116 protein-coding genes (2 of these 116 running past the window's edge) are annotated in these 111,834 nt (G+C 74.1%); 53 read left to right on the top strand and 63 right to left on the bottom strand.

Annotation, left to right across the window (positions count from 1 at the left end; genetic code table 11):
- Nucleotides 1–476: the 5' end (the start) of an FdhF/YdeP family oxidoreductase gene (locus MTO91_RS19680; protein WP_476652227.1), read on the bottom strand. Its footprint begins 1,888 nt before the window's first position; 476 of the gene's 2,364 nt are visible here — the first part of the coding sequence; it begins with the start codon at nt 474–476; its stop codon lies beyond the left edge, outside the window.
- 465 nt (nt 477–941) lie between these two features.
- Between MTO91_RS19680 and whiA the strand changes: the two genes are divergently transcribed.
- Complete coding sequence (gene whiA, locus MTO91_RS19675; RefSeq protein WP_476652226.1) at nt 942–1,841, top strand: DNA-binding protein WhiA; 900 nt, start codon at nt 942–944, stop codon at nt 1,839–1,841.
- Between the two features lie 32 nt (nt 1,842–1,873).
- On the opposite strand, the gene MTO91_RS19670 is transcribed toward whiA, so the two are convergent.
- Nucleotides 1,874–2,884 (bottom strand): phosphotransferase family protein, encoded by a 1,011-nt coding sequence (locus MTO91_RS19670; RefSeq protein WP_476652225.1) that lies wholly within the window; start codon nt 2,882–2,884, stop codon nt 1,874–1,876.
- Nucleotides 2,881–4,062, bottom strand: a complete 1,182-nt coding sequence (locus tag MTO91_RS19665; RefSeq protein ID WP_476652224.1) for an acyl-CoA dehydrogenase family protein — start codon at nt 4,060–4,062, stop codon at nt 2,881–2,883. Before MTO91_RS19665 ends, MTO91_RS19670 begins: the two co-directional genes overlap by 4 nt.
- Before the next feature lie 106 nt (nt 4,063–4,168).
- On the opposite strand from MTO91_RS19665, the gene MTO91_RS19660 reads away from it, so the two are divergent.
- The 3 genes from MTO91_RS19660 (at nt 4,169) to MTO91_RS19650 (ending at nt 6,111) form a co-directional block, all read left to right on the top strand.
- Complete coding sequence (locus MTO91_RS19660) at nt 4,169–4,753, top strand: TetR/AcrR family transcriptional regulator (RefSeq protein WP_100878442.1); 585 nt, start codon at nt 4,169–4,171, stop codon at nt 4,751–4,753.
- Between the two features lie 77 nt (nt 4,754–4,830).
- Nucleotides 4,831–5,022 (top strand): hypothetical protein, encoded by a 192-nt coding sequence (locus tag MTO91_RS19655; RefSeq protein ID WP_476652223.1) that lies wholly within the window; start codon nt 4,831–4,833, stop codon nt 5,020–5,022.
- Between the two features lie 21 nt (nt 5,023–5,043).
- On the top strand, nt 5,044–6,111 hold the full coding sequence (locus MTO91_RS19650; RefSeq protein ID WP_476652222.1) for an ABC transporter ATP-binding protein: 1,068 nt from the start codon (nt 5,044–5,046) through the stop codon (nt 6,109–6,111).
- A gap of 70 nt (nt 6,112–6,181) precedes the next feature.
- Here MTO91_RS19650 and eutC read toward each other — a convergent pair whose 3' ends face one another.
- The 7 genes from eutC to MTO91_RS19615 all read right to left on the bottom strand — a co-directional run bounded on the left by eutC (nt 6,182) and on the right by MTO91_RS19615 (nt 13,788).
- The gene (gene eutC, locus MTO91_RS19645; RefSeq protein ID WP_179762121.1) at nt 6,182–6,919 is read right to left on the bottom strand and encodes an ethanolamine ammonia-lyase subunit EutC; all 738 of its coding nucleotides are present in this window, start codon (nt 6,917–6,919) and stop codon (nt 6,182–6,184) included.
- Nucleotides 6,916–8,292 carry an ethanolamine ammonia-lyase subunit EutB gene (locus MTO91_RS19640; protein WP_476652221.1) on the bottom strand — a complete coding sequence of 459 codons (1,377 nt, stop codon included), beginning with the start codon at nt 8,290–8,292 and terminating at the stop codon, nt 6,916–6,918. Before MTO91_RS19640 ends, eutC begins: the two co-directional genes overlap by 4 nt.
- Nucleotides 8,289–9,683: an ethanolamine permease gene (gene eat / locus MTO91_RS19635; protein ID WP_179762123.1), complete on the bottom strand. Its 1,395-nt coding sequence runs from the start codon at nt 9,681–9,683 to the stop codon at nt 8,289–8,291. The genes MTO91_RS19640 and eat overlap by 4 nt, the downstream gene beginning before the upstream one ends.
- Before the next feature lie 175 nt (nt 9,684–9,858).
- Nucleotides 9,859–10,065, bottom strand: a complete 207-nt coding sequence (locus MTO91_RS19630; protein ID WP_073577367.1) for a hypothetical protein — start codon at nt 10,063–10,065, stop codon at nt 9,859–9,861.
- A gap of 144 nt (nt 10,066–10,209) precedes the next feature.
- Entirely contained in the window at nt 10,210–11,871 is a 1,662-nt protein-coding gene (locus tag MTO91_RS19625) for an HlyD family efflux transporter periplasmic adaptor subunit (RefSeq protein ID WP_357439494.1), read from the bottom strand.
- A gap of 31 nt (nt 11,872–11,902) precedes the next feature.
- Nucleotides 11,903–13,123, bottom strand: coding sequence for an ABC transporter permease (locus MTO91_RS19620; protein WP_476652219.1), 1,221 nt, complete (start codon nt 13,121–13,123; stop codon nt 11,903–11,905).
- Entirely contained in the window at nt 13,120–13,788 is a 669-nt protein-coding gene (locus tag MTO91_RS19615; protein ID WP_073577370.1) for an ABC transporter ATP-binding protein, read from the bottom strand. Before MTO91_RS19615 ends, MTO91_RS19620 begins: the two co-directional genes overlap by 4 nt.
- Nucleotides 13,789–14,072: 284 nt before the next feature.
- On the opposite strand from MTO91_RS19615, the gene MTO91_RS19610 reads away from it, so the two are divergent.
- Nucleotides 14,073–14,528 (top strand): MarR family winged helix-turn-helix transcriptional regulator, encoded by a 456-nt coding sequence (locus tag MTO91_RS19610; RefSeq protein ID WP_073577371.1) that lies wholly within the window; start codon nt 14,073–14,075, stop codon nt 14,526–14,528.
- Here MTO91_RS19610 and MTO91_RS19605 read toward each other — a convergent pair.
- Both MTO91_RS19605 and MTO91_RS19600 read right to left on the bottom strand, forming a co-directional pair.
- A complete protein-coding gene (locus tag MTO91_RS19605; protein ID WP_476652218.1) occupies nt 14,480–15,733 on the bottom strand; it encodes an FAD-dependent monooxygenase in 1,254 nt (417 codons plus the stop codon). The genes MTO91_RS19610 and MTO91_RS19605 overlap by 49 nt on opposite strands.
- Before the next feature lie 30 nt (nt 15,734–15,763).
- Nucleotides 15,764–16,588 carry an LLM class flavin-dependent oxidoreductase gene (locus MTO91_RS19600; protein ID WP_237453547.1) on the bottom strand — a complete coding sequence of 275 codons (825 nt, stop codon included), beginning with the start codon at nt 16,586–16,588 and terminating at the stop codon, nt 15,764–15,766.
- Nucleotides 16,589–16,718: 130 nt separating this feature from the next.
- Between MTO91_RS19600 and MTO91_RS19595 the strand changes: the two genes are divergently transcribed.
- From MTO91_RS19595 to MTO91_RS19580, 4 genes are all read left to right on the top strand, one after another.
- Nucleotides 16,719–17,285 (top strand): TetR/AcrR family transcriptional regulator, encoded by a 567-nt coding sequence (locus MTO91_RS19595; protein WP_251786662.1) that lies wholly within the window; start codon nt 16,719–16,721, stop codon nt 17,283–17,285.
- A gap of 78 nt (nt 17,286–17,363) precedes the next feature.
- Nucleotides 17,364–17,912, top strand: coding sequence for a 2Fe-2S iron-sulfur cluster-binding protein (locus MTO91_RS19590; protein WP_062396781.1), 549 nt, complete (start codon nt 17,364–17,366; stop codon nt 17,910–17,912).
- On the top strand, nt 17,909–18,925 hold the full coding sequence (locus tag MTO91_RS19585; protein WP_346102881.1) for an FAD binding domain-containing protein: 1,017 nt from the start codon (nt 17,909–17,911) through the stop codon (nt 18,923–18,925). The genes MTO91_RS19590 and MTO91_RS19585 overlap by 4 nt, the downstream gene beginning before the upstream one ends.
- On the top strand, nt 18,922–21,036 hold the full coding sequence (locus tag MTO91_RS19580) for a xanthine dehydrogenase family protein molybdopterin-binding subunit (protein WP_476652216.1): 2,115 nt from the start codon (nt 18,922–18,924) through the stop codon (nt 21,034–21,036). Before MTO91_RS19585 ends, MTO91_RS19580 begins: the two co-directional genes overlap by 4 nt.
- On the opposite strand, the gene MTO91_RS19575 is transcribed toward MTO91_RS19580, so the two are convergent.
- Nucleotides 21,008–21,694 carry a type 1 glutamine amidotransferase gene (locus tag MTO91_RS19575; protein ID WP_476652215.1) on the bottom strand — a complete coding sequence of 229 codons (687 nt, stop codon included), beginning with the start codon at nt 21,692–21,694 and terminating at the stop codon, nt 21,008–21,010. The two genes, MTO91_RS19580 and MTO91_RS19575, sit on opposite strands and share 29 nt — an antisense overlap.
- Nucleotides 21,695–21,887: 193 nt before the next feature.
- Between MTO91_RS19575 and MTO91_RS19570 the strand changes: the two genes are divergently transcribed.
- Complete coding sequence (locus MTO91_RS19570) at nt 21,888–23,027, top strand: FUSC family protein (protein WP_476652214.1); 1,140 nt, start codon at nt 21,888–21,890, stop codon at nt 23,025–23,027.
- A 209-nt stretch (nt 23,028–23,236) separates the two neighbouring features.
- On the opposite strand, the gene MTO91_RS19565 is transcribed toward MTO91_RS19570, so the two are convergent.
- The 3 genes from MTO91_RS19565 to MTO91_RS19555 all read right to left on the bottom strand — a co-directional run bounded on the left by MTO91_RS19565 (nt 23,237) and on the right by MTO91_RS19555 (nt 26,147).
- The gene (locus tag MTO91_RS19565) at nt 23,237–25,429 is read right to left on the bottom strand and encodes a heavy metal translocating P-type ATPase (protein ID WP_476654933.1); all 2,193 of its coding nucleotides are present in this window, start codon (nt 25,427–25,429) and stop codon (nt 23,237–23,239) included.
- A 195-nt stretch (nt 25,430–25,624) separates the two neighbouring features.
- On the bottom strand, nt 25,625–25,828 hold the full coding sequence (locus MTO91_RS19560) for a heavy-metal-associated domain-containing protein (RefSeq protein ID WP_208821024.1): 204 nt from the start codon (nt 25,826–25,828) through the stop codon (nt 25,625–25,627).
- A 37-nt stretch (nt 25,829–25,865) separates the two neighbouring features.
- A complete protein-coding gene (locus MTO91_RS19555; RefSeq protein ID WP_073577472.1) occupies nt 25,866–26,147 on the bottom strand; it encodes a metal-sensitive transcriptional regulator in 282 nt (93 codons plus the stop codon).
- 76 nt (nt 26,148–26,223) lie between these two features.
- Here MTO91_RS19555 and MTO91_RS19550 point away from each other — a divergent pair, with 76 nt between their 5' ends.
- Together MTO91_RS19550 and MTO91_RS19545 are read left to right on the top strand one after the other, a co-directional pair.
- Nucleotides 26,224–26,670: a DUF6153 family protein gene (locus MTO91_RS19550; RefSeq protein ID WP_476652213.1), complete on the top strand. Its 447-nt coding sequence runs from the start codon at nt 26,224–26,226 to the stop codon at nt 26,668–26,670.
- Nucleotides 26,671–26,733: 63 nt separating this feature from the next.
- Nucleotides 26,734–27,291, top strand: a complete 558-nt coding sequence (locus MTO91_RS19545) for a DUF305 domain-containing protein (RefSeq protein WP_251786655.1) — start codon at nt 26,734–26,736, stop codon at nt 27,289–27,291.
- Between the two features lie 79 nt (nt 27,292–27,370).
- Here MTO91_RS19545 and MTO91_RS19540 read toward each other — a convergent pair whose 3' ends face one another.
- The 15 genes from MTO91_RS19540 to paaA all read right to left on the bottom strand — a co-directional run bounded on the left by MTO91_RS19540 (nt 27,371) and on the right by paaA (nt 40,769).
- Nucleotides 27,371–28,258: a VldE C-terminal domain-containing protein gene (locus tag MTO91_RS19540; protein WP_357439457.1), complete on the bottom strand. Its 888-nt coding sequence runs from the start codon at nt 28,256–28,258 to the stop codon at nt 27,371–27,373.
- A 222-nt stretch (nt 28,259–28,480) separates the two neighbouring features.
- On the bottom strand, nt 28,481–29,671 hold the full coding sequence (locus tag MTO91_RS19535; RefSeq protein ID WP_476652211.1) for an alpha-amylase family glycosyl hydrolase: 1,191 nt from the start codon (nt 29,669–29,671) through the stop codon (nt 28,481–28,483).
- Between the two features lie 10 nt (nt 29,672–29,681).
- Nucleotides 29,682–30,323, bottom strand: coding sequence for a GntR family transcriptional regulator (locus MTO91_RS19530; RefSeq protein ID WP_476652209.1), 642 nt, complete (start codon nt 30,321–30,323; stop codon nt 29,682–29,684).
- Nucleotides 30,320–31,462: a CaiB/BaiF CoA transferase family protein gene (locus MTO91_RS19525; RefSeq protein ID WP_476652207.1), complete on the bottom strand. Its 1,143-nt coding sequence runs from the start codon at nt 31,460–31,462 to the stop codon at nt 30,320–30,322. The genes MTO91_RS19530 and MTO91_RS19525 overlap by 4 nt, the downstream gene beginning before the upstream one ends.
- Before the next feature lie 236 nt (nt 31,463–31,698).
- Complete coding sequence (locus tag MTO91_RS19520) at nt 31,699–32,301, bottom strand: phosphoribosylanthranilate isomerase (protein WP_476652205.1); 603 nt, start codon at nt 32,299–32,301, stop codon at nt 31,699–31,701.
- A 27-nt stretch (nt 32,302–32,328) separates the two neighbouring features.
- On the bottom strand, nt 32,329–33,270 hold the full coding sequence (locus MTO91_RS19515) for a PDR/VanB family oxidoreductase (RefSeq protein ID WP_476652204.1): 942 nt from the start codon (nt 33,268–33,270) through the stop codon (nt 32,329–32,331).
- Complete coding sequence (locus tag MTO91_RS19510) at nt 33,267–33,458, bottom strand: hypothetical protein (RefSeq protein ID WP_073577386.1); 192 nt, start codon at nt 33,456–33,458, stop codon at nt 33,267–33,269. The genes MTO91_RS19515 and MTO91_RS19510 overlap by 4 nt, the downstream gene beginning before the upstream one ends.
- The gene (locus MTO91_RS19505; protein ID WP_476652202.1) at nt 33,455–34,519 is read right to left on the bottom strand and encodes a Rieske 2Fe-2S domain-containing protein; all 1,065 of its coding nucleotides are present in this window, start codon (nt 34,517–34,519) and stop codon (nt 33,455–33,457) included. The genes MTO91_RS19510 and MTO91_RS19505 overlap by 4 nt, the downstream gene beginning before the upstream one ends.
- Nucleotides 34,516–35,859, bottom strand: coding sequence for an MFS transporter (locus tag MTO91_RS19500; RefSeq protein ID WP_476652200.1), 1,344 nt, complete (start codon nt 35,857–35,859; stop codon nt 34,516–34,518). Before MTO91_RS19500 ends, MTO91_RS19505 begins: the two co-directional genes overlap by 4 nt.
- 98 nt (nt 35,860–35,957) lie before the next feature.
- On the bottom strand, nt 35,958–36,734 hold the full coding sequence (locus MTO91_RS19495) for an IclR family transcriptional regulator (RefSeq protein ID WP_476652198.1): 777 nt from the start codon (nt 36,732–36,734) through the stop codon (nt 35,958–35,960).
- An 11-nt stretch (nt 36,735–36,745) separates the two neighbouring features.
- Nucleotides 36,746–37,915, bottom strand: a complete 1,170-nt coding sequence (paaE, locus tag MTO91_RS19490; RefSeq protein WP_350589138.1) for a 1,2-phenylacetyl-CoA epoxidase subunit PaaE — start codon at nt 37,913–37,915, stop codon at nt 36,746–36,748.
- Nucleotides 37,916–37,997: 82 nt separating this feature from the next.
- On the bottom strand, nt 37,998–38,486 hold the full coding sequence (gene paaD, locus MTO91_RS19485) for a 1,2-phenylacetyl-CoA epoxidase subunit PaaD (RefSeq protein WP_224401779.1): 489 nt from the start codon (nt 38,484–38,486) through the stop codon (nt 37,998–38,000).
- The gene (paaC, locus tag MTO91_RS19480; RefSeq protein ID WP_350589136.1) at nt 38,483–39,361 is read right to left on the bottom strand and encodes a 1,2-phenylacetyl-CoA epoxidase subunit PaaC; all 879 of its coding nucleotides are present in this window, start codon (nt 39,359–39,361) and stop codon (nt 38,483–38,485) included. The genes paaD and paaC overlap by 4 nt, the downstream gene beginning before the upstream one ends.
- Nucleotides 39,358–39,744 carry a 1,2-phenylacetyl-CoA epoxidase subunit PaaB gene (gene paaB, locus MTO91_RS19475; RefSeq protein WP_476654931.1) on the bottom strand — a complete coding sequence of 129 codons (387 nt, stop codon included), beginning with the start codon at nt 39,742–39,744 and terminating at the stop codon, nt 39,358–39,360. Before paaB ends, paaC begins: the two co-directional genes overlap by 4 nt.
- Nucleotides 39,745–39,821: 77 nt before the next feature.
- Nucleotides 39,822–40,769, bottom strand: a complete 948-nt coding sequence (paaA, locus tag MTO91_RS19470) for a 1,2-phenylacetyl-CoA epoxidase subunit PaaA (protein WP_476652197.1) — start codon at nt 40,767–40,769, stop codon at nt 39,822–39,824.
- Nucleotides 40,770–40,968: 199 nt separating this feature from the next.
- Between paaA and MTO91_RS19465 the strand changes: the two genes are divergently transcribed.
- Entirely contained in the window at nt 40,969–41,886 is a 918-nt protein-coding gene (locus MTO91_RS19465) for an endonuclease domain-containing protein (protein WP_476652196.1), read from the top strand.
- Nucleotides 41,887–41,938: 52 nt separating this feature from the next.
- Here the strand turns inward: MTO91_RS19465 and MTO91_RS19460 are convergent, their stop codons facing one another.
- The 3 genes from MTO91_RS19460 to MTO91_RS19450 are packed head-to-tail and all read right to left on the bottom strand — an operon-like array spanning nt 41,939 to nt 43,748.
- Complete coding sequence (locus MTO91_RS19460; protein ID WP_405415877.1) at nt 41,939–42,340, bottom strand: GNAT family N-acetyltransferase; 402 nt, start codon at nt 42,338–42,340, stop codon at nt 41,939–41,941.
- Nucleotides 42,337–42,933 (bottom strand): TetR/AcrR family transcriptional regulator, encoded by a 597-nt coding sequence (locus MTO91_RS19455; protein WP_062396736.1) that lies wholly within the window; start codon nt 42,931–42,933, stop codon nt 42,337–42,339. Before MTO91_RS19455 ends, MTO91_RS19460 begins: the two co-directional genes overlap by 4 nt.
- On the bottom strand, nt 42,930–43,748 hold the full coding sequence (locus MTO91_RS19450) for an enoyl-CoA hydratase/isomerase family protein (protein ID WP_251786640.1): 819 nt from the start codon (nt 43,746–43,748) through the stop codon (nt 42,930–42,932). Before MTO91_RS19450 ends, MTO91_RS19455 begins: the two co-directional genes overlap by 4 nt.
- 144 nt (nt 43,749–43,892) lie before the next feature.
- Between MTO91_RS19450 and paaZ the strand changes: the two genes are divergently transcribed.
- Together paaZ and paaK are read left to right on the top strand one after the other, a co-directional pair.
- Complete coding sequence (gene paaZ, locus MTO91_RS19445) at nt 43,893–45,923, top strand: phenylacetic acid degradation bifunctional protein PaaZ (protein WP_476652193.1); 2,031 nt, start codon at nt 43,893–43,895, stop codon at nt 45,921–45,923.
- Entirely contained in the window at nt 45,923–47,254 is a 1,332-nt protein-coding gene (gene paaK, locus MTO91_RS19440) for a phenylacetate--CoA ligase PaaK (protein ID WP_476652191.1), read from the top strand. The genes paaZ and paaK overlap by 1 nt, the downstream gene beginning before the upstream one ends.
- A 4-nt stretch (nt 47,255–47,258) precedes the next feature.
- Here the strand turns inward: paaK and MTO91_RS19435 are convergent, their stop codons facing one another.
- Nucleotides 47,259–47,663 (bottom strand): Lrp/AsnC family transcriptional regulator, encoded by a 405-nt coding sequence (locus MTO91_RS19435; RefSeq protein ID WP_208821063.1) that lies wholly within the window; start codon nt 47,661–47,663, stop codon nt 47,259–47,261.
- Nucleotides 47,664–47,858: 195 nt separating this feature from the next.
- On the opposite strand from MTO91_RS19435, the gene MTO91_RS19430 reads away from it, so the two are divergent.
- The 3 genes from MTO91_RS19430 to MTO91_RS19420 are packed head-to-tail and all read left to right on the top strand — an operon-like array spanning nt 47,859 to nt 51,327.
- A complete protein-coding gene (locus MTO91_RS19430; protein WP_405415890.1) occupies nt 47,859–48,917 on the top strand; it encodes a thiamine pyrophosphate-dependent enzyme in 1,059 nt (352 codons plus the stop codon).
- 23 nt (nt 48,918–48,940) lie between these two features.
- Nucleotides 48,941–49,909 carry an alpha-ketoacid dehydrogenase subunit beta gene (locus tag MTO91_RS19425; RefSeq protein ID WP_251786688.1) on the top strand — a complete coding sequence of 323 codons (969 nt, stop codon included), beginning with the start codon at nt 48,941–48,943 and terminating at the stop codon, nt 49,907–49,909.
- Nucleotides 49,906–51,327: a dihydrolipoamide acetyltransferase family protein gene (locus MTO91_RS19420; RefSeq protein WP_476652190.1), complete on the top strand. Its 1,422-nt coding sequence runs from the start codon at nt 49,906–49,908 to the stop codon at nt 51,325–51,327. The genes MTO91_RS19425 and MTO91_RS19420 overlap by 4 nt, the downstream gene beginning before the upstream one ends.
- Before the next feature lie 13 nt (nt 51,328–51,340).
- On the opposite strand, the gene MTO91_RS19415 is transcribed toward MTO91_RS19420, so the two are convergent.
- Nucleotides 51,341–51,982, bottom strand: a complete 642-nt coding sequence (locus MTO91_RS19415) for a cupin domain-containing protein (RefSeq protein ID WP_357439359.1) — start codon at nt 51,980–51,982, stop codon at nt 51,341–51,343.
- Nucleotides 51,983–52,096: 114 nt separating this feature from the next.
- Nucleotides 52,097–52,849: an SGNH/GDSL hydrolase family protein gene (locus MTO91_RS19410; RefSeq protein WP_476652188.1), complete on the bottom strand. Its 753-nt coding sequence runs from the start codon at nt 52,847–52,849 to the stop codon at nt 52,097–52,099.
- Between the two features lie 187 nt (nt 52,850–53,036).
- Between MTO91_RS19410 and MTO91_RS19405 the strand changes: the two genes are divergently transcribed.
- Nucleotides 53,037–53,312, top strand: a complete 276-nt coding sequence (locus MTO91_RS19405; protein ID WP_208820980.1) for an ACT domain-containing protein — start codon at nt 53,037–53,039, stop codon at nt 53,310–53,312.
- A 7-nt stretch (nt 53,313–53,319) separates the two neighbouring features.
- Here MTO91_RS19405 and MTO91_RS19400 read toward each other — a convergent pair whose 3' ends face one another.
- From MTO91_RS19400 to MTO91_RS19385, 4 genes are read right to left on the bottom strand one after another with little or no spacing between them, the layout of a single operon-like run.
- Nucleotides 53,320–54,288 (bottom strand): pirin family protein, encoded by a 969-nt coding sequence (locus MTO91_RS19400; RefSeq protein WP_476652186.1) that lies wholly within the window; start codon nt 54,286–54,288, stop codon nt 53,320–53,322.
- A complete protein-coding gene (locus MTO91_RS19395; protein WP_179762151.1) occupies nt 54,285–54,623 on the bottom strand; it encodes a GNAT family N-acetyltransferase in 339 nt (112 codons plus the stop codon). The genes MTO91_RS19400 and MTO91_RS19395 overlap by 4 nt, the downstream gene beginning before the upstream one ends.
- 12 nt (nt 54,624–54,635) lie before the next feature.
- Nucleotides 54,636–55,124: a carboxymuconolactone decarboxylase family protein gene (locus MTO91_RS19390; RefSeq protein WP_476652184.1), complete on the bottom strand. Its 489-nt coding sequence runs from the start codon at nt 55,122–55,124 to the stop codon at nt 54,636–54,638.
- A gap of 16 nt (nt 55,125–55,140) precedes the next feature.
- Complete coding sequence (locus MTO91_RS19385) at nt 55,141–56,295, bottom strand: low temperature requirement protein A (RefSeq protein WP_476652183.1); 1,155 nt, start codon at nt 56,293–56,295, stop codon at nt 55,141–55,143.
- A gap of 53 nt (nt 56,296–56,348) precedes the next feature.
- Here MTO91_RS19385 and MTO91_RS19380 point away from each other — a divergent pair, with 53 nt between their 5' ends.
- On the top strand, nt 56,349–57,521 hold the full coding sequence (locus MTO91_RS19380; RefSeq protein WP_357439348.1) for a low temperature requirement protein A: 1,173 nt from the start codon (nt 56,349–56,351) through the stop codon (nt 57,519–57,521).
- Here MTO91_RS19380 and MTO91_RS19375 read toward each other — a convergent pair.
- Complete coding sequence (locus tag MTO91_RS19375) at nt 57,518–58,885, bottom strand: mycothione reductase (protein WP_405415906.1); 1,368 nt, start codon at nt 58,883–58,885, stop codon at nt 57,518–57,520. The two genes, MTO91_RS19380 and MTO91_RS19375, sit on opposite strands and share 4 nt — an antisense overlap.
- 135 nt (nt 58,886–59,020) lie before the next feature.
- Between MTO91_RS19375 and MTO91_RS19370 the strand changes: the two genes are divergently transcribed.
- Entirely contained in the window at nt 59,021–59,455 is a 435-nt protein-coding gene (locus tag MTO91_RS19370) for an STAS domain-containing protein (RefSeq protein ID WP_350589122.1), read from the top strand.
- A gap of 8 nt (nt 59,456–59,463) precedes the next feature.
- On the opposite strand, the gene MTO91_RS19365 is transcribed toward MTO91_RS19370, so the two are convergent.
- Nucleotides 59,464–60,423 (bottom strand): LysR family transcriptional regulator, encoded by a 960-nt coding sequence (locus MTO91_RS19365; protein WP_350589121.1) that lies wholly within the window; start codon nt 60,421–60,423, stop codon nt 59,464–59,466.
- A gap of 87 nt (nt 60,424–60,510) precedes the next feature.
- Between MTO91_RS19365 and MTO91_RS19360 the strand changes: the two genes are divergently transcribed.
- From MTO91_RS19360 to MTO91_RS19350, 3 genes are read left to right on the top strand one after another with little or no spacing between them, the layout of a single operon-like run.
- A complete protein-coding gene (locus MTO91_RS19360) occupies nt 60,511–61,230 on the top strand; it encodes a succinate dehydrogenase cytochrome b subunit (protein WP_476652180.1) in 720 nt (239 codons plus the stop codon).
- Between the two features lie 4 nt (nt 61,231–61,234).
- Nucleotides 61,235–63,211 (top strand): fumarate reductase/succinate dehydrogenase flavoprotein subunit, encoded by a 1,977-nt coding sequence (locus MTO91_RS19355; protein WP_139282949.1) that lies wholly within the window; start codon nt 61,235–61,237, stop codon nt 63,209–63,211.
- 12 nt (nt 63,212–63,223) lie between these two features.
- Nucleotides 63,224–63,973, top strand: coding sequence for a succinate dehydrogenase/fumarate reductase iron-sulfur subunit (locus tag MTO91_RS19350; protein WP_062396708.1), 750 nt, complete (start codon nt 63,224–63,226; stop codon nt 63,971–63,973).
- A gap of 78 nt (nt 63,974–64,051) precedes the next feature.
- Here the strand turns inward: MTO91_RS19350 and gdhA are convergent, their stop codons facing one another.
- Nucleotides 64,052–65,389, bottom strand: a complete 1,338-nt coding sequence (gene gdhA / locus MTO91_RS19345; protein WP_161152219.1) for an NADP-specific glutamate dehydrogenase — start codon at nt 65,387–65,389, stop codon at nt 64,052–64,054.
- Nucleotides 65,390–65,717: 328 nt separating this feature from the next.
- Between gdhA and MTO91_RS19340 the strand changes: the two genes are divergently transcribed.
- Genes MTO91_RS19340 through MTO91_RS19330 form a run of 3 tightly spaced genes read left to right on the top strand, consistent with a single transcriptional unit; the run spans nt 65,718 to nt 69,204 of the window.
- On the top strand, nt 65,718–66,530 hold the full coding sequence (locus MTO91_RS19340; protein WP_161152220.1) for a hypothetical protein: 813 nt from the start codon (nt 65,718–65,720) through the stop codon (nt 66,528–66,530).
- Between the two features lie 8 nt (nt 66,531–66,538).
- Nucleotides 66,539–68,446 carry a fumarate reductase/succinate dehydrogenase flavoprotein subunit gene (locus MTO91_RS19335; RefSeq protein WP_224402406.1) on the top strand — a complete coding sequence of 636 codons (1,908 nt, stop codon included), beginning with the start codon at nt 66,539–66,541 and terminating at the stop codon, nt 68,444–68,446.
- Nucleotides 68,443–69,204, top strand: a complete 762-nt coding sequence (locus MTO91_RS19330; protein WP_224401794.1) for a succinate dehydrogenase/fumarate reductase iron-sulfur subunit — start codon at nt 68,443–68,445, stop codon at nt 69,202–69,204. Before MTO91_RS19335 ends, MTO91_RS19330 begins: the two co-directional genes overlap by 4 nt.
- Before the next feature lie 80 nt (nt 69,205–69,284).
- Here MTO91_RS19330 and MTO91_RS19325 read toward each other — a convergent pair whose 3' ends face one another.
- The gene (locus tag MTO91_RS19325) at nt 69,285–69,569 is read right to left on the bottom strand and encodes a hypothetical protein (protein WP_224401795.1); all 285 of its coding nucleotides are present in this window, start codon (nt 69,567–69,569) and stop codon (nt 69,285–69,287) included.
- Nucleotides 69,570–69,637: 68 nt separating this feature from the next.
- Between MTO91_RS19325 and MTO91_RS19320 the strand changes: the two genes are divergently transcribed.
- From MTO91_RS19320 to MTO91_RS19300, 5 genes are all read left to right on the top strand, one after another.
- The gene (locus tag MTO91_RS19320; RefSeq protein ID WP_476652177.1) at nt 69,638–70,306 is read left to right on the top strand and encodes an alpha/beta fold hydrolase; all 669 of its coding nucleotides are present in this window, start codon (nt 69,638–69,640) and stop codon (nt 70,304–70,306) included.
- A 20-nt stretch (nt 70,307–70,326) separates the two neighbouring features.
- Nucleotides 70,327–70,656, top strand: a complete 330-nt coding sequence (locus tag MTO91_RS19315; RefSeq protein ID WP_073577418.1) for a hypothetical protein — start codon at nt 70,327–70,329, stop codon at nt 70,654–70,656.
- Between the two features lie 83 nt (nt 70,657–70,739).
- Entirely contained in the window at nt 70,740–71,567 is an 828-nt protein-coding gene (locus MTO91_RS19310) for an HpcH/HpaI aldolase/citrate lyase family protein (protein ID WP_476652175.1), read from the top strand.
- A gap of 73 nt (nt 71,568–71,640) precedes the next feature.
- Nucleotides 71,641–73,653 (top strand): S9 family peptidase, encoded by a 2,013-nt coding sequence (locus MTO91_RS19305; RefSeq protein WP_307799263.1) that lies wholly within the window; start codon nt 71,641–71,643, stop codon nt 73,651–73,653.
- A complete protein-coding gene (locus tag MTO91_RS19300; RefSeq protein ID WP_357439330.1) occupies nt 73,650–74,390 on the top strand; it encodes an AAA family ATPase in 741 nt (246 codons plus the stop codon). Before MTO91_RS19305 ends, MTO91_RS19300 begins: the two co-directional genes overlap by 4 nt.
- Before the next feature lie 54 nt (nt 74,391–74,444).
- Here MTO91_RS19300 and MTO91_RS19295 read toward each other — a convergent pair whose 3' ends face one another.
- The 4 genes from MTO91_RS19295 to MTO91_RS19280 all read right to left on the bottom strand — a co-directional run bounded on the left by MTO91_RS19295 (nt 74,445) and on the right by MTO91_RS19280 (nt 77,703).
- Nucleotides 74,445–75,338, bottom strand: coding sequence for an amino acid ABC transporter permease (locus MTO91_RS19295; protein WP_476652173.1), 894 nt, complete (start codon nt 75,336–75,338; stop codon nt 74,445–74,447).
- Nucleotides 75,335–75,982 carry an amino acid ABC transporter permease gene (locus tag MTO91_RS19290; protein ID WP_062396684.1) on the bottom strand — a complete coding sequence of 216 codons (648 nt, stop codon included), beginning with the start codon at nt 75,980–75,982 and terminating at the stop codon, nt 75,335–75,337. The genes MTO91_RS19295 and MTO91_RS19290 overlap by 4 nt, the downstream gene beginning before the upstream one ends.
- A gap of 72 nt (nt 75,983–76,054) precedes the next feature.
- A complete protein-coding gene (locus MTO91_RS19285) occupies nt 76,055–76,912 on the bottom strand; it encodes a glutamate ABC transporter substrate-binding protein (protein ID WP_357439589.1) in 858 nt (285 codons plus the stop codon).
- Nucleotides 76,913–76,974: 62 nt separating this feature from the next.
- Nucleotides 76,975–77,703, bottom strand: coding sequence for an amino acid ABC transporter ATP-binding protein (locus MTO91_RS19280; RefSeq protein WP_251786687.1), 729 nt, complete (start codon nt 77,701–77,703; stop codon nt 76,975–76,977).
- Nucleotides 77,704–77,837: 134 nt separating this feature from the next.
- Between MTO91_RS19280 and MTO91_RS19275 the strand changes: the two genes are divergently transcribed.
- The gene (locus MTO91_RS19275) at nt 77,838–78,521 is read left to right on the top strand and encodes a response regulator transcription factor (RefSeq protein WP_251786614.1); all 684 of its coding nucleotides are present in this window, start codon (nt 77,838–77,840) and stop codon (nt 78,519–78,521) included.
- Between the two features lie 3 nt (nt 78,522–78,524).
- Nucleotides 78,525–79,943 (top strand): sensor histidine kinase, encoded by a 1,419-nt coding sequence (locus MTO91_RS19270; protein ID WP_073577426.1) that lies wholly within the window; start codon nt 78,525–78,527, stop codon nt 79,941–79,943.
- On the opposite strand, the gene MTO91_RS19265 is transcribed toward MTO91_RS19270, so the two are convergent.
- Complete coding sequence (locus tag MTO91_RS19265; RefSeq protein WP_476652171.1) at nt 79,937–80,902, bottom strand: TAXI family TRAP transporter solute-binding subunit; 966 nt, start codon at nt 80,900–80,902, stop codon at nt 79,937–79,939. The genes MTO91_RS19270 and MTO91_RS19265 overlap by 7 nt on opposite strands.
- A 63-nt stretch (nt 80,903–80,965) precedes the next feature.
- On the opposite strand from MTO91_RS19265, the gene miaB reads away from it, so the two are divergent.
- Entirely contained in the window at nt 80,966–82,474 is a 1,509-nt protein-coding gene (gene miaB, locus MTO91_RS19260) for a tRNA (N6-isopentenyl adenosine(37)-C2)-methylthiotransferase MiaB (RefSeq protein WP_350589114.1), read from the top strand.
- On the top strand, nt 82,471–82,917 hold the full coding sequence (locus tag MTO91_RS19255; RefSeq protein WP_226350500.1) for an Rv2732c family membrane protein: 447 nt from the start codon (nt 82,471–82,473) through the stop codon (nt 82,915–82,917). Before miaB ends, MTO91_RS19255 begins: the two co-directional genes overlap by 4 nt.
- Nucleotides 82,918–82,921: 4 nt before the next feature.
- On the opposite strand, the gene MTO91_RS19250 is transcribed toward MTO91_RS19255, so the two are convergent.
- A complete protein-coding gene (locus tag MTO91_RS19250; protein ID WP_476654927.1) occupies nt 82,922–84,157 on the bottom strand; it encodes a DUF349 domain-containing protein in 1,236 nt (411 codons plus the stop codon).
- Between the two features lie 372 nt (nt 84,158–84,529).
- Here MTO91_RS19250 and MTO91_RS19245 point away from each other — a divergent pair, with 372 nt between their 5' ends.
- From MTO91_RS19245 to MTO91_RS19225, 5 genes are read left to right on the top strand one after another with little or no spacing between them, the layout of a single operon-like run.
- Nucleotides 84,530–85,231, top strand: a complete 702-nt coding sequence (locus MTO91_RS19245) for a class III extradiol ring-cleavage dioxygenase family protein (RefSeq protein ID WP_476652170.1) — start codon at nt 84,530–84,532, stop codon at nt 85,229–85,231.
- Nucleotides 85,228–86,172, top strand: a complete 945-nt coding sequence (miaA, locus tag MTO91_RS19240) for a tRNA (adenosine(37)-N6)-dimethylallyltransferase MiaA (RefSeq protein WP_476652168.1) — start codon at nt 85,228–85,230, stop codon at nt 86,170–86,172. Before MTO91_RS19245 ends, miaA begins: the two co-directional genes overlap by 4 nt.
- A complete protein-coding gene (gene dapF, locus MTO91_RS19235) occupies nt 86,169–87,038 on the top strand; it encodes a diaminopimelate epimerase (RefSeq protein WP_350591381.1) in 870 nt (289 codons plus the stop codon). The genes miaA and dapF overlap by 4 nt, the downstream gene beginning before the upstream one ends.
- A gap of 54 nt (nt 87,039–87,092) precedes the next feature.
- Nucleotides 87,093–88,583 (top strand): GTPase HflX, encoded by a 1,491-nt coding sequence (gene hflX / locus MTO91_RS19230; RefSeq protein ID WP_253069226.1) that lies wholly within the window; start codon nt 87,093–87,095, stop codon nt 88,581–88,583.
- A 35-nt stretch (nt 88,584–88,618) separates the two neighbouring features.
- A complete protein-coding gene (locus MTO91_RS19225; RefSeq protein WP_476652166.1) occupies nt 88,619–89,683 on the top strand; it encodes a hypothetical protein in 1,065 nt (354 codons plus the stop codon).
- Nucleotides 89,684–89,711: 28 nt separating this feature from the next.
- Here MTO91_RS19225 and lexA read toward each other — a convergent pair whose 3' ends face one another.
- Entirely contained in the window at nt 89,712–90,470 is a 759-nt protein-coding gene (gene lexA, locus MTO91_RS19220; protein WP_062396661.1) for a transcriptional repressor LexA, read from the bottom strand.
- 229 nt (nt 90,471–90,699) lie between these two features.
- Here lexA and MTO91_RS19215 point away from each other — a divergent pair, with 229 nt between their 5' ends.
- The 5 genes from MTO91_RS19215 to MTO91_RS19195 all read left to right on the top strand — a co-directional run bounded on the left by MTO91_RS19215 (nt 90,700) and on the right by MTO91_RS19195 (nt 96,442).
- A complete protein-coding gene (locus MTO91_RS19215) occupies nt 90,700–90,930 on the top strand; it encodes a hypothetical protein (protein WP_476652165.1) in 231 nt (76 codons plus the stop codon).
- A gap of 163 nt (nt 90,931–91,093) precedes the next feature.
- On the top strand, nt 91,094–91,753 hold the full coding sequence (locus MTO91_RS19210; RefSeq protein WP_476652163.1) for a hypothetical protein: 660 nt from the start codon (nt 91,094–91,096) through the stop codon (nt 91,751–91,753).
- Between the two features lie 519 nt (nt 91,754–92,272).
- Nucleotides 92,273–92,764, top strand: coding sequence for a transcriptional regulator NrdR (gene nrdR, locus MTO91_RS19205; protein WP_062396654.1), 492 nt, complete (start codon nt 92,273–92,275; stop codon nt 92,762–92,764).
- 94 nt (nt 92,765–92,858) lie between these two features.
- On the top strand, nt 92,859–95,720 hold the full coding sequence (locus MTO91_RS19200; RefSeq protein ID WP_253067492.1) for a vitamin B12-dependent ribonucleotide reductase: 2,862 nt from the start codon (nt 92,859–92,861) through the stop codon (nt 95,718–95,720).
- An 80-nt stretch (nt 95,721–95,800) separates the two neighbouring features.
- Nucleotides 95,801–96,442, top strand: a complete 642-nt coding sequence (locus MTO91_RS19195) for a hypothetical protein (RefSeq protein WP_253067493.1) — start codon at nt 95,801–95,803, stop codon at nt 96,440–96,442.
- A gap of 14 nt (nt 96,443–96,456) precedes the next feature.
- Here MTO91_RS19195 and MTO91_RS19190 read toward each other — a convergent pair whose 3' ends face one another.
- Complete coding sequence (locus MTO91_RS19190) at nt 96,457–97,464, bottom strand: alpha/beta fold hydrolase (RefSeq protein WP_476652162.1); 1,008 nt, start codon at nt 97,462–97,464, stop codon at nt 96,457–96,459.
- A 77-nt stretch (nt 97,465–97,541) separates the two neighbouring features.
- Here MTO91_RS19190 and MTO91_RS19185 point away from each other — a divergent pair, with 77 nt between their 5' ends.
- On the top strand, nt 97,542–98,054 hold the full coding sequence (locus tag MTO91_RS19185) for an NUDIX domain-containing protein (RefSeq protein ID WP_476652160.1): 513 nt from the start codon (nt 97,542–97,544) through the stop codon (nt 98,052–98,054).
- Here the strand turns inward: MTO91_RS19185 and MTO91_RS19180 are convergent.
- Genes MTO91_RS19180 through MTO91_RS19170 form a run of 3 tightly spaced genes read right to left on the bottom strand, consistent with a single transcriptional unit; the run spans nt 98,020 to nt 99,283 of the window.
- Complete coding sequence (locus tag MTO91_RS19180; RefSeq protein ID WP_062396644.1) at nt 98,020–98,256, bottom strand: hypothetical protein; 237 nt, start codon at nt 98,254–98,256, stop codon at nt 98,020–98,022. The two genes, MTO91_RS19185 and MTO91_RS19180, sit on opposite strands and share 35 nt — an antisense overlap.
- Nucleotides 98,257–98,303: 47 nt before the next feature.
- Nucleotides 98,304–99,053: a methyltransferase domain-containing protein gene (locus MTO91_RS19175; protein WP_253067495.1), complete on the bottom strand. Its 750-nt coding sequence runs from the start codon at nt 99,051–99,053 to the stop codon at nt 98,304–98,306.
- 17 nt (nt 99,054–99,070) lie between these two features.
- A complete protein-coding gene (locus MTO91_RS19170; RefSeq protein WP_020623051.1) occupies nt 99,071–99,283 on the bottom strand; it encodes a helix-turn-helix domain-containing protein in 213 nt (70 codons plus the stop codon).
- 230 nt (nt 99,284–99,513) lie between these two features.
- On the opposite strand from MTO91_RS19170, the gene MTO91_RS19165 reads away from it, so the two are divergent.
- From MTO91_RS19165 to MTO91_RS19155, 3 genes are all read left to right on the top strand, one after another.
- A complete protein-coding gene (locus MTO91_RS19165) occupies nt 99,514–100,590 on the top strand; it encodes an MBL fold metallo-hydrolase (RefSeq protein WP_251786602.1) in 1,077 nt (358 codons plus the stop codon).
- Between the two features lie 225 nt (nt 100,591–100,815).
- Nucleotides 100,816–101,307, top strand: a complete 492-nt coding sequence (locus tag MTO91_RS19160) for a DUF3145 domain-containing protein (protein ID WP_043277342.1) — start codon at nt 100,816–100,818, stop codon at nt 101,305–101,307.
- Nucleotides 101,308–101,351: 44 nt separating this feature from the next.
- Nucleotides 101,352–101,897, top strand: coding sequence for a hypothetical protein (locus tag MTO91_RS19155; protein WP_476652157.1), 546 nt, complete (start codon nt 101,352–101,354; stop codon nt 101,895–101,897).
- 42 nt (nt 101,898–101,939) lie between these two features.
- On the opposite strand, the gene MTO91_RS19150 is transcribed toward MTO91_RS19155, so the two are convergent.
- The 5 genes from MTO91_RS19150 to MTO91_RS19130 form a co-directional block, all read right to left on the bottom strand.
- Nucleotides 101,940–103,187: a beta-ketoacyl-[acyl-carrier-protein] synthase family protein gene (locus tag MTO91_RS19150; RefSeq protein WP_476652155.1), complete on the bottom strand. Its 1,248-nt coding sequence runs from the start codon at nt 103,185–103,187 to the stop codon at nt 101,940–101,942.
- A gap of 55 nt (nt 103,188–103,242) precedes the next feature.
- On the bottom strand, nt 103,243–103,485 hold the full coding sequence (locus MTO91_RS19145) for an acyl carrier protein (protein ID WP_020623056.1): 243 nt from the start codon (nt 103,483–103,485) through the stop codon (nt 103,243–103,245).
- Between the two features lie 54 nt (nt 103,486–103,539).
- Nucleotides 103,540–104,520: a beta-ketoacyl-ACP synthase III gene (locus tag MTO91_RS19140; RefSeq protein WP_476652153.1), complete on the bottom strand. Its 981-nt coding sequence runs from the start codon at nt 104,518–104,520 to the stop codon at nt 103,540–103,542.
- A 5-nt stretch (nt 104,521–104,525) separates the two neighbouring features.
- Nucleotides 104,526–105,449, bottom strand: coding sequence for an ACP S-malonyltransferase (locus tag MTO91_RS19135; RefSeq protein ID WP_476652151.1), 924 nt, complete (start codon nt 105,447–105,449; stop codon nt 104,526–104,528).
- Between the two features lie 141 nt (nt 105,450–105,590).
- Nucleotides 105,591–106,973, bottom strand: coding sequence for a PucR family transcriptional regulator (locus MTO91_RS19130; protein ID WP_073577446.1), 1,383 nt, complete (start codon nt 106,971–106,973; stop codon nt 105,591–105,593).
- 9 nt (nt 106,974–106,982) lie between these two features.
- On the opposite strand from MTO91_RS19130, the gene MTO91_RS19125 reads away from it, so the two are divergent.
- Nucleotides 106,983–107,729 carry a pirin family protein gene (locus MTO91_RS19125; protein ID WP_476652149.1) on the top strand — a complete coding sequence of 249 codons (747 nt, stop codon included), beginning with the start codon at nt 106,983–106,985 and terminating at the stop codon, nt 107,727–107,729.
- A 92-nt stretch (nt 107,730–107,821) separates the two neighbouring features.
- Here MTO91_RS19125 and MTO91_RS19120 read toward each other — a convergent pair whose 3' ends face one another.
- The gene (locus MTO91_RS19120; protein ID WP_073577448.1) at nt 107,822–108,025 is read right to left on the bottom strand and encodes a cold-shock protein; all 204 of its coding nucleotides are present in this window, start codon (nt 108,023–108,025) and stop codon (nt 107,822–107,824) included.
- A gap of 226 nt (nt 108,026–108,251) precedes the next feature.
- Entirely contained in the window at nt 108,252–111,032 is a 2,781-nt protein-coding gene (aceE, locus tag MTO91_RS19115) for a pyruvate dehydrogenase (acetyl-transferring), homodimeric type (protein ID WP_476652148.1), read from the bottom strand.
- A gap of 370 nt (nt 111,033–111,402) precedes the next feature.
- On the opposite strand from aceE, the gene MTO91_RS19110 reads away from it, so the two are divergent.
- On the top strand, nt 111,403–111,834 hold the full coding sequence (locus MTO91_RS19110; RefSeq protein ID WP_020624178.1) for a DUF3052 domain-containing protein: 432 nt from the start codon (nt 111,403–111,405) through the stop codon (nt 111,832–111,834).
- Nucleotides 111,783–111,834 carry the beginning of a peroxiredoxin gene (locus MTO91_RS19105; protein ID WP_357439586.1) on the top strand. Its footprint extends 461 nt past the window's final position, so 52 of the gene's 513 nt are visible here — the first part of the coding sequence; it begins with the start codon at nt 111,783–111,785; its stop codon lies off the right edge, out of view. The genes MTO91_RS19110 and MTO91_RS19105 overlap by 52 nt, the downstream gene beginning before the upstream one ends.

The raw sequence follows: 111,834 nt of genomic DNA, 5'->3' as shown, positions 1-111,834 counted from the left end.
GCCTCACCGGGGCCGTCCAGGGCGTTCAGCTCGTCGCCGATCAGCCGGAACGCCGCGTCCCAGCCGATCGGCTCGTAGTGGGTCCCGCCCGGTCGCCGGACCATGGGATGGGTGATCCGGCCCTGCTGGCCGAGCCAGTACTCCGACCGCTCGTCGAGCTCGGCGACGCTGTGGCGGGCGAAGAACTCCGGGGTCGCGCGCCGCGTCGTCGCCTCCTCGGCGATCGCCTTCGCGCCGTTCTCGCAGAACTCGGCCACCGAGCGGTGCCCGGGGTCGGGGTCCGGCCAGGCGCAGCTGGTGCAGTCGAAGCCCTCGGCCTGGTTCAGCTTGAGCAGCGTGCGCGCGGTGCGGGACGGTCCCATCCGCTCCAGCGACCGCTTCATCGACACCGCGACGGCCGTCGCCCCGACGGCGTGGTCCTCGGGCGTGCCGACCTCCAGGTCGGCCTCCGAGTAGTCGTCGCTGTGTCCGTCCATGGGGCTACCTCCGCGTTCGACGACCGTCGGGCGGCGCCCCCGTCGGGGGCGCGCCCGCTGTGGACGCGCTACCCGGCTGGAGCGATCCCAACCGTCCACGACCCGATCGGGGCCGGACCGGTGGCGTGCGCCGGGGCCGACCCGGGGAAGAGGATCACGCAGGGTCACCGGTCGGCGGTCCGTCGACCACCGGTCGTCCCGGTCGCCGCGCCCGGCGTCCCCGGTCGCCCGGTTGTCGTGGCGGGCAAACGGATCCGCCTCGTCCTGCAGCGGTCGATCGTTGTCCGGGACGTGGTGCACGCCGACCGGGAGCCCGGCGTGCGACACCGGCTGGTCCGAGGCGCGTCGCCCCCGCCAGGGCGGTACGTCCCGGACCGGCCGTCCCCTCGGCCGGGCGTCGTCCGACGGTCGGGGGGCCGAGCCCGCACCGGCGGAGCACGCCGATCGGATCCGAAGGAGCCGCAGGTGGACATCCTCGACGTCCGGGACGAGCTGTTCCGGCACCGCCCCGCACGGGCCGACATCGGACGCGCGGAAGCGGCGACGACACTCCGGTTCGCCTGCGCCGGGACCCTCGACCGGACCGTCGGGGCGGCATCGGTCCCGGTGCTGGACGTCCCCGCCGGGTGCGCGCGCGCCGTCGGTCGCCTGGCCCGGCAGATCACCGACCTGTTCGAGATCCCCGTCGTCCGGCTGTCCGCCGAGTCCCTCCGGGTCGTCGCACGGGTCCCGGAGCTGGCCCGCCGCACCCGGCTGTGCGACAGCACCGGCCGCTGGGTGCGCGGCCTGCCGCCGCCGGTCGTCGCGGGCGACGACGCGGTCCTGGCCGGGGCCTGGCGCGCCGCGTTCCTGGCGGCCGGGGCGCTCGGCGGCCGCGGCCGGGCCGGGCTGGAGCTGCCCTGCCCGTCCCCGGAGACGGCGATGGCGCTCACCGGAGCGGCCCGGCGCCTCGGCGTCGCCGCGCTGACCCGCCCCAGCACCCACGGCGACCGGGTCGTGATCCGTGACCCGGCCGACGTGCGAGCGGTACTCGGCCTGATGGGGGCATCCCGCGCCGCGCAGGCGTGGGATCCCGCCCTGCGGCGCGGTCCCGGCGAAGCGGCGGTGAGCGGCGCGCTGCACGACGCCAACCGGGAGCGCGCCTCCCAGGCCGCGGCGATGACGACCCTGCGCGTCCAGGCGCTGCTGGCGGACCCGCCCGCCGGGGTGCCCGAGCGTCTGCTGGCCACCGGCCTGCTGCGGGCCCGCAACCCGGAGCTGTCGTTGCAGGAGCTGGGCCGCCTCGCCGACCCGCCGATGACCAAGGACGCGATCGCCGGGCGGCTGCGCCGGCTGCTCGAGCACACCGAGCGCCTCACCCGCTGAGCGCCCTGCCCGACGGCCCGGCCCGCCGTCGCTCAGCCGCGGGCCGCGACGACCCCGGCCGCGGCCAGCGGTGCGGTCGCCTCGCCCACGGTCGCGAACCCGTCGCCGCGGGTGTCGCCACGCAGGTGCCGGGCGTGGATGCCCTCGGCGATGACGGCGACCTTGAGGTAGGCCAGGCCGCGGTGGAACGCCCAGTCCCGCGGCTCGCGCCCGGACGCCGCGGCGTAGCGCTCCACCAGCTCGTCGGCACCCGGCATCCGGGGGCTGGTGGAGGCCGCGGCCCCGGCCAGGACCGGGGCGAACGCGGGGTCGCCGTAGACGACGTGCAGGGCCAGGTCGGCCAGCGGGTCACCGAGGGTGGCCATCTCCCAGTCGACCAGGGCGCGCACCACGGTGGGGTCGCCGCGGTCGAGGATGGCGTTGTCGATACGGAAGTCCCCGTGCACGACGGCGTGGTCGCTCTCGGCCGGGCAGGTCGCCTCGAGCAGGCCGTGCAGGGCGTCCACGTCGGGCAGCTCGCGGGTGGCGACGCGCTGCCACTGGCCGTACCAGCGCTCGACCTGGCGGCGGAGGTACCCGGCGGGGCGGCCCAGCTCGGACAACGGACCGGTGGTGACGTCGACGGCGTGCAGCGCGGCGAGGGTGTCGACCAGGGAGAACGCGGTCGCCCGCACGCCTGCGTCGTCGAGGGCGGCGAGGTCGTCGTCGCTGCGCACCACGATCCCGTCGACGAACCCGGTGAGCGCGAACGGCACCCCCAGCACCGACGCGTCGGCCAGCGCGACCGCCGGTGCCACCGGGACCCCGGACCCGGCGAGGGCGGCGACGACCCGGTACTCGCGGCCCATGTCGTGCGCGGACGGAGTCAGCGCGCCGAGCGGGGGGCGGCGCAGGATCCAGACGTGTTCGCCGTCGGTGACCCGGTAGGTGAGGTTGGACCGCCCGCCCGAGACGAGTTCGGCGGTGACCCCGCCGCGGTAGCCGTCGACGTGCCGGCGCAGGAACGCGTCCAGCGCGGTCAGGTCCAGGCCGTCGGGGCTCATCGGGTGGCCCGCGCGACGGCGCGGCGGGCGATCGACCAGCGGTGGGTCTCCGAGGGGCCGTCGTAGATGCGGAACGGGCGCACCTCGCGCAGGAGCCGGCCCAGCAGCACGTCCCCGGAGACGCCGCGGCCGCCGTTGAGCTGCAGGGCCCGGTCGACGACCCGCCACACGGCCTCCGCGGTGAAGGTCTTGGCGATCGAGACCTCCATCCCGGCGGGGCGGCCCTGGTCTAGCTCCCAGCAGGCGTGCAGGATCAGCCCGCGCGCGGCGGCGATGTCGATCTCGTTGTCGGCGATCATCGCCTGCGCCATCCCGAGGTCGGCCAGCCGCGACCCGAACACCTGCCGCTCCGCCGCCCAGGCCACGGCGATGTCCTGGGCGCGGCGCGCGATGCCCAGCCAGCGCATGCAGTGGGTCAAACGGGCCGGGCCGAGACGGACCTGGGCGTAGCGGTAGCCCTCGTCGACCTCACCCAGCACGGCGTCGTCGGTGATGCGGCAGTCGGAGAACTCGACCTCCAGGTGCCCGCCGTAGAGCGACTCGTCCAGCGTCGGGATGTGGCGGCCGATCGTCATGCCGGGGTTGTCGGCGTCGACGAGGAACATCGTCGCACCACCACGGTCGCCGGGCACGCCGCTGGTGCGGGCCATGACGATGGCGAACGCGGCGCCGTCGGCGCCGGTGATGAACCACTTCCGGCCGTCGATCCGCCAGCCGCCGTCGACCCGGGTGGCCGTGGTGGACAGCGCGTCGGGGTCGGACCCGGCGCCGGGGGAGGGCTCGGTCATCGCGAAGCACGAGCGCACGTCCCCGGCGGCGAGCGGGGCGAGGTAGCGGACCTTCTGGTCCTCCGAGGCGATCCGCTCGAGCAGGTGGATGTTGCCCTCGTCGGGGGCGGCGATGTTCAGCGCGATCGGGCCGAGCAGCGAGTAGCCGGCCTCGGTGAACACCGCGGCGCGGCCGCACATGTCCAGGCCGTGCCCGCCGAACTCGGGGGCGGCGTGCGGGGCGAACACGCCCGCGGCGCGGGCGGCGTCCTGCAGCCGGACCCGCTCCCCGTCCGACGGCAGGACGCCGCCGTGGGCCTCCTCGACCGGGACCACCACCTCCCGGACGAAGCGTGCCGTCCGCTCCGCGAGGTCCTGCACGTGCGCGTCCTGGGCGAGGTCGACCGCCATGTCTCCTCCATCGGCTAATGATTGTTAGCCATCTTGTAGCAGCATCGCGGCAGCCGAGGACAGCGTCGGGAGCCACATCTCACATCGCGGCTATAGACTGCTAGCCGTGCGGAGTGATCAGATCCGGTCGGCGGCGCTGGCGGAGTTCGCCCGCCGCGGCTACGAGGCGACGACGATGGCCGACATCGGAGCCGCCGTCGGGATCCGCGGGCCGAGCCTCTACAAGCACGTCCGCTCCAAGCAGGAGCTGCTCGCCTCGGTCATCGACGCCACCATGGACGCGCTGATCCGCGAGCACGACGCCGCGGTGGCCGGGATCGACGACCCGGTCGAACGGCTGCGCCGCGCCGTCGAGGCGCACGTGCGCTTCCACGCCCGGAACCGGGTGGAGGCCTTCGTCGGTAACCGGGAGCTGCGCAGCCTGACCGAACCGCACCGGTCGGAGATCCTCGCCAGGCGCGCCGACTACGAGCAGCGCTTCCGGCGGCTGATCGCCGACGGTGCCGACGCCGGGGTGTTCTCGGTCGCGTCGCCGCAGCTCGCGTCGTACGCGATCCTCGACCAGGGGATGGGCGTCGCGGTGTGGTTCCGCGACGATGCGGGCCCGGGGGAGAACGAGGTCGCCTGGCAGCTCGCGGAGTTCGCGCTGCGCCTCGTCGGGGCCGGGCCCGCCGCGCTCAGGCCCCGGTGAACCGCGGCCGCCGGCGCTCGGCCGGCGCCCGCGCGCTCCAGGATCGGCATCCGGGCGCCCGGCCCTGGACCGCGGGGGTGGGGACACGGACCGTCGTCACCCGGGCCGGCGTGGTGTCCGCCGACGACGACCGGGTCACCGCCCTGCTCTACTTCACGCAGGAGGCCGCCCGCACCGGCGAGCCGCCGCGCACCACCGCGGGCCGCGCCGAGGTCACGGTCCAGCGGGTCGACGGCCGGCGGCTCGTGTCCGACCTGCGCAACTTCTAGGCGAGAAGGAGACGTGACCCCATGACGGGTGTCGAGGTGAAGGTCGAGGGGCTGACGAAGTCCTTCGGTCGGGCCAACATCTGGTCGGACGTGAGCCTGACGCTGCCCGCGGGTGAGGTGTCGGTGCTGCTCGGACCGTCGGGTACCGGTAAGTCGGTGTTCCTGAAGTCCCTGATCGGGCTGCTCAAGCCGGAGCGGGGGTCGATCGTGATCGAGGGCGTCGACCTGTGCAAGTGCTCGGAGTCCGAGCTGTACGAGATCCGGAAGCTGTTCGGGGTGTTGTTCCAGGACGGTGCGTTGTTCGGGTCGATGAACCTGTTCGACAACATCGCGTTCCCGTTGCGGGAGCACACGCGTAAGTCGGAGTCGGCGATCCGCGACATCGTCATGGAGAAGATCGACATGGTCGGTCTGGTCGGTGCCGAGGGCAAGCTGCCGGGTGAGATCTCGGGTGGTATGCGTAAGCGGGCGGGGCTGGCGCGGGCGTTGGTGCTGGATCCGAAGATCATTCTTTTCGACGAGCCGGACTCGGGTCTGGACCCGGTGCGCACGGCGTATCTGAACCAGCTGATCATCGATCTGAACGCGATGACGGACTCGACGTTCCTGATCGTCACCCACGACATCAACTCGGCGCAGACGGTGCCGGACAACATCGGGCTGCTCTACCGCAAGCACCTGGCGATGTTCGGTCCGCGGGAGGTGTTGCTGACCTCCGACGAGCCGGTGGTGGCGCAGTTCCTGAACGGTCGTCGTGAGGGGCCGATCGGGATGTCGGAGGAGAAGGACGCCGCGCAGGCCGCCCGTGAGATGGAGGAGGCCGGTGAGCTCGAGGGCCGTCCGCCGATGAAGCCGCAGCTCGTCGCGTCGACCGGGATGCCCGACCGGCAGGCGGTGCACCGCCGCCGTGAGCGGGTGCAGGCGATGCTGCACGAGCTGCCGTCCTCGGCGCAGGAGGCGATCCGGGAGCAGTACGCCGATGCCGACGCGGCGTCCACCGGCCCGTCGCGGGACGGGACGACCCGGCAGGAGGCGCGAGCGGGCGGCGACGACTGGCCCACCGACGTCCAGCCGCGGGTCAGCGGCTGACGGAGGGGGTCCTGGTCCATCCCGCCGCGCTTCGACGGGACGACGCGCAGGGAGACCTGCCGGTGCGGGCTCAGCTCCCGGCGTCTCCCGAGGGCAGCGCCGGGTCCGCTTTGAGGGCGACCCCGGACAGCTTGAGCCGCCGCGCCTCGCTCATCAGCAGGGCGAGCGTGGTCGCGGCGGCGGCGTAGCCGGTGCCGTGCGGCGGGCGGACGTTGGAGATGCAGTTGCGCTCCGAGTCGCGGCGGCCGCGGTGGGCGTCGTAGGTGAAGTACAGCCCGAGCGAGTCGACCGAGCTCATCCCCGGCCGCTCCCCGACGAGCACGACGACGTGCCGCGCCCCGACCGCGGTCGCGATCTCGTCGCCGAGCGCGACCCGGGCCTGGGTGGCGACGACGACCGGCGCCACCCGCCACCCGTCGAGCCGGTCGAGGATCTCGGCCAGCATCCCCGGGGCGTGCTCGGCGACCGCGCGGGGCGAGAGTCCGTCGGCGACGACGAGCACCACGTCGTGCTCCCCGCGCGGCAGGTCGGCGCCGCCGGCGAGACGACGGCCCAGGTCGGGCCGGGTCAGGTACTCGGTGCGGTCGGCCGGGGCCCCGGCGGCGCGCAGCGTGTCCACCCCGAGCGCGGCGATCCGGTCGGTGAGCGCGTCGACGTCGAGCGGGGTGTGCACGGCGTCGCGCGCCGCGGCGTGCGCGGCGCGAAGCTCCAGCAGCCGCGCGGTCGGCAGTGCGTCCCCGGCCCGGCCGAGCGCCACCCGCGCCCGGGTGGAGGCCCGCAGCAGCTCCAGCGGGTCCGCCGCGCTCACCCCACACCTGCCGTGAGCGCCCGGACCGCGGACGGTGCGAGCTCCTTGAGCCGTCCGTCCGGTGCCAGCATGTCCATGGTGGACAGCCACCCCTCGAACTCGGGGGCGGGACGCAGGCCCAGCACCTGACGGGCGTAGAGCGCGTCGTGGAAGGACAGCGACTGGTAGTGGAGCATCACGTCGTCGCCGCCGGGCACGCAGATCACGAACGAGCAGCCCGCCGCGCCGAGCAGGGTGAGCAGGGCGTCGGTGTCGTCGGCGTCGGCCTCGGCGTGGTTGGTGTAGCAGACGTCGACACCCATCGGGACACCCAGCAGCTTCCCGCACAGGTGGTCCTCCAGACCGGCGCGGGTGATCTGCTTGCCGTCGTAGAGGTACTCCGGCCCGATGAACCCGACGACGGTGTTGACCAGCAACGGGTCGAACGCGCGGGCGACGGCGTAGGCCCGCGCCTCCAGCGTCTGCTGGTCGACGCCGTGATGGGCGTCGGCGGACAGCGCGGAGCCCTGCCCGGTCTCGAAGTACATGCAGTTCCTGCCGACGGTGCCCCGGCCCAGCGACAGCGCCGCGTCGTGCGCCTCGCGCAGCATCGCCAGGGTCACCCCGAACCCGGTGTTCGCCGCCTCGGTGCCGGCGACGGACTGGAACACCAGGTCCACCGGGGCGCCGCGCTCCATGATCTCGATGGAGGTCGTGACGTGGGCGAGCACGCAGGACTGGGTGGGGATGTCGTAGCGGGTGCGCACCTCGTCGATCAGGTGCAGCAGGTCGGTGGTGCGCTGCGGCGAGTCCGTCGCCGGGTTGATGCCGATGACGGCGTCACCGCAGCCGAGCAGCAGCCCGTCGACGATGGACGCGGTCACCCCGGACGGGTCGTCGGTGGGGTGGTTGGGCTGCAGCCGGGTCGCCATCGTGCCGGGCAGCCCGACCGTCGAGCGGAACGCGGTGACGACCGGGGTGCGCCGCGCGACGGCGATCAGGTCCTGCAACCGCATCAGCTTCGAGACGGCCGCGACCATCTCCGGGGTCAGGCCGGGGGCGAGCGAGGTGGTGTCGGTGGTGGGATCGAGCAGGTGCTCGCGGAAACCGCCGACGGTCATCGACGCGACGGGGGCGAACGCCGCGCGGTCGTGCGAGTCGAGGATCAGGCGGGTCACCTCGTCGTCCTCGTAGGGGACGACCTGCTCGGTCAGGAACGTCGCGAGCGGCAGGTCGGCGAGCACCGTCTGGGCGGCCACGCGCTCGGACTCCGAGCGGGCGGCGACACCGGCCAGCACGTCCCCGGAGCGTTCCGGGGTGGCGGCGGCCAGCAGCGCCCGCAGGTCCGCGAATTCGTGGGTGTGCCCCCCGACGGAGGCCCTGCGGGTCGTCACGTGAGCTCGGCCTCCGCCTGTGCCAGCGCCGCGAACTCCTCGTCGGGGGCCGCGGCGACCAGGTGGTGTCGGGAGTAGAGCGCGAAGTACAGCATGAACAGGGCGAAGGCGCCGAGGGTCGCGCCCGCCGCGACCGGGTCGACGAGGAACGTCGCGATGACGGCGAGCACGGCGACGACCAGCGCGAACCCGGTCGTGACGACGCCGCCGGGGGTCCGGTAGGGCCGCGGCATCTCCGGCGCGGTCCGGCGCAGCACGATGTGGCTGACCATCATCAGCACGTACGACAGCGCGGCCCCGAACACCGCCATGTTCAGCAGCACGTCCCCCTGCCCGGTCAGCGAGAGCAGGAACCCGATCGCGCCGGGGACGATCAGGGCGAGGGTGGGCGCCTTGCGGCTGTTGGTCACCGACAGCACCCGCGGCAGGTACCCGGCACGCGACAGCGCGAAGGTCTGGCGGGAGTAGGCGTAGATGATCGAGAAGAAGCTCGCGACGAGCCCGGCCAGACCGACGTAGTTGACGACGACCCCGGCGGTCGACCCGCCGAGCGCCTCGACGAGCGGGTTGCCCGACTCCGACAGCGTCTGCGCGCCGAGCGCGCCGGTCGCGAGGACCAGCACCAGCGCCCCGGTGACGAGCAGGACCAGCATCGCGGCGACGATCCCGCGGGGCACGTTGCGCTCGGGGTCGCGTGCCTCCTCCGCGGCCAGCGGGACGCCCTCCAGCGCGAGGAAGAACCAGATCGCGAACGGCACCGCCGACCAGATCCCCAGGTAGCCGAACGGCAGGAACGGTGACGCCCCGGCGGCCGCGGTCGGCGCGATGTCGACGAGGTTCGCGGCGTCGAACAGCGGCACGGCGGCGACGGCGAAGATCAGCAGCCCGAGCACGGCGATCGCGGTGATCACGAACATGACCTTGAGGGCCTCGCCGACCCCGGCGATGTGGATACCGATGAACACCAGGTAGGCGGCGAGGTAGACCCACCAGCCGTCGGTGATCCCGAACAGGCCGAGTGACTCGACGTAGGCGCCGATGAAGGTGGCGATCGCCGCGGGGGCGATGGCGTACTCGATGAGGATCGCGGTGCCGGTCGCGAACCCGCCCCACGGGCCCAGCGCGCGGCGAGCGAAGGTGTAGCCGCCGCCCGCGGCGGGCAGCGCCGAGGACAGCTCGGCCATGCCCAGCACCATCGCGAAGTACATGCCCGCGATGACGACACCGGCGATCAGCAGCCCGCCGAACCCGCCCTGGGCGAGGCCGAAGTTCCAGCCGGAGTAGTCGCCGGAGATGACGTAGCTGACGCCGAGCCCGGCGAGCAGGACCCAGCCCGCCGCCCCGGTCCGCAGCTGTCGTCGTTCCAGGTACTCCGACGGATCGTGGGCCATGGCGTCCTCCCGGGCACGTCCTCGCCGACGGAACCGTCGGTGTGGGGACAAGCTAGGGAGTGCGGGCCGGACCGGGGTAGGGCCGCGCGGGGTAACCGTGTGAAGAGTGTGTGTCCGCCGCGGGGTGCGGGGCGGTGCGGGGCGGTGGCGCCCGCACCGCCCCGCACCGGGGTGCTCAGTCCGCGAGCTTGCTGATCGCCTGCGCCCAGAGGAAGAACTTGTTGGTGCCCAGGTCACGGACGGTCGTGATGTTGAACGCCTCCTTGAGGAGCTTCGCGTCGCCCTCGGAGACGCCCTTCAGCGCGTCGACGGGGGCGTCGGCCAGCTCCTCGACGCCCTTGCCCTCGTACGCCTTGTCGAACTTGCCGGCGATGTCGCCCACGACTGCTCCTTCCCGATGCGGCCCGGGGCCGCGTCCTACGGATGTGCGTGGGCCAGCCTGGCAGTGATCGTTGCGGGACCGAACGACCGACACCCGTGACTCGGTGAACGGGCGAGCGGGCCGCCGAGCGTGACCCCGCGGCGGTCAGTTCCCGCCCTGGCCACCCCCGCCGGGCCCGCCGCCAGGACGGCCCGGCGTCGCCTCGACGGTGGCCTGCGGCAGCAGGACCTGCTGGCCGTCGTCGAGGCCGGACCGCACCTCGGTGAACTGGTCGCCCACCAGGCCGGGGACGAACTGCCGGGTCACCGCGGCGCCGTCGTCGCCGGGCACGTCGACGACCGAGCGGCCGCCCTCCTGCCGGACGGCGGTGTTCGGCACCCGCAGCACCCCGTTGCGGGCCTCGGTGCGCACGTCGGCCTGCGCGGTCTGGCCGTCGCGCAGCTGCGGGTCGGTGCGGTTCAGCACGACGGTCGCGTAGTAGCTCACGACGCCCGACAGCTGCGTCGCGGTCGGCGCGACGGCCACCACGGTCGCCGGCAGGCTCACCCCGGGCAGCGCGTCGACGGTGACGTCGACGGTCTGATTCGGCGCGACCCGCGCGGCGTCGCTCTCCTCGAACGGGACGACCAGCTGATAGGTCTGCAGGTCGTTGAGGGTCAGGAACGGTGCCCCGCCCGCCGCGGACGCGCCGCCACCGGCGGCCCCCGCGCCGCCCGAGGCCGCCGACGCCGACCCGACGGCCTGCGGGATCCGGGCGTCGGTGCCGGGGGCGAGCGCGGTCGCGGCGCTCGCGGCGGGCACGACGTCACCGACCGCGCCGTTGATCGCGGACACGGTGCCGGCAACCGGGGCGCGCAGCAGGGTGTCGTCGAGGGCGCGCTGGGCATCGGCGAGGGTGTTGCGGGCGTCGGCGACCACGGCGTCCTGCACCGCGACGTCGGCAGGTGCGTCGTTGTTCGCCCCGGTGAGCTGCGAGCGGGCGTCGGACACCGCGCTCTCGGCGTTCGCGATCGAGACCCGGCCGGAGGCGGCGCCGGTGTCGCGGGTGCCCTCGGCCTGCGCCAGCGCCGTCTGCGAGGTGATGACCTGGCCCTTCGCCGTCGTCACGGCCTGCTCGTCGGTGGCGACGGCGGTGCAGGCCGGGTCGGTCGTCGCCGCGCCGAGGCCGGACCCGCCCGAGGTGCCGGACCCGCCGGACAGCCCGCCGAGCAGCCCGCCGCCGGACGGGTCGGCGGTGGGCTCCGGGGTCGCGGACGCGGTGCTGCCGCCGGAGCGCTTGCAGGCCCGCCGGTCGGTCTCCAGCTTCTCCTGGGCCGCGGCGAGCTGCTTGCGGTCGAAGGCGAGCTGGACCCTCGCCCGCTCGACGGCGGTGTCGTTCGCCGCGTTCTGCGCCCCGACCTGGTCGCGGGTCGCGGCCAGTACCGACTCGGCCGAGGCCAGGGACGCCTGCGCGGCCTCGACGGTGTTCGCGCCGGTCAGCTTGCCCAGCGACGCCTGCTGCTGGTCCAGCCCCGCCTGCGCGGCGGCGACCTGGGACCGGGCCTCGGCGTCGTCGAGCCGGGCGAGCGGCTGCCCGGCGGCGACGGTCTCGCCGACCTCCACGAGCAGCTCGGTGACCCGGCCGCCGTCGGTGAACCCGAGGTTCTGCTGGGTGATCGACACCAGCGACCCCGACGCCGACACCCCGGTGGAGACCACACCCCGGTCGACGACGGCCGTCGGCGGCGGCTGGTCCCCTCCGGTGCAGGCAGTGAGGCCGACGAGTCCGGCGAGCAGCAGGCTGCCCGCGAGCCGCAGTCGGGTCATGAAGTGCTCCTCGGTGCTGTCGCGGGCGCTGTCACTGGTGCCGCAGGGCGTCGATGGGCCGCATCCGCGCGGCCCGGTTGGCGGGGAAACCGCCCGCGAGCAGCCCGATCAGCAGGCTCACCCCGAAGGCGAGCACCACCGATCCGGCCGACACCGTCGGGGCGGGGAAGTCGGGTACGAGGCGGGGCAGGACGATCCCGGCCAGCACGGACACACCGACGCCGACCAGGATCCCGATGACCCCGCCGATGCCGGTGAGGACCATCGCCTCGATGAGGAACTGCTGCAGGATCGCGCGGCGGCGCGCGCCGATGGCCTTGCGGATACCGATCTCGCGGGTCCGCTCGGTCACCGTGACCAGCATGATGTTGGCGACGCCGATGCTCCCGACCAGCAGCGAGATGCCCGCGACCGCCGCGACGAAGATCGTCACGAAGCTCAGGACCTGCGAGGACTGGTCGAGCAGGCTCTGCAGCGCGGTGACGGTGTAGTCGCGGTCCTGCGGGTCGTCGATGCGGTGCCGGTCGTCGAGAACCGTCGTGACCTGCTCGACCGCCTGCGGCACCGCGTCGGTGGACACCGCGCGCACGGTGATCTGGTCGACGACGTCGCCGCCACCGGTCAGGTAGGCGCGTGCGGCGCCCAGCGGCATGACGGCGATGTCGTCCTGCTGGCCGTTGGCGGCGAGCACGCCGATCACCCGGAACGAGGTGCGGCCGATCCGCACCTCCGAGCCGAGCGCCTCGCCGGCGCGGCCGCCGAACAGCGTCGCCACCGGGTTGGGGCCGAGCACGACGACCTTCGCCCGGGTCGTGGCCTGGCGGTCGTCGAAGAACGACCCGACGACGAGCTCCCGGTTGGTGATGTCGAGGTAGTCGGCGTCGGCGCCGGTCACGCCGCTGCGGACGCTCCCGCCACCGGCCAGCTGCAGCTGCGCCGAGCCGGTCACCGTCGGGCTGACCGAGGCGACCGCGGGTGCGGAGGCCCGGTCCCGCAGGGCGCGGACGTCGGCGTCGGTGAGGTCGCGCGGCGTGCCGCCGCCGCTGATGCCACCGCGGTCCGGGGTGATCTGGATCTGGTTGGCGAGCGGGCCGAACGCGTCGGCGACGAAGCGCTGCAGACCGTTGCCGAAGGCGACCAGCACGATCACCGCGGCGACCCCGATGATGATCCCGAGCATCGTCAGCAGCGACCGCAGCGGCCCGGCCCGCAGGCCCCGTACCGCGATCCGCGCGGACTCCCAGATCGTCATCGGCGCTCGTCACCCACGATCCGGCCGTCGCGCAGGGTCACCACGCGCTTGGCGAACTCCGCGACCTCGGGCTCGTGGGTGATCAGCACGACGGTGCGGCCGCTCTCGTTCAGCTCCACGAACAGGTTCATGACGTCGGTGGTCGAGGCGGTGTCGAGGTTCCCCGTCGGCTCGTCGGCCAGGATCATCGAGGGGTCGGTGACCAGGGCACGGGCCACCGCGACGCGCTGCTGCTGGCCGCCGGAGAGCTCGTTGGGCCGGTGGTCGCCGCGGTCGCCGAGCCCGACCCGTTCCAGCGCGCGCCGCGCCCGGCCCCGGCGGTCGCGCCCGCCGGCGTAGACCAGCGGCAGCTCCACGTTGGCCAGCGCCGAGGTGCGCGGCAGCAGGTTGAACGACTGGAAGACGAAACCGATCTTCTGCAGCCGGACGTCGGCGAGCCGGTTGTCCGACATCCGGCCGACGTCGATGCCGTCGAGCCGGTAGGCGCCGGAGCTCGGCACGTCGAGGCAGCCGAGGATGTTCATCATCGTGGACTTGCCCGAGCCGGAGGGGCCCATGATCGCGACGAGGTCGCCGTCGTCGACGTGCAGGTCCACGGCGTCGAGTGCGCGCAGCTCGAGGGCTCCGGTCCGGTAGACCTTGGAGACCCCCTCCAGCTCGATCACGATTCCGGAGATTACGCACGGGGCGGTTCCGGGAAATCGTCGGGTCGCCGTCGGGAATGGTGCGCAGAAATATGGCGTCACCCGATCGGGTGGAAGGTTGCGCAGGGCCGTCACCTGCGGGTCGTCGATCAGTTAATGCGGATTCATTCCCATTCGACGGTCGAGAGCGGGGAGGTGTCCCCGAAACGGCGTCGCGAATTCGTGACCACCTCGTGACCGGTCCTGCCGCGGCTGCGGCCGGGCCCGTCCGGCTACGGTGCCGTGGACCGACGCCGGGAGGCCGCATGGGCGAGCGACGACACCTGCTGGAGGGGCTGGCCGGCCCGACCGTCGCGCTGGAGGCGGTGAACCGGGCGACCCACGAGTTCACCGGCAGGCAGGCCCGGCGGGCGGGGCTGCACCCGACCGACCTGTGGGCGTTGCGGCTGCTCGACGTGCACGGCTCGCTCGGGCCGACCGAGCTGGCCCGGCGGCTGGACCTGCGGCCGGCCTCGACCACCGCGCTGATCGACCGGCTCGAGGCGGCCGGCCACCTCGAGCGTGTCCCCGACCCGCACGACCGCCGCCGGGTCACCGTGCGCTCGCGGGAGGAGTCCTTCCGCGCGCGGCTCGCGCAGTGGGAGCCGGCCGTCCGGGCCCTCGACGACGTCGCCCGCCGCCTCTCCGCCGACGAGGGCGAGGTCGTCGAGCGCTACCTGCGCGCGGTCGTCGCCACGCTCGACGAGCTCGGCGCCGGGTAGTCCGGGAGCCGGAACGCGTCGACCGCGCCGGTCGGGGTGGCCCCGAGCAGCCCGGTCACCCGCTTCCCGACCGGGCTCGCGACGGCCCGGAACGCGGTGCGCAGCGTCCGGATCCCGGCCCGGGTCCGCGGGTTGGCCAGCGTCAGCGGCGGCAGCTTCTGCGCCTGCTCGGTCGCGGGCCTCAGCAGCTCCTCGTAGCGGTGTAGCGCACCCGCGGTGTCGCCGGGGCGGGAGGCCAGCTCCCCGGCCAGTACGTAGGCACCGATCAGGGCCAGGCTCGTGCCCCCGCCGCCCAGCGGCGACGGGCAGTACGCGGCGTCGCCGAGCAGTACCACCCGTCCCGAGCTCCAGCGCGGGGCCGTGACCTGCCCGACGGCGTCGAAGTACATCGGGGCCCCGCCCGGCCCGTCGCCGAGCTCCCGCATGATCCGCGGGGCGACCCAGCCCGCGTCGGCGAAGGTCCGCCGCAGGACGGTGCGGACGTCGGCGTCGCCGAGGGTCTCCAGGCCGCGCACCCCGGACAGGAAGGTCAGCATGGCGCGGGTGGTGCCCAGGTTGTCCGGGCGCAGGTGCACCCCGCGCGAGCCGGTCTCGTGGAACCAGTTCCACCAGGCGTCGTCGTCGGCGGTGCGGGGGATCGTCAGGTAGGCGCCGTACAGGCCGGTCTCGCGGACGGTGACGTCGTCGAACACCAGGTCGCGGGTGCGCGACCGCAGCCCCTCGGCGACCACGACGAGGTCGGCGGTGACCGTGGTGCCGTCGTCGAGGGCGACCCGGGCCGGGCCGTCGCCGGCGCCCCGGTCCTCGACGCCGGTGATCCGGGTGCCGAACCGGAACGCCGTGGACCCCGGCGCGGCCCCGATCAGCACCCGGGCCAGCTCGCCGCGCAGGATCTCCAGCTCGGCGGTCGGACCGTCGGCCGACCCGGTCGGGTCCATCGGGATCTCGGCGACCGGGCGCCCGTCGTCGCCGATCACGCGGAAGCCGACCTCGCGGGTGCCGGCGGCCCGCACGGCGTCCTCCAGGCCCATCCGGCGCAGGACCTCACGGGCGGTGCCACGGACGTCGATGTTGTGCCCCTCGTCGCGCTGCCGCGGCGCGCGCTCCAGGACGGTCGTCCGCCAGCCGTACGCGGCCAGGCGCAGGGCGAGCGCGGAGCCGGCGATGCCGGCGCCGGAGATGAGGGCGTGCCGGGAGGAGGCCATGGTAGTTAGATGACCGAACTATCCGGTCGGCTAAACCTGCGCGACGATCTCGTCGGCCACCCAGCGGGCGGCACCCTGCGGGAACGGGGCGGGCAGCCCCAGGACCACGTGCCCGAAGCCCGCGCCGACGGCGGCGGACACCCGCTCGCGGGCGTCCGCCGGGTCGTCGTAGGAGACGCCCAGGTGGATCGACCGGGTGATCTCCGCCGGGTCCCGGTCGATGTCGGCGCACAGCTCGTCGAGCAGCGCGCTGCGGGCGACGGCGTCGTCGAGGTCGCCGCCGGGGATGTTCCAGACGTCGGCGTGCCGGGCCGCGATCCGCAGCGTCGCCCTGGCCCGTCCGCCGATCACGATCGGCGGGTGGGCCTGCACCGGCTTCGGGCTGCCGAACGCGCCGGTGAGCCGCACCTGCTCGCCGTCGACGTCGAACGGCTCGGTCTCGGTCCACAGCCGCCGGATCACCGTGCAGGCCTCGTCGAGCGCGGTGACGGCGTCGGCGGTGGCGGCGAAGGGCAGGCCGTGCGCCTCGTACTCGCGGCGGGCGAGCGGGTGGTCCGGGCGGGACCCGACGCCGATGCCCAGGTCGAGCCGTCCGCCGGAGACGACGTCGACCGTCGTCGCGATCTTGGCCAGCACCGCGGGCGGGCGGAACCGGTTGCTGGTGACCAGCAGACCCAGACGCAGCCGTCGGGTCCGAGCGGCGAGCGCGGACAGGGTGGTCCAGCCGTCGAGGGCCGGTCCCAGCGGGTCGCCACCGATCGGCATGAGGTGGTCGAACAGCCAGGCGTGCTCGATGCCGGGCAGCTCGTCGGCCTCCAGCCAGACGCGCAGCAGGTCGTCGTAGGTGGTCTGCATCTGGGCGGTCATGATGCCGATGGACGCTCGGGACACGGGAACTCCTGTGCGGGGCGAGTGCGGACGATGAAACGGAACAGTGTTCCGGGTACGATACGGAACAGTGTTCCGGTCAGCAAGGGAGTGTGTGGTGGGAGTGCAGCGGGAACCGGTCCGGTCCGACGCCCGGCGCAGTCGTGCCGCCCTGCTCGAGGCCGCCGCGGCCGAGTTCGTGACCGCGGGCGTCGACGCGCCGGTCCGGGCGATCGCCGCCCGCGCGGGGGTCGGCGTGGGGACGGTCTACCGGCACTTCCCGACCCGGCCCGACCTGGTCGTCGCCGTCTACCGGCACCAGGTCGAGGGGTGTGCGGCGGCCGCACGGACCTGCCTGGACGCCGGTCCGACGCCGTTCGACGCCCTCACGGCCTGGGTCGGGGAGTTCGTCGACCTGCTCGTCACCAAGCACGGGCTGGTCGCGATGCTCGTCCACGACGACGGCCGCTCCGCCGCGCTGCACGAGCTGTTCCTGGAGCGCCTGCTGCCGGCGGGGGAGGAGATCGTCCGGGCGGCGCGGGAGGCCGGGCAGCTGCCGTCCGACGTCACCGCCTACGAGGTGCTGCGGGGGATCGGCAACCTGTGCTTCGGTGCCGAGGCCGACTCCGCCTACGACGCCCGCCGCGCCGTCGGCTTCTTCCTCGCGGGCCTCCGGGTTGCGTAACCGGAACAGCGTTCCTATATTTTCGGAGGAGGCTCCGTTTCGAGCTCTCCACTCCGTCTCCCGAAGGAGCGCACCATCGTGGACTCCACGATCTCCCTCACCGTCGACGGCCGTCGCCACGAGCTGACGGTCGACACCCGGACCACCGTCCTCGACGCGCTGCGTGACCGGCTCGGCGTGACCAGCGCCAAGAAGGGCTGCGACCACGGCCAGTGCGGTGCGTGCACCGTCCTGCTGGCCGCACCCGGCGAACAGGGGCCGGGCCGCCGCGTGCTGTCCTGCCTCTCGCTCGCCGTCGCCCACGACGACGCCGCGGTCACCACCGCCGACGGCCTCGGCACCGGCGCGGACCTGCACCCGCTCGCCGAGGCCTTCGTCGCGCACGACGCCTACCAGTGCGGCTACTGCACCCCCGGCCAGATCTGCTCGGCCGTCGGGATGCTGGACGAGGCCCGCGCCGGGCACCCCAGCGCGGTCACCGCCGACCTGTCCGGCGACGGGCCGGCCGTGCTGGACCGCGCCGAGATCGCCGAGCGCCTGTCCGGGAACCTGTGCCGCTGCGCCGCCTACTCCGGAATCGTCGACGCCGTCGGTGCCGTGGGCACCGGGACGGGGGCGTCGCGGTGAAGCCGTTCGCCTACACCCGTCCCGGCGACGCCGCGGCTGCGGTCGCCGTCGTCTCCGCCGACCCGTCCGCCGCCTACCTGGCCGGCGGGACCAACCTCGTCGACCACCTCAAGCTGGGCCTGGTCGAGCCGGGCACGCTCGTCGACGTCACCGGCCTGCTGCCCACCGGGATCACCCCGACCGCCGACGGCGGCCTGTCCATCGGCGCGGGCGCCCGCAACACCGACGTCGCCGTGGACCCGCGGGTCCGGCGCGACTACCCGGCACTGTCCGCGGCGCTGCTCGCCGGGGCCTCGGGGCAGCTGCGCAACATGGCGACGACCGGCGGGAACCTGCTGCAGCGCACCCGCTGCTCCTACTTCGCCGACCTCACCGCGCCCTGCACCAAGCGCGACCCCGGGCAGGGCTGCTCCGCGCAGCACGGCTGGGCCCGCCACCACGCGATCCTCGGCGCACCCGAGGGCGGCTGCATCGCGACCCACCCGTCGGACATGGCGGTCGCGCTGGCCGCGTTCGACGCCCGCGTGCACGTCCTCGGCCCGGACGGGGAGCGCACCGTCGCCGCCACCGAGCTGCACCGGCTGCCCGGCGACGACCCGGGCCGCGACACCGTGTTGGAGCACGGGGAGCTGATCACCTCGGTCGAGCTGCCCGCGCTGCCGGTCGCCGCGCACTCCACCTACCGCAAGGTCCGCGACCGCGCCTCGTACGCGTTCGCACTGGTGTCGGTCGCCGCGGCCCTCGACGTCGCCGACGACGGCACCGTCCGCGACGTGCGGATCGCCCTCGGCGGGGTCGCGCACCGGCCGTGGCGGGCGCACCGCGCCGAGCAGGCGCTGCTCGGCGGGCCCGCCACCGACGAGGCGTTCCGCGCCGCCGCGGCGGCCGAGACCGCCGACGCCCGCGCCGTCGACACCGCCGTCGGCGGCAACGCCTTCAAGATCCCGCTGGTGGCCGGCACGGTCACCGCCACCCTGCGCGGCCTCGCCGCGCACCGGACGGAGGCCGCATGACCAGCACCGTCACCCCCGGCACCACGACCGACGGCGCCGCGGGCACCTCGCACACCCGGATCGAGGGCCCCGCCAAGGTCACCGGCAACGCCGTCTACGCCTACGAGCAGGACGCGGTCGACCCGCTGCACCTGCGCGGCGTCGGCGCCACGGTCGCCCGCGGTCGGGTCCGCGCCGTCGACACCACCGCCGCGGCCGCAGTGCCCGGGGTGGTCGCGGTGCTCACCCCGGACACCGCGCCCCGGATCGACGGCAGCGCCACCCCCGAACAGACGGTGCTGCAGTCCGGCGAGGTGCACCACCGCGGCCAGTACGTCGCCGCCGTGCTCGCCGAGACCGCCGAGGCGGCCCGGGAGGCGGCGGACCTGGTCGTCGTCGGCTACGACGCCGAGCCGGCCACCACCGCGTTCGACCCGGGCTCGGCCGAGGCCTACACCCCCGAGGTCGTCGTCGCGTTCCCGCCGGACACGCGCACCGGCGACCCGGAGACGGCGTTCGACGAGGCTCCAGTGCAGGTCGACGCCACCTACACGACGCCGATCGAGTACCACCACCCGATGGAGCCGCACAGCACCGTCGCCCGCTGGGACGGCGACCACCTCACGCTGTTCGAGGCCTCGCAGGCGGTGTGGTCGGCCCGGCGCGAGCTCGCGCAGATGTTCGGTATCGGCGACGACGACGTCACCGTCGTCTCACCGCACGTCGGCGGCGGGTTCGGTACCAAGGGCACGCTGCACGGCGGGTCGGTGCTGGCCGTCGTCGCCGCCCGGGCGGTCCCCGGACGGTCGGTCAAGCTGGCGCTGACCCGCCGCGAGATGACCGACCTGACCGGCTACCGCCCGGCGACCGTGCAGCGGGTCCGGCTCGGTGCCGGGACCGACGGGCGGCTGCACTCCCTCGCCCACGACGTCGTCGAGTCCGGCGCGCGGATGGCCGAGTTCGGCGAGCCGACCGCAGTGATCAGCAGGCACCTCTACGCGTCGCCGCACCGGCGGACCTCGCACCGGGTCGTGCCGCTGGACCTGTCCACGCCGACGTACATGCGCGCACCCGGCGAGGCGCCCGGCAGCTTCGGCGCGGAGTCCGCGCTGGACGAGCTCGCCGTCGCGCTCGGGATCGACCCGGTCGAGCTGCGGATCCGCAACGAGCCCGACGTCGACCCCGACACCGGCAGGCCGTTCTCCAGCCGCAACCTCGTGGCCTGCCTGCGGCGCGGCGCCGAGCGGTTCGGCTGGGCCGACCGGGACCCGCGCCCGCGCACCCGGCTCGTCGACGGCTGGTGGCACGGCACCGGCGTCGCCGCCGCGTTCTTCCCGACCTTCGCGATGCCCGGCTCCGCCGCCGCGATCCGGTACGCCGACGGCGGTGCCGGTGCGCCGGGCCGCTACCGGGTGGACATCGCCGCGGCCGACATCGGGCAGGGCGCCCGCACGGTGCTCACCCAGATCGCGGCCGAGGCGCTCGGGGTGCGGCCCGCGCAGGTCGACCTGAACCTCGGCGACACCGGGCTGCCGCACGCGACCATGGCCGGTGGGTCGGCGGGTACCGCGTCCTGGGCGACGGCGATCGTCGAGGCCGCCGACCGGTTCCGCGACAAGTGGGGCACCGACCCCGAGGACGCGGCGGAGGCCGACGGCGTCGCCGGGCACGACCCGGCGATGGCCGAGTACGCGATGGGCGCGCACGGGGCGCACTTCGTCGAGGTCGCGGTGCACGCCGACACCGGCGAGATCCGGGTGCCGCGGATGCTGGGGGTGTTCGCCGCGGGCCGCATCCTCAACCCGCTGACCGCGCGCTCGCAGTTCCTCGGCGGGATGGTGTGGGGGCTGTCGATGGCGCTGCACGAGGAGGGCGTCGTCGACCCGGCCCGCGGGCACGTCGTCAACCACGACCTCGCCGGCTACCACGTGGCGGCGAACGCCGACGTCGGCGACATCGACGCCGAGTGGGTCGACGAGGACGATCCGCACGTCAACCCGGTGGGCGCCAAGGGGATCGGGGAGATCGGGATCGTCGGGGTGGCCGCGGCCGTCGCGAACGCCGCCCACCACGCCACCGGCGTGCGGGTCCGGTCGCTGCCGATCACCCTGGAGCACTTCCTGGGGGCCTGAGCGCGAGCGCCAGGACCCGCTCGGCCCGCTCGGCGAGCCGCTGCGGGTCCTGGGCCGCCGTCGCCGCCCGCAGGGCCCCCGCGTCGAGGCCGTCGGGCACACCGAGGGTGTACCAGCGCTCCAGCAGGTCCACGGTCATCTCGGGGTGGAACTGCACGCCCACGCTGCGACCGGCCACGAACGCCTCGTGTCCGGCCCCGCCGGCGGCGAGCAGTTCCGCCCCGGGCGGTGCGACGAGCTGCTCGGCGTTCCAGCAGAACCACGGCCCGGCCGGGAGGCGGCCGTCGGCCGGGTCGACCGTGTGCCATCCGATCCGGGCGGTCGGCAGCGTCGTCCGGGAGCCGCCGAGCGCCTCGGCGAGGAGCTGGGCGCCGAAGCAGATCGCCAGCACCGGCACACCGGCGTCGTGCGCCCGGCGCAGGAACGCGACCTCACGGACCGCCCACCCCGCGATCCGCTCCCTCGGCCACGGCGCGCCGAGGGTGACCACCAGGCCGGCCCCCGTCGGGTCGGGGAACCCGGCGTCGACGTCCGGGGCGTCGTACCGGTCCGCGGGCACCACCGTCGTCCACTCCGGACGGATCCCGCGTCGTTCCAGGGCCGGTCCCAACGCCCCGAGGCCGGCGACGTGGTCGTGGCCGATCACGATGGCGCGCACCGGCACATCCTGCCACCGCCCGGGTTTGTGCCGCGCGGTCGTGGGTAGTCCTCCGGCGGCCCGCGCCCGTGTGCGCACGGCGCCACCCCGGACTCCACCGCGTTCTCCGCGGCCGTCGGGTGGCCAGGGCTCCTCCGCGGTCGAACAGCCGGCCCCGCTTCCCGTATCACCTGCACGACCGACGGAGCCGTCGTTGATCCCGCACCACCCGAACTCCCCGGCCTCCCCGTTCACCGAGGGGCTGCGCCACCGCATGCGACTGGCGTGGCGGGCCGGCGCCGCAGCCGGCGCGGCCTGGTACCTCGCCACCCTCGTCCCCGGTGTGCTCGGCCAGTACCCCTACTACGCACCGCTCGGTGCCCTGCTCGTCTGCTACCCGACCGTCTTCGACTCGCTGCGCCAGAGCCTGCACGCCGTGCTCGCCACCGGGCTCGGTGTCGGTCTCGGCGCCGCCGCCCTGCACCTGGGCGGCGCGCAGTGGTGGGCGGTGGCCGCGGCTGTGCTGGCCGGGATCGCGGCGGGTGCCGTCCCCGTGCTGGCCACCGCCCGGGACCTGATCCCGACCGCGGCGTTGTTCACCATCCTCATCGGAGCCACCGACCCGTCCGGGTTCATGGCCGGCTACCTGGGGCAGACCCTGCTGGGGGTGCTCGTGGGGGTCGCGGTCACCCTGGTCCTGCCGCCCCCGCCGCAGAACGCCCGCGCGCACCGCGTGGTGGCGCGGCTGCGTGACGGCATCGCCGACCACCTGCAGGAGATGGCCGAGGTCCTGGCCGAGCAGTGGCCGCCGGAGCGCGAGGAGTGGACACGCCACCGCCACCACTTCGAGCCCCTGATCGACGCGACCCGGGAGGCGGTCCGTTCCGCCGACGCCGGGCGGCGGGCCAACCTGCGGGCTCGTGCCTACCGGGCGCGCGGCCAGCAGCTCTACGAGGCCGCGCAGACCCTGGAACAGCTCGCGGTGCTCGTCCGCGACATCAGCACGGTCCTGGCCCAGACGGCGTGGGCCGAGCGCACCGTGCTCGTCCTCGACCCCGCGCTGCGCACCCCGGTCGCGGAGGCGATGGGCGACCTGGCCACCGCGATCCGGTCGGCGGAGCTCGCGCACCTGACCCGCGGCCCCGCACCCGCCGGGCTCGACGGGCACCGCCGCCACCTGGCCGCCGCCCGGGACGCGCTGGACCGGGTCACCGACCGGCTCGACTCCCAGCGCGCGGGCTGGGAGGACAGCCTCGCCGCGTCGGGGATCGTGCTGCACCTGCGGCGTTGCCTGGACCACCTGCACGCCGGACCGGCCGACCGCAGCCCGGATCTGCATCCGGTGGAACGGTGACGTGTGGGCGGCCGCCGACGGGGTACGTCAGGTCCATGTCGGCGCTCGTACCCGGGGCGTACGCCGGCCCAGGTCCTGTCGGTTGAGATCCTGCAGCCGGCGGGGCCGCCCCCAACACCACTCCGATCACCGCGCACGCACGACGAGCGCCGACGACCTGTCGGGGTGCGTCGTCGGAGTTGCGCGCCGACGACGACGCCGAGCAGGGGTCAGTCCGCCAGCGGGCGGAACCGGCGCAGCCGCAGGCTGTTGAGCACCACGCACACCGAGCTGAACGCCATCGCCGCCCCCGCGATCATCGGGTTGAGCAGTCCGAACGCGGCCAGCGGGATCGCGGCCGTGTTGTAGGCGAACGCCCAGAACAGGTTGCCCCGGATCGTGCCCAGGGTGCGCCGGGAGAGCCGGACGGCGTCGGCCGCGGCCCGCAGGTCACCCCGGACCAGGGTGATGTCCGACGCCTCGATCGCCACGTCGGTGCCGGTGCCCATGGCCAGGCCCAGGTCGGCCCGGGCGAGCGCGGCCGCGTCGTTCACCCCGTCGCCGACCATCGCGACGACCCGGCCCTGCTCCTGGAGCCGCTCCACCACGGCGAGCTTGTCCGCGGGGAGCACGTCGGCGATGACGCTGTCCGGGCCGGGCTCGATGCCGACCTCACGGGCCACGGTCTCGGCGACGGCCCGGTTGTCCCCGGTGAGCAGCACCGGGCGCAGCCCGAGCCTGCGGAACTCCGCGATCGCCTCGGCCGACGTCGGCTTCACGGTGTCGGCGACGACGAACACGGCACGGGCGGCCCCGTCCCACGCGACGGCGACCGTCGTACGGCCCCGCGCGGCCTCGTCCGCGGCGACCGCGGCGAGGTCGTCGGGCAGCGGGACCGACCACTGCTCCAGCAGCCGCGGACGGCCGACGAGCACGGCGTGGCCGTCGACGACGCCCTGCACGCCGAGGCCCTCGTGGTTGGCGAAGTCCGTGACGGCCGGCAGGTCACCGACCCGCTCGGTCGCCGCACCGGCGATCGCGGCGGCCACCGGGTGCTCCGAGGCGCTCTCGAGGGCCCCGGCGAGGCGCAGCACGGTCGCCTCGTCGGTGCCGTCGGCGGTGTGCACGCCGGTCAGCGCCATGGTCCCGGTGGTGACGGTGCCGGTCTTGTCGAGCACGACGGTGTCGACCCGCCGGGTGGACTCCAGGATCTCGGGGCCCTTGATCAGGATGCCGGTCTGGGCGCCGCGCCCGGTGCCGACCAGCAGCGCGGTCGGCGTGGCCAGCCCGAGCGCGCAGGGGCAGGCGATGATCAGTACGGCGACGGCGGCGGTGAACGCCGTCGAGGCGAGGGCGCCGGTGAGGATCCAGACCAGCAGCGTCGCGGCGGCGATCACGGCGACGGCGGGCACGAACACCGCGGAGATCCGGTCGGCCAGGCGCTGCACCTCGGCCTTGCCGTTCTGCGCCTCCTCGACCAGCCGCGCCATCTGGGCGAGCGCGGTGTCCGAGCCGACCCGGGTCGCGCGCACGACGAGCCGCCCGCCGGAGTTCACGCACCCGCCGACGACGGTGTCCCCGGCCCGGACCTCGACCGGCACCGACTCACCGGTCAGCATCGAGACGTCGACCGCCGAGCGGCCGTCGACGACCTCGCCGTCGGTGGCGACCTTCTCCCCGGGGCGCACGACGAACTCCTCGCCCACGGCGAGGTCGTCGACGGCGACGCGCACCTCGGCGCCGTCGCGGAGCACCGTCACGTCCTTCGCACCCATCTGCAGCAGCGCGCGCAGCGCGGCACCGGCCCGGCGCCGGGAGCGGAGCTCGACGTAGCGCCCGGCCAGCACGAACGTGACGACCGCGGCGACGACCTCCAGGTAGATGTTCCCGCTGCCGTCGGTGCGCGAGATCGTCAGCTCGAAGGGGTGCACCATGCCGGGCATCCCGGCGGTGCCGAGGAACAGCGCGTAGAGCGACCAGGCGAGCGCGGCCGTCGTCCCCATCGAGACGAGGGTGTCCATCGTGGCGGCGCCGTGGCGCAGGTTCGTCCAGGCGGCGCGGTGGAACGGCGCGCCCGCCCAGCCCCAGACCGGCAGCGTCAGCAGCAGCGACACCCACTGCCAGCCGACGAACTGCCACGCGGGCGTCATCGCGAGGACGACGACCGGCACCGACAGCACGGCGGCTCCGATGAGCCGGTTCCGCAGGTCGCGCAGGTCGCGCTCGGGATCCTCGTCGGCTCCGGCGCTCGGCGGGGTGGCGGTGTAGCCGGCGGCCTCGACGGTCCCGAGCAGGGTGTCGAGCCCGACGCCGCCCGGGGCGCTGATCCGCGCCTTCTCGGTGGCGTAGTTGACGGTGGCGGTGACGCCGTCGAGCTTGTTGAGCTTGCGCTCGATGCGGTTGGCGCAGGACGCACAGGTCATGCCGCCGACGGCGAGCTCGATCTCGGTGACGGTGCTGCCCGCGCCGTTCTCGGCGACGGTCCCGGTCGCGGCTGCGCGGGGCAGGGCGGTGACGGGTCCGTGGGCCGGGGACGTGTCGCTCATGGTCGGTCCTCCGGGGGTGACCCGGCGCGGGTGGCGGTGGCGACCCGCGCCGGGTGGGTGGTCAGGGGGTGCTCAGACGAGCTGGTAACCCGCCTCGTGCACGGCGTCACGGACGGCGTCGGGGGAGATCTCGTCGTCGCTGGTGACGGTGACGGCGCCGGTCGGCAGGTCGACGGCCACGTCGGTGACGCCGGCGATCTCGCTGATCTCCTCGGTGACCGAGGCGACGCAGTGCTGGCAGGTCATGCCGGTGACGGTGTAGCTGGCGGTGCTCATCGTGCTCTCTCCCGTTCGGGGTTGGGGAACATCGGGTTCAGGACCGGACCAGCCGGGCGATCGCCGCGCTGGCCTCCCGGATTTTCTCCTCGGCGACGGGGCCACCCTCGGTGGCGGCGTCGGCGACGCAGTGCTTCAGGTGTTCGTCGAGCAGGCCCAGCGCGACGGCCTCGAGGGCCTTGTTGACCGCGGCGACCTGGGTCAGCACGTCGATGCAGTACTTGTCCGACTCGATCATCTTCGTGATGCCGCGGACCTGGCCCTCGATCCGGCGCATCCGCTTGACGTGCGCGTCCTTGGTGTCGGCGTAGCCGGGCATCGCGTCCTCCTCGGGGTCCACCGCCACCATACCCCTAGGGGGTAACGGTATCCACCGTGGCGGTAGCGTGCGGGGTGTGACGGACCGGACCCGGCTGCTCGTGCTCGTGCTGCCGGTGCTGCTCGGGCTGCTGGGGATGCACGCGCTCGCGGCGCCGCCCGTGTCCTCCGGTGTACACCACGCTCCCGCCGCCGCACCCGTCGTCACCCACGGGGGCACGCTCCACGACTCCCCGGGGCCGTCGCATCCCGGCCCGCACGGGGTCGCGCCCGCCGGGGAACCGGGGGCCGCGCATCCCGACCCGCACGGCGTGCCCCACGACGGGGCGTCGCACCTGCTGCACCTGTGCCTGGCCGTGCTCGCGGCCGGGGTCGCTCTGGCTGCGGCGGTGCTGCTGGCCGGGGTCGCGCCGCTGCCGTCGTCGCGGGGGCCGGCCGGTCCGGGGAGTCCGCGGACGGCACCGGCGGCCCGTCCGCCCCCGGTCCCGCGGCGGCTCGCGCTGCTCTGCGTGTCGCGGACGTGACCGGCCTCCGGCGCGGGAGAGCGCCGGAGCCGCCGAGCACCCACGACACGGGAGTACCGACACATGACACGCACGAACGTGGCGCTCGCCGCCACGGCACTGGCCGCCGCCCTCGTCCTGACCGGCTGCGCCGGCGGGGGAGCGTCCGCCCCGCCCGCGGCCTCGTCGAGCAGCGCCGACGTCGCCTTCGCCCAGGGCATGATCCCGCACCACGAGCAGGCGGTCGCGATGGCGCGGCTCGCCGACGGCCGCGCCGGAGCCCGGGTGCGCGACCTCGCCGCCCGGATCGAGGCGGCCCAGGGCCCGGAGATCGGCCGGCTCCAGGGGTTCCTGGCCGACTGGGGCGCCGCGCCCGCCGCGGACCACCACGGCGGTCACGGCGACATGGCCGGGATGGCCGGGATGATGTCCGACGAGCAGATGGCGGCTCTGGGGCGCGCGTCCGGCGCCGCCTTCGACCGGTCGTTCCTCCAGATGATGATCGCCCACCACGAGGGGGCGGTGACCATGGCCCGCGCCGAGCTCGACGCCGGGGTGGACCCGCGGGCGCGGGAGCTGGCGCAGCAGATCGTCGACGCCCAGCAGGCGGAGATCGCGGAGATGCGGACGCTGCTGGGCTGAGCGGAGATCGTCACGGCTGAGGGGTCCGGTGCCGGGAGCGGCACCGGACCCCTCGGACGCGGCGATCGTCGTCGCGACGTCAGGTGAACGAGATGTGCACGTGGTCCATGTGGTTCGCCGTCGCCCCGCCCCGGTCCTCCTGGGCCTTCCAGCCGCTGCCGGTGTCGATGCGCTGCTGCCAGATGATGTAGGAGATCCCGAGGTCGTCCCGGTTCTGCCGGGCGTAGGCGGCGAGCCGGTCGCCCGTCGCCTTGTCGACCATGAAGTCCAGAGCCTTGCCGCTGGGGTGGTCGGAGGCGTTGCCGCGGCTGCCGATGCCCAGCACGGAGTCGACGCCGAACAGGCAGCGCAGCTTCTCCCCGGCCGTCGCCACGTTCGCGGCGACGCCCTCCATGCCCGCGGTGCCCAGGGCACACGTGGTGGACCCGGTCGGGCCGCCACCCGAGGGGGCGCCGGAGGTCCCGGCCGAGGACCGCGCGGAGTCGGCGGCGCGGGCGGCCGCCTCCCGTGCCTCGCGGGCGGCGGCACGGGCGCGCTCGCGCGCCTCGTCGCGGGCCTTCACCGCGGAGCCGACCGCACCGTCCGCGGCGCCGACGATCGCGTCGACGTCGACCGGGGGCGGCGGCTCGGCCAGCGACCGGGCCGCGCCGGCGTGCGCCGTCGGCGTGGCCGGGACCGCGTCGGCGAGCGAGGCGTCCGCGGCCGGGGTGCTGAACGCCTGCAACGCGAGGTCGTCGACCCGGGGGAGCCCACCGCCCGTCGCGGCGTGCGCGGCGACGAGGCCGCCACCGGCGAGCGCGGAGGTGAGTGCCTGCAGGGTGCGGGCCCGCCCCGCGCGGCGGTGCCTCCCGCCCCGCTCCGGGCCGACGTCACGGGTGACGACGGTCGTCGACGGCAGGGGTCGGCTCGGGTCGGTCCGGCTCGGGGAGCGCCGGGCCGCCACGGAGCCGGGGATGTTCCTCGGCACGCAGGGCGTCCTTCCTCGTCGGAGACGGCTGCGCCCGGGTGCCTGGGGAGCGGGGCGCGCGGGTCCTGCTGGGGATCAGGACCGTGACCGTTCCGTGATCGACCGTACGGATCGGGTTGTCCGCGTGGGGCCGGTCCGCGACCACCGGCTGTCGCGGTGCTGCGAGTGGCGGGCCGCTCGGCCGGAAGGATCAACCGTGATCCACCTGTTGCCGAGGTCGGGTCAGGCGTCCTGGACGTTCCAGGTGCCCGCGGCGTAGTCGAGGGTGACCCGCAGGGCGCCACCGTCGCCGTGGCTGACGTAGACGAGCCGGTCGTCGGTGGCCTCGGCCACCTCGGTCCGCGCGTCGTACAGCCAGGGGTGGCGCCTGCGCAGGCCGATCAGCTCCTGGTGCACGGCCAGGACGTGCGGGTCGGCGCCGGAGGGGAGGGACCCGTCGGCGGGGAACTCGGGGCGGACCGCGTCGTCGCCGCCTGCCCGCTCCTCCTTGACCCCGGTCAGGCCGAGCTCGTCGCCGGCGTACACCGACGGCGTGCCGCCGACCGTGCACAGCACGGCGACGGCGAGCTCGATGTGGCGGCGGTCGTGCAGCTGCGACGCGAGCCGGGTGACGTCGTGGTTGCCGACGAAGGTGTTCGGCACCGCGGCGGCGACGAACCGGTCGTGGCGTTGCAGCGCCCACGCCAGCTCGTGCGGGTTGCCGTCGTTGAGGCTCGACCAGATCGCCTTCCACAGCTCGTACTGGGTGAGCGCGTCGATCGTGGTGGCGGCGGTGACCGCGTCGTGCTCGCCGTGGATGACCTCGCCGAGGAACCAGGCATCCGGGTGGCGCTCGCGGACGCGGGGGAGCACGTCGGCCCAGAAGTCGTCGGGGACGGTGTAGGCGGCGTCGAGCCGCCACCCGTCGGCGCCGCGGTCGAGCCAGTGGCAGAGCACGTCGGCGACGTGGTCGCGGACGGCGGGGTTGTCGTGGTCGAGGGTGTGCAGGCCGGGGTGGCCCTCGAAGACGGCGATCTCGCCGTCGTCGGTGTGCCGGAACCAGGCGTCGTCCGGCCCGCCGGGGTCGGCGCGGGCGGCGAGCAGCCGCGGGTGCTCGGGGCCGACGTGGTTGAACACGCCGTCGAGGAGGATCCGCAGGCCGCGCCCCTTCGCCTCGGCGACGAGCGCGTCGAAGTCGGCGTCCGAGCCCAGGCGCGGGTCGATCCGCAGGTGGTCGGTGGTGTCGTAGCCGTGGGTGGCCGAGGCGAACACCGGGCCGAGCAGCAGCCCGTTGGCCCCCAGCGCGACGGCGTGGTCGAGCCAGCCGACGATCCGCCGCAGCGAGTGGTCCGCGCCGTCGCCGCGGTCGGGGTGGGCCCCGGTGAACCCCAGCGGGTACACGTGCCACCAGATCGCGTGCCGTACCCAGTCCATCCGCGCGACCCTAGTCGTCGAACGGGTCCCCGGCCCGCGCCCCGCCGAGCGCGCGGAGCAGCGAGGCGAACCCGCCCGCCACGTGCGCCTCGGTCGCGGCGGCGGCCCGGTCGGCGTCGCCGTCGGTCACCGCGTCGAGGATCGCCCGGTGCTCGGCGGACGAGGCGGCGGCGCGGTCGTCGTCGTGCAGGGTCAGGTCCCACGGGAACGCCTGCCACAGCGCGGCGATCCGCTCCGGCAGCGCGGGCACGCCGCACCGGTCGTAGAGCAGGAAGTGGAACTCGCGGTTCCGCTCGCGGGCGGCGGCCGGGTCGTCGGCGGGGCGGTCGAGGACGGCGCGGGCCCGGGCGAGGTCGTGCCGCGAGACCCGCGGCGTCGCGCGGCGGACCGCGTGGGCCTCGGTGAGCCGGCGCACCACGTAGGTGGCGGTCACCCGGTCCACGTCGACGCCGGCGACCCGCACCCCGCGGTGGTGCTCGGCGACGACCAGCCCCTCCGCGGACAGCAGGCTCAGCGCCTCGCGGACCGGGGTGATGGACGCGCCGAAGCGGCGGGCCAGCTCGTCCTGGCGCAGCGGCGTCCCGCGGGCGAGGCCGCCGCCGAGGATGTCGCGGCGCAGCTCGTCGACGATCCGGTCCCGCTTGGTGCTCACCGCTCGTCGAGCCAGGCGAGGACGGCGTCGGTGTGCTCGCCGACGGCCGGGACCGGGTCCATCCGCGCGGTCCGCCCGGCGACGGTGATCGGCGGCTGCAGTGCGCGCAGCGGCCCGACCGGGCTGCCGACCTCGGTCCACCGGCCGCGCGCGGCGAGCTGCGGGTGCTCCAGCACCTCACCGACCTCGCGCTGCCGGGCGTGCGCGATCCGCGCCTGGACCAGCCGCGCGACGAGCTCGTCGCCGGTCAGGCCCGTGAGCACGGTGTCGATCTCGGCGTGCAGGTCGGGGCGGTTCTCCACCCGGGCCCGGCCGCTCGCGAACCGCGGGTCGGTCGCGACCTCCGGGCGTTCCAGCACGACCTCGCAGAACGTCGCCCACTCCCGTTCGTTCTGGATCGACAGGACGACGTCGGTGCCGTCCCCGGCGGAGAAGGTGCCGTACGGGGCGATCGCGGCGTGGCTGGTGCCGGTCCGCTGCGGGGCGGTGCCGCCGTAGCCCGCGTAGTAGAGCGGATAGCCCATCCACTCCACCAGCGAGTCGAACAGGCTGACCTCGAGGTCGGTGCCCTGCCCGGTGCGTTCCCGCTCGTAGAGCGCGGACAGGATGCCGGAGAAGGCGTACATGCCGGCACCGATGTCGGCGGCCGGGATGCCGCTCTTCGCCGGCGCGTCCTCGGTGCCGGTGATCGAGACGAGCCCGGCCTCGGACTGGATGAGCAGGTCGTAGGCCTTGGCGTCGCGGTACGGGCCGGACGAGCCGTAGCCGGAGATCGAGCAGGTCACCAGCCGCGGGTACCGCTCGCGCAGCGCCGCGGCACCGAGCCCGAGCCGCTCGGCGGCGCCCGGGGCGAAGTTCTGCACGAACACGTCGGCCCGTTCCAGCAGCCGCAGCATCGTGGCGCGGCCGTCGTCGGACTTGAGATCGAGGGTGACCGACTCCTTGGACCGGTTCAGCCACACGAAGTGGCTGGACATGCCGTGGACGGTCTCGTCGTAGTCGCGGGCGAAGTCGCCCGAGCCTTCGCGTTCGATCTTGATGACGCGGGCGCCGAGGTCGGCGAGGTGCCGGGTCGCCAGCGGGGCGGCGACGGCCTGCTCGCAGGACACGACGACCAGCCCGTCCAGGGGGAGCGCCATCAGATGCTCCGCCTGTCGTCCCGGCCGATGCCGGACGCACCCCCGGTGACGATCGCGACCTTGCCCTGCAGTGCGCCCGCGGCCATGACGGCTCCTCGACGTCGAGACGATGCCTGATCTCCGGAATAATGCACAATCCAGCGAGATCATGCATCCCCGAGGTCGAGCCGCGTCGATCAGCACGTTGCGGCCCCCGGTGGGGCGGAGACGTGCTGATCGGATCGGCCGCGCGGTCCTCAGCCCACGGCGCGGGCGGCGGCGACGAAGTCGCGGACGCGGGCGTGATCCTTCACGCCGCGGGACGACTCGACGCCGCTGGAGACGTCGACGCCCCAGGGGCGGACCCGGCGCACCGCGGTGGCGACGGTGTCCGGGTCCAGCCCGCCCGCGAGCAGCCACCTCCCGGCCGGTCGCGGGTCGAGCGCCTCGGCGTCCCAGCGCTCGCCGGACCCGGCGACGGGCGAGTCGAGCAGCAGCACGTCCTCGCCGTACAGGCCCACGGTGAGGTCGGGGTCGTGGGCCAGCGAGGTCGCCCGCCACAGGGTGATCGGCGCGCGGGCGGCCACGGTGAAGTCGTCGCGGGTGTAGCGGCCGTGCAGCTGCAGCACGTCGGCGCCGGCGTCGGCGGTCACCGCCGCGGCCCGGTCGGCGGGCAGGTCGGCGACCACGACCACCGACCGCACGCCCTCCGGCACCCGGGCGACGAGCGCGCCCAGGTCGGCCGGGTCGACGTGGCGGGGGCTCGGCGTGTACACGACGAACCCGACCGCGTCGGCGCCGGCGGCCACGGCCGCGTCGACGTCACCGGGGGTCCGCAGCCCGCACACCTTGACGAACACGCGCCCGACCCTACGGGGCGCCGGGCCTCAGAGCTCGAGCACCAGCCGCGGCGACCGGGAGCGCGACACGCACAGCATCATCACCTCGTTCGACGCCCGCTCCTCCTCGGTGAGCAGCGAGTCCCGGTGGTCCGGTTCGCCGGCCAGCACCCCGGTCTCGCAGGTGCCGCAGGTCCCCTCCCGGCACGAGGACAGCGTCGCGATCCCCGCGCCCTCCAGGGCGTCGAGGATCGAGCAGCCCGCCGGGACGGCGACGACCGTTCCCGACCCCGACAGCTCCACCTTGAACGCCTCGTCCGGGCCGTCGAGCGCGCCGGGCCGGGCGGAGAACCGCTCGACGTGCACCGGCACGCCGAGACGCTCCCCCTCGGCCTCGACGGCGGCGAGCAGCCCCTCCGGCCCGCAGCAGTACACGGGCCGCCCGGCGGCCGCGGCCAGGATCCCGGCGACGTCGAGCAGCCCGGCCTCGTCCTGCGGCACCAGGGACACCCGGTCGGGATGACGCCCGGCGAGCTCGGTGAACGCCATCGACGCCCGGCTGCGCCCCCCGTGGACGAGCCGCCAGTCCGCGCCCGCGGCGTGCGCCGCCGCGATCATCGGGACCAGCGGGGTGATGCCGATCCCGCCGGCGACGAACACGTAGCCCGGGGCGTCGACGAGTGCGAACCGGTTGCGCGGCCCGCGGACGAGCACCGTGTCGCCCTCGGCGACGACGTCGTGCACGTGCGCCGAGCCGCCCCGCCCGGCGGGTTCGCGCAGCACCGCGACCCGGTAGACCGAGCGCTCGCCCGGGTCCCCGCACAGCGAGTACTGGCGGACGAGGTCCGCGGTCAGCACGAGGTCGAGATGCGCACCGGGCGTCCACTCCGGGAGCTCGGCGCCGGACGGGTCGCGCAGGGTCAGCAGCACGACGTCGTCGGCGAGGAGCTCCTTCTTCTCCACCACCAGGTGCAGCTCGGGGTCGGTCACGACGTACTCCAGGTCTCGTGGTCCACGGGGCAGCCCAGCAGCCAGTCCCACAGCGGCACCGGGTCGTCGAAGACGCGTTCGGCGCCGCAGTGGCACACCGCGCGCAGCAGGTCGGTGCCCAGCACCCAGTGGATGCGCTGGACACGGTGCCCGTGCAGGACGGGCGGGGCCTCGGGGATCGCGCTCACCGGGCGGGCGCCGGGGACGGGACCGCCGGTGCCGCGCCGGCCATCCGGGCGAGCATCCGGCGCGCGGCGAGCCCGCCGGTGTCGATGTTGACCGACAGCTCCTGGTAGCCCGCCGGCTCGGTCGCGATCACCTTCTCCAGCACGTCGAGCGCCTCGACGTCCTGCAGCACGACGGTGCGGTTCTGCTCGGCGAGGAACGCCGAGACCTCGACGTCGGCGAGGGCGAAGTCGCGCGCGACCATCCAGAAGTCGTGTGTGGAGTGCTCGGTCTCCGGGGTGATCGCGTAGACGACCTCCACGTGGAAGGCGTCCGGGTCGGAGCCGTCGGCGTGCGGGACGGAGCCGACCGGCGCGATCCGGGAGTGCAGCTTGTACAGGCACGGCGGGGTGTACTCGATGTCCTGCCAGCGCGAGATCCGCCCGGACAGGCCGGTGGAGCGCTCGTAGAACGGCGGGCACTCGGCGTCGGCCATGTGCCGCGAGACGTAGACGACGCCGGCGTCCTCGTCGACCTCGGTCGAGATCGGGGTGGCGGCGACCTCCGGAGTGCCGATGTAGCCGCCGTGCATGTAGGTCTCGTGCGACAGGTCGAGCAGGTTGTCCACCAGCAGCGAGAACCGTGCGGCCAGCGGCTCCATCCCGCGCACCGTGGTCCACGCGGCGTCGTCGAGGTAGGTCGCGCGGGGGATGCGCAGCGGGTCGGCGCGCTCCGGGTCCCCGATCCAGACCCAGATCAGCGAGTCCTGCTCGACGACGGGGTAGGCCGCCAGCCGGGCCGTGCGCGGCACCCGGTTCTGCCCCGGCACCGCCACGCACTTCCCGTCGGCGCCGTAGGTGAATCCGTGGTAGCCGCAGACGACGGTGTCGCCGACCAGCCGGCTCGGGGCCTGGGACAGCGGGAACCGGCGGTGCACGCAGCGGTCGGCGTGCGCGGTGACCTGGCCGGCCTCGGTGCGCCAGAACAGGATCGGCTCGTCGCAGATCGTGCGGCCGAACAGCTCGCGGCCGATCTCGGCGGAGTAGGCGGCGACGTACCACTGGTCGCGGGGGATCGAGCTCATGCGGAGACTCCCTGGGTGGTGGGGGTGTCGGATCGGCGGAGCAGCAGGACGAGGGCGGCCGCGCCGACGAACACGGCCGCGAAGAGCAGGTAGAGCGACTGCGGGGTCGCTCCACCGTCGAGCAGCGCCCCGGCCAGGGTCGGCGCGAGGATCGCCCCGGACCGGCCGACCGCGAGCGCGGTGCCGACGCCGGTGGTGCGCACGTCGGCGCCGTAGGAGGTCGGTGCCATCGCGTACAGCCCGGCGACGCACCCGTTGACGAACAGCCCGACCAGCGCGGCGACGACGAACGCCACCGCGAGCGAGGAGGTGCTGGCGATGAACACGGCCAGCAGCACTGCGGTGGCCAGCAGGTACCCGGCGAGCACGTGCCGCAGCGGGAACCGGGCGGCGAGCAGGCCGAGCCCGGCGGCACCGAAGATGCCGCCGACGTTGAGCAGCGTGCCGCCGGCGATGCCCGCGTCCGGGGAGAGCCCGGCCTCGACGAGCAGGGTCGGCGTCCAGCTGGTGACGAAGTAGAACCCGGCCATCACGCAGAAGAAGCTGATCCAGAGCAGCACCGTGGTGCGGCGCAGCGCCGGGCGCAGCAGCGCCCCGTACCCCGCGGCGACGCCGGTCCGCACCGGAGCGCCGTCGGGGAGGGCGGGCAGCGCCGCGTGCCCCATCCGCGCCAGCAGCGCGTTGACCCGCTCCAGCGCGCCGGCCGGGCGGCGCACGAGCAGGAAGTCCAGGGACTCCGGCAGCCGCCACCAGACCAGCGGGACCGCGGCCAGGGTCGCCAGGCCCCCGGCGAGGAACACCGACCGCCAGCCGAACTGCCCGATCAGCGTCGCCGCGAGCACGCCGCCGAGGACGGCCCCGATCGCGTAGCCGGTGGAGTTCAGGCTGACCGCGAGCCCCCGCCAGCGGGCCGAGGCGTACTCCGCGGCGACGACGTTGCTGGTGGCGAGGATGCCGCCGACGCCGAGCCCGGTGATCAGCCGCAGCGCGCCGAGCTGGCCGGGGGACTGCGCCGCGGCCGAGCCCAGCATGGCGAGGCCCGCCACGACCAGGCAGCCCAGCACGATCGGCCGCCGCCCGACGCGGTCGGCCCACGGTCCGATGAGGACGGAACCGGCGGCCATGCCGACCAGGCCCGCGGACAGGAGCAGGCCGAGCTGGCTGCCGGACAGGTCCCACTCGGTGGCGACCGAGCGGCCCGTGAAGGCCATGACCAGCACGTCGAAGCCGTCGAGGACGTTGAGCAGGACGCACGCCGCGACCGCGCCCCACTGGTACCGGGACATCGGTGCGTCGTCGAGCAGGCGGCGGACGGTGTCCGCCGCGGGGGGTGGGCGCATGGTGGGACTCCGTCGTCTCCGCGCGGTCGTGGTGGTGCAGCGAGGATGCGGGGCGACGGGGGCCGCGCCGTACGTTCCTTCCGGATAATGGAAGGGTTTCAGCGCGTGGAGGTGCTGAGCGCGCGGCTGATCCCGGCGGCGGTGGTGCGCACCAGCGGGGCGAGCGCGCGGGCGGAGACGCTGCCGTGCCGCACGACGAGCGAGACGGCCGCGACGACCTGGCCACGGGCGTCGGAGACGGGGGCGCCGACCGACAGCGCGTCGTCGGTGACCTGCCGGTCGCTGACCGAGTGGCCGTCGCGGCGGACGTCGGCGAGCATGCGGCGCATCCGCTGCGGGTCGGTCACCGTGAACGGGGTGTAGCGCTCGATCCGCGCGCCCAGCACCTCGTCCTGCAGCTCCGGCGGCGAGTGCGCGAGCAGCACCAGCCCGACCCCGGTCGCGGTGAGCGCGAAACGCCCCCCGACCCGGGTCTGCACCGGGACCGCGCCGGACCCCGCGAGCCGCTCGACGAACACCACCTCGGCGCCCTCGCGCACCGCGAGCTGCACGTTCTCCCGGGTGACCCGGGACAGGTCCTCCAGGAACGGCAGCGCCGTCTCGCGCAGCGCCTGCCCGCGCGGGGCGAGCGCGCCGAGCTCCCAGACGCGCAGCCCGATCCGGTAGCGGCCCTCGTCGTCACGTTCCAGCGCGCCCCACGCCGCCAGGTCGGCGACGAGCCGGTGCGCGGTCGACAACGGGACGTCGGCGTGCCGGGCGAGGTCGCTGAGCGACAGCGCGGGCCGGCCGGGGCCGAACGCGTCGAGCAGGCCGAGCGCGCGCACCACGACCGACCCGGTCGGTCCCACCGGGTGGCCGCGACGCGACGTGGTCATGATCGCCGGTATCAGGCGTCGTAGTCGACCGTGGCGGTGTCGGTCACCGGGCGGGACTGGCAGGTGAGGACGAACCCGGCGGCGACCTCGTCGTCCTCCAGTGCGTAGTTGCGCCGCATGGTCACCTCGCCGTCGGTCACCTTCGCGCGGCACGTCCCGCACACCCCGCCCTTGCAGGCGAACGGCAGGTCGCCGCGGACCTTCTGGGCGGCGTCGAGGACGTACTCGCCCGCCGGGACGGCCAGCGTCGTCGACCGTCCGTCGAGGACGACCGTGACCTGGGCGCCGTCGCCGTCCGGCCCGGGCTCGTGGCGGTCGAGCTCCGGCGGCGGCTCGTCGACGTAGAACAGCTCGCGGTGCACCCGGCGCCGCTCGACGCCCAGCTCACCGAGCACCGCGACCGCGGCCTCGGTCATGCCGAGCGGGCCGCACAGCCACCAGTCGTCGACGTCGCCGGTGTCGACCAGTGCGGTGAACAGCAGCCGCAGCCGGTCGGCGTCCAGCCTGCCGCTGACGATCTCGGCCTCGGTGGGCTCGCGCGAGAGCACGTGCAGCAGGTGCAGCCGCGGGCCGTAGCGGTTCTTCAGGTCGGCGATCTCCTCGGTGAACATCACCGTGTCGGTCCGCCGGTTCCCGTAGACGAGGGTGACGCGGGTGTCGTCGTGCGCGGCCAGCAGCGACGCCGCGATCGACAGCACCGGGGTGATCCCGGACCCGGCGGCGACGAGGCCGTGGTGCGTGCCCGCGGTCAGCTCCGGGGTGAACGACCCGGCCGGCGGGCCGACCTCGACGACGTCGCCCGGGGTCACCTCGTCGACCAGCCAGGCGGAGAACAGGCCGCCGTCGACCCGGCGCACCCCCACCCGCGGTGCGGCCCCGGCGGCGGAGCAGATCGAGTACGACCGGCGCTCCTCGCCGTCGGCGGTGTCCTTGCGCAGTGTCAGGTACTGGCCGGGCCGGAAGTCGTAGTGCCCGCGCAGGTCCTCGGGGACGTCGAAGGTGACGGCCACGGCGTCGTCGCACAGCCGGTCGACCTCGGTCACCACGAGCCGGTGGAAGCCGGCGGGCAGCGCGTCGTCCTCGGCCAGCAGGGCCTCGATCTCGTCGTCCAGGTCGAGCGTCGTCCGGCCGTACGCCTGGTTGGCCCGGGCCTGCCACGCCGCCGCGCGCCGCTCGCTCATCGGATCTCCTCGCCGGTCCGGTCGATCACCGGGCGCGCTCCGCTCCTCGCCCGCCGGGGCTCGCTGTGATGCTCACACACCCTCAGATCTCCTTCATGTGCTCGAACGGCTCCCGGCAGGTGGTGCACCGCCGCAGCGCGGTGCACGCGGTCGGGCCGAAGCGCGACAGCTCCTCGGTCGCCCGGGACCCGCACTGCGGGCAGGGCACGACCGTCGACGGCGCGTCCAGCGTCAGCGGGATCGGTCCGTCCGTCCGCGGGGCGCTCCCGGGGGGCGCGACGCCGGCCTCGGCGAGCTTGCGCCGCCCGGCCTCGCTGATCCAGTCCGTGCTCCAGGCGGGGGAGAACACCGTCCGCACCTCGACGCGCGCGTACCCGGCCGCGGTGAGCGCGCCGCGGATGTCCGCGCGCATCTCCTCGATCGCCGGGCAGCCGGAGTAGGTCGGGGTGATCGTGACCGTCACGCGGTCGTCCTGTTCGGACACCGAACGGATCACGCCGAGGTCGTCGAGGGTGAGCATCGGCATCTCGGGGTCGACGACCTGCGCGACGACCGTGCCCGCCCCGCTCACCAGGACGCCCCGGGGTGCCGGCGCGCGAGGCTCTGCAGCACGACGAGCGCGGGCTCCAGCTTCTCGGTGTGCACGCCCTGGCGGCCGCCGCGGCCCCCGACCGTGCCGGTGGCCGGGACCTGCGGCACGGTCAGCGTGGCGCGCCCGATCACCTGCGCGAGCACCGCGTCGACCTCCTCGCGGGTGTCCGCCGGGTCGACGGCGACACCGGCGGCGACCAGGCGTCGCTCGGTGTCGGTGGTGCGGAACAGCTCGCCGAGGTGCGGCCACACCCACTCCAGCGCGTCCTGCATGCGCCGGTGCGACTCCGGCGTGCCGTCGCCGAGGCGCAGCGTCCACCGCGCGGCGTGGTCACGGTGGTAGGTGACCTCCTTGACCCCCTTCGCGGCGACGGCGGCGACCACCGGGTCGGCGGAGTCCGTGAGCCGGTGCAGCAGCGCGAGCCGCCAGGTGGAGAACACCAGCAGCCGGGCGATGGCGCGGGCGAAGTCCAGGTCGTCGGACGGCTCGACGAGCCCGACGCAGCGGAACTCCGACACCTCGCGCCAGTAGGCCAGCGCGTCCTCGTCGCGGCCGGTCAGGTGCCCGGCGCGCGACAGCAGCACCCGGGCCTGGCCGAGCAGGTCGAGCGCGGTGTTGGCGAGCGCGACCTCCTCCTCCAGCTCCGGGGCGTTGGAGACCCATTCGGTCAGCCGGTGGGACAGGACCAGCGCGTCGTCGCCGAGCATCAGGCAGTACTCCGCGAGGTCCGCCGGATCGGTGCCCGCGGGAACCGGCGCGACGATGTCCGCCTCGCTGTCCTCGAACCCCGACCCGAACGCCCAGCGCGGGTCGTCGCCCTCCTCGGTGAGGCCGTCGTAGACGGAGCCGCTCACAGGTGCGGCACCTCCTCCGGGATCGCGTAGAACGTCGGGTGCCGGTAGACCTTGTCCCCGCTCGGGGCGAAGAACGGGTCCTTCTCGTCCGGGCTGGACGCGGTGATCGCGTCGGCGCGGACCACCCAGATGCTCACACCCTCGTTGCGGCGGGTGTAGACGTCGCGGGCGTTGTGCAGGGCCATCTCGTCGTCCGCGGCGTGCAGCGACCCGACGTGGACGTGGTTGAGCCCGCGCTTGCCGCGGACGAAGACCTCGTAGAGCGGCCAGGCGCGACGGCTCGGCTTCGCACCCCGCCCGGTCTCGACACCCGTCGTCGGGACGGCGCCGTGGCCGCCCTCGGTGTTCATGCTCGTTCCGCCTGCGCTGCTCTCGGTGTTCATGCTCGTTCCGCCTGCGCTGCTCTCGGTGTTCATGCTCGTTCCGCCTGCGCTGCGCCCGGTGCTCGTGTCCTGCTCGCTCATGCCCGTGCCCCCTGCTTCTCCGCGTAGGCCTGCGCCGCCTCGCGCACCCACGCCCCGTTCTCGTGCGCGCGACGCCGGTGGTCCAGCCGCTGCCGGTTCGCCGGCCCCGCCCCGGAGACCACGGCGGTGAACTCCGACCAGTCCGGCTCGCCGAAGTCGTGCGCCTGCCGCTCGGGGTTCCAGCGCAGGTCAGGGTCGGGAAGCGTGACGCCCAGTACCGCCGCCTGCGGGACGGTCATGTCGACGAAGCGCTGGCGCAGCTCGTCGTTGGTGTGGCGCTTGATGCCCCACGCCATCGACCGGTGGGTGTTGGGGGAGTCGCCGTCGGCCGGGCCGAACATCATCAGCGACGGCCACCACCAGCGGTCCACCGACTCCTGCACCATGCGCTTCTGCGCCTCGGTCCCCGCGGTCAGGGCGAGCAGCGACTCGTAGCCCTGACGCTGGTGGAACGACTCCTCCTTGCAGATGCGGATCATCGCCCGGGCGTAGGGCCCGTAGGAGCAGCGGCACAGCGGGACCTGGTTCGCGATCGCCGCGCCGTCGACCAGCCACCCGATGACGCCGATGTCCGCCCAGGACAGCGTCGGGTAGTTGAAGATCGAGCTGTACTTCTGCTTGGAGTCGATCAGCTTCTCGGTGAGCTCCTCGCGGTCGACGCCGAGGGTCTCGGCCGCCGCGTACAGGTACATGCCGTGACCGGCCTCGTCCTGCACCTTCGCCAGCAGAATCGCCCGGCGCCGCAGCGACGGCGCCCGCAGCAGCCAGTTGCCCTCGGGCTGCATCCCGATGATCTCCGAGTGCGCGTGCTGGGCGATCTGGCGGATCAACGTCCTGCGGTAGGCCTCGGGCATCCAGTCCCGCGGCTCGATCCGCTGGTCCGCCGCGATCGTCGCGTCGAACCGCTCCTCCAGCTCCGCCGGGGATGGCGCGGTGCTCGTCACTGGACACCTCCGTACCGAATGTTCGTTCGGCTACGAGTGTGGCGGATGACCGGGGGATCCCGCAACCCCGTGTCCCTGAGGCGTCGATCAGCACCTTTCCGCCCTGCACGGGGCGAGAACGTGCTGATCGACGCGCGGCGGCGGGTGCCGGACCGGGGACGTCGGGGAACCGGTCGGCGGGCGAGGCGGTCCAAGGGGCATGGATCTCGCGCGACCGTTCCTCGGCGCTGCGGCGGTGCGCGCCGGGGTGGTCACCTCCAAGCAGCTGCGGGGGCCCCGGTTCCGCCCGGTCGTGCGCGGGGTGTTCGTCGCCGCTCACATCCCGGACTCCTTCCTGCTGCGGTGCGAGGGCGCGGCGGTCGCCGTCGGGGCGATCGGGGCCGGGAGCGGCCGGGCGGCGTTGTGCGGGTGGGCCGCGGCCGAGATGCTCGGCGCGGACTGCGCACCGCGTGGGGTCCCGGTGGAGGTCGTGGTGGCGCTCGGGCACCGGCGCAGCCGGCCCGGACTGGTCCTGCGGCACCGCGACATCCCGGCCGCGGACGTCGTGACCGGTGTCCGGATCCCCGTCCCCGGTGAGCGGAGGCCCCGCTACCTACCGGGCCGGACGGTCGTCACGACGTCGCCGGTGCGGACCGCGTTCGACCTGGCCTGCCGGGTCGGGCGGACCGACGCCGTGATCGCGCTGGACGCGCTGGCCAGGGTCGGCGGCTACCCACCGGGGGAGGTCCTGGCGTTCGCCGCCGCCCGTCCGGTCGCCCGGGGGAGCCGGCGGCTCGCGGACCTGGTCGCCCTGGCGGACCCGCTGGCCGAGTCCCCGATGGAGACCCGGGTCCGGCTCGCCCTGCACGACCACGGAATCCGGCGGCCGGTGCTGCAGCACCCGGTGGGCCCGTTCCGGATCGATCTCGCCTATCCCGACCAGCGCTTCGGTATCGAGTACGACGGGGAGCACCACCTGGACCGCAGCCGAGCCCGGGCGGACCTGCGACGGCAGGCGTTCCTGACCGCGCAGGGCTGGGAGATCCTCCGTCCCGAGGCCCGCGTGGTCCTGGCCCACCCCGACCTGCTGGCCGTCGACGTCCGCCACCGCCTGGCGTCCCGAGACGTTCACGCGTGATCGATCAGCACGTTTCCGCCCCGTCGCGGGCGAGAACGTGCTGATCGACTGCTCAGCCGTGCAGGCGCAGGAGGCCGGCGTCAGTGGGAGGGAGGGCGCAGGAGCGGTAGAAGGGGGTCAGGTGGGGGGCGAAGTCCACGTGCAGCCAGGTGCAGCCGGCCGCGGTGGCCTGCTCCACGGCCCCGGCGACCAGCGCCCGGCCGACCCCGCGGCGGCGGTACCCGTCGGCGACGACGAGGTCGAGCAGGAACGCGTGCCGGTCGCCGTCCCAGGCGAGGTTGACGAACCCGGCGAGCGCGTCGCCGTCGCGGGCGTCGAGCCAGCTCAGACTGTGTGCCGCGAGCTGGGCGGACCAGCGTCGCAGGCGTGGGGTCTCGTCGAACCCGGCGGCGTGCAGCGCGGAGAGCGCGACGTCGTCGACCTCGGGGCGGACGCGGACCCGGACGTCGGTCACGGCGCCGGGACGATGCCGGAGAACGCGGCGCGGACGACGTCCTCGGGCAGGGTGGCGGTCCCGGGGCGGCCGGGGCGGTACCACTCGACGATCGAGTTGATCGTGCCGGACAGCAGCCGTGCGGCCAGGGCGGGGTCGACGTCGGAGCGGACCTCGCCGGCGTCGACGGCGTCGCGGACCAGGGCGCGCACGGCCGCGTCGAACGCACGGCGGCGTTCCAGCGCCCAGCGCTCGGTCTCGGTGTTGCCGCGCACCCGGAGCAGCAGGGTGACGTACGGCAGCTCGGCCATCAGCACCCCGACCTGCGCGGCGACGATCACCCGAAGCCGGTCGGCGGGGGAGCCGGTGCGGGCCTCGGGCAGGTCGAGCACGCCGAACAGCCCCTCGACGGCGCGCTCCAGCGCCGCGCGCAGCAGGGCCTCCTTGCCCGCGAAGTGGTGGTAGAACGACGACTTCGTGATCCCGGCGGCCCGCGAGAGATCCTCCATCGACGTCGCGTCGTAGCCGCGGTCGATGAACTCCCCGACCGCGGTCTCGAGCAGCGCGTCGCGGCCGCCGCTGGGCCGCCGGGCCCGCTTGACCGGCGAGCTCATCGGCCCTCGAAGACGGGCTTCTTCTTCGCGAGGAAGTCGCTCACGGCCTGCTGGTGGTCGCGCGTGGTCGACAGCCGGACCTGGGCGTCGGCCTCGTACTCCAGGACGGCGGGGAGCTCGTTGACCGCGCCGAAGCGCAGCGCGCCCTTCACCTCGGCGTAGGCGCGGGTGGGCCCGGCGGCCAACCGGCGCGCGAGCTCCAGTGCGGTGCCGAGGACCTCGTCGGCCGGGACGACGTCGCGCACCAGGCCCCAGTTGCGGGCGTCCTCGGCGGTGAACTGCTCGTTCAGCAGCACCAGCTCCGTCGCCCGGGAGACGCCGACGGCGTGCGCGAGCGACGCCGCGAGGCCGCTGTCGGTGGACAGCCCGATCCCGGTGAACGCGGTCGCGAACTTCAGCCCCTCCGCGGCGATCCGCAGGTCGGTGGCCAGCGCGATGCCGAGACCGGCGCCCACACAGGGTCCGTTGATCGCGGCGACCACCGGCTTCGGTGCCTCGTTGAGCGCGCGGATCAACGGGTTGTAGTGCCGGCGCACGGTGCCCAGGGCGTCGACCGGGTCGGCGTCGAGCGCCGCGGCGTGCTCGCCCAGGTCCTGCCCGACGCAGAACGCCTTCCCCGCGCCGGTCAGCACGACGGCACGCACCGTCTCGTCCGCGGCGACCTCCACGGCCGCCGCGAGCAGTGCCTCCTTGAGCTCGACGGTGAGCGCGTTGTACTTCGCGGGCCGGTTCAGCGTGACCACCGCGACCGAGGGGTCGGTCTCGTCGCGGGTCACGAGGACGGCGGGATCGGTGCCGGCGGCGGGGGAGGTCATCCGGTGAGCCTAGCGGCCGACCGAACGATCGGTCCCCGGTGCGACGTGAGTCTGGTGCGTCGGCGAGGTCCGGTGCTACGTTTTCCCGAACGAACGGTCGGTTCAATGCTGACTTCGACGACGAAGTGCGACGGAGGCTCGCCGATGACCCTGCTCCGCAGCCACCTCTCCGGTACCTGGCAGACCGGATCCGGGGACGGTCGCCCGTTGTACGACGCGGTGACCGGCGACGAGGTCGCCCGTGTCTCCGCCGAGGGTCTGGACCTCGGCGCGGCCCTGGCCCACGGTCGCCGCACCGGTGGCCCGGCCCTGCGCGAGCTGACCTTCCACCAGCGCGCCGCGCTGCTGAAGGCACTCGGCGGGCACCTGCGCGAGCACCGTGAGGAGCTCTACGCCGTCTCCGCGCGCACGGGCGCGACCCTCGGCGACTCGAAGTTCGACATCGACGGCGGCATCGGGGTCCTGCTCGCCTACGCCTCGAAGGCCAAGCGTGAGCTGCCCAACGACACCGTGTTCGTCGAGGGCGCGGTCGAGCCGCTGGGCCGCGGCGGCAGCTTCCTCGGCCAGCACGTGCTGACCCCGCGCCACGGAGTCGCGGTGCAGGTCAACGCGTTCAACTTCCCGGTCTGGGGGCCGTTGGAGAAGCTCGCCCCGGCGTTCCTCGCCGGTGTCCCCACGCTGATCAAGCCGGCGTCGCCGACCGCGTTCCTGACCGCGAGGCTGGTCGAGCTGATCGTGGACTCGGGTCTGCTCCCCGACGGCGCGGTCCAGTTCGTCGCCGGGTCGCTGGGGGACTGCTTCGACCACCTCACCGGTCAGGACCTGGTGAGTTTCACCGGCTCGGCGTCGACCGCGCAGACCCTGCGCAGCCACCCCGGGATCGTCCGGAACTCCGTGCGGTTCTCCGCCGAGGCCGACTCGCTGAACCTGGCCGCGCTCGGTCCGGACGCGATGCCCGGCACCGAGGAGTTCGACCTGTTCGTGACGGCCCTGACCACTGAGATGACGGTCAAGGCCGGGCAGAAGTGCACCGCGATCCGGCGCGCGTTCGTGCCGCGCACACACGTCGACGCCGTCGTCGAGGCCGTCACCGCGCGGCTCGCGTCGGTCGTGGTCGGCGCCCCCGACGCCGAGGGCGTCCGGATGGGGGCGCTCGCGAGCCTCGACCAGCGCGAGGAGGTCCGCCGCAGCGTGAAGGCCCTGCGCGACGCCGGCCGGATCGTGTTCGGCGACCCCGACCACGTCGAGGTGACCGGCGCCGACGCCGATCGTGGCGCGTTCGTCTCCCCGCTGCTGCTGGTCGGTGACCCGGACCGCGCCGAGCCGCACGAGGTCGAGGCGTTCGGCCCGGTGTCGACCGTGCTGCCCTACGACACTCCTGCGCAGCTGATCGACTACGCCGCCCGCGGCCAGGGGTCGCTCGCCGGGTCCGTCGTCTCCGCCGACCCCGGGTTCGTCCGCGAGGTCGTGCTCGGTGTCGCGCCGTTCCACGGCCGCGTGCACGTGCTCAACGCCCGCGACGCGGGCGAGTCCACCGGGCACGGGTCGCCGCTGCCGCAGCTCGTCCACGGCGGCCCGGGCCGCGCCGGCGGCGGCGAGGAGATGGGCGGCGTGCGCGGGGTGTTCCATCACATGCAGCGCACCGCGGTCCAGGCCGACCCCGACTCGCTCGCCGCGATCACCGGCCGCTGGGTCACCGGCGCGCAGCGCCACACCACCGACGTGCACCCGTTCCGCAGGCATCTCGAGGAGCTGCGCCCCGGCGACTGCCTGGTCGCCGGCCCGCGCCGGGTGACCCGGGAGGACGTGGAGCACTTCGCCGAGTTCACCGGCGACACGTTCTACGCGCACATGGACGAGGCCGCCGCCGCGGCGAACCCGCTGTTCGGGCAGCGCGTCGCGCACGGCTACCTGGTCGTCTCGCTGGCCGCGGGCCTGTTCGTCGACCCGGACCCGGGCCCGGTGCTCGCGAACTTCGGCGTCGACGGGCTGCGGTTCCTCACCCCGGTCCGCTTCGACGACGAGCTCACCGTGACCCTGACCTGCAAGCAGCTCACCCCGCGCGAGTCCGCCGGCTACGGCGAGGTCCGCTGGGACGCCGACGTCACGCGGCAGGACGGCGAGTCCGTCGCCCGCTACGACGTGCTCACCCTCGTCGCGAAGAAGGACGCGTGATGACGACCGCCACGAAGCGCCCGGGCGACGCGCCCCCGGCCGAGCTGCTGGACCCCGCCGAGCGGATGTCGGTCGACGAGCTGCGCGCGCTGCAGCTGGAGCGTCTGCAGTGGTCGCTGCGGCACGCCTACGACAACGTGCCGCACTACCGTGCGAGGTTCGACGCCCACGGCGTCCACCCCGACGACTGCCGCGAGCTCGCCGACATCGCGCGTTTCCCGACGACGACCAAGGCCGACCTGCGGGAGACCTACCCGTTCGGCATGTTCGCGGTGCCGCGCGAGCGGATCGCGCGGATCCACGCGTCGTCGGGCACCACGGGCCGCCCGACCGTCGTCGGCTACACCGCGGGCGACCTCGACCGGTGGGCCGGGCTCGTCGCCCGGTCGATCCGGGCCGCGGGCGGGCGCCCCGGGCACCGTGTGCACGTCGCCTACGGGTACGGCCTGTTCACCGGCGGGCTCGGCGCGCACTACGGCGCGGAGAAGCTGGGCGCGACCGTCATCCCCGTCTCCGGCGGGATGACCCCGCGCCAGGTACAGCTCATCAGCGACTTCTCACCCGAGGTCATCATGCTGACCCCGAGCTACATGCTCACCCTGCTCGACGAGTTCGAGCGCCAGGGTGTCGACCCCCGGTCGACGAGCCTGCAGGTCGGGATCTTCGGCGCCGAGCCGTGGACCGAGCAGATGCGCTCCGAGATCGAGGAGCGGGCCGGCATCCACGCCGTCGACATCTACGGGCTGTCCGAGGTCATGGGACCCGGTGTCTCGCAGGAGTGCGTGGAGACCAAGGACGGCCTGCACATCTGGGAGGACCACTTCCTGCCCGAGGTCGTCGACCCGCTCGACGGCACCCCGCTGCCCGACGGCTCCGAGGGCGAGCTGTTGTTCACCAGCCTCACCAAGGAGGGACTGCCGATCATCCGTTACCGCACCCGCGACCTCACGACGCTGCTCCCGGGCACCGCGCGGCCGCAGATGCGGCGGATGGCCAAGATCACCGGCCGGTCCGACGACATGATCATCCTGCGCGGGGTGAACGTGTTCCCGACCCAGATCGAGGAGATCGTGCTCCGCACCCCCGGGCTCGCGCCGCACTTCCAGCTGGAGCTGACGACACAGGGCAGGCTCGACGCGATGACCGTGCGCGTGGAGGCCCGCGGCGACACACCCGCCGACCGCCGCGGCCCGGCCGCCGCGGAGCTCGTGCGCGCGGTGAAGGAGACCGTCGGCATCTCCGTGACCTGCGACGTCGTCGACCCCGACACCCTGGAGCGCTCGGTCGGGAAGCTGCAGCGGCTCAAGGACCACCGGGAGCCGAAGGCCTGACCCGTCAGCGGGACTCGTCCTCGAAGATCAGGATCGTCCGCGTCGACACGACCGTCGGCAGCGCCTGCAGGCGTTCGAGCACGACGCTGCGCAGCGCGTCGTTGCCGGTGGTGCGCACCAGCAGCAGCACATCGAAGTCCCCGCCGACCAGTGCCATGTGCCGGACCTCGGGGATCGCGCGCAGCTGTTCGCGCAGCTCGCGCCAGCTGTTCTGGCGCACCGTCAGCGTCACGTACGCCGAGGTGTGCAGCCCCACCTTGTCCGGGTCGACGAGTGCGGTGAACCCGGTGACCACGCGATCGTCGACGAGCCGGGCGAGGCGGGCGTAGGCGTTCGCCCGCGAGATCGTCAGGCGCTCGGCCAGCGCGCGCCCGGTCAGCCTGCCGTCGCGCTGCAGCTCCGCGACCATCCGCCGGTCGATGTCGTCGAGCACCGGCCCCTCCGTTCGTCTCGCCGCGCCCCGCCGGGCACCGGTGACCCGGACCACTCGTCCGGAGTGATGCCGCGCTGCGGGCCGATCGTCTCGTCATCTCACCGCTTCCAGTCGATCGTACGGATCATGCGCCATTCTCGAGGCACTGTGTCCGCACGGAGGGGAGTCATCGTGGACGACCGGCGCGAGACCGTCCGCCTGCTGGAACCGGACGGCACCACCGTGCCCGGCGCGCAGCTCCCGCCGCCGGACCGGCTGCTCGCCGGCTACCGCGGCCTGGTGCACGCCCGGCGGCTCAACGAGCAGGCCGGTGCACTGGTCCGGCAGGGACGCCTGGCCGTGTACCCGTCCTCGCGTGGCCAGGAGGCCTGCCAGGTGGCCGCGGCGATGGTGCTGGCCGACGGCGACTGGCTGTTCCCGACCTACCGGGACACCGCCGCGATCGTCGCCCGCGGCGTCGACCCGGTCGAGGTGCTCACGATGCTGCGCGGGGACCGGCACTGCGGGTACGACGTCGCCACCCACCGCGTCGCCCCGCAGGCGACCCCGCTCGCGACGCAGCTGCTGCACGCGGTCGGCGTCGCCCACGCGGCGCGGCTCAAGGGCGAGCCCGACGCCGTCCTGGCGCTCTGCGGCGACGGCGCCACCAGCGAGGGCGACTTCCACGAGGCGCTGAACTTCGCCGCGGTGTTCCGCGCCCCGGTCGTGTTCCTGGTGCAGAACAACAAGTACGCGATCTCGGTGCCGCTGCACCGGCAGAGTGCCGCGGCCCGGCTCGCGGACAAGGCGCTCGGCTACGGCATGCCCGGGGTGTGCGTCGACGGCAACGACCTGCCCGCCCTGCTCACCGTGCTCGACGAGGCGCTGCGCCGCGCCCGCGACGGGGGCGGCCCGACCCTGGTCGAGGCCGACACCTACCGCATGGAGGCCCACACCAACGCCGACGACGCCGGCCGCTACCGCGACGAGAGCGAGGTCGCCTCCTGGGCCGGCCGCGACCCGCTGCTGCGTCTGCGCGCCCGGCTGCGCGCCGACGACCTGCTCGACGACGACGCCGAGCGCGCTCTCATCGACGACGCCGAGCGGATGGCCGCCGACCTGCGCACCGGCATCGCGGCCGAGTCCCCGGTGGACCCCGAGGACCTGTTCGCGCACGTCTACGCCCACCCCACCCCGCAGCTGCGCGAGCAGCGCGACCGGCTGCGCGCCGAGCTGGAGGTCACGCCGTGAACACCGGACCCGTGAAGCTCACCATGGCGCAGTCGATCACCACGGCGCTGCGTGAGGCGATGGCCGCCGACCCGACCGTCGTCGTGTTCGGGGAGGACGTCGGTCCGCTCGGCGGGGTCTTCCGGGTCACCGACGGGATCGCCGCCGAGTTCGGCGAGCACCGCTGCTTCGACACCCCGCTCGCCGAGTCCGGCATCGTCGGCACGGCGGTGGGGATGGCGATGAACGGGCTGCGGCCCGTCGTCGAGATGCAGTTCGACGCGTTCGCGTATCCGGCGTTCGAGCAGATCGCGAGCCACGTCGCGAAGTTCGGCAACCGCACCTCGGGCCGGATGCGGCTGCCGATGGTCATCCGGGTGCCCTACGCCGGCGGGATCGGCGGCGTCGAGCACCACTGCGACTCCTCCGAGGCGTACTACGCCCACACCGCCGGGCTGACCGTGCTCGCCCCGGCCACGAACGCCGACGCCCACGGCCTGCTCCGTGCGGCGATCGCGTACCCGGACCCGGTCGTGTTCCTGGAGCCGAAGCGGCACTACTTCACCAAGGAGGAGGTGGACACGACCGTCCCGGTGCCGCCGATCGGACGGGCCGTCGTCCGCCGCCCCGGGGTCGACGCGACGCTCATCGCCTACGGCCCGACGGTGCCGGTCGCGCTCGCCGCCGCCGAGGAGGCCGCCCGTGAGGGCCGTGACCTGGGCGTGGTCGACCTGCGGTCGATCGTCCCGTTCGACGACGAGACCGTCTGCGCGCAGGTCCGCCGGACCGGGCGGGCGGTCGTCGTCGCGGAGGCCCCGGGGTTCGCCTCGGTCGCCTCCGAGATCGCCGCCCGGGTCTCCGAGCGGTGCTTCCACCACCTCGAGGCGCCGGTGCGCCGGGTGACCGGGTTCGACGTGCCCTACCCGCCGCCGAAGCTGGAGCAGCACCACCTGCCCGGGGTGGACCGGGTACTCGACGCCGTCGACTCGCTCGGCTGGGAGGACGCGGCGTGAGTGCCCAGGTGTTCACCCTGCCCGACCTGGGGGAGGGACTGACCGAGGCCGAGCTGGTCCGCTGGCTCGTGGCCGACGGGGACACCGTCGGCGTCGACCAGCCCGTGGCCGAGGTGGAGACGGCGAAGGCCGTGGTCGAGGTGCCGTCGCCGTACGCGGGCACGGTGCTGACCCGGCACGGCGCGGAGGGCGAGACGCTGCGGGTCGGGGAGCCGCTGGTGTCGGTCGGGGACGCCGAGGAAGCCGGGTCGGGCAACGTCCTGATCGGGTACGGCACGTCCGGCGGGCACGAGGGGGCCCGCCGGCGTCGCCGGGCCGCGAAGCGTGCCCCCGCGCCCGCACCCGCCGCTTCGCCCGAGCCCGAGCCCGCCGCCGCGTCCGCGGTCCCGGCGGCGACGTCCGTCGCCGAACGCGCGCCGGGGGAGCGCCGGCCGGTGCAGTCCCCGGTGGTGCGGCGGCTCGCCCGCGACCACGGCATCGACCTCGCGACCGTCGAGGGGACCGGCCCCGGCGGCATGGTGCTGCGCCACGACGTGGCGCTCGCCGCCGCCCGTGCGGCGGAGGCTGCCGCTGCCGGGCCGTCCGCTGCCGGGCCGTCCGCCGCCGCGCAGTCCGCTGCCTCGTCGGCCGCTCCCGTCGCGCCGCCCGCCGCCGCAGCGCCTGCTCCTGCACCGCCCGCTCCGACGACCGGCACCGCACCGGGCCGCGACCCCCGCACCGGGCTCGCGGTGCGGGGGATCGTGCCGCTGCGCGGGGTCCGCCGCGCCGTCGCCGAGACCCTGACCCGCAGCCGCGCCGAGATCCCCGAGGCCACGACCTGGGTCGACGTCGACGCCACCGACCTGCTCGCCCTGCGCCCGCAGCTCACCGGCGCCGACGGCCGCCCGGTCGGGCTGCTCGCGATCCTGGCCCGGTTCGTCGTCGCCGGTCTCGCGCGGTTCCCCGAGCTCAACGCCCGGGTCGACACGCAGGCGGGGGAGATCGTGCACCTCGACGGGGTGCACCTCGGTATCGCCGCGCAGACCGACCGTGGCCTGGTCGTCCCGTCGGTGGCCGACGCCCATCGCCTCGGGATGCGCGGCCTCGACACCGAGATCCGCCGGCTCACCGCAGCCGCCCGGGACGGCTCGGTCACCGCCGCGGAGCTGACCCGCGGCTCGTTCACCCTGAACAACTACGGGGTGCTCGGCGTCGACGGCAGTGCCGCGATCATCAACCATCCCGAGGTCGCGATGCTGGGCGTCGGACGGGTGCTGCCGCGGCCGTGGGTCGTCGACGGCGCGGTCGTCCCGCGGTCGATCACCCAGCTGTCACTGGTGTTCGACCACCGGGTCTGCGACGGCGGCACCGCGGGCGGGTTCCTCCGCTTCGTCGCCGATGCCGTCGAGTCGCCGCTGTCCGCGCTCGCCGACCTCTGAGCCCGCCCGGCGCTCAGCGACGGCGGGTGATCACCACTGGCTCGATCCGCTGGGGCACCTGCGCGAACGCCGACTCGGGCACCCCGAACGACGCGGCCAGCACGTCACGGGGGATCGCGTTGAGGCTGCCGACGATGCCGATGTCGTCGTCCGGCTCGGCGGTCGAGGTGTTGAAGACGATGAGCACGTCGAGCGGCTCGGTCGTCGACGCGTTCTCGAAGTAGTGGAACAGGCCCGTCGGCGCGAACACGAGGTCACCGCGTTCCGCGGTGAAGACGTCGTTGTGGTACTCGCCGTCGGGGTGGGTCCCGAGGACGGTCCACTTCGCGGTGCCGGAGACGATGTAGTTCAGCTCCCACGCGGTCGGGTGCCAGTGCGGCTCCCGGATCCCGCCGGGGTCGAGGTGGGCCAGGTACACCGACCCCTGCTGTCCGGCGAGCACCGGGAAGTTCTGCTCGTTCGCCCCGCGCAGCCATCCGCCGTCGAAGGTGACGGGCTCGGTCGCCGCGAGGTGGAACAGGTGGCCGGGCTGCCCGGTCCGCGGCGGGGTCGGGGCGCCCGCCCCGGCGGTCCCGCCCGTGGCGGCCAGTCCCGCCATCCCCGCCACCCCCGCGACGCCGGCGCCCAGGGCCCGTCGCCTGCTGATCCCCGTCATGGTCTGCTCCTTCCGCAGAAATCGTTGTCAGTCGCAACGGTATGGCGGACGGTGATCCGTCGGGGTGATCACTTCCAGCGGCTTCCGTGATGGCGGGTCACGGATCGGCGCAGCTCAGCGTGCCGGGACGACCGTCCAGGCCGGGGCCTTCGCCGGACGGCCGTCCCCGGAGGACCGTCCCCGGAGCCGTCGTCCGACCCAGGGCAGGACGTGGGCGCGGTAGTAGGCGAGTCCCGCGGCCCGCCCGGTCGGCGAGGTCGCGGCGACGGTCGTCGTGGGCGTCGCGCCGCGCACCCCGAGTGCCTCCAGCACCAGCCCGGCGGCGCGCAGGTGCCCGGGCGTGCCCAGGTGCAGGCGGTCGTCCGACCAGTAGCCCGGCCTGCGGATCTCGGCGTCGCCGAACACGTCGACGAAGGTGAGCCCCTGTGCGGCGGCGAGCGTGCGCACCGTCGCCGACAGCTCGGCGCCGCGGCGGTGGACGACCCGTCCCAGCGGGAGCCGGTCCGACGGGTCGGCGCCGCTGAGGAGCACCAGCCGGACCCCCGCCGCCGCGCAGCGGTCGACGGCGCGGGCGGTCAGCGCGGCGAGCCCGGCGACGTCGGTGCGGGGCCGCAGCATGTCGTTCCCGCCACCGTTGAGCGTGATCAGCGTCGGTGCGGGGTCCAGCGCCAGCGCGGCGTCCAGCTGTGGCCCGACGACGTCGGCCAGCAGCCGGCCCCGTACGGCCAGGTTCGCGTAGTGCACCGGTTCGCCGGAGGCGCCGGCCAGCCCGGCGGCGACCCGGTCGGCCCAGCCGCGGGGGATGCCCGCCGCGTCCTCGTCGCCCACGCCCTCGGTGAAGCTGTCCCCGATCGCCACGTACCGCACGGGGTCAGCATCCGCGTCGCGGCCGCCACGGTTCGGCCCGGGGGTGGTGACGGCTGTTACCCTCGGCCCGTGCGCGGTCGGATCATTACCCGGCGCGCCGGCTGAAGCCAGGGAGCCGGCGCGTGGCACGTCGTGCCCGCCGGACCTGGCCGGATCCTGACGTTCGCCCTCGAACACCGGAGATCCGATGAACGCCCCCACCGCCGAGCGCACCCGTCCCGGAAGCGATCCCGCCGAGCACGGTCACGTCGTCTCGCTGCTGCTGACCGACGCCGACGACGGCCTGTACAAGGTCCTCACCACGCTGCGGTCGCGCCGCTGGAAGGTCCGCTCGCTGCGGGTCGACATGTCCGGCGAGATCGGCCGGGTCGACCTCGTCGTCACCCGCGACGGCCGGGACGCCGACCTGCTCCTCGAGCAGCTGCGCCGGGTCGTGCCGGTGGTGCGCGCCGACCTGGGCTGATCCGGGGCTATCCCCGAGGGGTCAACCGCGCGTTCGGCAGCTCCGGCGCCGGCAACGTCGACTCCCAGGCGTCCGGGAACACCCCGAAGCGCCCGCCCTCCCGCCCCCCGGCGGCACGTTCGTCCTGCCACTGCTCCCGGAAGGCCGCGATCTCGTCGTGGGTGGAACCGACGAAGTTCCACCACATCACGATCTGCTCGCCCAACGGCTCCCCGCCGAGCAGCACCAGGCGCGCGCCGTCGTCGCCGGCGTGCAGGTCCAGGGTCGTACGGCCCGGCGGGAGGTACACGAGCTCGGCGGACGCGGCCGCCGTCCCGCACACCCGCGCCGCGCCGGTGTCGACCAGCACGCCGTGCTCGAACCCGGCGTCGACGTCGAGCGTCACCGCCGCCCCGGCGGGCAGCACGACCTCGGCGCCCAGCAGCGGGGTGAACGTCTCCACCGGCGACGACGACCCGGCCAGCGACCCGAGGAACACCCGCAGCGCGACGTCCCCGGCCCGCACCCGGGGCGGCGCGTAGTGCTCGAAGCGGGGCGCGGTGTCCCGGTGCGCGGCGGGCAGCGCCAGCCACAGCTGCACCCCGTGCAGCACCTCGGTACCGGGCGTGGAGAACTCCGAGTGTGCGATGCCGGACCCCGCGGTCATCAGGTTCAGCTCGCCCGGGCGCACGACCGCGTGCGCGCCGGTGGTGTCGCGGTGCTCGACCTCCCCGGTGAACAGCCACGACACCGTCGCCAGCCCGGTGTGCGGATGCCCCGGCACGGCCATCCCGCCGGTGTCGGCGACCCGGTCCGGGCCGTAGTGGTCCAGGAAGCACCAGGCCCCGATCAGCGACCGGGTGCGACGGGGCAGCGTGCGGCGCACCGTCATCGCACGCGGCCCGCCCAACGGCACGTCGCGCGGGGTCACCAGCTCCGCGGCGGCGGTGTCGCCCCCGCAGACGACCTCCTCCGGCACGGTCTCGACGTTGCTCACCGCGCCCTCCGCCGGACGGTGGCGACGGCGTCGGGCGTCACCAGGTCGAGGATGTCGGCGTAGCCCTGGTGGGTCGACACCCAGCGCCGCACGTACGGGCAGACCGGCACGATCCGCTTCCCGGCGGCGCGGGTGTCGTCCAGCGCGAAGCGGACCAGGGTGCTCGCGAGCCCGCGCCCGGACAGCTCCGGGTCGACCTCGGTGTGGTGGAAGATCCGCTGCTCGTGGTCGTCGACGTACTCGGCCCGGCCGACCACGGTGCCGTCGAGCAGGATCTCGTAGCGGTGGTGGCCCGTGTCGTGGGTGACCACGGTGTCGTCGGTGTCGCCGGACATGTGCTCAGCCTCTCAGGACGCCCGGCGGCGCACCACGCGGCCGTCGGCGTCGCGCTCGGGGACGAGGTGCGCCGACAGGATCGAGACCCGGTTGAACGCGTTGATGGTGATCGCCGCCCAGACCAGCACCGACACCTCGTCGTCGGTGAGGTCACCGCGGACGGCGGCGTAGGCGTCGTCGTCGAGGTGGGTCCCGGCGGTCCGGGTGACGGCCTCGGCGAGACCGAGTGCGGCGCGCTCGCGGTCGTCGTAGAGGGCGCTGTCGCGCCAGGCCGGGAGCAGCGCCATCCGCTGCGGGGTCAGTCCGGCCGCCAGCCCCGACCGCCAGTGCGTGTCCAGGCAGGTCTCACAGCCGTTGATCTGGGAGACCCGCAGGTTCACCAGCTCCAGCAGGTCCCGGTCCACCCCGGCCGCGGCGGCGCGCTCGCGCACGACCGCGACGACGTCGGTCATCGCCCGGAACACCTCGGGGGTCTGCTTGTCGATCCACACCCGGCCCATGTCACCTCCGAACCCGTTACGCGGCGACGGTGTTCCGGGCGGGTGCTGTCTCGACGGTCACGACCACCGCCACCATCACCACCGCGGCGACGACCGGGGTGAACGGCGCGAACGCCGACAGTCCCAGCAGCCCCGCCAGCACGACGACGGCGGCGCTGCGCCCGGCGGTGAGCGTGGGGCGCAGCGCGAGCGCCCACACCCCGAGGACGAACAGCGCGACCGGCACGGTCAGCGTCGCCCCGGCCGCGGCGGCGGACAGCCCGGTCGCGGTGGTGTCGACGTCGACGGCCACCTCGATGCCCGCCGAGAACGCCCCGGCCGCGGCGAAGACGAGGTAGTGGCCGTAGCCGTGCACCAGCGCCCGTGGCATGGCCCGCAGGTGCTCGTGCTGGTCGCGGGCGAAGTAGACCCACCACATGCCCGCCGCCAGCACGAGCCCGCACGCCGAGAGCAGCAGCAGCGGGCCCAGGTGCTCGGCGGAGGACAGCGCGTCGACCACGGCCGTCGTCGAGGCCAGGACCGACTCGCCCAGCAGGATCAGGGTGAACAGGCTGTAGCGCTCGGCGATGTGGTGCGGGTGCCACGGTGTCGTCCGCGCCCGCTCGGCGACCACCGGGACCGCCAGCTCGGCCAGCGCCAGCACGACGAACCCCACCGGGTGCGGGTCCACGAGCACCCAGGTGATCCACAGCAGCTGGACGACGACGATGCCGCCCGCGTAGCGCAGCGCCGTGACCCGCAGCTCCCGGTGCGAGCGGGCCGCCCGCAGCCACTGCGTGACCATCGCCAGGCGCATCACCACGTAGCCCGCGACGAGCACGCCGTAGCCCTCACCGGCCATCGCCGACGGGGTCCCCGCGGCCAGGACCAGCGCCCCCGCCATCTGCACCAGGGTGGTGACGCGGTAGAGCCAGTCGCCGACGTCGAAGGCCGAGGCGAACCAGGTGAAGTTCATCCAGGCCCACCAGATGCCGAAGAACACCAGCAGGTACGACCCGACCCCGGCACCGACGTGCCCGCCGGACTCGGAGTGGTGCAGCGCGGCCGACGACAGCGACACCGCCACCACGAACACCAGGTCGAAGAACAGCTCCAGCGGACTGGCCGCCCGGTGGGGCTCGTCCGGGTCGCGGGGGCGCATCGCGCGCAGACCGAGGTTCACGCCGGGCATCGTTGCGCGCCGCACTACCCTTCGGCTGCGCCGACACGGGGAAGGACCCACCGATGACCACACCGGACACCACACCCGACACCCGGCCGCGGGTGCTGCGCCGGGCGGGCGACTCCGAGGTCGCCCCGATCGAGCTGTTCTTCGACCTCGTCTACGTGTTCGCGATCGTCCAGGTCTCCCACACGCTGCTGTACCACCTGACCCCGCTCGGGGCGCTGGAGACGGCGGTGCTGTTCGCCGCGGTCTGGTGGCTGTGGAACTACTCGGCCTGGGCGATGAACTACCTGGACCCGGCGCGCCCGTCGGTCCGGGTGCTCAACGCCGGCCTGATGCTGACGGCGCTCGGGATGGCGCTGGCCCTGCCGGGCGCGTTCGGTGACTCCGGGCTGCTGTTCGCGCTGTGCTTCGCCGCCGCCCAGATCGGCCGCCCGCTGTTCCTCGTCGTGAGCGCGCGCGGGCACGTCATGGCCCGCAACTACCGCAACCTGCTGGTGTGGAGCACGGCCGCGTCGGTGCTGATGGTCGTCGGCGCGTTCCTCCCGCCGGTGGCGCGGCTCGTGGTCTGGGCCGTCGCCGTCGCCGTCGACATGGCGGGCCCGCGGTTCGAGTTCCGGGTGCCGGGGCTCGGCCGCACCCCGACGGAGGAGTGGCCGACCGACGTGGAGCACCTCGCCGAGCGCAACCGGCTGGTGTTCATCATCGCGCTCGGCGAGTCGATCCTGATCATGGGTTTCACGCTGTCGGAGATGGAGGTCGTGACCCCCTACGCGGTGGTGATCACCCTGCTCGGGTTCGCCGGACTGGTCGCGCTGTGGTGGTCCTACTTCGCGCTCGCCGGACACGGCACCCGGGCTGCCTCCGGCGACGGGTCGACCCGCGCGGCGCGGGCCGCGTTCGCCTACGCACACGGCCTGATGGTGGCCGGCGCGGTGCTGTTCGCGGTCGCGATCGACCTGCACCTCACACACCCGGAGAACACCCCGGCCCTGGTGCTGACCTCGGTCGGCGGTCCGCTGCTCTACCTCGTGGGCAACAAGCTCTACCTGCAGGGCCGCACCGGGACGGTCGGGCGGTCGCGCTACGTCGCCGCGGCCGTGCTGGCCGCGGCCGCGGCGGTCGCGCTCGTCGCCGGGCACGCGCTGCCCGCGATCGTGATCGGCCTGGTCGTGCTCGCCGTGGTGGTCGGGCTGGCCGTGGTCACCGAGCTGACCGAGCGGCGCGCCTAGTCCTCCTCGACGGCGTCGCGCAGCGCGTTCTCCAGCACCTCGGTCAGGGCGGGGTGGATCCAGTACTGGACGTGGGCGAGCCGCTCCGCGGTCACGCCCAGCGCCATCGCCTGCACCAGCTGCTGGACCATCGTCGACGCCTGCGGGCCGAGCAGGTGCGCCCCCAGCAGCGTGCCGTCGGGGGCGACGAGGACCTTGCAGAACCCGCGCTGCTCCTCCAGCGCCCAGCCGAAGGCGACGTCGGCGTACTCGTGGAGCCCGACCCGGAACTCCAGGCCCTCCTCGCGGCACTGCTGCTCGGTGCGCCCCACGGAGCCGATCTGCGGGGTGGTGAACACCGCGGCCGGCACGAACCGGTGGTCGACCTCGCGCAGGTCGTCGGGGTGGGCGAGGTTGTGCCCGACCACCTCGGCCTCGTGGTTCGCGACGTGCTTGAGCGGGTGCGGGGTCGAGATGTCGCCCAGCGCCCACACCCCGTCGGCGGTGGTGCGGCCGTGGGCGTCGACGACGACGCGGCCGGCGTCGTCGGTGTCGACCCCGGCGTGGTCCAGGCCGAGCCGGTCGGAGTTCGGACGGCGCCCGGCCGCGACGAGCAGCCGGTCGGCCCGGACCTCCGTGCCGTCGTCGAGGTGCAGCCGCACGTCGCCCTCGCCGCCGGTGACCTTCTCCACCGTCCGGCCGGTGTGGACGGTGAAGCGCTCGCGGGCGGCGTCGGTGAACCGCTCCACGACGGTCTCGTCCATCCCGCCCAGCAGTGTGTCGGCGCTCTCGATGATCGTGACCGCGCAGCCCAGCCCGCCGAACACGTGCGCGAACTCGGCCGCGATGTAGCCGCCTCCGATGATCGCCAGGTGCTCGGGCAGCTCGTCGATCCGCATGATCGTGTCGGAGGTGTGGAACGGGACGCCCGAGTCCGCGACCGGTGGCGGGACCACCGGCCGTCCCCCGACGGCGAGCACGATCCGGTCCGCGGTGAACTCCGCGGTGCCGCCGTCGCCCAGGTCCACCGTCATCGCGCGCGGCGCGGTGAAGCGGGCCACGCCGTCGTAGACGGTGCCGTGGGCACGGCGGTGGTCGCGGCCCTCGTCGCCGATCGGGTCGAGCCGGGCGAAGACCCGGTCGCGGATGTCGCTCCAGCGGATCCGGTCGATCCGGGCGTCCACGCCGTAGGACGACGCCGCCCGCACGGTCTCGGCGACCTCGGCGGTGTAGGCGAGCATCTTGGTCGGGATGCAGCCGACGTTGAGGCAGGTCCCGCTGAACCGGGTCGCCTCGACGTGGGCGACATCGAGACCGTCGAAGCGGTCGTCGACGATCATGTTCCCGGATCCGGTGCCGACGATTGCGAGATCGTGATGGGCCACCCGCCGAGCGTAGGAAGACCGGCGGCGTGCCGCGCGTCGACGGGGCGACGACGCCGCCGTCATCGGGCGATCGGCGTGCGGTACTGGCACTCTGGCCCCGGCGGTGGCGCGGCGCCCCGCGGGAGGCGGCCGGTGATGACCGATCCGACGGAGGGCCCGGGAGGAGTGCCCGGCCTGTCCGCCGCGACCGCGGAGGGCGGCGGCCTGGCCGTGGAGGCGGTGCCGCACCCGTCGGGGCCGGTGGCGCTGCACGCCGTCGGCGACGTCGACGTCGCGACCGCGCCGTTCCTGGCCGAGCAGGTGGGCGCCTGGTTCGCCGCGGCCCCGCGGATCGTGCTGGACCTGTCCGCGGTCGGCTTCCTCGGCTCGGCCGGGATCGCGGCGCTGCTGGACTGCCACCGCGACGCCGCCGCGGCCGGGGTGGTGCTGGAGCTGTACTGCGGCGCGGCGCGCCAGGTCCGCCGGGTCCTGCAGGTCACCGGCACCCTGGAACACCTGCGGGTGCTCGACCCGCACCCGCCGCCGGAGAGCCCCGGCGGCCACGCCCCGCTGTTCCCGGTGCCCGACTGACCCCGCCCTCAGCCGAGCAGATCCCGGCCGGTCCGGTGCCGGTGCAGCACCTGGACGTCGGTCGTGCCCTCCCGCAGCGACGCCGAGGTGTCGGACATGTGCTCCAGCAGCGTGTCCGCGAAGGCGATGACGGCCGGGGTGGGGGCGATGTCGGCCCGCCGCGCCAGCGCCACCGTGCGGTGGATCGCCGGGTTGAGCACCGTGCGCCGCAGCCGCGGCCGCCCGATGAACGTCAGGTCCGGCACCACCGCCACCCCGGTGCCGGCCTCGACCATGCGCAGCACCGCGTCCATCTGACCGCCCTCGACGGCGATCCGCGGCGTGACCCCGGCGACGGCGTAGGCCCGCAGGGTCACCTCCCGCAGGTCGTAGCCCCGGCGCACCATCACCAGATCGTGCCGGGCGAGCTCGGACACCGTCATCGACCCACGCGGGGTCAGCGGCCTGCGCGCCCGCGGCGAGGCGACCGAGAGCCGTTCGCGCAGCAGGGGAGCGGTGTGCAGGGTCGGGTCCACACCGTCGGGGGGCACGATCACCAGCGCGACGTCCAGCTCCCCCTGCACCAGCGCCGCCTCCAGCGGCTGCGAGCCGTCCTCGGCGAGCTCGACGGCGATCTCGGGGTGCCGGGAGTGGAACACCCGCAGCACGTCGGACAGCACGCCGATGCACAGCGACGGCGTCGCCCCGACCCGTACCCGGCCGCTGCGCAGACCGACCATCTCGGCCACCGTCGTGCGGACCATGTCGGAATCGGCGAGCATCCTGCGTGCCAGTGGCAGCACCGCCTCACCGGCCGGGGTCAGCGTGACGGCCGACCCGCGGTTGATCAGCGGGGAGCCCAGCTCGTCCTCCAGCGCCCGCAGCGCGCGGCTCAGGGTCGGCTGGGCGACCCCCACCTGGTCGGCCGCCCGAGTGAAGCTGCGCACGTTCGCCACGGCGACGAAGTACATGAGCTGCTGAAGTGTCACGTGCATAGCTTACGGCTATGAGTGGAGACCGTTTCATGCATTGGACTGCCTTACCCGTTGGTATGTCCACTGGAGGACGTGGTCACGATGTCCGAGAAGTCCCGGGCCGGCGGCGGAGCCAAGCCCGCCGCACCCCGGCGCCCGCGCACGCCCAGTGCGCTGCTGAAGTTCGTGATGGCGGTGAGCGGCGTCGTGCTGCTCGGCTACGTCACGCTGCACATGATCGGGAACCTGAAGATCTTCTTCGGCCCCGAGGCGATCGATCACTACGCGGCCTGGCTGCGCACCATCCTGGAGCCGGCGCTGCCCTACTCGGGCATGCTCTGGATCGTCCGCGTGGTGCTGGTCGTCGCGGTGGTCGCCCACATCTGGTCGGCGACGATGCTCGCCCTCCGCGCGCGCCGGGCCCGCCCGATCAAGTACGCGGGTGGCTCCTACCAGGTCAAGGGCAGCTACGCGGCCCGCACCATGCGCTGGGGTGGCGTGATCATCGCGCTGTTCGTGGTCTACCACCTGCTCGACCTCACCGCGGGCACGCTGAACCCGAACGGCGTGCACCTCGCGGTGGCCGACAACCTCGCGGCCGACTTCACCCTCGCCCGCTGGTACGTCACCCTGTTCTACGTCCTCGCGGTGGTCGCGCTGGGCTTCCACGTCCAGCACGGCATCTTCTCGGGCATCCAGACGCTCGGGTGGTCGTCGAACAGCCGTGAGCGCACCATCAAGGTGGTGTCGACGGTCTTCGCCGCCGTGCTGACCCTCGGCTTCATCTCGGTGCCCCTCGCCGTCACGTTCGGAGTGGTCTGATCCCATGACTGACAGCACTGACGCCTCGTCCCACCACGTTTCCTACGCCGACTACGCGACCGGTGAGCCGGTCGTCGACAAGGCGGTCCCCTCGGGTGCCATCGAGACCCGCTGGGAGCGCCGCCGGTTCGGCGTCAAGCTGGTCAACCCGGCGAACAAGCGCTCGAAGAAGATCATCGTCGTGGGTTCCGGCCTGGCCGGCGGCTCCGCGAGCGCGACGCTCGGCGAAGCCGGCTACCACGTCAAGACGTTCTGCTACCAGGACAGCCCGCGGCGCGCGCACTCGATCGCCGCGCAGGGCGGCATCAACGCGGCGAAGAACTACCGCAACGACGGCGACAGCGTGTACCGGCTGTTCTACGACACCGTGAAGGGCGGCGACTTCCGTGCGCGGGAGTCCAACGTCCACCGGCTCGCCGAGATCTCCCGCCAGATCATCGACCAGTGCGTCGCCCAGGGTGTCCCGTTCGCCCGCGACTACGCCGGTCTGCTCGACAACCGCTCGTTCGGCGGCGTGCAGGTCTCCCGCACCTTCTACGCCCGCGGCCAGACCGGCCAGCAGCTGCTGATCGGCGCCTACCAGGCGCTGGAGCGCCAGGTGAAGGCCGGCACCGTCGAGATGTACGCCCGGCACGAGATGCTCGAGCTGATCGTGGTCGAGGGGCGCGCCCGCGGCATCGTCGCGCGCGACATGGTCTCCGGCGAGATCGAGGTGCACACCGCCGACGCGGTCGTGCTCGCCTCCGGCGGCTACGGCAACGTCTTCTACCTGTCGACGAACGCCAAGGGCTGCAACGTGACCGCCGGGTGGCGGGCGCACCGCAAGGGCGCGCTGTTCGCGAACCCCTGCTTCACCCAGATCCACCCGACCTGCATCCCGGTCTCCGGCGACCACCAGTCGAAGCTGACCCTGATGTCGGAGTCGCTGCGCAACGACGGCCGCGTCTGGGTCCCGAAGAAGCTCGGCGACGACCGCGGGCCGAACGAGATCCCGCACGACGAGCGCGATTACTTCCTCGAGCGCAAGTACCCGGCGTTCGGCAACCTGGTGCCCCGCGACATCGCGTCCCGGGCCGCCAAGGAGGTCTGCGACGAGAAGCGCGGCGTCGGACCGTCGGGTCTGGGCGTGTACCTGGACTTCGACGACGCCATCCAGCGGCTCGGCCGCAAGGCCGTCGAGAACAAGTACGGCAACCTGTTCGAGATGTACGAGCGGATCACGGGTGAGAACCCGTACGAGGTCCCGATGCGGATCTTCCCCGCCGTGCACTACACGATGGGTGGCCTCTGGGTCGACTACGACCTGCAGTCGACCGTCCCGGGTCTCTACGTGGCGGGCGAGGCCAACTTCTCCGACCACGGCGCGAACCGGCTCGGCGCCTCCGCGCTGATGCAGGGCCTGGCCGACGGCTACTTCGTCCTCCCGGTCACGATCGGCGACTACCTGGCCAAGAACGAGCTCGACGCCGTCCCGGACGACGCGCCCGAGGTCGTCGAGGCCGTGCAGTCGGTCACCGACCGGATCGACCAGTTCCTGTCGATCAACGGCACCCGCACGGTGGACTCGTTCCACCGCGAGCTGGGCCAGATCATGTGGGACTACTGCGGGATGGAGCGCACCGAGGAGGGTCTGCGCAAGGCGCTGGACCGCATCCCCGAGCTCCGTCGCGAGTTCTGGAACAACGTCAAGGTGCCGGGTACCGGCGCGGAGCTCAACCAGAGCCTGGAGAAGGCCGGCCGGGTGGCCGACTTCCTCGAGCTCGGCGAGCTCATGTGTCTCGACGCGCTCGTGCGTCGCGAGTCCTGCGGCGGTCACTTCCGCGGGGAGAGCCAGACCGAGGACGGCGAGGCGCAGCGCGACGACGAGAACTTCTCCTTCACCTCGGCCTGGGAGTACACCGGCCGCGGGCAGGCTCCGGTCCTGCACAAGGAGGAGCTCACGTTCGAGTACGTGCACCCGACCCAGCGCAGCTACAAGTAAGGCGAGGACCCCGTGAAGCTCAATCTGAAGGTCTGGCGCCAGCGCGACGCGGTCGACAAGGGTCGCCTGGTGAACTACACCGTCGACGCCGACGAGGACATGTCGTTCCTCGAGATGCTCGACGTGCTCAACGAGAAGCTGATCCTCTCCGGCGACGAGCCGGTCGCGTTCGACCACGACTGCCGCGAGGGCATCTGCGGCTCGTGCAGCATGGTCATCGACGGCCGGCCGCACGGCCCGCAGCGGGCGACCACCACCTGCCAGCTGCACATGCGGCACTACTCCGACGGCGACACCATCGTCATCGAGCCGTTCCGTTCGGGCTCCTTCCCGGTCATCAAGGACCTCGTCGTCGACCGCGCCGCGTTCGACAAGATGATCCAGGCCGGCGGCTACGTCTCGGTGAACACCGGGTCGGCGCCGGAGGCCAACTCCAACGCCGTGCCGAAGGTCGCCGCGGACCGCTCGTTCGCCGCGGCGAACTGCATCGGCTGCGGTGCCTGCGTCGCGGCCTGCCCGAACGGGTCGGCGTCGCTGTTCCTGGGCGCGAAGCTGACCCACCTGGGTGAGCTGCCGCAGGGCCAGCCGGAGCGCTACGAGCGCGTCGTCAGCATGGTGGAGGAGCACGAGGCCGCCGGCTTCGGTGGCTGCACCAACACCGGCGCCTGCGCCACCGCCTGCCCGAAGGAGATCCCGCTCGACGTGATCTCCCAGCTGAACCGCGACTACCTCGCGGCCACGGTGGGCGGCCGCAAGAAGTAGCGGACCCGCGACGACGGCCGGGGCCCGGTCACCACCGCAGTGGTGACCGGGCCCCGTTGTCGTCGGCGAGCCGGTCGCTCAGACCAGGCCGAGCGCCAGCATCGCGTCGGCGACCCGGGCGTAGCCCGCGATGTTCGCCCCGGCGACGTAGTCGCCCGGTCGTCCGTACTCCTCGGCGGTGGCGTGGCAGCGGTCGTGGATGTCGGTCATGATCTCGCTCAGCCGGTTCTCCGAGTACTCGAAGCTCCACGAGTCGCGCGAGGCGTTCTGCTGCATCTCCAGCGCCGACGCCGCGACACCGCCGGCGTTCGCGGCCTTGCCCGGGGCGAAGATCGCGCCCCCCTCGCGCAGCACCTCCACCGCGTCCGGGGTCGTCGGCATGTTCGCGCCCTCACCGACGAACAGGCATCCCGAGCGCAGCAGGGCGCGAGCGCCGTCGGCGTCGAGCTCGTTCTGGGTCGCCGAGGGCAGCGCGACCTGGCAGGGCACGTCCCAGATGGAGCGGTCGGTGGAGAACTCGGCGCGCCCGATCTTGTCGGTGTAGACGTGCAGCCGCTCGCGCCGGACCTCCTTGATGTCCTTGAGCAGTTCCAGGTCCACCCCCTGGGGGTCGTGCACGACGCCGTCGGAGTCCGACACCGCGACGACCCGGCCGCCGAGCTGGTGGACTTTCTCCACGGTGTAGAGCGCGACGTTGCCCGAGCCGGACACCACGACGTCCTTGCCCTCCAGCGAGTCCCCGCGGACCTCCAGGGCGCGACGGGCGAAGAACGCGCTGCCGTAGCCGGTGGCCTCGCGCCGGACCTGCGCACCGCCGAAGGCCAGCGCCTTCCCGGTCAGCACACCGGACTCGTAGCGGTTGGTGATGCGCTTGTACTGGCCGAACAGGTAGCCGAGCTCGCGGCCGCCGACACCCATGTCCCCGGCGGGGACATCGGTGTACTCACCGAGGTGGCGGTAGAGCTCGGTCATGAAGCTCTGGCAGAAGCGCATGATCTCGCGATCGGAGCGCCCCCGCGGGTCGAAGTCCGATCCGCCCTTGCCGCCGCCGATCGGCAGCCCGGTCAGGGCGTTCTTGAAGATCTGTTCGAAGCCGAGGAACTTGACCGTCCCGAGCAGCACGGTCGGGTGGAACCGCAGACCGCCCTTGAACGGGCCCAGCGCGCTGTTGAACTCCACCCGGAAGCCCCGGTTGATGTGGATGTCCCCGTCGTCGTCCTCCCACGGCACCCGGAAGATGATCTGCCGCTCGGGCTCGCAGATCCGCTCGACGATCCGCGCCTCGGCGTACTCCGGGTGCTTGTCCACAGCCGGGCCGATGCTCTCCAGCACCTCGTGGACGGCCTGGTGGAACTCGGTCTCGCCCGGGTTGCGGTCCAGGACGCGCTGGTGGATGGGTTCGAGGGTGGGGTGCATCGGTGCTGCTCGTTCTCCTCTCGGCGACCGGCAGGGCGCCGGCGGCCGGTCACGGACCGGGGATGCCCGGGATCGGCCGGGTCGACTGTTCATGAGACCACCGCGGCCGTTCCGCAGAGGCATCGATCGGATCACAGACGGTGTGACCCCGGCCGCTGTGAGCCACATCTCCATTCGGGACCGAATCGGGCACCGACGTAGATCACATGTGATCCGCGTCGTATTCTCTGGCGGTCCCGCGCCCCCGCGTGGTGACGAGTTGGACACGGCGCTGTGTCCGGGCCCGCACCGGGTCATGGTGCCGGTGAGACGACAGGAGCTCCCGCGCGTGTCATCCACCACTGACACCGGCGGCCGGGCCGGCTCGGGCCGGGCAACCATCGCTGCACGCACGCTGCGCACCGACCGATGGTGGCTCCCACCGCTCGCGACCTTCGTCGCGTTCGTCGCCTGGGTCGCCTACGCCACGGTGCGGGCCTTCATGCAGGACCACTACTTCGTCGCCGAGTACGGCTATCTGACGCCGTTCTACTCGCCCTGCGTCTCGATGGGCTGCGTGGAGGAGGCCTCGCACTTCGGCCGGTTCCTGCCCGACGTGTGGTGGCTGCCCTACGCGGCGGTCTCCCTGCCGTTCCTGCTGCTGTTCCGGCTGACCTGCTACTACTACCGCAAGGCCTACTACCGGGCGTTCTGGCTCTCCCCGCCGGCCTGCGCGGTCGCCGAGCCGCACCGCCGCTACACCGGTGAGACGCGCTTCCCGCTGATCCTGCAGAACGCGCACCGCTACTTCTTCTACATCGCCGGGATCATCACGCTGATCAACGCCTACGACGCGGTGCTGGCCTTCGCCAAGCCCGGCGGCGGGTTCGGCCTGGGGCTGGGCAACATCATCCTGGTCGTGAACGTGGTGCTGCTGTTCGGCTACACACTCTCGTGCCACTCGTGCCGCAGCGCCGTCGGCGGGCGGCTCAACCACTTCTCGAAGCACCCGGTCCGCTACAAGCTGTGGACCCAGGTCTCGAAGCTGAACACGCGGCACAACCAGTTCGCGTGGGCGACGCTGGTGAGCCTCGCCGTCACCGACTTCTACGTCATGGCCGTCTCCGCCGGCTGGATCAGCGACCTGCGGATCGTGGGGTGAGCACCGAGATGGACGAACAGATCGAGCGGCACGACTACGACGTCGTCGTCATCGGGGCCGGCGGTGCCGGCCTGCGGGCGGCGATCGAGGCGCGGCTGCAGGGCAAGCGGACGGCAATCATCTCCAAGTCGCTGTTCGGCAAGGCGCACACCGTGATGGCCGAGGGCGGCTGCGCGGCGTCGATGGGCAACGCCAACCCGAACGACAACTGGCAGGTCCACTACCGCGACACCATGCGCGGCGGGAAGTTCCTCAACAACTGGCGGATGGCCGAGCTGCACGCCAAGGAGGCCCCGGACCGGGTCTGGGAGCTGGAGACCTACGGTGCGCTGTTCGACCGCACCACGGACGGCAAGATCAGCCAGCGCAACTTCGGCGGGCACACCTACCCGCGGCTGGCGCACGTCGGCGACCGGACCGGCCTGGAGCTGATCCGCACCCTGCAGCAGAAGGTCGTCTCGCTGCAGCAGGAGGACCTCGCCGAGACCGGCGACGCCGAGTCCCGCATCCGGGTCTTCCACGAGTGCACGATCACCGAGCTGTTCACCACCGACGGCGCGATCTCGGGCTGCTTCGGCTACTTCCGCGGCGACGGCCGGTTCGTGCGTTTCGACGCCCCGGCGATCGTGCTCGCCACCGGCGGGGTCGGGAAGAGCTACTCGGTCACGTCGAACTCCTGGGAGTACACCGGCGACGGCCACGCGCTGGCCCTGCGCGCCGGCGCGACGCTGATCAACATGGAGTTCCTGCAGTTCCACCCGACGGGCATGGTGTGGCCGCCCTCGGTGCGGGGCCTGCTGGTCACCGAGTCGGTCCGCGGCGACGGCGGCGTGCTGCGCAACACCGACGGCAAGCGGTTCATGTTCGAGTACGTGCCGGACGTGTTCAAGGAGCAGTACGCCACCTCCGAGGAGGAGGGCGACCGCTGGTACACCGACCCGGACAACAACCGGCGCCCGCCGGAGCTGCTGCCCCGCGACGAGGTGGCCCGGGCGATCAACTCCGAGGTCAAGGCCGGGCGCGGGACCGAGCACGGCGGGGTGTTCCTCGACGTGTCGACCCGGCTGAAGCCCGAGGAGATCCTCAAGCGGCTGCCGTCGATGCACCACCAGTTCAAGGAGCTGGCCGACGTCGACATCACCAAGGAGCCGATGGAGGTCGGCCCGACCTGCCACTACGTGATGGGCGGGGTGGAGGTCGAGCCGGACACCGCGATGTCGAAGGTGCCGGGGCTGTTCGCCGCGGGCGAGGTCGCGGGCGGCATGCACGGCTCCAACCGGCTCGGCGGCAACTCGCTGTCGGACCTGCTGGTGTTCGGCCGTCGCGCCGGGCTGCACGCCGCGCAGCACGCCGACGCCGGCCGGCCCGCCGTGGCCGAGTCCGACGTCGCCGCCGCGCTGGAGCGGGCGATGCTGCCGTTCTCCAGCGCCACCGAGGGCGGGGAGAACCCGTTCGTGGTGCAGCAGGAACTGCAGAAGACGATGCACGAGCTCGTCGGGATCATCCGCAAGGGCGACGAGATGGAGCTCGCCCTCAAGAAGCTCGAGGACATCGCCACCCGCACCCGCACCGTCTCGGTCGAGGGGCACCGCCGGTTCAACCCCGGCTGGCACCTGGCCCTGGACCTGCGGAACATGCTGCTCGTCGCGCTGTGCACCGGCAAGGCCGCGCTGGAGCGCCAGGAGTCCCGGGGCGGGCACACCCGCGACGACTTCCCGGTCATGGACTCGGACTGGCGGCACCTGCTGCTGGTGTGCCGGGCGATCGGCGAGGACGACGTCGAGCTGACCCGTCAGGAGCAGCTCCCGATGCGGTCGGACCTGTTCGACCTGTTCGAGATGGACGAGCTGAAGAAGTACTACACCGGAGACGAGCTGGGCGGTCACCGCGCCGACTCCGCGGAGGGGAACCAGTGAGCAGTCACCTGCACCACTTCCGCGTCTGGCGCGGCGACGACACCAAGGGCGAGCTGGTCGACTACCCGGTGGAGGTGAACGAGGGCGAGGTCGTCCTCGACGTCATCCACCGGCTGCAGGCCACCGAGGCCGGCGACCTGGCCGTGCGGTGGAACTGCAAGGCGGGCAAGTGCGGCTCGTGCTCGGCGGAGATCAACGGCCGGCCGCGGCTGATGTGCATGACGCGGATGAACACCTTCGACGACGCGGAGGTCGTCACCGTCACGCCGCTGCGCAGCTTCCCGGTGATCCGCGACCTCGTGACCGACGTGTCGTTCAACTACACCAAGGCCCGCGAGATCCCCAGCTTCACCCCGCCCGAGGGCGTGGCTCCGGGCGAGTACCGGATGGCGCAGGTCGACGTCGAGCGGAGCCAGGAGTTCCGCAAGTGCATCGAGTGCTACCTGTGTCAGAACACCTGCCACGTGGTCCGCGACCACGAGGAGAACAAGGAGGCGTTCGCCGGGCCGCGCTACCTGATGCGGATGGCGGAGCTGGACATGCACCCGCTCGACGCGCACGGCAACCGCGCCGTCGAGGCCCAGGAGGAGCACGGGCTGGGGTTCTGCAACATCACCAAGTGCTGCACCGAGGTGTGCCCCGAGCACATCAAGATCACCGACAACGCGCTCATCCCGCTCAAGGAGCGCGCGGTGGACCGCAAGTACGACCCGCTGGTGTGGCTGGGGGACAAGATCTTCCGGCGCTCCGGGAGCTGAGCGTGCCCGCGCACCCCGGCGGCGGGCGTCGCACCCGCCGCACGGGGTGCGGGGACCGCGCCGGGGGTGCGACGGGTCGCTCAGCGCTCCATCGACCGGCGGATCTCGGCGAGCCGGTCGGCGGCCTTGCGCTCGCGCTCGGCGAACGCGTCCTCCGCCTCCGCGGCGCGCGCGTCGCCGCCCGCGAGCTCCTCGGCGGCCGCCGCGGTGGCGGCGCGGCCCTCGATGCGGTCGCGCACGTAGGAGAACGTGGGGACGCCGTCGTCGGTGTAGTCGGTGACGGGCTCGACCGGGTCGGGGACGGCAGGGTCGGGCACGACCGGCTCCGGGTCGGGGACGGCGGGCAGGTGGGTCGGGTCGGTCATCGGGCCTCCTCGGTTCCGCCCTCGACGGTAGGCGATGAGAACGCCCCCGGTGGGCGGTCGTCACCGGTATGACGACCTTCGCGCTGGTCCCCGGGGCGGGGACCGACACCTGGTACTGGGGTCCGCTGGAACGGGAGCTGACCCGGCGCGGCCACCGCGCGGTGCCGGTCGAGCTGCCCTGCGACGACGACACCGCCGGGCTGGAGACCTACGCCGACGCCGTCGTGGCCGCGGTCGGCGGTGCCGACGACCTCGTGGTCGTCGCGCACTCCTTCGGCGGGTTCAGCGCACCGCTGGTGTGCGACCGGATCGCGGTGCGTGGGCTCGTCCTGGTGACGGCGATGGTGCCGCTGCCGGGCGAGTCCGCGGCGCAGTGGGGCGACGCGACCGGCGCCGGGGTGGCGCTCGCCGAGCAGGACGCCCGCGACGGGCGCGACCCCGACGACGTCGTCGGGCTCTTCTACCACGACGTCGAGGAGTCGGTGGCGAACGAGGCACTGCGTCACGAGCGCGACCAGTCCGCGACGCCGTGGACCCAGCCGTGGCCGCGTGCGGCCTGGCCGGACGTGCCGACCCGGTACCTGCTGTGCCGCGAGGACAAGCTGTTCCCGGCCGCGTTCGTCCGGGCGATGCTCGCCCGGCGGCTGCGCGGCGTCGTGCCCGAGATGGTCCCCGGCGGGCACCACCCGATGCTGTCGCACCCCGGCGCGCTGGCCGCGGCGGTGCTCGGTCGCTGAGGGCAGGCGATGATGGCGCCGTGGCGCGCACGCGGATCCGGGAGCTGGTGGTGGTGCACGACGCGGCCTGCGCGCCGTGCTCGCGGATCGCACGGGAGCTGCCGGGCTGCGTGACCGTCCGGGTCCGTGCGCGGTCCTGCCACGAGCCACGGCTGGCCGAGATCTACCCGAACCTGCCGGCCGCCGTCGCCGGGTGCCGGGCGCCCGCGGTCGGTGTGCTCCGCACCGACGGGCAGGTCCGCTGGTGGACCGGGATGCGCGGGATCGTCGGGCTGGCGCCGGTGCTGCGGCCCGGCGCGCTGCCGGTCGCGGTCCGGCTGCTGCGGGAGGCGGCCGCGGTACGGCGCTGAGGCCGGGCCCCGGTGAGCCGGCCGTCGACGCACCGGAGATCCTGGTCGGACCCGACTCGCCGTCCGACCGGAGGGACCCACCCGTGGACACCGTCGCCCGCCCCCTCGACCACGGGCCGGCCCTGCTGTTCTGCCCCGGCGACCGGCCCGACCGGTTCGCCAAGGCGCTCGCCGCGGCCGACGCCGTCATCCTCGACCTGGAGGACGCCGTCGGCCCGGACGACAAGGACGGCGCCCGGGACGCCGTCGTCGCCGCGCTGGCGGAGCTGGACCGCACCCGGGTGGTCGTGCGGGTCAACGCGCCCGGCGCCCCCGCCCACGACGGCGACGTCGCCGCGCTGGCCGCCCACCCCGACCTCACCCTGATGCTGCCGATGGCGACGAGCGCCGCCGCGGTGGAGGCGCTGGCCCCGCACCCGGTGATCGCGCTGTGCGAGACCGCGCACGGGGTGCTGGAGGCGCCGTCGATCGCCCGGGCGTCGAACTGCGCGGGCCTGATGTGGGGCAGCGAGGACCTGCTCGCCGACCTGGGCGGGCGCACCGGGCGCGCGGCCGGCGGCGGCTACGGACCGGCCCTCACCGAGGCCCGCACCCGGATCCTCTACGCCGCCCGCGCCGCGGGCCGGGCCCCGGTCGACACGGTGCTCACCGACATCGCCGACACCGACACCCTGCTCGCCGACGCCGTCGACGCGGCGAACGCCGGGTTCGCGGCGAAGGTGTGCATCCACCCGTCGCAGGTGGAGGTCGTCCGCCGCGGGTTCCGGCCCGGTGACGACGAGACCGAGCACGCCCGCGCCCTGCTCGCCGAGGCGGAGCGGCACCCCGGGGTCTTCCGGTTCGGCGGGGAGATGGTCGACGCACCGGTGCTCGCCCGGGCCCGGGCGACCCTGCGGCTGGCCGAGGCATAGACGGCGCCGATCGCAGCGCTCGGATGCATCGACCTACGGGCACGGCGGCCCGGCGATGACTACCGTGGGCGCCGTGACGATCTCCGGGTACGGGTCGTGGCCGACACCGGTCACGTCCGAAGTGGTGGTGACGGCCGCGGTGCGGCTCGGGGAGGTCCGCCCCGACGGTGCGCCCGGCACCGAGGACACCGGCGTGGTCTGGGCCGAGGGCCGCGCCGCGGAGGGCGGCCGGACCCAGCTGGTGCGCCGTACCGGCGGCGACGCCGCGGGCTCGCGCACCGATCTGCTGCCCGAGGGCGCGAACGCCCGCTCGGCGGTCCACGAGTACGGCGGCGGCGCGTGGTGGCTGCACGCCGGCAGCCCCGGCGTCGTCTGGTACGTCGAGTGGGCCGACCAGCGCCTGTACCGGCTCGACCGCGGCGCCGCCCCGGTCGCGCTCACCCCGGAGCCCGCGGTGCCCCGTGGCGACCGCCACGCCGACGGCGACGTCGCCCCCGACGGCACCTGGATGGTCGTGGTCCGCGAGCGCCACCACGCCGCGCACACCCCGGCCGCCGAGGTCGTCAACGAGATCGTGCGGCTCGACGCCCGCGCCCCGTCGGAGCCGGAGGTGCTGGTCGGCGGCCCGGACTTCGTCGCCGCGCCGCGGATCTCCCCGGACGGCGGCACGCTGGCCTGGCTGTCCTGGAACCACCCGTCGATGCCGTGGGACGACGTCGAGCTCACCGTCCGCGACCTGGCGTCCGGGGTGGACACCGTCGTCGCGGGCGGGCCGGGGGAGTCGGTCACCGAGCCGCAGTGGCAGCCCGACGGGTCGCTCACCTTCATCAGCGACCGCACCGGCTGGTGGAACCTCTACCGCTGGCTGCCCGGCCACGACATCGAGGCGCTCGTGCGCATCGACGCCGAGATCGGCGTGCCCGGCTGGGTGCTGGGCGGGTCGCGCTACGCCGTCCTGGAGGACGGCCGCGTCGTGTTCGCCCGCTCCTCGCGGGGCTTCGACGCGCTGGTCGTGCGGGAGGTCGACGGCCGGATCATCGAGCTCGACACCCCGTTCACCGCGATCGGCTCGGTGCGCGCCGACGGGCCCTACGCCGTCGTCTGCGTCGCCGGGTCGCCCACCGCCGAGCCGGGCGTGCACCGCGTCGTGCCCGCCCCGGACGGCGCGGGGGAGCCCGGCGCGGCCGGGGTGCAGACCCTGCGCGCCCCGCGCGACCTCGGCCTGCACCCGGAGACCGTGTCGGTGCCCGAGCCCATCACGTTCCTGTCCTCGGACGCCGCGGGCAGCCCGCGCACCGGCTACGCGCTGTTCTACCCGCCGCCGGCCGGCCACGACGCCCCCGAGGGCGAGCTGCCGCCGCTGCTCGTCGTCATCCACGGCGGGCCGACCGGCTCCGCGACCCCGGTCCTCTCGGTCGCCGTGCAGTACTGGACCAGCCGCGGGTTCGGCGTCGTCGACGTCGACTACGGCGGCTCCACCGGCTACGGCCGCGCCTACCGCGAGCAGCTGAAGGGCGCCTGGGGGATCGTCGACGTCGCCGACTGCCTCGCCGCGGCCCGCACGCTCGCCGACACCGGCCGCGTCGACCCGGCCCGGATGGCGATCCGCGGCGGCTCCGCGGGCGGGTTCACCACCCTGGCCGCCCTCGCCCGCGACGACACCCCGTTCTCCGCCGGGGCGGACCACTTCGGCGTCGCCGACCTGGCCGCGCTCGCCCGGGACACCCACAAGTTCGAGTCCCGCTACCTCGACGGCCTGGTCGGGCCGTGGCCCGCGGCGGAGGCGGTGTACACCGAGCGCTCCCCGCTCACCCACGTGGGGCGTTTCCGCACCCCGCTGATCGTGCTCCAGGGCGACGAGGACGCCATCGTCCCGCCCAACCAGTCGGAGATGATCGTCGACGCGCTGCGCGGGCGCGGGGTGCCGGTCGCCTACCTGCTGTTCGCCGGGGAGCAGCACGGCTTCCGGCAGGCCGCGAACATCCGCCGGGCCCTCGACGCCGAGCTCGCGTTCTACTCCCGGGTGTTCGGGTTCGCGCTGCCCGCGGAGGAGGGCATCGAGCCGGTGGAGATCGAGAACCTGTGAGCGCGGGGCACTTCATCGCCCGCATGTCCCTCGATCCCGCGGCCCCGTCGCGCGGCTACCCGTTCGAGCTCCCCGTGGTCCGGTGGCTGCGCGAGCAGGGCGGGCTCGCGCTCTACCCGGGCGTGACGTTCCTGGTGGGGGAGAACGGGTCCGGGAAGTCGACGCTGGTGGAGGCGGTCGCCGTCGCAGTGGGGCTGAACCCCGAGGGCGGGTCGCGGTCGTTCCGGTTCGCGACCCGGGCCAGCGAGTCCGACCTCGGGTCGCACCTGCGGGTCGCCCGGCGGCCGGGCCGGGAGCGCACCAGCTTCTTCCTGCGTGCGGAGTCGTACTACAACGTCGCGTCCGAAGTGGAACGACTCGACCGGGAGCCGGGCGGCCCGCCGCTGCTGCCGGCCTACGGCGGCTCCGGGCACGAGCGCAGCCACGGCGAGTCGTTCCTGGCGCTGCTGCGCCACCGGTTCTTCCCGCGCGGCCTCTACCTGCTCGACGAGCCGGAGGCCGCCCTGTCGGTCACCGGGGCCCTGGCGGTGCTCGCCCGGATGACCGACCTGACCGCGCGGGGCAGCCAGTTCGTCGTCGCGACCCACTCGCCGGTGCTGCTCGCGCTGCCCGGGGCGACGATCCTGGAGATCGGCGACGACGGCGCGGTCCGCCGCGTCGGGTACGACGAGGCGCTCCCGGTCGTGCTGACGCGGGGGTTCCTCGCCGACCCGGACGCATTCCTGCGGCACCTGTAGACGACCTCGGCCCCGCGAGGACAGGACGTCCTCCCGGGGCCGTGTCCACGAACGTCAGGCCGCGCCGCCCCCGTACCCGGCGCCGGACGGCACCTGCGGCGCGGTCAGCTCCGGGTCGGCGGGCTTCGCCCCGCCGCTGCGCGGCCCCTGCGACAGCCGCCGCTCCACCAGCCGCGAGATCCCGGTCAGGATCAGGCACAGCCCGATGTAGATCACCGCGATGACCAGCGCGACCGGCAGGATCGGCGAGCCCAGCTGGTTCTGGCTGCCCAGGAAACGCGCCTGGTAGAGCAGCTCGGGGTAGAGGATGATGAAACCGAGCGCGGTGTCCTTCAGGACCACGACGAGCTGCGACAGGATCGTCGGCAGCATCGAGCGCAGCGCCTGCGGGAGCAGCACGTTCGTCATCACCGGGGTCTTGCGCATCCCGAGCGCGTAGGCGGCCTCGCGCTGACCGCGGGGCACCGCGTTGACGCCGGCGCGGAACACCTCGGCGAGCACCGAGCCGTTGTAGAGCATCAGGCCGAGCACGACCGCCCAGAAGGCGTCGATCTCGATGCCGAGCCCGCGGGAGAGGCCGAAGTACAGGATGAAGATCAGCACCAGCAGCGGGACGGCGCGGAAGAACTCGACGACCGTCGTCGCCGGGACGCTGACCCAGCGGTGGTCAGAGAGCCGTCCCGCGGCGAAGAACGCGCCGAAGGCCAGCGACAGCACCGCGGCCACCGCGAAGGCGCTGATCGTCGCCCAGAGCGCCCCGAGCAGCAGGTACTGGATGCGGACGTAGGTGATCCACTCCCACAGCCGCGGGGAGAACTGGCCGGCTTCGTAGAACCGCCAGACCACGAACCCGACCAGTGCCAGGACGACCAGCGTGCCGACCACGCCGAGGATCCGGTTGCGCCGGATCGCGGCCGGTCCGGGCACGTCGTAGAGGACCGAGCTCATCGGGCGACACCCCACTTCGCGTCGAGCCGCCGCTGCAGCAGCGTCAGCGGGACCACCAGGACCACGAAGATCGCCGCGATCCAGAGCAGGCCGATCATGACGTTGTAGCCGCGCTCGGAGAGCACGCTGTAGACGCTGCCCAGCTGGAACACCGCGAACCCGGAGGCGATCGTGGTGTTCTTCAGCAGCGCGATCTGGATGTTGGTCATCGGCGGGACGACCGCGCGCACGGCCTGCGGGAGCACGATCTGGCCCAGAGTCTGGGTGAAGGTGAAGCCGAGAGCCCGGGCCGCCTCGGCCTGGCCGACCGGCACGGTGTTGATGCCCGACCGGACGATCTCGCAGACGAACGCCGCGGTGTAGAGGGTCAGGCCGATGCAGGCCAGGGTGAAGAACGAGAACTCCACCAGCTCCAGGCGCGGGTAGGCGAAGGCGAAGAAGAACAGCACCAGGGTGAGCGGCGTGTTCCGCAGCAGCGTCACGTAGAGGCTGCCGAAGCTGCGCAGCACCGGCACCGGGCTGACCCGCAGACCGGCGATCAGGGTGCCGAGGATCAGCGAGCCGATCGCCGAGACGACGAACAGCCCGACGGTGCCGAGGATCGCGCGCCAGTACACGTCGGCGTTGTCCAGCAGGACGTTCACCGTGGTGCCCTCCTTCCGTACTCGTGGACGCGGCCGGCCCCCGGGACATCGGGGACCGGCCGCGCCGGGGGGTCAGTAGCGGTCGATCGTGGGCGGCTGGGCCTGGGTGCCGGACTTGCCCAGGGTGCCGTCGTAGATCGTCTTCCAGGTGCCGTCGTCGATCGCGGCCTGCAGCAGGTCGTTGACCTTGGTGCGCAGCGCGGTGTCGTTCTTCGGCAGGCCGATGCCGTAGGGCTCGGAGGAGAACTTCTCCCCGACGACCTTCAGCTGCTCCGGGTTCTGCGAGGCGTAGCCGAGCAGGATCGCGTCATCGGTGGTGACGGCGTCGACCTGGTTGTTGATCAGCTGGTCGACGCACTGGGTGTAGGTCTGGAACTCGACGATGTTCGCCGCCTCGGTGAGGTTCTGGTCCCGGACCCGCTGGATCGGGGTCGAGCCGGTGACCGAGCAGACCTTCTTGCCCTGCAGGGTCTGCGGGCCGGTGATCGCGTTGTCGTCGGCGCGCACGAGCAGGCCCTGGCCCGCGGTGTAGTACGGCCCGGCGAACCCGACGCGCTGCTTGCGCTTGTCGTTGATGGTGTAGGTGCCGACGTAGTAGTCGACCTCGCCGCGCTCGATGACGTCCTCACGTGCCGCGGACGGGACGACCTTGTAGTCGATCTGGTCCGGGGAGAAGCCGAGACCGCCGGCGACCATCCTGGCGATGTCGATGTCGAAGCCGGTGAACTGGCCCGTGGTGGCGTCGCGGAAACCGAGGCCCGGCTGGTCGTCCTTCACACCGACGATCACGCGGCCGCGCTGCTTCATCGCCGCGAACGTCGGCGAACCGGCGACCTCGACGTTCTGTGCGACGGTGGGCTCGTAGCCCGAGCCCTCGGCGCCCGGTGCGCCCTCCTGGCCGCAGCCGGCCAGGGCCAGGGCGGCGGCCATGGCGGCCGCCACCAGGATGCGGGTTCTCTTCACGTTCGCTCCGCTCGTCGGGGTGGGGTGGGTCAGTGGGAGAGGATCTTGCCGAGGAAGTCCTTGGCGCGGTCGCTGCGCGGCGCGGTGAAGAACTCGTCCGGGGTCGCGTCCTCGACGATCTCGCCGTCGCTCATGAACACGACGCGGTGCGCGGCCCGGCGGGCGAAGCCCATCTCGTGGGTCACGACGACCATCGTCATGCCCTCCTTGGCCAGCGAGGTCATGGTGTCGAGCACCTCGTTGACCATCTCCGGGTCCAGCGCCGAGGTCGGCTCGTCGAAGAGCATCACCTTCGGCTTCATCGCCAGCGCGCGGGCGATCGCCGCGCGCTGCTGCTGGCCGCCGGACAGCTGCGCCGGGTACTTGTCGCGCTGGTTCGCGATGCCGACGCGCTCCAGCAGCGCCAGCCCGGTCTTCTCGGCCTCGGCCTTGGAGGCGCCGCGGACCTTGAGCGGGGCCAGCGTGACGTTCTCCAGGATCGTCTTGTGCGCGAACAGGTTGAACGACTGGAAGACCATGCCGACGTCGGCCCGCAGGGCGGCCAGCGCCTTGCCCTCCGCCGCCAGTGCGGTGCCGTCGATCTCGATCGTGCCGGTGTCGATCGGCTCGAGCCGGTTGATCGTGCGGCAGAGTGTGGACTTGCCGGAACCGGAGGGGCCGAGGACGACGACGACCTCACCACGGGCGACGTCGAGATCGATGTCGCGCAGCACGTGGAGGTCGCCGAAGTGCTTCTGCACCCCGGCCATCCGCACCATGGGAGTGCTGGACGCGGGCGGGCTGGTCATGCTGCCTCCGGACATGGCGAGAGCCTGGACGGAACGGACATGCGAGTCCACCACCTTGAGGAACCTTTAGGGTCTCGGCCACGTAACGGAAAGGGCGGGCAGCGGTGCACATCCTGCTGATCGAGGACGACGACCGGGTCGCCGCCGCGCTGCGCCCGGCGCTGCACCGGCACGGGATGACCACGACCCGCCTCGACCACGGCCGCGGCGCCGTCGACCACCTCGACGGCGTCGACGTCGTACTGCTCGACCTGGGCCTCCCCGACGCCGACGGGCTCGACGTCTGCCGTGCGATCCGCGCCGTCTCCGAGGTCCCGGTGCTGATGGTGACCGCCCGCGGCGAGGTCACCGACCGCATCGCCGGGCTGCACACCGGCGCCGACGACTACCTGGTCAAGCCCTACGACATCGGCGAGCTCGTGGCCCGGGTGCACGCGGTGCAGCGCCGCCGCAAGGTCGGTGACGACGGGTCGGTCGCCCCGGCCGGGTCGGCCCCGGTGACCGTCGGCGACGTCCGCGTCGACCCCGAACGGCACGAGGTCACCGTCGCCGGGGAGCAGGTGGTGCTCACCCGCAAGGAGTTCCAGGTGCTGTCGCTGCTCGCCCGCGCCGACGGCGCCGTCTGCACCCGCGCCCAGATCGTCGCCGAGGTGTGGGGGCGCGGCTGGGCGGGCGCGAACCGGACCCTCGACGTGCACGTGGCGACCCTGCGGACCAAGCTCGGCCGCCCCGAGCTGGTGCGCACCGTGCGCGGCGTCGGGTACCGCTTCGCCGCCACCGAGGACTGACCCGTGCGCAGCCGGCTGCTGCTGGTCGTGCTCGTGCTCGTCGGCCTGCTCGCCGCCGGGCTGGGCGTCCCGCTGGCCTGGACCGCCGCCCAGCGCGCCCAGGAGGAGGTCTTCACCGACCGGCTCACCGACACGATCTCCTTCGCCTCCACCGCGCAGCGCCCGCTCATCGAGGCCCCCGCGGGCAGCTCCGCGCTCACCACCTTCACCGACGAGATCACCCGCTACGACGACGTCTACGGGGTCGCGGTGCTCGTGCTCGACCGGACCGGCCGGACACTGACCGCGTCCCGCCCGGCAGACCGGCTGCCCGAGCTGGGGGACTACGCCACGGAGCGGACCGCGGTCGCGCTGGCCGGGCGCCGCTCGTCGACCTACCCGCTGCTGATGCCGTGGGACGCCCGGCCGCTGGTGCTGGCCGAGCCGGTGCTCGTCGACGGCGAGGTCGTCGGCGCGGTGGCGACGGTGTCACCGACCGACGCACTGCGGGCCGAGGCGGTGCGCACCTGGTCGCTGATCGCCGGGGCCGCGGTGTTCGCGCTGCTCGCCGGCACCCTGGTCGCGCTGCCGCTGACCGCCTGGGTGCTGCGCCCGGTCCGCCGGCTCGACGAGGCGATGGGCCGGGTCGGGACGGCCGTCGTCGCCGGGGGGCCGCCCGGTCCGCCGTCGCGGCGCAGCGGCCCGCCGGAGCTGCGCTCGCTGGCCGGGTCGTTCGACCGGATGACCGAGACGGTGCGCGAGGCGCTGGCCGCGCAGCGCGCGTTCGTCGCCGACGCCTCCCACCAGCTGCGGAACCCGCTCACGGCGCTGCGCCTGCGGCTGTCCAACCTCGACGGGCACGTCGACCCGGCCGCCGCCGACGACCACCTCGCGGCGATGGAGGAGGCCGAGCGGCTGTCCCGGGTGCTCGACGGGCTGCTCGCGCTGGCCCGCGCCGAGCGCGCGGTGGAGGACCCGGGCGACGCCGAGGACACCGACCTCGACGTCGTCATCGCCGAGCGGGTGGACAACTGGCGGCCGCTGGCCGAGCACTCCGGGATCGAGCTGCGCCGCAGCGGCCCGCACGGCCTGCACGCCCTGATCGGCGAGCCCGCGCTGGAGTCGGTGCTCGACGCACTGCTGGACAACGCGCTCAAGTACACCCCGGCCGGGCGACGGGTGCGGGTCGCGACGCTGCGCACCGCGGACCGGATCGGTGTCAGCGTCGTCGACGGCGGGCCCGGCCTGGCGCCGGAGGACCGGGCCCGGGCCACCGACCGGTTCTGGCGGGCGCCCGGTCAGACCAACGTCGAGGGCAGCGGGCTGGGTCTGGCCATCGCGGTGCGGACCGCCGCCGCGGCCGGCGGGAGCCTGCAGCTGGGCGCCGCCCCGGGCGGCGGGCTGCGGGTCACGCTGTGGCTGCGCCCGGGGGCGGCTCAGTAGCCCTTGGTGGCCCGGTAGAACGCGACGGCGCCGTCGTGCAGCGGGATCGGCTGGGTGCCGATCGCCGAGCGGGAGTCGACGGTCACCGCCGCCGGGCTGGCCTGGGCCAGTCGCGGCTGCTCGTCGAAGGCGGCGCGGATGAGCGCACCGGCCAGGTCGGCAGCCATCCCCTCGGTGACCAGCAGAGCGTTGCGCACCGACAGGCACGACACCGGGCCGGGCAGGCCGTAGGTGTTCGCGGGGACCGTCGCCACCGAGTAGACGGGATACCGGTCACGCATGCGGTCGAGCACGCCGCCGAGCTCCAGCAGCCGGATCGGGACCTGTGCGGCCAGCTCCCGCACGCCGTCGGTGGGGACCCCGCCGGACCAGAAGAACGCGTCGAGGCCGTTCTCGCGCAGCGCCGCCGCCGCGTCCGTGAGGCCCAGCTCCGCGCGGGTGCCCAGGCCCGCGACGCCGATCCCGGCCACGTCGAGCAGCCGGATCGCGATCGGCTGGTAGCCGCTGCCACCCGGGCCGATCGACACCCGTCGTCCGCGCAGGTCGGCGATGCTGCGCAGGCCGGAGTCGGCGCGCACGACGATGTGGGTGACGTCGTCGTAGAGCCGGGCCAGTGCGCGCGGCTCGGCCGGGCCGGTGGTGCGGGCGGCGACGTCGGCGGCCACGTCGACCTGGCTGATCGTGACCGCGGCCGCCCCGGTGGTCAGGAGTTCCATGTTCTGTGCGCTGCCCGCGGTCTCCAGCACCTGCGGGGCCGCGGCGAGCCCGAGCCGTTCCCGCCAGATCTCCGACAGCGTGCGCGCGAGGTTGATGTACACCCCCGGCTGCACCCCGCCGGCGATCACCAGCGGGGCGGCGGGCCGGGGCCCGGTACAGGCGGCCAGCCCCGCCCCCAGACCGAGCGCCGCCCCCGCGCGCAGCACGGTGCGCCTCGTCAGCGGGGGCCCGGGCCGGTGCACCCGCCCATCATCCCCGACGGCCCCGTCCCGGCGTCGTCGCACCGGGCGCCTACCCTCGGGTGTGTGAGCCGCAGCTACACCGTGCGCACCTACGGGTGCCAGATGAACGTGCACGACTCGGAGCGGATGGCCGGTCTGCTGGAGGACGCCGGGTACGCCCGGGCCGAGGACCCCGACACCGCCGACGTCGTCGTGTTCAACACCTGCGCGGTGCGGGAGAACGCGGACAACAAGCTCTACGGCAACCTCGGGCACCTGCGCCCCCGCAAGGTCGCGAACCCGGACATGCAGATCGCCGTGGGCGGCTGCCTGGCCCAGAAGGACCGCGACACGATCACGCGGCGGGCCCCGTGGGTCGACGTCGTGTTCGGCACGCACAACGTGCACGCCCTGCCGACGCTGCTGGAGCGGGCCCGGCACAACGAACAGGCACAGGTCGAGATCGCCGAGGCGCTCGAGGTGTTCCCCTCGACGCTGCCCGCGCGCCGCGACTCCGCCTACGCCGGCTGGGTGTCGATCTCGGTGGGCTGCAACAACACCTGCACGTTCTGCATCGTGCCGTCGCTGCGCGGCAAGGAGCGCGACCGGCGCCCCGGCGACGTGCTCGCCGAGGTGCAGACCCTCGCCGCGGACGGCGTGCTCGAGGTGACCCTGCTGGGCCAGAACGTGAACGCCTACGGCTCGGACTTCCAGGAGGGCACCGCGGACAGGTCCGCCTTCGCGAAGCTCCTGCGGGCCTGCGGCGAGGTCGAGGGGCTGGAGCGGGTGCGGTTCACCAGCCCGCACCCGCGCGACTTCACCTCCGACGTGATCGCCGCGATGGCGCAGACCCCGAACGTCTGCCCGCAGCTGCACATGCCGTTGCAGTCCGGCTCCGACGACGTCCTGCGCCGGATGCGCCGCAGCTACCGCTCGGAGCGGTTCCTGTCGATCCTGGCCGAGGTGCGGGAGTCGATCCCGCACGCGGCGATCACCACCGACATCATCGTCGGTTTCCCCGGCGAGACCGAGCAGGACTTCCAGGACACCCTCGACGTCGTCGAGCGGGCCCGGTTCGCCGCGGCGTTCACCTTCCAGTACTCGAAGCGCCCCGGGACGCCCGCCGCGGACCTGCCCGACCAGCTGCCCAAGGCCGTCGTGCAGGAGCGCTACGAGCGCCTCGTCGCGCTGCAGGAGCGGATCTCCTGGGAGGAGAACCGCAAGCAGGAGGGCACCGAGGTCGAGCTGCTGGTGTCCACCGGCGAGGGCCGCAAGGACGCGGCGACCGCCCGGCTCACCGGCCGCGCCCGCGACGGGCGGCTCGTGCACTTCGCGCCAGGGGACGCGACCGGCATCCGGCCGGGCGACATCGTCACCGTCCGGATCGACCGCGGTGCCCCGCACCACCTCGTCGCCGACGGCGGTGTGCTCACCCACCGCCGCACCCGCGCCGGTGACGCAGCCGAGGCCGGCGAGCGCCCATCCGGGGCACCCACCACCCTGGGACTGCCCGCGTTCGGCGCCCCGGCGCCCGAGCCGGCACCCGCCGCGCCGTCCTGCGGCGTCCCCGCCACCACCGGAGGTACCCGATGAGCGACGTGTCCCCGGAGACCCGCGCCGAGATCGACCGGGCCGGGCGCGGTGTCGCCCGCCGGATCGACCCGGGCGCGCGCGCCATGCTGATCGCGGTGGCGATCGTCGCCGCCGTCGCCGCGCTGCTGCTCCCGTGGGTGGCGGGCACCCCGGGCTGGCAGGTGCTGGCCTCCGGCACCTCCGGGCCGCTGCCGACGCTGTTCTCGTTCACGATGACCGGGTTCGCCGTCGTGGTGTCCGCGGCCGCGCTGCTGACCCGGCTGTGGGCGCTCGCCTGGCTCGCGGCCTTCGGCTGCGGGATCTCCTCGGTGAACGGGCTGTGGGCGATCTGGTCGCAGCAGACCGGCGCCGAGGCCGGCCCCGGGTTCGGGATGGTCCTCGGCGTGATCGCGGTCGTGCTGCTGACCTTCGTGTGGGCGGGCGCCGCGCTGCAGCGCGACTGACCCCCTACCGCTCGTCGACCGCCTGTTCGGCGGCGGTCAGCCACTCCCGCCACTGCGCCGCCTGCGCACGGGCCTGCTCGGCGCGCCTGCCGTCGCCGGCCGCCTCGGCCTTCTCCGCCTGCGCCTCGAACTGCTCGACCCGCACCCGGAACTGCTCCACGCGGGCCTGGGCCTCGGGGTCGGTGCGGCGCCACTGCGCGTCCGCGGCGGCGGCGACCTTGTCCTCGATCCCGCGCAGCCGCCCCTCCAGGGTGCGGATCTCCTCGCGCGGGACCTTGCCGATGGCCTCCCAGCGCTCCTGGACCTCGCGCAGCCGGGCCCGTGCGCCGTCCGGGTCGGACAGGTCGATCGTCTCGGCCTCGGCGAGCAGGGCCCGCTTCGCCTCGGCGTTCTCGGCGAACTCGGTGTCGCGGGCGGAGAAGTGCTCCCCGCGGCGGGCGAAGAAGCGGTCCTGCGCGCCGCGGAAGCGGGCCCACAGCGCGTCGTCGGCCTCGCGGTGGGCGCGGCCCGCCGCCTTCCACTCGGTCATCAGGTCGCGGTAGGCGGCCGCGGTCGCGTTCCACTCGTCGGAGTCGGCCAGGGCCTCGGCCCGGTCGACGAGCTCCTCCTTGCGGGCCTTCGCGGTGACCCGCTGACGGTCGAGGTCGGCGAAGTGCGAGCCGCGCCGCCGGTTGAACGCCTCACGGGCGTTCGAGAAGCGCTTCCACAGCTGCTCGTCGGTCTTCTTGTCGACGCCGCGGACGGTGCGCCACTCGTCGAGGATGGCCTTGAAACGGTCCCCGGCCTGCTTCCACTGGGTGGAGTCCGCGGCCATCTTTTCGGCCTCGACGGCGAGCGCCTCCTTGCGGGCGACGGCGTCGTGCCGGGCGCGCTCGCGCTCCTCCTTCGCCGCGCTGACGCCCTGCTCGGCCCGGCCGACCAGCTCGTCGAGCCGCTCGCGCAGGGCGGGCACGTCCCCGACCACGTGCGCCTCGCCGAGGCCCTCGCGCAGCGCGGTGAGCGCGGTGAGCGACGCCTTCGCGTCCCCGCCGCCGGCGATCCGCGCGGCGAGCACCTCGGTCTCGGTGACCAGCGCGTCGAACCGCTTCGCGTAGTGCTCCAGGCCCTCCGCGGGCGGACCGGCCTGGTAGGAGCCGACGACCCGCTCGCCGTCGGCGGTGACCAGGGTGATGGTCCCGTCGTCGTCGGCGCGGCCCCAGCGCCCCGGGTCACCGGCTGCCGAGGGCACCGGCGACGGCAGCGCTGCGGGCGGCGCGGGCGGTGCGACCGCGGCCGGGGTGGGCGCGGGTCGCGCGGCGGGCGGCGGTCCGGGCCGTGGGCCGGGCCGGGGCGGCCCCGGCTTCGGCGGGGTGGGCCGGGTGGGCTCGGCACCCTGTCCTGCAGCGTCGGTCGCGTGGGTCTCGGACACCGGTAGGTCCTCCTCGTTCGGCCCGCCGCGGGGGCGGGCGCCCCGGTGCGGATGTCCGTCCGGGGCCGTGCGCGCACCGGGCCCCTCGCGCGGTGCGGAGGCCGGAACGGCGATTCAAGCAGGTCCACCGCCCTCGGGGGAACCGCGCGCCCCCGGCCGGGTACGGGCGTCGCGGCGGGGGAGCGCTGATTACCCTCGGATCCCGTGCCCGCCGCGATCGCCGTCCTGCCCCAGCCCCCGCTCCTCGTCCCCGCCCTGAGCGGCGACGCGGCGGTCGAGACCGAGGGGCTGCGCGAGGCCGTCGCCACCGCCGTGACGGGTCTGGCCGCGGCCGCGGACAGCTGGGTCGTCGTCGGCGCCGATCCCGGCGGGCGGCGCACCGTCGCCCCGGGTACCCGCGGCACCTTCGCCGGCTACGGCCGCGACGTCCCCGTCGCGCTGCCCGGTCCGGCCGGTCCCGACGAGGGCCCGGAGCTCCCGCTCCCGCTGCTGGTCGCGGCCTGGGCCGCGGTGCCGACCGGGGTCGGGTCGGCGCGCGGCGAGCTCGTCGCGCCGGACGCCCCGGTCGCCGACTGCCTGGCGCTGGGCGCGGAGCTCGCCGGCGAGGGGGTCGGGCTGCTCGTCGTCGGTGACGGCGCGGCCAAGCACACCGCGAAGGCCCCCGGCGGGTTCGACGGCCGCGCCGAGGCGTTCGACGCCGTCGTCGCCGCCGCGTTCGACGCCGGTGACCCCGAGGCGCTCGCCCGGCTCGACCCGGACGGCGCCGCCGCACTCTGGGCGTCCGGCCGCGCGCCCTGGCAGGTCCTCGCGGGTGCCGCGCGCGGGCGGGCCTGGACGGCGGCGCACCGGCACACCTCGATGCCCTACGGCGTCGCCTACCACGTGGCGCTGTGGGAACCGGCGTGAACGCCCCTCCGTCGACGGCACCGCCGCTCGTGGTCGTGGTCGGGCCGACCGCGACCGGCAAGTCCGACCTCGGGCTGGAGCTGGCACTGGCGCTGGGCGGGGAGGTCGTCAACGCCGACGCGATGCAGCTCTACCGCGGCCTGGACGTCGGCACCGCGAAGCTCGCCCTGCACGAGCGGCGCGGCATCGTCCACCACCAGCTCGACGTCCTCGACGTCACCGAGACCGCCTCGGTCGCGGCCTACCAGCGCGAGGCCCGGGCCGTCGTCGAGGAGCTGCGCGCCGCCGGACGCACCCCGGTGCTCGTCGGCGGCTCGGGTCTCTACGTGCAGGCCGTGCTGGACGAGCTGGAGTTCCCCGGCACCGACCCGGAGCTGCGCGCCGCGCTCGAGGCCGAGCTGGACCGCGACGGGTCCGGCGCGCTGCACGCCCGCCTCGCCGCGGTCGACCCGGTCGCCGCGGAGCAGGTGCTGCCCTCGAACGGGCGGCGGATCGTCCGCGCGCTCGAGGTGATCGCGCTGACCGGCCGGCCGTTCCGGGCGACGCTGCCCGGGGCGGGCACCCCCCGCTACGACGCCGTGCTGCTCGGCGTGGACCGCGACGTCGCCGAGCTCGACGAGCGCGTCGCGCTGCGGGTGGACCGGATGCTCGACGACGGTCTGGTCGACGAGACCCGCACCCTGCTCCGCCACGGGCTGGCGCAGGGCCGCACGGCGTCCCGCGCGCTGGGCTACCGGCAGGTGATCGAGGCCCTCGACCGCGACCCCGCCCACCCCGACCTCGCCGGTGTCCGGGAGGAGACGGTCCGGGCGACCCGGCGGTTCGTGCGCCGCCAGCGCTCCTGGTTCCGCCGCGACCGCCGCATCCACTGGCTCGACGGTGCCGACCCGGACCTGGTGGCCTCGGCGCGCGCGGTGCTCGCTCGTAGGCTGGTGGCATGACCGGCGGCATCGCGTTCAGCAAGGGGCACGGCACGCAGAACGACTTCGTGGTGCTGCCCGACCCGGACGCCGCGCTCGACCTCACCCCGGCGCGCGTCGCCGCCCTGTGCGACCGCCGCCGCGGCCTCGGCGCGGACGGGGTGCTGCGGGTCGTGCGCTGGGCGAAGCTCGCCGGGGAGCCCGGCGTCGGTGAGCCCGCCGACGGCGTCGAGTGGTTCATGGACTACCGCAACGCCGACGGCTCGCTCGCCGAGATGTGCGGCAACGGCCTGCGCGTGTTCGCCCGCTACCTGCACGAGCGCGGCTGGGCCACCGGCGGGCCGGTCGGCACCCGCAACGGGGTGCTCGACACCGCGGTCGGGCCGGACGGGGTCTCGGTCGGGCTCGGCACGGTCGGCGTCGGCCCGGCGTCGGTCGCCACCAGCGGCGACGCGCGTGTCGACGGCATCGCCCTCGACGTCGGCAACCCGCACCTGGCCTGCGTCACCGCGGCCGACCCGGACACCCTCGACCTGACCCGCGCGCCCTCGTTCGACCCGGCGCTGTTCCCGAACGGGGTGAACGTCGAGTTCCTGACCCCGCTGGACGGTCCCGCCGACGGCGGCCGGATCCGGATGCGGGTGTACGAGCGCGGCGTGGGGGAGACCCGTTCCTGCGGCACCGGGACCGTCGCCGCCGCCGTCGCCGCGCTGCGGCACGCCGGGCACTCCGCCGGCGACGTGCAGGTCACCGTCCCGGGCGGGCTGCTGCGGGTGACGGTGGAGGCGGGTACCGACGACCGGACCGGGCCCACGACGCTGCACGGCCCGGCCGTGCTGCTCGCGTCCGGGGAGCTGGACCGGGCGTGGTGGGACGCGCCCGCCTGAGCGTCGCGAATCCGGGCGGACACGGGCCCCGCGACGTGGGAGGATGGGGTCGAGATGACTGATGCCCACACGCACCCCTCCGTGACCCCCTCCGCGTCGAACCCGGTTCCGACGGGTGGCGAGCTCGACCTGGAGGAGCGCACGTCGTTGCGCCGGATCCACGGGCTGTCCACCGAGCTCACCGACATCACCGAGGTCGAGTACCGCAAGCTCCAGCTGGAGCGGGTCGTGCTCGTCGGCGTCTGGACCGAGGGCACGGCCGAGCAGGCCGAGAACTCGATGACCGAGCTGGCCCGCCTCGCCGAGACCGCCGGTTCCGAGGTGATGGACGGCCTGGTCCAGCGCCGCTCCAGCCCGGACCCGGCCACGTTCATCGGCTCCGGCAAGGTCGAGGAACTGCTCGGAACCGTCCGCGCCACCGGCGCCGACACCGTCATCTGCGACGGCGAGCTGTCACCCGGCCAGCTCCGCCAGCTGGAGGAGCGGCTCAAGGTCAAGGTCATCGACCGGACCGCGCTGATCCTCGACATCTTCGCCCAGCACGCCCGTTCCCGGGACGGCAAGGCCCAGGTCGAGCTCGCGCAGCTGTCCTACCTGCTGCCGCGGCTGCGCGGCTGGGGTGAGGCGCTGTCCCGGCAGGTCGGTGGCCGCGCCGCGGGCGGTGTCGGTATCGGTGGCCGTGGCCCCGGTGAGACGAAGATCGAGCTGGACCGGCGCCGGATCCGCGCGCGCATGTCGAAGCTGCGCCGCGAGATCGGTGCGATGCGCCAGGTCCGCGAGACCCAGCGCGGCAGCCGTCGCCGCAACGAGATCCCGTCGGTCGCGATCGTCGGCTACACCAACGCGGGCAAGTCGAGCCTGCTCAACCAGCTCACCGACGCCGGCGTGCTGGTGCAGGACGCGCTGTTCGCGACGCTGGACCCGACCACCCGCAAGGCGCAGACGCCCGACGGGCACGAGTACACCCTCACCGACACCGTCGGGTTCGTGCGGCACCTGCCGCACCAGCTCGTCGAGGCGTTCCGCTCCACGCTGGAGGAGGCAGCCCGGGCCGACCTGCTGGTGCACGTCGTCGACGGGTCCGACCCGCTGCCCGACGACCAGATCGCCGCGGTCCGCCAGGTGCTCGTCGAGGTCGGTGAGGCTGCGGGCGACACGATGCCGCCCGAGCTGCTCGTGATCAACAAGACCGACGCGGCCGGTGACCTCGCGCTGGCCCGGCTGCGGCACGCCCAGCCGGACGCGGTGTTCGTCTCCGCGCACAGCGGAGACGGGATCAGCCGGCTCCGGGAGCGCATCGCCGAGCGACTGCCGCGCCCGGAGTACGAGGTCGACCTCCTGCTGCCCTACACCGAGGGTGCGCTGGTCGCGCGGCTGCACGACGACGGCGAGGTCCTCGCCGAGGAACACACCGCCGACGGCACCCGGATCCGGGCGCGGGTGAAGCCCGAGCTGGGCACCGCGGTGCTGCCGTTCGCGGTGGCGGGCTCGGCCCTGCCGACCGGGACCGGCACCGACCTGCCGGCGACGGCGGCGGGCCACTGAGCGTCCCACCGGCCGGGCGGCCGGGTCCCGGGACCGTGGCCCGCCGCCTGACCGCGGTCCTCTGCCTGACCGGCGCGCTCACGGGTGCGGCCGCGCCGCCGCCCGGGGCGATCCCGGCCTGCTCGATCGACGACCCGCGGCTGGCGGAGCTGTCCGGACTGGTCGCCGAGGGCCCGCCCGGCGCGGCCCCGCAGCGCTACCACGCCGTCGTCGACGGCGGCGGGACCGCGCGGACGTTCACCCTGGACCCGGCCAGCTGTGCGGTCACCGGCACCCGGCAGGCCGACGTCCCGGTCACCGACGTCGAGGACCTCGGCCTCGGACCGGGCGGGGAGCTGTGGCTCGCCGACACCGGCGACAACGGGGCGCGGCGCGGGTCGGTCCGGCTCGTCGTGCTGCCCCCGGCCGGACCGCCACGGGTGCACGACCTCGTCCACCCCGACGGTCCGCGCGACGTCGAGGCACTGCTGGTCGGCGACGACGGCGTGCCCCTGCTGGTCGACAAGACCACCGGGGCCGCCGGGGTGTACCGGCCCGCCGCGCCGCTGCGCGATGGCGGGGACCCCGTGGAGCTGCGCCGGGTGGCACAGGTGGTGCTGCCCTGGTCCGGCACCGGCGGCGGGCCGCTCGGGGCCGCCGGGTCGCGCACGGTCACCGGCGGCGGGCTCTCGCCGGCCGGGGCAGATGGCGGGCGCGCCGTCGTGCTGCGGACCTACACCGACGCCTGGGTGTTCCCGCTGCCCGCCGGCGGACCGGCGACCGCCGACGCGCTGGTCGCGGCCCTGGGCGGGGCACCGCTGCCGGTGCCGTTGCCGGGGGAGGCGCAGGGTGAGGCGATCGCCCCGGACGGCCGGGGCGCGCTGCACTCCGGGAGCGAGGCGAGGGGCCTGACCGCGGCGGCGGTCACGGTCGTCCCGGGCGCGGTGTCCGCGGCGACCGTTCCGCAGGCACCGGTCGTGCCTCAGCCCGCCGCGGTGCCCGAGTACCGCACGTACCCGTCGTGGCTGCCTGCCGCGGGCGGGGCCGCGGCGCTCGGGGCGCTGCTGGCCGCCGGCGCCGTCGCGATGTCCCTGCACGGACGGCGCCGCCGGTCCCGCTGATCGCGGGAGCGGGCGCCGTCCGAGGAGGTCAGAGGCGGCGCAGGACCGCCACGACGCGGCCCAGGATCGACGCGTCGTCACCCGGGATCGGGTCGTAGGCGTCGTTCGCGGGCATCAGCCAGATGTGCCCGTCCTTGCGGCGGAACGTCTTCACAGTCGCCTCGCCGTCGATCATCGCGGCCACGACCTCGCCCTGCTCGGCCACCGGCTGCTGGCGCACGACGACCCAGTCGCCGTCGGTGATCGCGGCGTCGACCATCGAGTCACCCTTGACGTTGAGCAGGAACAGCGTGCCCTCGCCGACGATCTCGCGCGGCAGCGGGAACACGTCCTGCACGGCCTGCTCGGCCAGGATCGGGCCACCGGCGGCGATGTCGCCGATGAGCGGCACGAACGCCGGCGCCGGCCGCGCGGAACGCAGGTCGGCGGTGTCGGTGTCGGAGTCCGTCCCGTCGGTACCGGCGATCTGCTCCGGGCTGCGGACGTCGACCGCGCGGGTGCGGTTCGGGTCGCGCCGGAGGAAGCCCTTGCGCTCCAGGGTGCGGAGCTGGTGGTGCACCGACGAGGTGGACGTGAGGCCCACCGCGTCACCGATCTCGCGGACGCTGGGCGGGTAGCCGTACCGGTCCACCCAGTCCCGGATGACGGCCAGGACCTTCTTCTGCCGCGGGGTCAGGCCGCGGGTGTCGGCCGCGGGGTCGGGGAACTCCCGGACCTTCGCGGATCCCCGGTCCGCGGCGGTGCCGGTCACGCCGGGACCACCGTGTCCGGTGTCGTCCGCTGCCATCGCATTCGCCTCCTCGGGGTACTTACGGCGACGACCCTAGCCGCCACGGGCCCGTTCGCCAAACATGCGTTCGAAGTCGCCCGGGGCGTGTCGTGGATTCCGTCGGGCCGCGGTGGTACAACATCGCACACGCGTTCGATCGAACACTGGTTCGATCGAACGCGGTCCGCGTCGCCGTCCGGCCGCGCGGGGGCGACCGGCAGCGGGAACGGCAGCGGGGGTGGCGATCGTGGGTGCGGCGGTCATCGGGGACGTGACGGTCATCGGGCGGGTCCCGGGGTGCGCCGCGACCGACGGGGTGCGGCCCGGCCGGGTGCCGGGCGTCGTGCGCCGTGCGGTGGCCGCGTCGGGTGTCCTGCTCGCCTCGGCGGCCGCGGTCGTCGCGCTCGGGGTGCTCGCCGACGTCGCGGTCGCCACCCACGGCCCGGTCGGGCCGCCCGCGGTCGGCGCACCACGCTGAGAACGTCCCCGGCACGGGCGACGATCTGCGGGAACGCGGTTGTTGTCGGTGCCGGGTGCTACACCGCTCGTACACCCGTTCGACCGGGCTCGGGGAAGGGCCGGTCGGGAGCGGGGGAGACGAGACCGCCCGGGGGACGGGCGGTCCGACGGCAGGAGGAACCATGCGAGAGCTCGACGAGCGGATCCGCGATCACGGCGCGGTCGGCTGCCTGACCGGCGCCCCGGCGCCCGGCACCCCCACCTCGCGCGCCCGGCGCGCCGCCCGGGAGCGGGTGCGGGCCGCCGACGGTCTCGCCGGTGCGGCCGGTGCCGGCTCGTCGGCCGCCGCGCGCGCGGCCCACCGGTGGGCGGCCCACGGGGCGCGCGAGCGCGCACTGACCGAGTCGGTGGCCCGCCATCCCGCCGCCCGTTCCCGGCGCGTTCCGGTGTCCGGCGCCCCCGGGGCCGGTGTCCCGGTGTCCGGTCCCGCCGGCGGTCCGAACCCCGCGGTCCGGACGCCCCGCTGCACCACCGCGGACCCGGCCCCGAGGGCGACGGCGACGCTGACGCGGCCCGCGCCGGCCGCGGCGCCGCCCCGTCCTCGGTCGGTGGCCGTGCCGGCACCGCGCACCGTCCGTCCGCCGTCCCGGCGCTGCCTGGTCCCGGCGCGCCCGCGTCCGGCCCGCAGCCGCGCCCGCGGGCGCCTGGAGCGGTTCCTCACCGGGGTCGCGGCCCTGCTGTGCGCGACGACCGCGGTGGTGGCGCTCGGGCTGCTGGGCGACGCGGCGGCGGGCTGGAACGCCCCCGCGGCCGCCGTGCCGTCGGTCGGCGCCGTGCGCTGACGTCGGCCGGCGCCGCGCAGTGCGGCGCCGCACCCCGTGGTTCGCACGGCCGTGCGTTGCGGGGCGGTCCGAGGTGGTGACGGTGCGGAGCGACGGACGCCGCGTCGGCGTCGCATCGGGTGACGGCGTGCGCGGGGTGGCGCGCGGGTGTCGGGACATGGTCGCCGGGATGTCGCCGGAGGAGTCGGCGACGTGCCGCCGGGCGCGTCCGCAGGGCGTGTCCCCGCATCGGGTGGCCGCCGGTCGCGGTCCCTCCGGCGCGACGGACGGCGCCGCCCGCGACGTTCCTCGGTGCCACCAGCGCCGATGCCCCGCTCCATGATCGTCGGCGACGGACCGGTCGCGGAACGTGGTGTGCGAGGCTCGGTTCCCGATCGGGCGAAGCTCGGCGTGGCACCGGGCCCGGGATGGCGTACCCCTAGATGTAGGGGTTACATTGGTGTCGTTCCGCCACTGGTTGGGGGGACGGATCGCTGCGGAGAGTTTCCGGAACGTCACGGAAGAGGGGTGTGAGCGTCCATGCGCTGCCCGTTCTGCCGACACCCGGACTCCCGCGTGATCGACTCCCGGACCGCCGACGACGGGACCTGCACCCGCCGGCGCCGGTCCTGCACCTCGTGCGGACGACGGTTCACCACGGTCGAGGAGGCCGTGCTCGCCGTCGTCAAGCGCAGCGGGGTGACCGAGCCCTTCAGTCGGCAGAAGGTCGTCGGCGGGGTTCGGCGGGCGTGCCAGGGCCGGCCGGTCGACGAGGACGACCTGCAACAGCTCGCCCACCGGGTCGAGGAGACGGTGCGGGCGCGCGGGGCGGCGGAGCTCCCCAGCCACGAGGTCGGGCTGGCGATCCTCGGGCCGCTGCGTGAGCTCGACGAGGTCGCGTACCTGCGGTTCGCGAGTGTCTATCGGTCCTTCTCCTCCATCGAGGACTTCGAGAAGGAGATCGCCGACCTGCGTTCGGCGGCTGCCGGGGAAGCAGCCGACGACGAGGCCGGTCACCACCCGGACGGCTGAGCGGCGCGTCGTCGTCGCCGGTCGTACGGGGAAGAGAGCCGTCCGCGCACCCCAGCGTGCGGGCGGAGAAGCGTCGGATGTGCGGAGGCAGTTCATGACCGAGACCGTCGGGGGCCCGACGACAGACACCGGTGAGAGCGCGGCGGCCAAGCCGTCGCGTGGCCGCGGGAAGACCGGCGCCAAGCGCGCGCCCGGCCTGACCGTGCAGCGTGTCTTCACCACCGAAGGGGTCCACCCCTACGAGGAGGTGGAGTGGGAGCGCCGCGACGTCGTCATGACGAACTGGCGCGACGGCACCGTCAACTTCGAGCAGCGCGGCGTCGAGTTCCCGCGCAGCTGGTCGGTCAACGCCACCAACATCGTCACCAGCAAGTACTTCCGCGGCGCGGTGGGCTCGGACACCCGCGAGTCCAGCCTCAAGCAGCTCGTCGAGCGGGTCGTCGGCACCTACAAGCGGGCCGGTCTCGAGCACGGCTACTTCGCCACCGACGGCGACGCCGAGATCTTCGACCACGAGCTGACCTGGATGCTGATCCACCAGGTGTTCAGCTTCAACTCGCCGGTGTGGTTCAACGTCGGGACCGCCAGCCCGCAGCAGGTCAGCGCCTGCTTCATCCTCTCGGTCGACGACACGATGGAGTCGATCCTGAACTGGTACCGCGAGGAGGGCCTGATCTTCAAGGGCGGCTCCGGTGCCGGCCTGAACCTCTCGCGCATCCGCTCGTCGAAGGAGCTGCTGTCCTCCGGCGGCACCGCCTCGGGCCCGGTCTCGTTCATGCGCGGTGCCGACGCCTCCGCGGGCACCATCAAGTCCGGCGGCGCCACGCGGCGCGCGGCGAAGATGGTCGTCCTCGACGTCGACCACCCCGACATCGAGGAGTTCGTCGAGACCAAGGCCAAGGAGGAGGCCAAGGTCCGCGTCCTGCGCGACGCCGGCTTCGACATGGACCTGGGCGGCTCCGACATCACCTCGGTGCAGTACCAGAACGCCAACAACTCCGTCCGCGTCACCGACGAGTTCATGCGCGCCGTCGAGGGGGGCACCGACTTCGGTCTGCGTGCCCGCATGACCGGTGAGGTCATCGAGCGCGTCGACGCCCGCACGCTGTTCCGCGGCATCGCCGAGGCGGCCTGGAACTGCGCCGACCCCGGCATCCAGTACGACGGCACGATCAACGACTGGCACACCACCCCGGAGTCCGGCCGCATCAGCGCGTCGAACCCGTGCTCGGAGTACATGCACCTGGACAACTCCAGCTGCAACCTGGCGTCGCTGAACCTGCTGAAGTTCCTCGACTCCGACGACCGGTTCGACGCCGAGACCTTCGCCAAGGCCGTCGAGCTGATCATCACCGCGATGGACATCTCGATCTGCTTCGCGGACTTCCCGACCGAGCCGATCGCCGACACCACCCGGAAGTTCCGCCAGCTGGGCATCGGCTACGCCAACCTCGGCGCGCTGCTCATGGCGACCGGCCACGCCTACGACTCCGAGGGCGGCCGCGCGCTCGCCGGGTCCATCACCTCGCTGATGACCGGTGCCGCGTACAAGCGCTCCGCCGAGCTCGCCGGCGTCGTCGGCCCGTACGAGGGCTACGCCCGCAACGCCGAGTCCCACCAGCGCGTCATCCGCAAGCACGCCGCGGAGAACGACCGCATCCGCACCTTCGCCTCCAGCACCCCGGTGCAGAAGCTCGCCACCGAGGTCTGGAAGCAGTGCCAGGACATCGGGCAGGTCAACGGCTGGCGCAACGCGCAGGCGTCGGTGCTGGCCCCGACCGGCACGATCGGCCTGATGATGGACTGCGACACGACCGGCATCGAGCCGGACCTGGCGCTGGTCAAGTTCAAGAAGCTGGTCGGCGGCGGCTCCATGCAGATCGTCAACCAGTCGGTGCGCCGCGCCCTGGACAACCTCGGCTACCAGGCCGAGCAGGCCGAGGCGATCGTCGAGTACGTCGCCGAGCACGGCCACGTGGTCGACGCCCCGGGCATGAAGCCCGAGCACTACGAGGTGTTCGACTGCGCCATGGGCGACCGGACGATCGCCCCGATGGGCCACGTCCGCATGATGGCCGCCGCGCAGCCGTTCCTGTCCGGTGCCATCTCCAAGACGGTCAACATGCCCGAGCGGGCGAGCGTCGAGGACGTCGAGCGGATCTACCTCGAGGGGTGGCGCCTCGGCCTCAAGGCCCTGGCGATCTACCGCGACAACTGCAAGGTCGGCCAGCCGCTGTCCGCAGGCAAGGGCGGCGACAAGAAGGCCGACGCCGAGCCGGAGAAGCACGTCGTCGTCGAGCAGCGGCCGGTCCGCAAGCGGCTGCCGAAGAAGCGGCCCAGCGAGACCGTGTCGTTCACCGTCGGTGGCGCCGAGGGCTACCTCACCGCCGGCAGCTACCCCGACGACGGTCTCGGCGAGATCTTCGTCAAGCTCGGCAAGCAGGGCTCGACCCTGGCCGGCGTGATGGACGCCTTCTCGATGTCGATCTCGGTGGGTCTGCAGTACGGCATCCCGCTGGAGTTCTACGTCTCGAAGTTCTCCAACCTGCGCTTCGAGCCTGCCGGGATGACCGACGACCCGGACGTCCGGATCGCGACCTCGGTGCTGGACTACCTGTTCCGCCGCCTGGCGCTGGACCACCTGCCGTACGAGAAGCGCGCCCAGCTGGGCATCTTCTCCTCCGACGAGCGGTCCGCCCAGGTCGAGAACGACTACGGCACCGGCGAGAAGCTCGACATGGAGGAGTTCCGCTCCTCCGTGCCGACGACCGAGGAGCGCAAGGAGGCCGGTGTCGATCCGGCGCCGGTCGAGGTCGGCAGCTCCACCGAGCTGCTCGAGCTGCGTCTGGGCAAGGCCGCCGACGCACCGCTGTGCATGACCTGCGGGACGAAGATGCGCCCCGCCGGGTCCTGCTACCTCTGCGAGGGCTGCGGCTCCACCAGCGGCTGCAGCTGACCGACACCGCACCAGACCGGGGCGGCTCCGACACCGGAGCCGCCCCGGCGCGTGTGATGGAGGCAGGGATCGGGGACCACGTGACCGAGGACCGCACCGCGGAGGTGGCCGGGCGCCTCGGCGTCGACCCGCGGGTGCTCGCCGTACTCGTCGCCGCCCCGTGGCGCGTCGCGGACGGCCACGACACCGGGCCCGTCCCGGAGCCGGTGGGTGAGCGCGGGACCGTCTACGTCGGCGTCCCGTCCCCGGCGGAGCTGCGCGAGCTCGACCTGCCCGCCGACGGGTTGCGGCACTTCGGGCTGACCCCGGCCGACCTGCGTCGCGGCGGCTGGACCGACGCCGACCTGCGCTCGGCGGGGCTCCTCCCGCCCGGCGCGACGCCGGACCCGGTGGCCTGGTTCGTCGCCGGGGAGCCGCCGCAGCTGATGCTCGGGTTCGCCCCGGCGGGTCCGGTGCTGCTGGCCCGCCCGGAACCACGACGGGACGGCCGTCTCCCGGTGCTGGACCCGGCGGACGCGGTGGAGGTACCCGTCCTGCCCGGCTGCGACGACCCGGACGGCGACGCCGGGCTCGCCGTCCGCCAGGTGCGCGACGGTCTGCTGCGCCGGGCCCGGCGCCGGCTGACCCACTGCGTGATCTGCCTGCGCCCGGTGCACCGCGCCGCGACGACGCACGGCGCCTGCCACGGCTGTGCCGGCACCTGGCTGGGGTTCGTGTTCTGACCGCGGGCCCGGGGTCAGGTCGCCGAGACCGGTCCCGTCCGCGCCCCGGCGACGCCGGCGGGCGGGGGAGCGGGGCAGCGCAGCAGCTGGCGCCACTGCTCCGGACTCCACCGCGCCGGGTCGGTGGACCCCAGGAACTCCTCCAGTACCCCGACGAACCGGGCCGGGTCGCTGTGGTGCGGGAAGTGCCCGGCGTCGTCGAAGACCTCCAGCCTGCTGCCCGGCATCGCGGCGTGCGCGGTGCGGGCGTGCGCCAGCGGCACGACGGCGTCCCGGGCGCCCCACACGAGCATGGTCGGCATCCCCCGGGTCAGGTAGCAGCGATCGAGCATGGTCACCACCTGCCCGCGCCAGTCGACGACGGCGCGCAGCGTCCGGATGAACGCCGTCCGGGACGTCGCGTCGGGCAGCGCGTCGACCAGCCGGAGCAGGTCGGCGGCGTCGCGGCCGAGGTCGGCCCCGACCAGGCGCAGCGCGTCCAGGGCCCACCCGAGCTGCCACCGCAGCGGCGGCAGCTGCGAGGCCGCCAGCACCGCGTGCGCGCCGGGCAGGCTCACCGCGCGCAGCAGCGGCGTGACCTCCGGTCCCGCCCCGCCGGTGCCGACCAGCACGAGACGCTCGGTGCGTTCGGGGTACTGGTAGGCGAACTGCATGGCGACGCCGCCGCCGAGCGAGTGCCCCACCAGCGTCGCGCGGGGCACCCCGAGGACTCCGAGCAGGTCGCGGACCCCGTTGGCGTAGGCGGCGACGGAGTAGTCGGCGCGCGGCTTGTCCGAGTGCCCGTGCCCGAGCAGGTCCGGGGCGATCACCAGATGCCGCCGGGCCAGTGCGGGGAACACCGCCTCCCACGTGGCCGAGCTGTCGCCGATCCCGTGCACGAGCACGACCGCGGGCCCGGAGCCGGCCACCCGGAACGCCCGCCGGTAGCCGTGCACGGTGCGGAACCGCAGCTCCGAGTCCCGCGGCGGCACGACGCCGAGCCGGTCGCCGACCGGTGCCGGGCGCGAGGTGGGGGCCGCCATCCGCCCGACGGTAGGACCGCCGGGTTACCCCGGTGTTGCCGTCGGCGAACGGCGGTACGGCACCTAGGGTCGACGGCGTGAGCGAGCGCTACCGGGTCGTCCCGGCGTCCTACGTCCTGCTGCTGCGCGGCACCGGTGAACGCACCGAGGTACTGCTCCAGCTGCGTGCGGGCACCGGGTTCATGGACGGCCACTGGGCCGCCGCCGCGGCCGGGCACGTCGAGGCGGGCGAGGACGCGGCCGCCGCCGCGGTGCGCGAGGCCCACGAGGAGCTCGGTGTCACCGTCGACCCCGCCGACCTCGTCCCGCTGACCGCGGTGCACCGCACCCGGCGCAACGGGAACCCGGTCGACGAACGCGTCGACTTCTTCTTCACCTGCCGACGCTGGGCCGGCGAGCCACGTCGCGCCGAGGACGGGAAGACCGCGGGCCTGGACTGGTTCGCCCTCGCCGACCTGCCCGCCGACACGGTCCCGCACGAACGCGCGGTGCTCGAGGCCCTGCGCGACGGCGGCATCGCCGCGGTCCGCAGCCACGGCTTCGACAACCAGCGGACTACTCCGGGTCGACGAGCTGGATCTCGACGGTGACGTCCGGGCTGTCGGTGTCGTCGGGGTCGATCGCCCAGTGCAGCACCCAGTCGACCTCGTAGTCGTCGCGCCGCCGGCCCGGCGGGGCGAAGTTGACCCACTCGCCGGCCCGGGGCAGCGTCTGGAACAGGCGGACGAAGTCGGGCTGCTGCCCGATCCTCACCCGCGCGGTGATCGGTGTCTGCGACGACGGGGAGCCCACGGCCGCGATGCTGCCCGACCGGCGCCCCGCGCGCCACGCCCGCCGGTTCAGGGCCGGACGGCGCCCAGGAACCAGCGGTCCACCGAGAACGGTTCGTCGCCGCAGAACGCGACGCCCGACGCCCACGCGTCGACGTCGGCCCGGGTGAGCCCGCACCGGCCCGGCGCGGCGTCGGCGACCATCTCCCGCAGTGCGGCGCCGTAGCCGGTGGAGGCCGGACCGCGCATCGGCATCCGGCGCGTCCACTCCCCGCCGAACCCGGCGCGCTGCAGCAGCGGGCCCAGCTCGTAGGGCAGCCGCGACCGCGGCACCGTGGTGCACCACGCGTCGCGGATGCGGCGGTGCCGGTCCTGCCCGGGCCCGGGCCAGTGCAGCGAGGTCCAGTCCGTGTCCAGGACCAGCAGCCGACCGCCCGGGCGCAGGACCCGGTACAGCTCGGCGACGGCCGCCGGCAGGTCCTCCAGGAACTCGAGCACCTGCAGGCAGGCCACCGCGTCGTACGGCCCGCCGGGCAGCGAGCCCGGACCGGCCAGCGCGCGCTGCGTGACGACGGCCCGGGTGCCGCACCGGCGTCGCGCCAGCGTCACCATCACCGGGTCCGGGTCGACACCCGTGGCGCCCGGACCGACGGCCCGGGCGACCTCGTCGAGCAGATGTCCCGGCCCGGTCCCGACGACCAGGATCTGCTCACCGGCCCGCGGATCCAGCAGCTCCAGGGTCCGCTCCCGTTCGGTGCGGGCCTCGGCGGTGTCGTAGGTGTCCGCGACCCGCCGCGCGCTCGCGGAGTCGATCGGCATCATTCCGGCTCCGTGTCTCACCCGCCGGTGTAGCGCGCCGACTCGATCAACGCCTCCACCGACTCGGGTGGCACGCGGAACGAGCGCCCGAAGCGCACCGCGGGCAGCTCCCCGGAGTGCACCAGCCGGTACACCGTCATCCGGGAGACCCGCATCCGGTCCGCCACCTCCGCCACGGTGAGGAACGGCGCGTCCTGCCCGGACCGTTGCTCCGGGATCCCTGCCGCCATGCTGCGCCCCTCCTTCGCCGACCCGCCCCCAGGTCGACCTCTGATCACCGAACGCAGGGACGGTAGCGCGGATCGGACCACCCTCCCGGTGCGAACGTGTCCCACCCTCGGGTGGACTGTCCGGAAACTGTCGGCTCTCGGTGGTCGTCCAGACACGCGGAGTGATGATGTGGCCCCGTGGAGGGTGCCGCGGGCCCGGACGCGCGTGCACGGTCATCTATCGTCGGGAGGTGACCGCCGCTCCCACCGTGACCGATGACGACCCGGACGGCGACTGGACCGCGCCGGGCGTGTTCCGCAGTGCCCCCGGCGTCTACCGGATCCCGTTGCCGCTGCCCCAGGACGGGCTCCGAGCCGTGAACGTCTACGCGCTCGCCGACGACACCGGCTGGACCCTGATCGACTCCGGCTGGGCGATCGACGAGGCCCGCGACCTGCTCGGCAAGGCGCTGGCCGCGCTGGGCTCCGGTTTCGGCGACGTCCGTCGCTTCCTGGTCACCCACGCCCACCGGGACCACTACACCCTGGCCGCAGTGCTGCGCCGCGAGTACGGCACCCGCGTGCTGCTCGGCGCGGGGGAGCGGCCCAACCTGGAGGTCATCACCGATCCCGACCGCCCGCAGGGCGAGCCCGATCGGACCCGGCTGCTGCGTGCCGGTGCCGCCGGCCTGGTCGACGAGCTCGGCCGGGCCGGGCCGTGGCCGCGTCCGCTCCCCGAGGAGTGGGAGGCCCCGGACGAGTGGATCGCCGACCGTGCCGCCATCGCCGTCGCCGACCCGGCGGGTACCCGCACGCTGACCGCCGTGGAGACCCCGGGGCACACCCGCGGGCACCTCGTGTTCGCCGACGAGGCCCACGAGCTGCTGTTCGCCGGCGACCACGTGCTGCCCCGGATCACCCCGTCGATCGGCCTGCAGCCGTCGCCGGTGGCGAGCCCGCTCGGGCAGTTCCTCGACTCGCTGCGCCTGGTCCGGTCCCGGCCGGACGCGACCCTGCTGCCCGCGCACGGCCCGGTCGGCGGCAGCGCGCACGCCCGCACCGACGAGCTGCTGGCCCACCACGACGTCCGGCTCGCCCAGTGCCGCGACGCCGTCGCCGCGGGCCACCCGACGGCCGACGCCGTCGCCCGGGTCCTGCGCTGGACCCGGCGGGAACACCGGCTGGAGGACATGGACCTGTTCAACCGGACCCTCGCGGTCCTGGAGACCGGGGCGCACCTCGACGTGCTCGCCGACCTCGGCGAGCTGCGCCGGACCGAGGTTCCCGACGCCGCCACCGGGGTCGCCGTCGCCACCTACACCGCCTGACCCGCGCGCCGGGCCGCGACACGCCGGGCGCCGTTCACCCGGTCGTCGTGTCGGGGTGGCTCCCCGGAGCGGAATCGGGCAGAGTGAGGCCACCGAAGTCCACTCACGCCACGGAGGTCACCACACCCACATCCAGCACATCAGTACCGCGGGTCCGAGCACCGGCCGCGCTGCGCCGAGGACGTAGGGGAAGACGATCCTCGTCGACGACAGCGGAGGTTGGCAGTGAGCACACGCGGAGTGGTGTTCGTCCACTCGTCGCCGACTGCGGTCTGTCCGCACGTCGAGTGGGCGCTCTCGGGCGTTCTCGGAACGCGGGTCTCCCTCGAGTGGTCCGCACAGCCGGTGGCGTCCGGTCAGATGCGGGCCGAGTGCACCTGGAGCGGTCCCGCCGGTAGCGGCGGGGCTCTCGCGGGGGCGCTGAGGGCCTGGTCGATGCTGCGGTTCGAGGTGACCGAGGAACCGAGCCCCGGCGTGGACGGGGAGCGGTTCATGCACGTCCCCGGCCTCGGCATGTGGCACGGGCGCACCAGCGCCAACGGCGACGTCGTGCTGCCCGAGGACCAGCTGCGCACGGTCATGGCCGAGCACGGCGGCGCCGGGCTGTCCCGGCGTCTCGACCAGCTGCTGGGCACGGCCTGGGACGACGAGCTGGAGTCCTTCCGCTTCGCCGGCGACGGCGCGGCGGTGACGCTGCTGACCCACCGGGTCGGCTGAGCCGAGCCGGGCCGGGCAGACTGTCGTCCCATGGGGGGCGAGGAATGAACGGCCGGGCCGCGATCACGGTCGGCGTCCTGCTGGTGGCGCTCGTGGCCGTCGGCGGTGTCGCGTGGACGGTGTCCGGGACGACCCGTTCCGGCGTCGCCCCCGCCTCCGCGCCGCAGACCGTGCCCGACAGCGGCGCGGGCAGCAGCGAGGTGACGATCAGCGCGGGCGCGGCCGAGCATCCGGCCGCCCAGCTGGTGATGCAGCAGGTGCAGCTCTACTTCAACGCCGTCAACGGCCGCGACCACGCCACCTGGACCCGCGTGGTGAACCCCGAGACCGCCGACCGGCAGCCCCGCGAGTCGTGGCTGGAGGGGATCGGCTCCACCACCGACGGCACCATCCGCATCGACCGGATCGACTCCGCGACCGGCGGCGCTGTACTTGCCCTGGTGCGCTTCATCAGCGTCCAGGACCCGAACGACGGCCCGCCCGGCCTGCACGTCGGCCGGATCTGCTGGCAGATCGCCTTCCCGATGGCGGGCTCGCCGCCGCGGATGGACGTCGGCAACCCCGACGGGATCCTGCGCGCCCCCTGCTGAGCGGGCGTGCGGGTCCCCGGCCCGGGGACCCGCACGGAACCGTCAGGCCTTGGTGAACACCAGCGAGGCGTTGTGCCCCCCGAAGCCGAACGAGTTGTTGACGGCAGCGTCCACGGTCATCTTCCGCGGCTCACCGGCGACGACGTCCAGCTCGACCTTCGGGTCCTTGTCGGTCAGGTTGAGCGTCGCGGGGACGATGTCGTCGCGCACGCTGAGCAGCGCGATGATCCCCTCGACGGCTCCGGCCCCGCCCACGAGGTGCCCGAGCGCCGACTTCGGTGCGGTGAGCACCGGGTGTTCGCCGAATGCCCGCTTCACGGCGGTCGCCTCGCCCACGTCGCCGACCACCGTGGAGGTGGCGTGGCAGTTGACGTGGACGATGTCGGAGGCGGTCAGACCGGCCCCGGCCACCGCCTTCTGCATCGCCCGGATCTGGCCCTCGCCCTCGGGGTCGGGCCCGGTGATGTGGTACGCGTCGGACGTCAGACCGATCCCGGCGAGGCGGCCGTGCACGGTGGCGCCGCGGGCCTTGGCGAACTCCTCGCGCTCGAGCACGAGCACGCCCGAGCCCTCACCGAGGACGAAGCCGTCCCGCCCGGTGTCGAACGGCCGGGAGGCGCGCTCCGGGTCGTCGTTGCGGGTGGACAGCGTCCGCGACTGCACGAACCCGGCCACGGTGATCGGCACGATGCAGGACTCGGCGCCGCCCGCGAGGACGACGTCGACCTCCCCGTCGCGCAGCAGCTTGTAGGCCCAGGCCAGTGCCTCGGCGCCGGTGGCGCACGCCGAGGCGGGGGAGTGCACCCCGCCCTTGGCCTTGTACTCCAGGCTCACCAGCGCGGCCGGACCGTTGGGCATGAGCATCGGCACGGTCAGCGGCGAGACCTTGCGCAGCCCGTGCTCCTCGAGCAGGTCGTCCTGCGCGAGCAGCGTCGGCGCGCCGCCGATGCCGGCGCCGATGACGACGGCGAGCCGCTCCGCCTCGACCGCGGCCCCGTCCTCGCCGGGGATCGCGCCGAGCCCGGCGTGCGCCCAGGCCTCCTTGGCGGCCACCATCGCGACCTGCTCGCACCGGTCCATCCGGCGGGCCTGCACGCGGGGCAGGACCTCGGTGGGCTCCACGGCGAGCTGGGCCGAGATGGACACCGGCAGGTCGAACCGCTCGGTCCAGTCGGCCCGGGTGGTTCCCACCCCGGACTTCCCGGCGAGCAGCGCCTCCCAGGTGGAGGCGGCGTCCCCGCCGAGCGGGGTGGTGGCCCCGAAACCGGTGACGACCACTCCGTCGGTCATGACGTCTCCTTCTCCCCGGCGGACAGCGCTACCGGTGCGTGCCCGCCGGTACGGGTCACTGGTGCTTGGCGATGAAGTCGACGGCGTCGCCGACGGTCTTCAGCTCGGCGAGCTGGTCGTCCGGGATCTTGGCGCCGAACTTGTCCTCGGCCTGCACGGCGATCTCCACCATCGACAGCGAGTCGATGTCCAGGTCGTCCACGAAGGACTTCTCGGGTGTCACCTCGGCGGTGTCGATGCCGGCGACCTCCTCGACGATCTCGGCCAGCCCGGTGAGGATCTCGGCGTTGTCAGCCACGATGGTTCTCCTTGCGCGGTGGATGGGTGCGGGTGCCAGGTCTCCGGTGCCCCGTCAGGGACAGACGACGACCTGTCCGGCGTAGGACAGTCCTGCGCCGAAGCCTACGAGGAGCAGCACGTCGCCGGACCGTACCCGGCCGGCCGTGCGCATGTGGTCCAGCGCCATCGGGATGGACGCGGACGAGGTGTTGCCGGAGTGCACGATGTCGTCGGCGACGACCATGTCCTCCCGGGCGCCGTGGCGGCGCAGCTTCTTCGCGATCGCCTCGACGATGCGCAGGTTCGCCTGGTGCGGGATGAGCACGTCGATGTCGGCGGGGGTGAGCCCGGCCCGCTCGACGGCGTCCAGCGCGACGGGGGAGATCGCCGTCGTCGCCCACCGGAAGACCGCCTGGCCCTCCTGGTGCAGCTTGTTCGTGGTCTCACCGAGGATCCGGATGGTCGACGCGTGGTCGCCCGCGCTGCCCCAGCTGACCGGGCCGACGCCCACCTCGTCCTCGCCGTCCGCCGGTCCCAGCAGGGCGGCGCCCGCGCCGTCGGCGAAGATGATGCAGGTCGAGCGGTCGTCCCAGTCGACCCAGTCCGAGAGCTTCTCGGCGCCGATGACCAGCACGTGCCGGGCCGAACCGGCCCGGATCATGTCCGAGGCGACGGCCGTGGCGTAGCTGAAGCCGGCGCAGGCCGCGTTGAGGTCGAACGCGGCGACGCCGTTCGCGCCCAGGCCGGTCGCCACCTGGGCGGCGGCGTTCGGGATCGGGTTGGGCATCGTGCAGGTCGCAACGATCACGGCGTCGAGCCTGGCCGGGTCGAAGCCGGCGTCGGTCAGCGCCGCTGCCCCGGCCGCCGTCGCCATGGACGTCAGCGACGTGTCGGCGTCGGCGATCCGGCGCTCGGCGATCCCGACGCGGCTGCGGATCCACGCGTCGTCGGTCTCGACCCGCTTCTCCAGGTCGGCGTTGGTGACCACGTGCTCGGACTGCCAGCTGCCGAGGCCCAGGAAACGGGCCCCCGCGACGGTCGGGGTCGCTCGCATGGGGCTCACTTCCCGTGCTCGGAGATCAGGTCGACGGCGGCGTCGAGCTGCTCGGGGGTCTTGAGCGCCAGCGTCGGGGTGCCCTTGACGGCGCGCTTGACCAGCCCGGTCAGCGTCGCGCCCGGGGGCAGCTCGAGGGTCGCACCGGTCCCGCGGTCGGCGAGGGTCTGCATGCAGGCGTCCCAGCGGACCGGCCGGGTGACCTGCGCGACGAGCCGGCGCAGCGCCTCGGCGCCGGTGTCGACGGTCGCGCCGTCGGCGTTGGACAGCAGCGTGAGCGTCGGGTCCGACACCGGCACCGACGACGCGTGGCTCTCCAGCGCGGCACGCGCGGGCTCCATGTGCGCGGTGTGGAACGCCCCGGCGACCGGGAGCTCCTTGACCCGTGCCTTCTCCGGAGGCGACGCGACCAGCTCGGTGATCGCCTCCTTCGCCCCGGCGGCGACGATCTGGCCGGCCCCGTTGCGGTTGGCCGGGTCGAGACCCAGCTCGGCGAGGCGGGCCAGCACGACCTCCTCCTCGCCGCCGAGCACGGCGGCCATCGAGGTCGGCGCGACGGCGCAGGCGGCGGCCATCTCACGGCCGCGGACCCCGGCGAGGGCGACGGCGGCGTCCTCGGTCAGCACGCCCGCGATCGCGCAGGCGGTGATCTCGCCGATCGAGTGCCCGGCGACGACGGTCCCGGACGGCGGCTCGACCCGCTCGCGCAGGCGGCGCGCGGCCAGCAGGCCCAGGGTGACGATCAACGGCTGGGTGACCGCGGTGTCGGTGATCTCCTCGGCGTCGGCGGTGGTGCCGAGACGCGCCAGGTCGAGCCCGACGGCGTCGGACCAGCCGGCCACGGCCTCCGCCGCGGCCGGGTCCTCCAGCCACGGAGCGAGCATGCCGGGGGTCTGGGCCCCCTGGCCGGGTGCGAGCAGGGCGATCACGGGGACATCACACACCTCTCGGGGGCGGCGCCGGGATACCGGTTACGACGAAGTCGGACCACCGAAGTTGTAGGAAACCTACGAACCACAGGTGTGACCGGGGCCTCGTTACCGATCCGTAGGGGCCGGTGTTTGTAGGGTTCACGACAACGCCCCGCCCACCGGGACACGGACGCCGTCGACCTCCTGATCATGCTCCCCGGTCGGGTCCAGAGGAGTCAGCGGGGTGTGCGCGGCGACGGCCGGGCCGTCGGACGCGCGGGCGGTGCGGTCGGCGACGAGCGCGGCGCGCAGCACGAACGCCTCCCGCGGGTCGGTGGGGGAGCGCCCGACGAGCTCGCCGATACGGCGCAGGCGGTAGCGCACCGTGTTGGGGTGCACGTAGAGCGCGCGGGCGCAGCCCTCCAGGCTCGCCCCGCCCTCCAGGTACGCGGCCAGGGTGCGCAGCAGCTCGCCACCGGTGTCGTGGAGCGGGGCGAGGACGTCCTCGGCGAGCCGGCGCCGCGCGGCCGGGTCGCCGTGCAGCGCGCGCTCGGGCAGCAGGTCGGCGGCGTCGACCGGGCGCGGGGCGTCGGGGTGGCCGGGGGCGGCGGCCAGCCCGGCCAGTGCCTCGGCGACAGCGGCACCCGCGGTGGCCAGGTCGGTGCTGGGCGGGCCGGAGACGACCGGTCCGGGCCCGAAGCGCGCCGCGACCTCGGCGAGCACCCGCGCGGTGACCGCGCTCGTCCCCGGGGCCGGCCCGGGCCCGGTCGGCGCCGCACGCGCCGAGGTGGTCTCGGCGAGCCGGTCGGCGACCCGGCGCGCGGGCCGCCCGGTCAGATGCAGCAGGACCACCAGCCGTCGCCCCTGGACGCCGACGAGCACGTCGTGGCCGAGCCGCGCGGCGACCCGGCGCAGCTCCACGATCAGCTGCGGGGACTCGGGGCCGGAGCCGGGGGCGGAGCCGACCAGGCAGTGCACCGGGGCGGCGGGGTCCCAGCCGAGTGCGGCGGCCCGGGACACGAGCGCGCCGTCGGTGTCACCGCGCAGCACGGCGTCGACGACGAGCGCCTCCAGCCGGGCGTCCCAGGCGCCGCGGGACTCCGCGGCGCCGGCGTACACGGTGGCGGCGGCGAAGGCGATCTCCCGGCCGAAGCGCAGCACGGCCTCGGTGAGCTCGTGGCGCTCGGTGCCGTCGTCGGCGAGCGGGGGCAGATGCTCCTCGAACACGTCCGCGGCGATACGCACCAGCTCGACGGTCTGGCGCAGGCTGATCCTCCGCGCCAGGTCGCGCGGCGCGATCCGGAACGCCTCGGCGGTGAGCGGGGTGGTGCGGGCGGGCTCGCGCAGCCAGGATACGAAGTTCGCGACGCCGGTCTGGGTCACCAGCGCCACGCCCGCGCGCTGGTCGGCGGGCAGCCCCGCGAACCACGGGCAGCGCCGCTCCATCTCCGCCAGGCAGGCCGCGGCCAGCCGGGACGAGGCGAGCTCGAGGCGGCGCAACGTCGCGTCCGCGACCGGGTGGCGGTGCACGTCGGGCAGCATGACACGACGATGGACGCACCCACAGGACACGTCACGCTGTACCGCTCCGGCTCGCGGGCGCGCACGGAGACCGGCTGGCTCGACTCGCGGCACAGCTTCTCCGCCGGGGCGCACTACGACCCGGCCAACACCCACTTCGGGTTGCTGCTGCTGCACAACGAGGACCGGCTCGTCCCGGGGCGCGGCTACGACGAGCACCCGCACCGCGACACCGAGATCCTCACCTGGGTCCTCGACGGCGAGCTGGAACACCGCAACAGCACCACCGGGCGGACCGCACGGGTCGGGCCGGGCGGGGTGCAGTACCTGGGCGCGGGGTCGGGGGTGCGGCACTCCGAGCACGCGACGCCGGACGGGGGCGTGCGGTTCGTGCAGATGTGGGTGGTGCCCGAGGAACCGGGCGGCGACCCGCGCCACCTCGTGCGTGCGGCGGACGCGGGGGAGCACAGGGACACGGTCGTCCTGGCCTCGGGCCTGGAACGGCACCGCGAGGCGACCCTGCTGCCGCTGCGTCAGCGCGCGGCGGCCCTGTCGGTGGCACGGCTCGCGCCGGGCGCGGCGACGGAGCTGCCGAGCGCCCCGTTCGTGCACGCCTTCGTGGCACGTGGGGGTGCGACGCTGGAGGACGTGCCCGGTGACGAGCTCGGTACGGGCGACGCGGCCAGGGTCGTCGACGACGGCGGTCGGCGGATCACCGCCGGACCGGACGGGGCCGAGATCCTGGTGTGGGAGATGCACGCGGCGCTGGGGTGGTGACACCCGGGCACCGCGGAACCGGCCGGGGCGCGCGGGGCCTCGGCCGTGACGGGTTGCTGCCGGTCACCACGACGGACGGGTGACCGGACGGCTCAGAGCGGCGTGACCCCGCTGGCCTGCGGCCCCTTCTGCCCCTGCTCGATGTCGAACGACACGCGCTGCCCCTCGTCGAGGCTCTTGTAGCCGTTCGTCTGGATTGCCGAGTAGTGCACGAACACGTCCGCACCACCACCGTCGGGGGCGAGGAAGCCGTAGCCCTTCTCGCTGTTGAACCACTTGACGGTGCCTTCTGCCATTCCTGCTCCCTGGAGATCATCGGCCCGGAGCACCTCGCCCGGAACCGCGGGCCAGCGACGCACACGGTCGACGCCCTGGTCAGGACGGCGAGTCGCGAGGACGAGTGATCACCGCCACCGCCGTCGCGCGGAGCCTATCGTGATCTGCGCCGCCCTGGGAGGGGCGAAAAATCGGCGACGGCCCGCCGCCCCGTGCGGGGCGGCGGGCCGTCGTGTGCCGGTGGGATCAGGCGGCCCCGCCGTCGCCGATCTGCGGGCCGGCGGCCTGCGGGTCGTCGATCTTGTAGCCGGCCGCGGCCTCGGCCGCGGTCTCGGTCTTCACCAGGCCCTGCTTGGCCAGCACCGAGAGCGCACCGACGACGATCGACTCGGCGTCGACCGCGAAGTGGCGGCGCACGGCCGGACGGGTGTCGGACAGGCCGAACCCGTCGGTGCCCAGCGACAGGAACGGCGCCGGGGACCACTGGCGGATCTGGTCGGGGACCGCACGCATCCAGTCCGAGACCGCCACGACCGGGGCGTCGCCGTGCTCGCCGTCGCCCAGCTTCTGGGTCACGTACGGCACGACCGGCTCGTCACCGGGCTTGAGCAGGTTGGCGTGCTCGGCCTCGACGCCGTCGCGGCGCAGCTCGCCCCAGGACGTCACCGACCAGACCTCGGCGCGGACGTCCCACTCGTCGGCCAGCATCTTCTGCGCGGTCAGCGCCCACGGCAGCGAGACACCGGAGGCGAGCAGCCGCACCACGGGGCCGTTGCCCTCGGGCGCGGGGGCGAAGCGGTGCATCCCGCGCAGGATGCCCTCGCGGTCCACGTCCTCCGGCTCGGCCGGCTGGCGGTAGGGCTCGTTGTAGACCGTCAGGTAGTAGATGACGTTCTCGGGCTTCTCGCCGACCATCCGGCGCAGCCCGTCCTGGACGATGTGCGCGACCTCGAAGGAGAACGCCGGGTCGTAGGCGACGACGGCCGGGTTGGTCGCCGCGAGCAGCAGCGAGTGACCGTCGTTGTGCTGGAGGCCCTCGCCGGTCAGCGTGGTGCGACCGGCGGTGGCGCCGACCAGGAAGCCGCGGGCCATCTGGTCCGAGGCGGCCCAGATCGAGTCGCCGGTCCGCTGGAACCCGAACATCGAGTAGAAGATGTAGACCGGGATCATCGGCTCGTCGTGCGTGGCGTAGGACGTGCCCGCCGCGGTGAACGACCCGACCGACCCGGCCTCGTTGATGCCCTCGTGCAGGATCTGGCCCTGCTCGGACTCCTTGTAGGCGAGCATCAGGTCGGCGTCGACCGAGGTGTAGTTCTGGCCGTTCGGGTTGTAGATCTTCTGGCTCGGGAACATCGAGTCCATACCGAAGGTACGGGCCTCGTCCGGGATGATCGGCACGAAGCGCGCGCCGATCTCCTTGTCCTTGACGAGCTCGCGCAGCAGCCGGACGAACGCCATCGTCGTGGCGACCTCCTGCTTGCCGGAGCCCTTCTTGACGAAGTCGTAGACCTTGTCGCCGGGGAGCACCAGCGGCTTGCTGGCGATCCGGCGCGACGGCAGCGGCCCGCCCAGCTGGCGACGGCGCTCCCGCAGGTACTGGATCGCCTCGTCGGACTCGCCGGGGTGGTAGTACGGCGGCAGGTACGGGTCGGCCTCGAGCTGCTTGTCCGAGATCGGGATGCGCTGCTCGTCGCGGAACTGCTTGAGGTCGTCGAGCGTGAGCTTCTTCATCTGGTGGGTGGCGTTGCGGCCCGCGAAGTGCGTGCCCAGGCCGTAGCCCTTGATGGTCTTGGCCAGGATGACGGTCGGCTGGCCGTGGTGCGCGGTCGCGGCGGCGTAGGCCGCGTGCACCTTGCGGTAGTCGTGCCCGCCGCGCTTGAGCTTCCAGATCTCGGCGTCGCTCATCGGGTCCACGAGCGCCTTGGTCCGCGGGTCGCGGCCGAAGAAGTGGTCGCGGACGTAGGCGCCGTCGTTGGCCTTGTAGGTCTGGAAGTCGCCGTCCGGCGTGGTGTTCATCAGGTTGATCAGCGCGCCGTCACGGTCGCCGTGCAGCAGCGAGTCCCACTCGCGGCCCCAGATGACCTTGATGACGTTCCAGCCGGCGCCCCGGAAGAACGCCTCCAGCTCCTGGATGATCTTGCCGTTGCCGCGGACCGGGCCGTCGAGGCGCTGCAGGTTGCAGTTGACGACGAAGTTCAGGTTGTCCAGGCCCTCGTTGGCCGCGACGTGGATCAGGCCGCGCGACTCGGGCTCGTCCATCTCGCCGTCGCCGAGGAAGGCCCACACCTGCTGCTGGGAGGTGTCCTTGAACCCGCGGTCGCCCAGGTAGCGGTTGAACCGCGCCTGCATGATCGCGTTCATCGGGCCGATGCCCATCGAGACCGTGGGGAACTCCCAGAAGTCCGGCATCAGCCGCGGGTGCGGGTAGGACGGCAGCCCGCCGCCCGGGCCCGCGTGGGACAGCTCCTGGCGGAACCCGTCGAGGCGGTCCTCGCTCAGCCGCCCCTCGAGGAAGGCGCGGGCGTAGATGCCGGGGGAGGCGTGACCCTGGATGTAGATCTGGTCGCCGCCGCCGGGGTGTTCCTTGCCACGGAAGAAGTGGTTGAAGCCGACCTCGTAGAGCGTCGCCGAGGAGGCGTAGGACGAGATGTGCCCGCCGACGCCGATACCCGGGCGCTGCGCGCGGTGCACGGTCATCGCGGCGTTCCAGCGCAGCCAGCGCCGGTAGGTGCGCTCGACGTCCTCGTCGCCGGGGAACCACGGCTCGCGGTCGGTCGGGATGGTGTTGACGTAGTCCGTCGCGGTCAGCGACGGGACGCCCACGTGCTTCTCACGGGCGCGCTGCAGCATCGTCAGCATGAGGTAGCGGGCGCGCTGCTGCCCGGCGTTGTCCAGGACCGCGTCCAGGGAGTCCAGCCACTCGGCCGTCTCCTCGGGGTCGATGTCCGGCAGGTGGGCGGCCAGCCCGTCCCGGATGACGTTGACGCGGCGCTTGTCGTCGCCGGGCGTGCTGCTCTGCGCGGTCAAGGGTTCTCCCTGCCTGATTCCGTCGGTGGCCGGGATCGCCCGGCCCTGTCTGTCCGCCGCCGGCTGTGGGGCGACGTCGCCGGCCGGACTCGACGGTCGTGGCCGTGGCTCGGTCCATCGTGCCTGTTCCGGCGCGGTCCCGAAACTCGTCGTTCACGAAGTCGGGCTCTGGCCGCGAGGATAGGTACTACTCGTACGTAACTGAACGGAGGGCGGGGTGACCTGCGCGTCACCGCGCCGCGGACCGCGAGCCGGTTGCATCCGGTCGTGCCCCCGTGATCGGATGCCCCATCCGATTTCGCGCGAAGGGTGGCGCCCGCACGCGGAACCGAAGACGATGGACTGCGTGAGCAGCGTGAAAGGGGAACGAGTGGTGACCGCGGCAGATGCCGGTGCGTCCGACATCGCGGCAAAGCTCGGCATCGAGCCGGGCATGATCGTCCAGGAACTCGGGTACGACACCGACATCGACGACCAGGTCAGAGAGGCCGTCGAGGACACGACCGGTGAGGAGCTCCTCGACGAGGACGCCCAGGAGGTCATCGACGTCGTCCTCCTGTGGTTCCGCGACGGGGACGGCGACCTGATCGACACCCTGGTCGACGCCCGAACGCCCCTCTCGGACGAGGGCTTCGTGTGGGTCCTGACACCCAAGACCGGCCGTGACGGCCACATCCAGCCCTCCGAGATCGCCGAGGCGGCTCCGACCGCCGGACTGTCGCAGACGTCCAACGCGACGCTCGGGGACGACTGGGTGGGGTCGAAGCTCGTGCCACCGAAGCAGGGGAAGGGCAAGCGCTGA

The sequence above is a fragment of the Pseudonocardia sp. 2-7 genome (assembly GCF_056341085.1).
The sequence above is the reverse complement of the archived record's forward strand: the minus strand, read 5'-3'. Positions and strand labels throughout refer to the sequence as shown.

Coding starts and splice junctions, on each gene's coding strand:
- MTO91_RS19670 (WP_476652225.1), bottom strand. CDS start 2,884: ATGAGCCCCGACGGCCTGGACCTGACCGCGCTGGACGCGTTCCTGCGC.
- MTO91_RS19665 (WP_476652224.1), bottom strand. CDS start 4,062: ATGGCGGTCGACCTCGCCCAGGACGCGCACGTGCAGGACCTCGCGGAG.
- MTO91_RS19650 (WP_476652222.1), top strand. CDS start 5,044: ATGACGGGTGTCGAGGTGAAGGTCGAGGGGCTGACGAAGTCCTTCGGT.
- eat (WP_179762123.1), bottom strand. CDS start 9,683: ATGGCCCACGATCCGTCGGAGTACCTGGAACGACGACAGCTGCGGACC.
- MTO91_RS19625 (WP_357439494.1), bottom strand. CDS start 11,871: ATGACCCGACTGCGGCTCGCGGGCAGCCTGCTGCTCGCCGGACTCGTC.
- MTO91_RS19620 (WP_476652219.1), bottom strand. CDS start 13,123: ATGACGATCTGGGAGTCCGCGCGGATCGCGGTACGGGGCCTGCGGGCC.
- MTO91_RS19610 (WP_073577371.1), top strand. CDS start 14,073: ATGGGCGAGCGACGACACCTGCTGGAGGGGCTGGCCGGCCCGACCGTC.
- MTO91_RS19605 (WP_476652218.1), bottom strand. CDS start 15,733: ATGGCCTCCTCCCGGCACGCCCTCATCTCCGGCGCCGGCATCGCCGGC.
- MTO91_RS19600 (WP_237453547.1), bottom strand. CDS start 16,588: ATGCAGACCACCTACGACGACCTGCTGCGCGTCTGGCTGGAGGCCGAC.
- MTO91_RS19580 (WP_476652216.1), top strand. CDS start 18,922: ATGACCAGCACCGTCACCCCCGGCACCACGACCGACGGCGCCGCGGGC.
- MTO91_RS19565 (WP_476654933.1), bottom strand. CDS start 25,429: ATGACCTGTGCGTCCTGCGCCAACCGCATCGAGCGCAAGCTCAACAAG.
- MTO91_RS19560 (WP_208821024.1), bottom strand. CDS start 25,828: ATGAGCACCGCCAGCTACACCGTCACCGGCATGACCTGCCAGCACTGC.
- MTO91_RS19555 (WP_073577472.1), bottom strand. CDS start 26,147: ATGCCCGGCTACGCCGACACCAAGGACGCGCACGTCAAGCGGATGCGC.
- MTO91_RS19545 (WP_251786655.1), top strand. CDS start 26,734: ATGACACGCACGAACGTGGCGCTCGCCGCCACGGCACTGGCCGCCGCC.
- MTO91_RS19535 (WP_476652211.1), bottom strand. CDS start 29,671: ATGGACTGGGTACGGCACGCGATCTGGTGGCACGTGTACCCGCTGGGG.
- MTO91_RS19525 (WP_476652207.1), bottom strand. CDS start 31,462: ATGGCGCTCCCCCTGGACGGGCTGGTCGTCGTGTCCTGCGAGCAGGCC.
- MTO91_RS19505 (WP_476652202.1), bottom strand. CDS start 34,519: ATGAGCTCGATCCCCCGCGACCAGTGGTACGTCGCCGCCTACTCCGCC.
- MTO91_RS19500 (WP_476652200.1), bottom strand. CDS start 35,859: ATGCGCCCACCCCCCGCGGCGGACACCGTCCGCCGCCTGCTCGACGAC.
- MTO91_RS19495 (WP_476652198.1), bottom strand. CDS start 36,734: ATGACCACGTCGCGTCGCGGCCACCCGGTGGGACCGACCGGGTCGGTC.
- paaE (WP_350589138.1), bottom strand. CDS start 37,915: ATGAGCGAGCGGCGCGCGGCGGCGTGGCAGGCCCGGGCCAACCAGGCG.
- paaB (WP_476654931.1), bottom strand. CDS start 39,744: ATGAACACCGAGAGCAGCGCAGGCGGAACGAGCATGAACACCGAGGGC.
- MTO91_RS19465 (WP_476652196.1), top strand. CDS start 40,969: ATGGATCTCGCGCGACCGTTCCTCGGCGCTGCGGCGGTGCGCGCCGGG.
- MTO91_RS19455 (WP_062396736.1), bottom strand. CDS start 42,933: ATGAGCTCGCCGGTCAAGCGGGCCCGGCGGCCCAGCGGCGGCCGCGAC.
- MTO91_RS19450 (WP_251786640.1), bottom strand. CDS start 43,748: ATGACCTCCCCCGCCGCCGGCACCGATCCCGCCGTCCTCGTGACCCGC.
- paaZ (WP_476652193.1), top strand. CDS start 43,893: ATGACCCTGCTCCGCAGCCACCTCTCCGGTACCTGGCAGACCGGATCC.
- paaK (WP_476652191.1), top strand. CDS start 45,923: ATGACGACCGCCACGAAGCGCCCGGGCGACGCGCCCCCGGCCGAGCTG.
- MTO91_RS19435 (WP_208821063.1), bottom strand. CDS start 47,663: ATGGTCGCGGAGCTGCAGCGCGACGGCAGGCTGACCGGGCGCGCGCTG.
- MTO91_RS19425 (WP_251786688.1), top strand. CDS start 48,941: ATGGCGCAGTCGATCACCACGGCGCTGCGTGAGGCGATGGCCGCCGAC.
- MTO91_RS19415 (WP_357439359.1), bottom strand. CDS start 51,982: ATGACGGGGATCAGCAGGCGACGGGCCCTGGGCGCCGGCGTCGCGGGG.
- MTO91_RS19405 (WP_208820980.1), top strand. CDS start 53,037: ATGAACGCCCCCACCGCCGAGCGCACCCGTCCCGGAAGCGATCCCGCC.
- MTO91_RS19395 (WP_179762151.1), bottom strand. CDS start 54,623: ATGTCCGGCGACACCGACGACACCGTGGTCACCCACGACACGGGCCAC.
- MTO91_RS19390 (WP_476652184.1), bottom strand. CDS start 55,124: ATGGGCCGGGTGTGGATCGACAAGCAGACCCCCGAGGTGTTCCGGGCG.
- MTO91_RS19385 (WP_476652183.1), bottom strand. CDS start 56,295: ATGCCCGGCGTGAACCTCGGTCTGCGCGCGATGCGCCCCCGCGACCCG.
- MTO91_RS19380 (WP_357439348.1), top strand. CDS start 56,349: ATGACCACACCGGACACCACACCCGACACCCGGCCGCGGGTGCTGCGC.
- MTO91_RS19370 (WP_350589122.1), top strand. CDS start 59,021: ATGACCGATCCGACGGAGGGCCCGGGAGGAGTGCCCGGCCTGTCCGCC.
- MTO91_RS19360 (WP_476652180.1), top strand. CDS start 60,511: ATGTCCGAGAAGTCCCGGGCCGGCGGCGGAGCCAAGCCCGCCGCACCC.
- MTO91_RS19355 (WP_139282949.1), top strand. CDS start 61,235: ATGACTGACAGCACTGACGCCTCGTCCCACCACGTTTCCTACGCCGAC.
- gdhA (WP_161152219.1), bottom strand. CDS start 65,389: ATGCACCCCACCCTCGAACCCATCCACCAGCGCGTCCTGGACCGCAAC.
- MTO91_RS19335 (WP_224402406.1), top strand. CDS start 66,539: ATGGACGAACAGATCGAGCGGCACGACTACGACGTCGTCGTCATCGGG.
- MTO91_RS19325 (WP_224401795.1), bottom strand. CDS start 69,569: ATGACCGACCCGACCCACCTGCCCGCCGTCCCCGACCCGGAGCCGGTC.
- MTO91_RS19320 (WP_476652177.1), top strand. CDS start 69,638: ATGACGACCTTCGCGCTGGTCCCCGGGGCGGGGACCGACACCTGGTAC.
- MTO91_RS19295 (WP_476652173.1), bottom strand. CDS start 75,338: ATGAGCTCGGTCCTCTACGACGTGCCCGGACCGGCCGCGATCCGGCGC.
- MTO91_RS19285 (WP_357439589.1), bottom strand. CDS start 76,912: ATGGCCGCCGCCCTGGCCCTGGCCGGCTGCGGCCAGGAGGGCGCACCG.
- MTO91_RS19280 (WP_251786687.1), bottom strand. CDS start 77,703: ATGGTGCGGATGGCCGGGGTGCAGAAGCACTTCGGCGACCTCCACGTG.
- MTO91_RS19255 (WP_226350500.1), top strand. CDS start 82,471: ATGAGCGACGTGTCCCCGGAGACCCGCGCCGAGATCGACCGGGCCGGG.
- dapF (WP_350591381.1), top strand. CDS start 86,169: ATGACCGGCGGCATCGCGTTCAGCAAGGGGCACGGCACGCAGAACGAC.
- hflX (WP_253069226.1), top strand. CDS start 87,093: ATGACTGATGCCCACACGCACCCCTCCGTGACCCCCTCCGCGTCGAAC.
- lexA (WP_062396661.1), bottom strand. CDS start 90,470: ATGGCAGCGGACGACACCGGACACGGTGGTCCCGGCGTGACCGGCACC.
- MTO91_RS19210 (WP_476652163.1), top strand. CDS start 91,094: ATGCGAGAGCTCGACGAGCGGATCCGCGATCACGGCGCGGTCGGCTGC.
- nrdR (WP_062396654.1), top strand. CDS start 92,273: ATGCGCTGCCCGTTCTGCCGACACCCGGACTCCCGCGTGATCGACTCC.
- MTO91_RS19200 (WP_253067492.1), top strand. CDS start 92,859: ATGACCGAGACCGTCGGGGGCCCGACGACAGACACCGGTGAGAGCGCG.
- MTO91_RS19190 (WP_476652162.1), bottom strand. CDS start 97,464: ATGGCGGCCCCCACCTCGCGCCCGGCACCGGTCGGCGACCGGCTCGGC.
- MTO91_RS19175 (WP_253067495.1), bottom strand. CDS start 99,053: ATGCCGATCGACTCCGCGAGCGCGCGGCGGGTCGCGGACACCTACGAC.
- MTO91_RS19170 (WP_020623051.1), bottom strand. CDS start 99,283: ATGGCGGCAGGGATCCCGGAGCAACGGTCCGGGCAGGACGCGCCGTTC.
- MTO91_RS19155 (WP_476652157.1), top strand. CDS start 101,352: ATGAACGGCCGGGCCGCGATCACGGTCGGCGTCCTGCTGGTGGCGCTC.
- MTO91_RS19150 (WP_476652155.1), bottom strand. CDS start 103,187: ATGACCGACGGAGTGGTCGTCACCGGTTTCGGGGCCACCACCCCGCTC.
- MTO91_RS19140 (WP_476652153.1), bottom strand. CDS start 104,520: ATGCGAGCGACCCCGACCGTCGCGGGGGCCCGTTTCCTGGGCCTCGGC.
- MTO91_RS19130 (WP_073577446.1), bottom strand. CDS start 106,973: ATGCTGCCCGACGTGCACCGCCACCCGGTCGCGGACGCGACGTTGCGC.
- MTO91_RS19125 (WP_476652149.1), top strand. CDS start 106,983: ATGGACGCACCCACAGGACACGTCACGCTGTACCGCTCCGGCTCGCGG.
- MTO91_RS19120 (WP_073577448.1), bottom strand. CDS start 108,025: ATGGCAGAAGGCACCGTCAAGTGGTTCAACAGCGAGAAGGGCTACGGC.